This is a genomic window from Ruegeria sp. CDSA021, from assembly GCF_059612325.1.
In genome coordinates, this window is sequence record NZ_JBXWQJ010000005.1 from 1 (window position 1) to 109,812 (window position 109,812).

The 109,812-nt window shown below is 58.0% G+C and carries 119 protein-coding genes and 2 tRNA genes (1 of these 121 only partly in view); 68 read left to right on the plus strand and 53 right to left on the minus strand.

Annotated elements, in window-relative coordinates; all coding sequences use genetic code 11:
* Both AC2FLD_RS07750 and AC2FLD_RS07755 read right to left on the minus strand, forming a co-directional pair.
* Positions 1–247 (minus strand): transposase (locus AC2FLD_RS07750; RefSeq protein ID WP_496668393.1); only part of this gene is annotated, 247 nt, incomplete at its 3' end.
* Between the two features lie 256 nt (positions 248–503).
* The gene (locus tag AC2FLD_RS07755; RefSeq protein ID WP_496668395.1) at positions 504–1,172 is read right to left on the minus strand and encodes a hypothetical protein; all 669 of its coding nucleotides are present in this window, start codon (positions 1,170–1,172) and stop codon (positions 504–506) included.
* 54 nt (positions 1,173–1,226) lie between these two features.
* On the opposite strand from AC2FLD_RS07755, the gene AC2FLD_RS07760 reads away from it, so the two are divergent.
* From AC2FLD_RS07760 to AC2FLD_RS07775, 4 genes are all read left to right on the plus strand, one after another.
* Positions 1,227–1,316 (plus strand) — tRNA-Ser (locus AC2FLD_RS07760).
* Positions 1,317–1,432: 116 nt separating this feature from the next.
* Positions 1,433–1,843, plus strand: a complete 411-nt coding sequence (locus tag AC2FLD_RS07765) for an Arm DNA-binding domain-containing protein (RefSeq protein ID WP_496668397.1) — start codon at positions 1,433–1,435, stop codon at positions 1,841–1,843.
* Positions 1,844–1,902: 59 nt separating this feature from the next.
* Positions 1,903–1,989: a phage integrase central domain-containing protein gene (locus AC2FLD_RS07770; RefSeq protein ID WP_496668867.1), complete on the plus strand. Its 87-nt coding sequence runs from the start codon at positions 1,903–1,905 to the stop codon at positions 1,987–1,989.
* A 230-nt stretch (positions 1,990–2,219) separates the two neighbouring features.
* Positions 2,220–2,555: a hypothetical protein gene (locus AC2FLD_RS07775; protein ID WP_496668399.1), complete on the plus strand. Its 336-nt coding sequence runs from the start codon at positions 2,220–2,222 to the stop codon at positions 2,553–2,555.
* On the opposite strand, the gene AC2FLD_RS07780 is transcribed toward AC2FLD_RS07775, so the two are convergent.
* The 6 genes from AC2FLD_RS07780 to AC2FLD_RS07805 form a co-directional block, all read right to left on the minus strand.
* Positions 2,549–2,680 (minus strand) — tRNA-Ser (locus AC2FLD_RS07780). The two genes, AC2FLD_RS07775 and AC2FLD_RS07780, sit on opposite strands and share 7 nt — an antisense overlap.
* A 313-nt stretch (positions 2,681–2,993) precedes the next feature.
* Positions 2,994–3,377 carry a carboxymuconolactone decarboxylase family protein gene (locus AC2FLD_RS07785; RefSeq protein WP_496668401.1) on the minus strand — a complete coding sequence of 128 codons (384 nt, stop codon included), beginning with the start codon at positions 3,375–3,377 and terminating at the stop codon, positions 2,994–2,996.
* A 17-nt stretch (positions 3,378–3,394) separates the two neighbouring features.
* Complete coding sequence (locus tag AC2FLD_RS07790; RefSeq protein WP_496668403.1) at positions 3,395–4,135, minus strand: sulfotransferase-like domain-containing protein; 741 nt, start codon at positions 4,133–4,135, stop codon at positions 3,395–3,397.
* A gap of 20 nt (positions 4,136–4,155) precedes the next feature.
* Positions 4,156–4,974, minus strand: a complete 819-nt coding sequence (locus tag AC2FLD_RS07795) for an aspartate racemase/maleate isomerase family protein (protein WP_496668405.1) — start codon at positions 4,972–4,974, stop codon at positions 4,156–4,158.
* Between the two features lie 19 nt (positions 4,975–4,993).
* Positions 4,994–6,082, minus strand: coding sequence for an aromatic ring-hydroxylating oxygenase subunit alpha (locus AC2FLD_RS07800; RefSeq protein ID WP_496668407.1), 1,089 nt, complete (start codon positions 6,080–6,082; stop codon positions 4,994–4,996).
* Positions 6,079–6,966: a MurR/RpiR family transcriptional regulator gene (locus AC2FLD_RS07805; RefSeq protein WP_050603951.1), complete on the minus strand. Its 888-nt coding sequence runs from the start codon at positions 6,964–6,966 to the stop codon at positions 6,079–6,081. Before AC2FLD_RS07805 ends, AC2FLD_RS07800 begins: the two co-directional genes overlap by 4 nt.
* A 67-nt stretch (positions 6,967–7,033) precedes the next feature.
* Here AC2FLD_RS07805 and AC2FLD_RS07810 point away from each other — a divergent pair, with 67 nt between their 5' ends.
* The 7 genes from AC2FLD_RS07810 (at position 7,034) to AC2FLD_RS07840 (ending at position 15,845) form a co-directional block, all read left to right on the plus strand.
* A complete protein-coding gene (locus AC2FLD_RS07810; protein ID WP_496668409.1) occupies positions 7,034–9,487 on the plus strand; it encodes an FAD-dependent oxidoreductase in 2,454 nt (817 codons plus the stop codon).
* Entirely contained in the window at positions 9,487–10,569 is a 1,083-nt protein-coding gene (locus AC2FLD_RS07815; RefSeq protein WP_496668411.1) for an alcohol dehydrogenase family protein, read from the plus strand. The genes AC2FLD_RS07810 and AC2FLD_RS07815 overlap by 1 nt, the downstream gene beginning before the upstream one ends.
* Entirely contained in the window at positions 10,566–11,144 is a 579-nt protein-coding gene (locus AC2FLD_RS07820; protein WP_496668413.1) for a dimethylsulfonioproprionate lyase family protein, read from the plus strand. Before AC2FLD_RS07815 ends, AC2FLD_RS07820 begins: the two co-directional genes overlap by 4 nt.
* The gene (locus tag AC2FLD_RS07825) at positions 11,141–12,247 is read left to right on the plus strand and encodes a mandelate racemase/muconate lactonizing enzyme family protein (protein ID WP_496668415.1); all 1,107 of its coding nucleotides are present in this window, start codon (positions 11,141–11,143) and stop codon (positions 12,245–12,247) included. The genes AC2FLD_RS07820 and AC2FLD_RS07825 overlap by 4 nt, the downstream gene beginning before the upstream one ends.
* Positions 12,244–13,359 (plus strand): mandelate racemase/muconate lactonizing enzyme family protein, encoded by a 1,116-nt coding sequence (locus AC2FLD_RS07830; protein WP_496668417.1) that lies wholly within the window; start codon positions 12,244–12,246, stop codon positions 13,357–13,359. Before AC2FLD_RS07825 ends, AC2FLD_RS07830 begins: the two co-directional genes overlap by 4 nt.
* A 109-nt stretch (positions 13,360–13,468) precedes the next feature.
* Positions 13,469–14,572, plus strand: coding sequence for a mandelate racemase/muconate lactonizing enzyme family protein (locus AC2FLD_RS07835; RefSeq protein ID WP_496668419.1), 1,104 nt, complete (start codon positions 13,469–13,471; stop codon positions 14,570–14,572).
* A 1-nt stretch (position 14,573) separates the two neighbouring features.
* Complete coding sequence (locus AC2FLD_RS07840; RefSeq protein WP_496668421.1) at positions 14,574–15,845, plus strand: aspartate aminotransferase family protein; 1,272 nt, start codon at positions 14,574–14,576, stop codon at positions 15,843–15,845.
* Positions 15,846–16,067: 222 nt separating this feature from the next.
* Here AC2FLD_RS07840 and hemC read toward each other — a convergent pair whose 3' ends face one another.
* On the minus strand, positions 16,068–17,033 hold the full coding sequence (gene hemC, locus AC2FLD_RS07845) for a hydroxymethylbilane synthase (RefSeq protein WP_496668423.1): 966 nt from the start codon (positions 17,031–17,033) through the stop codon (positions 16,068–16,070).
* Between the two features lie 106 nt (positions 17,034–17,139).
* Here hemC and hemE point away from each other — a divergent pair, with 106 nt between their 5' ends.
* Positions 17,140–18,174 (plus strand): uroporphyrinogen decarboxylase, encoded by a 1,035-nt coding sequence (gene hemE / locus AC2FLD_RS07850; protein WP_496668425.1) that lies wholly within the window; start codon positions 17,140–17,142, stop codon positions 18,172–18,174.
* Positions 18,175–18,255: 81 nt separating this feature from the next.
* Here the strand turns inward: hemE and AC2FLD_RS07855 are convergent, their stop codons facing one another.
* Positions 18,256–19,344: a CaiB/BaiF CoA transferase family protein gene (locus tag AC2FLD_RS07855; RefSeq protein WP_496668426.1), complete on the minus strand. Its 1,089-nt coding sequence runs from the start codon at positions 19,342–19,344 to the stop codon at positions 18,256–18,258.
* A 170-nt stretch (positions 19,345–19,514) separates the two neighbouring features.
* On the opposite strand from AC2FLD_RS07855, the gene AC2FLD_RS07860 reads away from it, so the two are divergent.
* The 6 genes from AC2FLD_RS07860 to uvrC all read left to right on the plus strand — a co-directional run bounded on the left by AC2FLD_RS07860 (position 19,515) and on the right by uvrC (position 26,198).
* Positions 19,515–20,444, plus strand: a complete 930-nt coding sequence (locus AC2FLD_RS07860; protein WP_496668428.1) for an ABC transporter ATP-binding protein — start codon at positions 19,515–19,517, stop codon at positions 20,442–20,444.
* The gene (locus AC2FLD_RS07865) at positions 20,441–21,202 is read left to right on the plus strand and encodes an ABC transporter permease (RefSeq protein WP_050603963.1); all 762 of its coding nucleotides are present in this window, start codon (positions 20,441–20,443) and stop codon (positions 21,200–21,202) included. The genes AC2FLD_RS07860 and AC2FLD_RS07865 overlap by 4 nt, the downstream gene beginning before the upstream one ends.
* A 113-nt stretch (positions 21,203–21,315) precedes the next feature.
* On the plus strand, positions 21,316–22,113 hold the full coding sequence (locus tag AC2FLD_RS07870) for a S49 family peptidase (protein ID WP_496668869.1): 798 nt from the start codon (positions 21,316–21,318) through the stop codon (positions 22,111–22,113).
* A 171-nt stretch (positions 22,114–22,284) separates the two neighbouring features.
* On the plus strand, positions 22,285–23,244 hold the full coding sequence (locus tag AC2FLD_RS07875; protein ID WP_050604224.1) for a calcium/sodium antiporter: 960 nt from the start codon (positions 22,285–22,287) through the stop codon (positions 23,242–23,244).
* A gap of 21 nt (positions 23,245–23,265) precedes the next feature.
* Complete coding sequence (locus AC2FLD_RS07880) at positions 23,266–24,045, plus strand: SDR family oxidoreductase (protein WP_496668430.1); 780 nt, start codon at positions 23,266–23,268, stop codon at positions 24,043–24,045.
* A gap of 290 nt (positions 24,046–24,335) precedes the next feature.
* Positions 24,336–26,198 carry an excinuclease ABC subunit UvrC gene (gene uvrC, locus AC2FLD_RS07885; RefSeq protein WP_496668432.1) on the plus strand — a complete coding sequence of 621 codons (1,863 nt, stop codon included), beginning with the start codon at positions 24,336–24,338 and terminating at the stop codon, positions 26,196–26,198.
* On the opposite strand, the gene AC2FLD_RS07890 is transcribed toward uvrC, so the two are convergent.
* Positions 26,195–27,079, minus strand: a complete 885-nt coding sequence (locus AC2FLD_RS07890) for a DMT family transporter (RefSeq protein WP_496668434.1) — start codon at positions 27,077–27,079, stop codon at positions 26,195–26,197. The two genes, uvrC and AC2FLD_RS07890, sit on opposite strands and share 4 nt — an antisense overlap.
* A 174-nt stretch (positions 27,080–27,253) precedes the next feature.
* Here AC2FLD_RS07890 and pgsA point away from each other — a divergent pair, with 174 nt between their 5' ends.
* From pgsA to AC2FLD_RS07905, 3 genes are read left to right on the plus strand one after another with little or no spacing between them, the layout of a single operon-like run.
* A complete protein-coding gene (pgsA, locus tag AC2FLD_RS07895) occupies positions 27,254–27,922 on the plus strand; it encodes a CDP-diacylglycerol--glycerol-3-phosphate 3-phosphatidyltransferase (protein ID WP_496668436.1) in 669 nt (222 codons plus the stop codon).
* A 3-nt stretch (positions 27,923–27,925) separates the two neighbouring features.
* Positions 27,926–28,171: a molybdopterin converting factor subunit 1 gene (moaD, locus tag AC2FLD_RS07900; RefSeq protein WP_496668438.1), complete on the plus strand. Its 246-nt coding sequence runs from the start codon at positions 27,926–27,928 to the stop codon at positions 28,169–28,171.
* A gap of 3 nt (positions 28,172–28,174) precedes the next feature.
* Positions 28,175–28,618, plus strand: coding sequence for a molybdenum cofactor biosynthesis protein MoaE (locus AC2FLD_RS07905; RefSeq protein ID WP_050603970.1), 444 nt, complete (start codon positions 28,175–28,177; stop codon positions 28,616–28,618).
* Positions 28,619–28,664: 46 nt separating this feature from the next.
* On the opposite strand, the gene AC2FLD_RS07910 is transcribed toward AC2FLD_RS07905, so the two are convergent.
* Entirely contained in the window at positions 28,665–29,195 is a 531-nt protein-coding gene (locus tag AC2FLD_RS07910; RefSeq protein WP_050603971.1) for a hypothetical protein, read from the minus strand.
* Positions 29,196–29,319: 124 nt separating this feature from the next.
* On the opposite strand from AC2FLD_RS07910, the gene AC2FLD_RS07915 reads away from it, so the two are divergent.
* Positions 29,320–30,087 carry a trans-sulfuration enzyme family protein gene (locus AC2FLD_RS07915; RefSeq protein ID WP_496668440.1) on the plus strand — a complete coding sequence of 256 codons (768 nt, stop codon included), beginning with the start codon at positions 29,320–29,322 and terminating at the stop codon, positions 30,085–30,087.
* 21 nt (positions 30,088–30,108) lie between these two features.
* Here the strand turns inward: AC2FLD_RS07915 and AC2FLD_RS07920 are convergent, their stop codons facing one another.
* From AC2FLD_RS07920 to ubiA, 3 genes are all read right to left on the minus strand, one after another.
* Positions 30,109–30,429 carry a hypothetical protein gene (locus tag AC2FLD_RS07920; protein WP_050603973.1) on the minus strand — a complete coding sequence of 107 codons (321 nt, stop codon included), beginning with the start codon at positions 30,427–30,429 and terminating at the stop codon, positions 30,109–30,111.
* A 1-nt stretch (position 30,430) separates the two neighbouring features.
* Positions 30,431–32,356 (minus strand): OmpA family protein, encoded by a 1,926-nt coding sequence (locus AC2FLD_RS07925; RefSeq protein ID WP_496668442.1) that lies wholly within the window; start codon positions 32,354–32,356, stop codon positions 30,431–30,433.
* 64 nt (positions 32,357–32,420) lie between these two features.
* Entirely contained in the window at positions 32,421–33,383 is a 963-nt protein-coding gene (gene ubiA, locus AC2FLD_RS07930) for a 4-hydroxybenzoate octaprenyltransferase (protein WP_496668444.1), read from the minus strand.
* Between the two features lie 12 nt (positions 33,384–33,395).
* Here ubiA and AC2FLD_RS07935 point away from each other — a divergent pair, with 12 nt between their 5' ends.
* The 7 genes from AC2FLD_RS07935 (at position 33,396) to pheT (ending at position 42,000) form a co-directional block, all read left to right on the plus strand.
* Positions 33,396–34,121 (plus strand): 16S rRNA (uracil(1498)-N(3))-methyltransferase, encoded by a 726-nt coding sequence (locus tag AC2FLD_RS07935; protein WP_496668446.1) that lies wholly within the window; start codon positions 33,396–33,398, stop codon positions 34,119–34,121.
* A complete protein-coding gene (locus AC2FLD_RS07940) occupies positions 34,118–34,849 on the plus strand; it encodes an endonuclease NucS domain-containing protein (RefSeq protein WP_050604225.1) in 732 nt (243 codons plus the stop codon). Before AC2FLD_RS07935 ends, AC2FLD_RS07940 begins: the two co-directional genes overlap by 4 nt.
* Complete coding sequence (locus AC2FLD_RS07945; protein ID WP_496668448.1) at positions 34,846–35,373, plus strand: hypothetical protein; 528 nt, start codon at positions 34,846–34,848, stop codon at positions 35,371–35,373. The genes AC2FLD_RS07940 and AC2FLD_RS07945 overlap by 4 nt, the downstream gene beginning before the upstream one ends.
* 65 nt (positions 35,374–35,438) lie before the next feature.
* A complete protein-coding gene (locus AC2FLD_RS07950; protein ID WP_496668450.1) occupies positions 35,439–36,809 on the plus strand; it encodes a glutamate--cysteine ligase in 1,371 nt (456 codons plus the stop codon).
* A 71-nt stretch (positions 36,810–36,880) separates the two neighbouring features.
* Positions 36,881–37,954: a phenylalanine--tRNA ligase subunit alpha gene (pheS, locus tag AC2FLD_RS07955; protein WP_496668452.1), complete on the plus strand. Its 1,074-nt coding sequence runs from the start codon at positions 36,881–36,883 to the stop codon at positions 37,952–37,954.
* Positions 37,955–38,730: 776 nt separating this feature from the next.
* Positions 38,731–39,525: a CE1 family esterase gene (locus tag AC2FLD_RS07960; protein WP_496668454.1), complete on the plus strand. Its 795-nt coding sequence runs from the start codon at positions 38,731–38,733 to the stop codon at positions 39,523–39,525.
* Positions 39,526–39,603: 78 nt separating this feature from the next.
* Positions 39,604–42,000 (plus strand): phenylalanine--tRNA ligase subunit beta, encoded by a 2,397-nt coding sequence (gene pheT / locus AC2FLD_RS07965; protein WP_496668456.1) that lies wholly within the window; start codon positions 39,604–39,606, stop codon positions 41,998–42,000.
* Between the two features lie 102 nt (positions 42,001–42,102).
* Here pheT and AC2FLD_RS07970 read toward each other — a convergent pair whose 3' ends face one another.
* Positions 42,103–42,675, minus strand: a complete 573-nt coding sequence (locus AC2FLD_RS07970; protein ID WP_496668458.1) for a hypothetical protein — start codon at positions 42,673–42,675, stop codon at positions 42,103–42,105.
* A 163-nt stretch (positions 42,676–42,838) separates the two neighbouring features.
* Here AC2FLD_RS07970 and AC2FLD_RS07975 point away from each other — a divergent pair, with 163 nt between their 5' ends.
* A complete protein-coding gene (locus AC2FLD_RS07975) occupies positions 42,839–43,288 on the plus strand; it encodes a YtoQ family protein (protein WP_496668460.1) in 450 nt (149 codons plus the stop codon).
* A gap of 50 nt (positions 43,289–43,338) precedes the next feature.
* On the opposite strand, the gene AC2FLD_RS07980 is transcribed toward AC2FLD_RS07975, so the two are convergent.
* Positions 43,339–44,037 (minus strand): glutathione S-transferase family protein, encoded by a 699-nt coding sequence (locus AC2FLD_RS07980; RefSeq protein ID WP_496668462.1) that lies wholly within the window; start codon positions 44,035–44,037, stop codon positions 43,339–43,341.
* Between the two features lie 209 nt (positions 44,038–44,246).
* Here AC2FLD_RS07980 and AC2FLD_RS07985 point away from each other — a divergent pair, with 209 nt between their 5' ends.
* Complete coding sequence (locus tag AC2FLD_RS07985; protein WP_496668464.1) at positions 44,247–45,059, plus strand: mechanosensitive ion channel family protein; 813 nt, start codon at positions 44,247–44,249, stop codon at positions 45,057–45,059.
* Positions 45,060–45,246: 187 nt separating this feature from the next.
* Here AC2FLD_RS07985 and ald read toward each other — a convergent pair whose 3' ends face one another.
* Positions 45,247–46,362, minus strand: coding sequence for an alanine dehydrogenase (gene ald / locus AC2FLD_RS07990; protein WP_496668466.1), 1,116 nt, complete (start codon positions 46,360–46,362; stop codon positions 45,247–45,249).
* A gap of 135 nt (positions 46,363–46,497) precedes the next feature.
* On the opposite strand from ald, the gene AC2FLD_RS07995 reads away from it, so the two are divergent.
* Positions 46,498–46,956, plus strand: coding sequence for an Lrp/AsnC family transcriptional regulator (locus tag AC2FLD_RS07995; protein ID WP_496668468.1), 459 nt, complete (start codon positions 46,498–46,500; stop codon positions 46,954–46,956).
* 3 nt (positions 46,957–46,959) lie between these two features.
* On the opposite strand, the gene AC2FLD_RS08000 is transcribed toward AC2FLD_RS07995, so the two are convergent.
* Positions 46,960–47,799, minus strand: coding sequence for a CPBP family intramembrane glutamic endopeptidase (locus tag AC2FLD_RS08000; RefSeq protein ID WP_496668470.1), 840 nt, complete (start codon positions 47,797–47,799; stop codon positions 46,960–46,962).
* A 290-nt stretch (positions 47,800–48,089) separates the two neighbouring features.
* Between AC2FLD_RS08000 and ppk2 the strand changes: the two genes are divergently transcribed.
* A complete protein-coding gene (ppk2, locus tag AC2FLD_RS08005; RefSeq protein WP_050603989.1) occupies positions 48,090–49,007 on the plus strand; it encodes a polyphosphate kinase 2 in 918 nt (305 codons plus the stop codon).
* A 45-nt stretch (positions 49,008–49,052) separates the two neighbouring features.
* Here the strand turns inward: ppk2 and AC2FLD_RS08010 are convergent, their stop codons facing one another.
* The gene (locus AC2FLD_RS08010) at positions 49,053–50,207 is read right to left on the minus strand and encodes a CAP domain-containing protein (protein ID WP_496668472.1); all 1,155 of its coding nucleotides are present in this window, start codon (positions 50,205–50,207) and stop codon (positions 49,053–49,055) included.
* 295 nt (positions 50,208–50,502) lie between these two features.
* Positions 50,503–50,709 carry a 30S ribosomal protein S21 gene (gene rpsU, locus AC2FLD_RS08015; protein WP_005614280.1) on the minus strand — a complete coding sequence of 69 codons (207 nt, stop codon included), beginning with the start codon at positions 50,707–50,709 and terminating at the stop codon, positions 50,503–50,505.
* Between the two features lie 111 nt (positions 50,710–50,820).
* On the opposite strand from rpsU, the gene AC2FLD_RS08020 reads away from it, so the two are divergent.
* Both AC2FLD_RS08020 and AC2FLD_RS08025 read left to right on the plus strand, forming a co-directional pair.
* Positions 50,821–51,513 carry a COQ9 family protein gene (locus AC2FLD_RS08020; RefSeq protein WP_496668474.1) on the plus strand — a complete coding sequence of 231 codons (693 nt, stop codon included), beginning with the start codon at positions 50,821–50,823 and terminating at the stop codon, positions 51,511–51,513.
* 61 nt (positions 51,514–51,574) lie between these two features.
* Positions 51,575–52,561, plus strand: coding sequence for an NAD(P)H-quinone oxidoreductase (locus AC2FLD_RS08025; protein ID WP_496668476.1), 987 nt, complete (start codon positions 51,575–51,577; stop codon positions 52,559–52,561).
* 30 nt (positions 52,562–52,591) lie between these two features.
* Here the strand turns inward: AC2FLD_RS08025 and AC2FLD_RS08030 are convergent, their stop codons facing one another.
* Entirely contained in the window at positions 52,592–53,449 is an 858-nt protein-coding gene (locus AC2FLD_RS08030) for a DUF2189 domain-containing protein (RefSeq protein ID WP_496668478.1), read from the minus strand.
* 193 nt (positions 53,450–53,642) lie between these two features.
* On the opposite strand from AC2FLD_RS08030, the gene AC2FLD_RS08035 reads away from it, so the two are divergent.
* On the plus strand, positions 53,643–54,626 hold the full coding sequence (locus AC2FLD_RS08035) for a quinone oxidoreductase family protein (protein ID WP_496668480.1): 984 nt from the start codon (positions 53,643–53,645) through the stop codon (positions 54,624–54,626).
* Positions 54,627–54,675: 49 nt separating this feature from the next.
* Here AC2FLD_RS08035 and AC2FLD_RS08040 read toward each other — a convergent pair whose 3' ends face one another.
* From AC2FLD_RS08040 to AC2FLD_RS08085, 10 genes are all read right to left on the minus strand, one after another.
* Positions 54,676–55,212, minus strand: a complete 537-nt coding sequence (locus AC2FLD_RS08040) for an outer membrane protein (protein WP_496668482.1) — start codon at positions 55,210–55,212, stop codon at positions 54,676–54,678.
* A 248-nt stretch (positions 55,213–55,460) separates the two neighbouring features.
* A complete protein-coding gene (locus AC2FLD_RS08045) occupies positions 55,461–55,937 on the minus strand; it encodes a YHS domain-containing (seleno)protein (RefSeq protein WP_050603996.1) in 477 nt (158 codons plus the stop codon).
* Between the two features lie 175 nt (positions 55,938–56,112).
* Entirely contained in the window at positions 56,113–56,388 is a 276-nt protein-coding gene (locus tag AC2FLD_RS08050; protein ID WP_496668484.1) for a hypothetical protein, read from the minus strand.
* Positions 56,385–56,990 carry a glycerol-3-phosphate 1-O-acyltransferase PlsY gene (gene plsY, locus AC2FLD_RS08055; protein ID WP_050603998.1) on the minus strand — a complete coding sequence of 202 codons (606 nt, stop codon included), beginning with the start codon at positions 56,988–56,990 and terminating at the stop codon, positions 56,385–56,387. Before plsY ends, AC2FLD_RS08050 begins: the two co-directional genes overlap by 4 nt.
* The gene (pyrC, locus tag AC2FLD_RS08060; protein ID WP_496668486.1) at positions 56,990–58,270 is read right to left on the minus strand and encodes a dihydroorotase; all 1,281 of its coding nucleotides are present in this window, start codon (positions 58,268–58,270) and stop codon (positions 56,990–56,992) included. Before pyrC ends, plsY begins: the two co-directional genes overlap by 1 nt.
* Positions 58,267–58,725: a hypothetical protein gene (locus tag AC2FLD_RS08065; RefSeq protein WP_496668488.1), complete on the minus strand. Its 459-nt coding sequence runs from the start codon at positions 58,723–58,725 to the stop codon at positions 58,267–58,269. The genes pyrC and AC2FLD_RS08065 overlap by 4 nt, the downstream gene beginning before the upstream one ends.
* Positions 58,722–59,108: a hypothetical protein gene (locus AC2FLD_RS08070; RefSeq protein WP_496668490.1), complete on the minus strand. Its 387-nt coding sequence runs from the start codon at positions 59,106–59,108 to the stop codon at positions 58,722–58,724. The genes AC2FLD_RS08065 and AC2FLD_RS08070 overlap by 4 nt, the downstream gene beginning before the upstream one ends.
* Positions 59,093–59,611 carry a hypothetical protein gene (locus AC2FLD_RS08075; RefSeq protein WP_496668492.1) on the minus strand — a complete coding sequence of 173 codons (519 nt, stop codon included), beginning with the start codon at positions 59,609–59,611 and terminating at the stop codon, positions 59,093–59,095. The genes AC2FLD_RS08070 and AC2FLD_RS08075 overlap by 16 nt, the downstream gene beginning before the upstream one ends.
* On the minus strand, positions 59,608–60,543 hold the full coding sequence (locus AC2FLD_RS08080) for an aspartate carbamoyltransferase catalytic subunit (RefSeq protein ID WP_050604003.1): 936 nt from the start codon (positions 60,541–60,543) through the stop codon (positions 59,608–59,610). The genes AC2FLD_RS08075 and AC2FLD_RS08080 overlap by 4 nt, the downstream gene beginning before the upstream one ends.
* Positions 60,544–60,602: 59 nt before the next feature.
* Positions 60,603–61,217, minus strand: a complete 615-nt coding sequence (locus tag AC2FLD_RS08085) for a scavenger receptor class F, member 2 (protein WP_496668494.1) — start codon at positions 61,215–61,217, stop codon at positions 60,603–60,605.
* 83 nt (positions 61,218–61,300) lie between these two features.
* Between AC2FLD_RS08085 and AC2FLD_RS08090 the strand changes: the two genes are divergently transcribed.
* From AC2FLD_RS08090 to AC2FLD_RS08115, 6 genes are all read left to right on the plus strand, one after another.
* Positions 61,301–62,068, plus strand: a complete 768-nt coding sequence (locus tag AC2FLD_RS08090; RefSeq protein WP_496668496.1) for a uracil-DNA glycosylase — start codon at positions 61,301–61,303, stop codon at positions 62,066–62,068.
* On the plus strand, positions 62,065–62,664 hold the full coding sequence (locus AC2FLD_RS08095) for a metallophosphoesterase family protein (protein WP_496668498.1): 600 nt from the start codon (positions 62,065–62,067) through the stop codon (positions 62,662–62,664). The genes AC2FLD_RS08090 and AC2FLD_RS08095 overlap by 4 nt, the downstream gene beginning before the upstream one ends.
* Positions 62,661–63,281 (plus strand): LysE family translocator, encoded by a 621-nt coding sequence (locus AC2FLD_RS08100; protein ID WP_496668500.1) that lies wholly within the window; start codon positions 62,661–62,663, stop codon positions 63,279–63,281. Before AC2FLD_RS08095 ends, AC2FLD_RS08100 begins: the two co-directional genes overlap by 4 nt.
* A 6-nt stretch (positions 63,282–63,287) precedes the next feature.
* Positions 63,288–63,830 carry a molybdenum cofactor biosynthesis protein B gene (gene moaB / locus AC2FLD_RS08105; RefSeq protein WP_496668502.1) on the plus strand — a complete coding sequence of 181 codons (543 nt, stop codon included), beginning with the start codon at positions 63,288–63,290 and terminating at the stop codon, positions 63,828–63,830.
* 106 nt (positions 63,831–63,936) lie between these two features.
* Positions 63,937–65,385 carry an efflux RND transporter periplasmic adaptor subunit gene (locus tag AC2FLD_RS08110; protein WP_496668504.1) on the plus strand — a complete coding sequence of 483 codons (1,449 nt, stop codon included), beginning with the start codon at positions 63,937–63,939 and terminating at the stop codon, positions 65,383–65,385.
* Between the two features lie 5 nt (positions 65,386–65,390).
* A complete protein-coding gene (locus AC2FLD_RS08115; RefSeq protein WP_496668506.1) occupies positions 65,391–68,792 on the plus strand; it encodes an efflux RND transporter permease subunit in 3,402 nt (1,133 codons plus the stop codon).
* Here the strand turns inward: AC2FLD_RS08115 and AC2FLD_RS08120 are convergent.
* Together AC2FLD_RS08120 and AC2FLD_RS08125 are read right to left on the minus strand one after the other, a co-directional pair.
* Positions 68,789–69,208: an NUDIX hydrolase gene (locus AC2FLD_RS08120; protein ID WP_496668508.1), complete on the minus strand. Its 420-nt coding sequence runs from the start codon at positions 69,206–69,208 to the stop codon at positions 68,789–68,791. The genes AC2FLD_RS08115 and AC2FLD_RS08120 overlap by 4 nt on opposite strands.
* A 4-nt stretch (positions 69,209–69,212) precedes the next feature.
* Positions 69,213–70,025: a protein-disulfide reductase DsbD domain-containing protein gene (locus AC2FLD_RS08125; protein ID WP_496668510.1), complete on the minus strand. Its 813-nt coding sequence runs from the start codon at positions 70,023–70,025 to the stop codon at positions 69,213–69,215.
* A 145-nt stretch (positions 70,026–70,170) separates the two neighbouring features.
* Here AC2FLD_RS08125 and AC2FLD_RS08130 point away from each other — a divergent pair, with 145 nt between their 5' ends.
* Positions 70,171–70,725, plus strand: coding sequence for a YqgE/AlgH family protein (locus AC2FLD_RS08130; protein WP_050604013.1), 555 nt, complete (start codon positions 70,171–70,173; stop codon positions 70,723–70,725).
* Here AC2FLD_RS08130 and AC2FLD_RS08135 read toward each other — a convergent pair whose 3' ends face one another.
* Entirely contained in the window at positions 70,726–71,676 is a 951-nt protein-coding gene (locus AC2FLD_RS08135) for an L-threonylcarbamoyladenylate synthase (RefSeq protein WP_496668512.1), read from the minus strand.
* A gap of 138 nt (positions 71,677–71,814) precedes the next feature.
* Between AC2FLD_RS08135 and AC2FLD_RS08140 the strand changes: the two genes are divergently transcribed.
* The 7 genes from AC2FLD_RS08140 to AC2FLD_RS08170 all read left to right on the plus strand — a co-directional run bounded on the left by AC2FLD_RS08140 (position 71,815) and on the right by AC2FLD_RS08170 (position 78,321).
* Complete coding sequence (locus AC2FLD_RS08140) at positions 71,815–73,518, plus strand: acyl-CoA dehydrogenase (protein ID WP_496668514.1); 1,704 nt, start codon at positions 71,815–71,817, stop codon at positions 73,516–73,518.
* Complete coding sequence (locus AC2FLD_RS08145; RefSeq protein ID WP_496668516.1) at positions 73,518–74,564, plus strand: MBL fold metallo-hydrolase; 1,047 nt, start codon at positions 73,518–73,520, stop codon at positions 74,562–74,564. Before AC2FLD_RS08140 ends, AC2FLD_RS08145 begins: the two co-directional genes overlap by 1 nt.
* Before the next feature lie 6 nt (positions 74,565–74,570).
* Entirely contained in the window at positions 74,571–75,023 is a 453-nt protein-coding gene (locus AC2FLD_RS08150; protein WP_496668518.1) for a DUF6173 family protein, read from the plus strand.
* A 56-nt stretch (positions 75,024–75,079) separates the two neighbouring features.
* On the plus strand, positions 75,080–76,921 hold the full coding sequence (locus AC2FLD_RS08155; protein ID WP_496668520.1) for a glycerophosphodiester phosphodiesterase family protein: 1,842 nt from the start codon (positions 75,080–75,082) through the stop codon (positions 76,919–76,921).
* On the plus strand, positions 76,908–77,447 hold the full coding sequence (locus tag AC2FLD_RS08160) for a hypothetical protein (protein WP_496668522.1): 540 nt from the start codon (positions 76,908–76,910) through the stop codon (positions 77,445–77,447). The genes AC2FLD_RS08155 and AC2FLD_RS08160 overlap by 14 nt, the downstream gene beginning before the upstream one ends.
* Before the next feature lie 89 nt (positions 77,448–77,536).
* Positions 77,537–77,671, plus strand: a complete 135-nt coding sequence (locus AC2FLD_RS08165) for an aa3-type cytochrome c oxidase subunit IV (RefSeq protein WP_050604020.1) — start codon at positions 77,537–77,539, stop codon at positions 77,669–77,671.
* 17 nt (positions 77,672–77,688) lie between these two features.
* Complete coding sequence (locus AC2FLD_RS08170; RefSeq protein ID WP_050604021.1) at positions 77,689–78,321, plus strand: hypothetical protein; 633 nt, start codon at positions 77,689–77,691, stop codon at positions 78,319–78,321.
* On the opposite strand, the gene AC2FLD_RS08175 is transcribed toward AC2FLD_RS08170, so the two are convergent.
* Both AC2FLD_RS08175 and AC2FLD_RS08180 read right to left on the minus strand, forming a co-directional pair.
* Positions 78,310–78,642 (minus strand): AzlD domain-containing protein, encoded by a 333-nt coding sequence (locus AC2FLD_RS08175; protein WP_496668524.1) that lies wholly within the window; start codon positions 78,640–78,642, stop codon positions 78,310–78,312. The genes AC2FLD_RS08170 and AC2FLD_RS08175 overlap by 12 nt on opposite strands.
* Positions 78,639–79,355, minus strand: coding sequence for an AzlC family ABC transporter permease (locus tag AC2FLD_RS08180; protein ID WP_496668526.1), 717 nt, complete (start codon positions 79,353–79,355; stop codon positions 78,639–78,641). Before AC2FLD_RS08180 ends, AC2FLD_RS08175 begins: the two co-directional genes overlap by 4 nt.
* Here AC2FLD_RS08180 and AC2FLD_RS08185 point away from each other — a divergent pair.
* The 5 genes from AC2FLD_RS08185 to AC2FLD_RS08205 are packed head-to-tail and all read left to right on the plus strand — an operon-like array spanning position 79,354 to position 84,088.
* Positions 79,354–80,295, plus strand: a complete 942-nt coding sequence (locus AC2FLD_RS08185) for a formate dehydrogenase accessory sulfurtransferase FdhD (protein ID WP_496668528.1) — start codon at positions 79,354–79,356, stop codon at positions 80,293–80,295. The genes AC2FLD_RS08180 and AC2FLD_RS08185 overlap by 2 nt on opposite strands.
* Positions 80,288–80,944 carry a molybdenum cofactor guanylyltransferase MobA gene (mobA, locus tag AC2FLD_RS08190; protein ID WP_496668530.1) on the plus strand — a complete coding sequence of 219 codons (657 nt, stop codon included), beginning with the start codon at positions 80,288–80,290 and terminating at the stop codon, positions 80,942–80,944. The genes AC2FLD_RS08185 and mobA overlap by 8 nt, the downstream gene beginning before the upstream one ends.
* Complete coding sequence (mobB, locus tag AC2FLD_RS08195; RefSeq protein ID WP_496668532.1) at positions 80,941–81,432, plus strand: molybdopterin-guanine dinucleotide biosynthesis protein B; 492 nt, start codon at positions 80,941–80,943, stop codon at positions 81,430–81,432. The genes mobA and mobB overlap by 4 nt, the downstream gene beginning before the upstream one ends.
* Before the next feature lie 20 nt (positions 81,433–81,452).
* Positions 81,453–83,498 (plus strand): molybdopterin-binding protein, encoded by a 2,046-nt coding sequence (locus AC2FLD_RS08200; protein WP_496668871.1) that lies wholly within the window; start codon positions 81,453–81,455, stop codon positions 83,496–83,498.
* Positions 83,495–84,088, plus strand: a complete 594-nt coding sequence (locus tag AC2FLD_RS08205) for a GNAT family N-acetyltransferase (protein ID WP_496668534.1) — start codon at positions 83,495–83,497, stop codon at positions 84,086–84,088. Before AC2FLD_RS08200 ends, AC2FLD_RS08205 begins: the two co-directional genes overlap by 4 nt.
* On the opposite strand, the gene AC2FLD_RS08210 is transcribed toward AC2FLD_RS08205, so the two are convergent.
* The 3 genes from AC2FLD_RS08210 to AC2FLD_RS08220 all read right to left on the minus strand — a co-directional run bounded on the left by AC2FLD_RS08210 (position 84,085) and on the right by AC2FLD_RS08220 (position 86,177).
* Positions 84,085–85,080 (minus strand): hypothetical protein, encoded by a 996-nt coding sequence (locus AC2FLD_RS08210; protein WP_496668536.1) that lies wholly within the window; start codon positions 85,078–85,080, stop codon positions 84,085–84,087. The genes AC2FLD_RS08205 and AC2FLD_RS08210 overlap by 4 nt on opposite strands.
* A 14-nt stretch (positions 85,081–85,094) precedes the next feature.
* Complete coding sequence (gene greA / locus AC2FLD_RS08215; RefSeq protein ID WP_050604027.1) at positions 85,095–85,565, minus strand: transcription elongation factor GreA; 471 nt, start codon at positions 85,563–85,565, stop codon at positions 85,095–85,097.
* A 231-nt stretch (positions 85,566–85,796) separates the two neighbouring features.
* Positions 85,797–86,177: a VOC family protein gene (locus AC2FLD_RS08220; RefSeq protein WP_496668538.1), complete on the minus strand. Its 381-nt coding sequence runs from the start codon at positions 86,175–86,177 to the stop codon at positions 85,797–85,799.
* An 82-nt stretch (positions 86,178–86,259) separates the two neighbouring features.
* Between AC2FLD_RS08220 and soxR the strand changes: the two genes are divergently transcribed.
* The 4 genes from soxR (at position 86,260) to AC2FLD_RS08240 (ending at position 91,126) form a co-directional block, all read left to right on the plus strand.
* Complete coding sequence (gene soxR / locus AC2FLD_RS08225; RefSeq protein WP_050604029.1) at positions 86,260–86,715, plus strand: redox-sensitive transcriptional activator SoxR; 456 nt, start codon at positions 86,260–86,262, stop codon at positions 86,713–86,715.
* A gap of 136 nt (positions 86,716–86,851) precedes the next feature.
* The gene (locus AC2FLD_RS08230; protein ID WP_496668540.1) at positions 86,852–88,498 is read left to right on the plus strand and encodes an electron transfer flavoprotein-ubiquinone oxidoreductase; all 1,647 of its coding nucleotides are present in this window, start codon (positions 86,852–86,854) and stop codon (positions 88,496–88,498) included.
* A 104-nt stretch (positions 88,499–88,602) separates the two neighbouring features.
* Positions 88,603–90,315: a tetratricopeptide repeat protein gene (locus AC2FLD_RS08235; protein ID WP_496668542.1), complete on the plus strand. Its 1,713-nt coding sequence runs from the start codon at positions 88,603–88,605 to the stop codon at positions 90,313–90,315.
* A complete protein-coding gene (locus AC2FLD_RS08240; protein WP_496668544.1) occupies positions 90,305–91,126 on the plus strand; it encodes a 4-(cytidine 5'-diphospho)-2-C-methyl-D-erythritol kinase in 822 nt (273 codons plus the stop codon). The genes AC2FLD_RS08235 and AC2FLD_RS08240 overlap by 11 nt, the downstream gene beginning before the upstream one ends.
* Here the strand turns inward: AC2FLD_RS08240 and AC2FLD_RS08245 are convergent.
* Positions 91,119–92,117: a polyprenyl synthetase family protein gene (locus tag AC2FLD_RS08245; protein WP_496668546.1), complete on the minus strand. Its 999-nt coding sequence runs from the start codon at positions 92,115–92,117 to the stop codon at positions 91,119–91,121. The genes AC2FLD_RS08240 and AC2FLD_RS08245 overlap by 8 nt on opposite strands.
* Before the next feature lie 56 nt (positions 92,118–92,173).
* On the opposite strand from AC2FLD_RS08245, the gene AC2FLD_RS08250 reads away from it, so the two are divergent.
* The 3 genes from AC2FLD_RS08250 to AC2FLD_RS08260 all read left to right on the plus strand — a co-directional run bounded on the left by AC2FLD_RS08250 (position 92,174) and on the right by AC2FLD_RS08260 (position 93,446).
* Positions 92,174–92,389: a putative signal transducing protein gene (locus AC2FLD_RS08250; RefSeq protein ID WP_117870413.1), complete on the plus strand. Its 216-nt coding sequence runs from the start codon at positions 92,174–92,176 to the stop codon at positions 92,387–92,389.
* On the plus strand, positions 92,386–93,150 hold the full coding sequence (locus AC2FLD_RS08255) for a tRNA1(Val) (adenine(37)-N6)-methyltransferase (RefSeq protein ID WP_496668548.1): 765 nt from the start codon (positions 92,386–92,388) through the stop codon (positions 93,148–93,150). The genes AC2FLD_RS08250 and AC2FLD_RS08255 overlap by 4 nt, the downstream gene beginning before the upstream one ends.
* A gap of 131 nt (positions 93,151–93,281) precedes the next feature.
* Positions 93,282–93,446 (plus strand): YdcH family protein, encoded by a 165-nt coding sequence (locus AC2FLD_RS08260; protein ID WP_083445267.1) that lies wholly within the window; start codon positions 93,282–93,284, stop codon positions 93,444–93,446.
* Here the strand turns inward: AC2FLD_RS08260 and yddG are convergent.
* The 11 genes from yddG to AC2FLD_RS08315 all read right to left on the minus strand — a co-directional run bounded on the left by yddG (position 93,443) and on the right by AC2FLD_RS08315 (position 101,882).
* A complete protein-coding gene (gene yddG / locus AC2FLD_RS08265) occupies positions 93,443–94,309 on the minus strand; it encodes an aromatic amino acid exporter YddG (protein ID WP_496668550.1) in 867 nt (288 codons plus the stop codon). The genes AC2FLD_RS08260 and yddG overlap by 4 nt on opposite strands.
* The gene (locus tag AC2FLD_RS08270; RefSeq protein WP_496668552.1) at positions 94,306–95,253 is read right to left on the minus strand and encodes a transcriptional regulator GcvA; all 948 of its coding nucleotides are present in this window, start codon (positions 95,251–95,253) and stop codon (positions 94,306–94,308) included. Before AC2FLD_RS08270 ends, yddG begins: the two co-directional genes overlap by 4 nt.
* Positions 95,254–95,553: 300 nt before the next feature.
* A complete protein-coding gene (phbB, locus tag AC2FLD_RS08275) occupies positions 95,554–96,276 on the minus strand; it encodes an acetoacetyl-CoA reductase (RefSeq protein WP_050604037.1) in 723 nt (240 codons plus the stop codon).
* Positions 96,277–96,463: 187 nt separating this feature from the next.
* Entirely contained in the window at positions 96,464–97,639 is a 1,176-nt protein-coding gene (locus AC2FLD_RS08280; protein WP_050604038.1) for an acetyl-CoA C-acetyltransferase, read from the minus strand.
* A gap of 190 nt (positions 97,640–97,829) precedes the next feature.
* A complete protein-coding gene (locus AC2FLD_RS08285; RefSeq protein WP_496668553.1) occupies positions 97,830–98,663 on the minus strand; it encodes an EAL domain-containing protein in 834 nt (277 codons plus the stop codon).
* Between the two features lie 111 nt (positions 98,664–98,774).
* The gene (locus AC2FLD_RS08290; RefSeq protein WP_157054186.1) at positions 98,775–98,963 is read right to left on the minus strand and encodes a hypothetical protein; all 189 of its coding nucleotides are present in this window, start codon (positions 98,961–98,963) and stop codon (positions 98,775–98,777) included.
* 93 nt (positions 98,964–99,056) lie between these two features.
* On the minus strand, positions 99,057–100,028 hold the full coding sequence (locus AC2FLD_RS08295; RefSeq protein WP_496668555.1) for a sterol desaturase family protein: 972 nt from the start codon (positions 100,026–100,028) through the stop codon (positions 99,057–99,059).
* Positions 100,025–100,411, minus strand: a complete 387-nt coding sequence (locus tag AC2FLD_RS08300) for a hypothetical protein (protein WP_496668557.1) — start codon at positions 100,409–100,411, stop codon at positions 100,025–100,027. Before AC2FLD_RS08300 ends, AC2FLD_RS08295 begins: the two co-directional genes overlap by 4 nt.
* A gap of 59 nt (positions 100,412–100,470) precedes the next feature.
* On the minus strand, positions 100,471–100,800 hold the full coding sequence (locus AC2FLD_RS08305) for a hypothetical protein (RefSeq protein ID WP_496668559.1): 330 nt from the start codon (positions 100,798–100,800) through the stop codon (positions 100,471–100,473).
* 84 nt (positions 100,801–100,884) lie between these two features.
* Entirely contained in the window at positions 100,885–101,253 is a 369-nt protein-coding gene (locus AC2FLD_RS08310; protein WP_496668560.1) for a hypothetical protein, read from the minus strand.
* A 62-nt stretch (positions 101,254–101,315) separates the two neighbouring features.
* Complete coding sequence (locus AC2FLD_RS08315) at positions 101,316–101,882, minus strand: TlpA disulfide reductase family protein (RefSeq protein ID WP_050604043.1); 567 nt, start codon at positions 101,880–101,882, stop codon at positions 101,316–101,318.
* 21 nt (positions 101,883–101,903) lie between these two features.
* On the opposite strand from AC2FLD_RS08315, the gene argH reads away from it, so the two are divergent.
* From argH to AC2FLD_RS08335, 4 genes are all read left to right on the plus strand, one after another.
* Positions 101,904–103,292 carry an argininosuccinate lyase gene (argH, locus tag AC2FLD_RS08320; RefSeq protein ID WP_496668561.1) on the plus strand — a complete coding sequence of 463 codons (1,389 nt, stop codon included), beginning with the start codon at positions 101,904–101,906 and terminating at the stop codon, positions 103,290–103,292.
* Positions 103,292–103,489 carry an argininosuccinate lyase gene (locus AC2FLD_RS08325; protein WP_496668563.1) on the plus strand — a complete coding sequence of 66 codons (198 nt, stop codon included), beginning with the start codon at positions 103,292–103,294 and terminating at the stop codon, positions 103,487–103,489. The genes argH and AC2FLD_RS08325 overlap by 1 nt, the downstream gene beginning before the upstream one ends.
* A gap of 304 nt (positions 103,490–103,793) precedes the next feature.
* Positions 103,794–105,059, plus strand: a complete 1,266-nt coding sequence (gene lysA / locus AC2FLD_RS08330) for a diaminopimelate decarboxylase (RefSeq protein ID WP_496668565.1) — start codon at positions 103,794–103,796, stop codon at positions 105,057–105,059.
* A 90-nt stretch (positions 105,060–105,149) separates the two neighbouring features.
* Positions 105,150–107,642: a TIGR02302 family protein gene (locus AC2FLD_RS08335; RefSeq protein WP_496668873.1), complete on the plus strand. Its 2,493-nt coding sequence runs from the start codon at positions 105,150–105,152 to the stop codon at positions 107,640–107,642.
* A gap of 3 nt (positions 107,643–107,645) precedes the next feature.
* Here AC2FLD_RS08335 and AC2FLD_RS08340 read toward each other — a convergent pair whose 3' ends face one another.
* Complete coding sequence (locus AC2FLD_RS08340; RefSeq protein ID WP_496668566.1) at positions 107,646–108,356, minus strand: zinc-ribbon domain-containing protein; 711 nt, start codon at positions 108,354–108,356, stop codon at positions 107,646–107,648.
* A 181-nt stretch (positions 108,357–108,537) separates the two neighbouring features.
* On the opposite strand from AC2FLD_RS08340, the gene AC2FLD_RS08345 reads away from it, so the two are divergent.
* Positions 108,538–109,215 carry a cell division ATP-binding protein FtsE gene (locus AC2FLD_RS08345; protein ID WP_050604230.1) on the plus strand — a complete coding sequence of 226 codons (678 nt, stop codon included), beginning with the start codon at positions 108,538–108,540 and terminating at the stop codon, positions 109,213–109,215.
* Positions 109,212–109,812 carry the 5' portion of a cell division protein FtsX gene (locus tag AC2FLD_RS08350; RefSeq protein ID WP_050604048.1) on the plus strand. Its footprint extends 299 nt past the window's final position, so the window shows 601 of its 900 coding nt (coding positions 1–601); its start codon is at positions 109,212–109,214; the stop codon falls past the right edge of the window. The genes AC2FLD_RS08345 and AC2FLD_RS08350 overlap by 4 nt, the downstream gene beginning before the upstream one ends.

The following is a 109,812-nucleotide window of genomic DNA, read 5'->3' on the forward strand; positions in this document are numbered from 1 at the left end:
CGGCGGCCAGACCGGCCATCATCCGCGCGAAGATGCCCTTGTCGCTCCACCGTTTCCAACGGTTGTACAGCGTCTTGTGCGGCCTGTATTCCTTAAGTGCGTCGCGCCAGCGCAAGCCATTGCGATTGATGAAGATAATCCCACTCAAGACGTGCCTGTCATCGACGCGTGGCTTGCCGTGGGACTTTGGAAAGTAGGGCTCCATACGCGCCATCTGCGCATCCGTCAGCCAGAAGAGATCAGACATGTTCATCGCTCAGTTTTAGAACCGTGAATCATGCTGCAAAACGAAAATCAATGGGTCCTGACCCTAGGACCTGTTTGACCGCCGCCTGGACATGACCCATCTCGAAGGTTTTCAGCAAGCGCGGTATTTGGACGTATTTGTTCACTGCTGTATTGTCGTGTCATTTTTCTTCCCTTTTGCTGGAGTTCAGAAAATCCAAACGTTCGACTTCTGCGATGGTTGGGCGGAAAAGCCAACGCCGTCCAAGTTTGAAACCTTAGTGTCGACCGTCGCGCGCCAAGCGCCGAAAGGTCTCCGGGTGGCACATTGCATACCGTCGGTCGAGCGACCGCAGGTCCTCAGGTGACAGAAGTGGTGCAAGAAGGACTTTGCGGTCTTCACTTCCGTCAAACGCCCACAACAAGATCGGGTCGTCTACTTCTTCAACCCGTAGAACATCGAGCAGGTCGAAGCAGGGATGCTCACCGGGTAAAGAAACCGACTTCAGGCCAGGAAGCTTTCGAAATCGTTCAACTGAAGATCGGCTGCAGCGCCAGCGCTCCACAAGGCAACGCGTAGCCAGTTGTGGTGGCGGGTATTGTCTTAAGGCGATAGTCAACTGGTAGGCGTCGTGTTCAGGCTGGTCGTCGAAGCAAAGTGAGCCATTGTTTGTTTGCATTGCCAAGTGCTGACTCCACTGCCCGGAGGAGATGGGTTCGAACTGAAGCAAGAGAAATTCTTCGCTGGCAGAAAATGATCTCTCAATCGGCGCGGCGATGCAGAACGGGGATTCGATGCGTTGTAGTGTTTCGAACCAGTCGATTGGGTGGTTCGTCGCTGGGAAATGCCTCAGAAAAAATTGTCTAAATCTTGCCCATAATCCACGTAAATTGGTGTGTTTTACCGTGTTTTCAACGGGTTCAGCAATTTTGCCGGAGTGAGGCACAAAATGGAAATTTCGCCTTGTATTCCCGTCGCTTGCAAGGATATACCCGTCGGCGGAGACGTGGCCGAGTGGTCGAAGGCGCTCCCCTGCTAAGGGAGTAGGCCCGGAAGGGTCTCGAGGGTTCGAATCCCTTCGTCTCCGCCATACCCGCTTTCGGTGTGACCTGTCGGCGTTGGCACGCCTTGCTGCCGTTGAAAACACTCACTTTTTCTGCACTGATGATCTCAGTTCGAATCCCCATAATGTGGGGTGGAGATCTGATGGGCGAAATTCAGGAAAAGGGTGGCGAGGCAAACGGTCGGCACGTCGAGCGTCGACTGACTCGACGTGCAGTCGAAAAAGCCGCTCCGGGCCGTCACACAATTGGAGGCGGCCTCTGCTTAGTAGTGGATCCAACGGGCGCAAAGCGGTGGTTGTCGCGAATTGTAGTGCATGGTCGACGTCGTGATTTCGGATTGGGTTCTGTCGCCGTGGTCAGCTTGGAAGAAGCAAGATCGAAAGCCGACGAATACCGAAGATTGGCCAGAGTTGGCGGCGATCCCATTGAACAGAAGGAAGCAGCATCCAAAGTATTCATTACGTTCGATGAGCTTGCCGCTCGCGTTCTCCAGCAGTCGAGCATTCCGAAAAGTAGCAACGGGAAGCATGTGGCCAATGGACCAACAAGCTGAAAACCTACGCATCCCCTGTAGTCGGGAAGAAGCCGGTTCACTGGATAACGTGATCAGAAATTTTCGCTGTTCTTAACCCGATCTGGAACGCCAAACATGAAACAGCACGTCGAGTGCGCCAGAGGATGGGTGTCGTGTTTGACTAGGTCAAACCAAGTTTCACTGTCCGCACTGTCCGCACTGTCAGTCTCTGGCGTTCCACCCCTTTTTCCTGAACAAGCGGCATCATGGAACAGGCTGACAACATTCCCCTATGTAACGGAGCGGGGCCTGGAGAAATGTTTGCCGTCGATGTCGAGGACATTTTCCCGCAAACTAGACGAGTTTGGATTGCCTACAAGGAAGCTGGAGCTTCAACGACCCCATTTCGTGAGCGATGGGTGGTACCCCTGATTATGCCTGGCGTCTAATGGGTGATTTTCCCAAAGACGGAAAAGCGTTTCGGTCGCCAAGCGGCTCACCTTATACCCTGCGCGAAAACGGCGGTGGACAAATGTCGGCGGCCTATCAGACTGTCCGCGAAGTTGCCAGCCTTGGCTCAGAGGTGACCCCGTATATTTTGCGCCACACTTGGGCAACCTGGTTCTACGCACAAACAAAGGACGAGCTACTTTTGAGAAAACTGGGGAGATGGGCCCAGAAGGATATGGCTTACCATTTTGCAAAAATTGTGCCACTGAATCTCAACAAAAGACTGCTGAGTTTTGGCTGAGACTTTAGGCAAAATTTGGACAAGTTGCCTTATGGGAACTTTTAATACGATGAAAAGTATACGAAAAATAACAAAAAGCGCTCCCTTAGCAGGGGAGCGCCTTTGACCACTCGGCCACGTCTCCGTCGACGGGTGTGTCCTTGCAAACGCTGGAAGTACAAGGGCAATTGTCAGCGGTTTGACAGATTTCTTTAGATTCCCAGGAAACCTTAGAATTACTCTTGTTGGCTAAGATTTCCCGCACTCCTCAACTCGGATCCGTCAAGCGCTTTGGGGTTTATTCAGCTTATGCAAGACAGGGATTCGCGCAGTTTGGCATTGATGGGTCGATCCTTCGTGTGAACTCCTTGGTTTACATTCGGGGAAACACAAGGCGGTTCCATTTGTTTTTGGACTTTCGGTCCGGCATTTCCCCGAACGCAGCGCATCATAGGCGCGTTATTGGTTTTCCAAGACCTTTCGGGCTACGCGAAAACACTCCAGCGCCTGTGGCACGCCGCAATAGATTCCGATCACATGGATGATGGCGCGGATTTCTTCTTTGGTCACACCGTTGTTGATGGCGCCCCGGCAGTGAATTTCCCATTCGTGCATTTTTCCTAACGCGCCGATCATGGACAGGTTCATCATCGATCGCGTTTTCGCATCGATCACGTCGTCGCCCCAGCCGAAACCCCAGCACCAGGCGGTCATTGCCTCTTGAAACGGGCGGATGAAGTCATCGGCGGCGGCAAGGTTCTTTTCCACGTATTCTGCGCCCAGCGTGCTCTTTCGTTGCTCCAAGCCTTTGAGAAACAGGTCTTCGTCAAAAATATCGGCCATTGCGGGTCTCCGGTGTGTCAGCGTGTCAGGCGGTGTTTGTAAAGGTGATCGTAATGCGGTTTCATCCGACGGTGCACCTGTTTCACCCGATCTGGAGCGTCCGTGATGTCGATATGCTTGCGCGGCTGTGGGGCAAGTCCGGTCGATTTCGCAAGGTTGCCGTGGAACGATCCTCCGTCCCACCAACTGTGGGCCGACGGGTCTCCGCCGGGCGCCCATGTCAGCGCGTCTTCGAGGAAGGGGATACCCACCTCCTCGCAAAAGGCCCTGGTCATGCCGTGGGGGTCTTCCAGCAGGTCATCGCTGTCGATCACCGGCGGCGGCGTTCCGTTCAGCGCCGTCAACAGATCGAACAGGGCACGCTGTTCGGGAAAGCCAACCTCGCCTTCGGCAAAGTCGGGCCATTGCTTGTACATCGACGTGATGGTCTTGGCCGGATCCCGGATCAGGAAGGCATGGGTGAAATGCGACAGGAACTCGGCATTCCACATGTGGTTGATGTAATGCGGGAAATCCTTGAGAAAGACCGGGCCCTTTTCTGCTCTCGCCTGAACATTCTGCCAGACACAGTCCAGCGTCAGGCCCGGCGTCGTAACGTCCCCCGGCTGAAACCGGTGCCACAAGGGGTCTTCGCCCTGATACCACGCCTCGCCAAAGGGTTCGTGCAGACAATCCAGATCTCCACGTTGCCGCATCATCCACTCAAACGCGGTCGAGGTGGATCGGGGCACAGCCCATAGCGCGAGGATCTTGTGCATAGTCATGGCCCTTCGTGCAGTCACAGACGTTTCAGCAATTGCCCGCGCGGTGTGTCAGGCGCGATACCGAGGGATTTGAAAATGCGCCAGTAAAGCGCGATATCGTGACCGATTACCGGCTTGCCCAGGGCGGCCTCAAGCGTATCGGCCAGATGCAGCGGACGCTGTGGCAGGCCATCAGGTCCTGTGCGGAAGTTGCACATGCCGTTGATCAGGATTGCATCGGCTTGCGGAGCTTTTTCGGTGACGTATTCAAAGCTCTTCAATGCCAGATCTCCGTCAAAGACCCAGCGATAGGAATTGACGTCTTCCTGACTGTCGAACCAGCCTTGGTCGTGAAAATTCCCGGCCCAGATCACGTCGAATCCGGCTTCTTTCAGGAAGTTGACCGTGCCCTGCCACCATTCCGGCCAGTGATAGGCGGCGTTCAGGGCCACTTTCTCGACATTCATATCGCGCAGGGCTTCGACCATGGCATAACCCGCCATGTGAAAGCGGGTACCATATTTGTCTGACAGGTCTTCGCAGTGTTGCCGGACACCTTCCACGCCCAGCCCGCAAGCATGGACCCAGTTCGAACCGACCTGACCGCAGACATCCACGCCATTGCGCGACATGCAGTGAACGAAATCATCCAGCATACCAAAGTTTTTTTTGCGCTGGTCCAAACCGTGTACATAGTCCGGCACGTGTAGCATCCAGCCATGAACGCCGACGGTTTCGGGGCACATGTTCAAAAAATCTGATGGGGCGGCGTCAAAGTCGAACGGCGGCGAGGTAAAGCCGACCTGATGGGGAAACAGTTTGTGTTCTGGGCGCCAGTCTTCGGGCATCAGCATTGGCGTGTCACCTCGGTCATCATTCCACAGCCTCGCGCATCCATTGCTGAAGCCGCGCGATTGAATGTTCCGACATCACTCCGCACCCCGGATCCAGCACCAGCGGGCCGGGACGGTAACCTCGGGATTTCAGGCCGCGGTGGACGGATTCTACTAGGCAGATGTCTTCTTCGACCGTTGTTTCGCGGTCCTGAACAGCCAACTGCCGGATAACCGCGTTTTCCGAACCACCTTCGGTGTACCAGCCGCGCCAGACGGTGCAGTGATCGGCATCAACAGCGCGCCAGTGATAAGTGTTCAGCACGTTGCCCGGGTAACACTGGAACGAGAACATCGGCCACAGGAACCACGACTGATAGTCGCCTGCGTGCGGTACCGACAAGTCAATGGGATATGTCATTTTGTCGAGGCTTTGGCATTCGGTCGTGTGACGCAGCACATAGCCGCCGCCTGCATCGGGCTGAATGTCATAAGTTTCGGGCTTGACCACGCCCTCGGCGAAGGTGGGGTGGTTGGTCGGGCAGTGGTAGCATTCCGAGTAATTCTCGATACTGACCTTCCAGTTGCAGTTTTCCGGAATCTCGACCCATTCCAGCGGTTCCAGATCGTCGATATGCGGAACGAAGGCGCGGATTTCCTCGCGCACGCCGGGATACCATTCATCCATGGGTGCGGCGTTGTCATCGAGGTTGACGAAGATGAAACCGTTGAACACCTCGGTCCGGACCGAGGTCAGGCAGATCGCGCTGCGGTCGAAACCGGGAACGGATTTGATATTAGGGCCAGCACGCAGCTGGCCGGATAGCTCATAGGTCCAGGCGTGGTATGGGCAGACGACGACGCGGGTGTTGCCCGCACCGGTTACCATTTCATGTGCGCGGTGCTGGCAGACATTGTAGAAGGTGCGGATTTCGTTATCGCGTCCACGAATGCAGAACAGGCTTTGCCCGGCAATCTCGAAGGCGAAGTAGTCACCAGGTTCCCTGACCTGTGCGACATGGCCCGCGAACTGCCACGTCCGAGCCAGCAGCCCCTGCATCTCCTGCTCGAAAATGCCGGGGTCGGTATAATATCGGGCGTCCAATGAGTGGGTCAGGGGTGCGTTCATTCTGGCTCCTCCGCGTAGAGGCCAAGTTGATGACGGCGAAGATGGAAACGTTCGACCCGTTCAACGATCTCGTCACTGGAAACTGCAATCACAAAGGACAGTAACGTTTCCAGCAATGCGATGGTCGAGACGGATGATGGGAAAAACTGCGGCGTGTCGGCTGCGACAACGAACCCGTGATGGGCGTTTAGAATGACCGGGCTGGCGGGGCTGTCCGAGATGCCTACGACGGTCAGCCCCTGTTGTCGGGCCAGCTTGATCGCCTCGATCACTTCGGTGCGGTACGGGCGGCAGGTAATTGCGATCAGCACGTCCTGCTCATCGGCCCAGGCCAGATCGTCTACCGGGGTCGAGCCGGGGCGGGGGATGGCGTGGAATTGTTTCATCCCTGTCGAGGCAAGATAAGTGAAATTGCGCGCGTTCGAGTTGTTGACGCCGACGCCCAGAGTGAAGATCTGGCGGCAATTCCAGATATCTTCAGCGGCAGCCTTCAGGCGCGTAGCATCGATCCCGGCGAAGGTTTCTTCGATATTCTGGATCGCGGCGCCGATCATATCGGCATAGAGCCCACCCAATTCACCTGACTTGCCGATATTCTGTAACCACCGGGCACGATCCGGAAACGACACCTGCCCATTGCGGATTGCTTCGCGAAACGGTTCGCGGAAATCTTCGTACCCGTCAAAACCCACCTGCCGCGCCATGCGCACGAACGTATTGGGTTTGACCTTGGCGGCTTCTGCGATTTCACGCACGGTCGAAACGCCGACATCCGTTGGGTTTTCCAGCACGTAGCGCGCGGCTTTCTGCGCCTCTGGGGTCAAGGCGTCCCACTCTTCGGTCAGGCGGCCCAGAACAGTTGATGATACATTTGTGTCATTCATGATTGACGATGGTACAAGTGTGGAATTAGCCTGTCGAGCAGAAAAGCGACTCGGGAAGAGGAAAATCATGTCCGGGAACGAACTGCCATCACATGCACGCGTTGTCATTGTCGGGGGCGGCGTCATGGGGGTTGGCCTAGCCTATCATCTGGCGCATGAAGGGTGGGGCGATGACACTGTCCTGCTGGAAAAAGCCGAGCTGACCAGCGGCAGCACATGGCACGCGGCGGGGCAGATCACGCATTCGACCTCGAGCTTCGGGTTGGGCAAATGTGTGGACTACAACATCGGACTTTATTCCGGTCAGCTTGAGGCGGAAACCGGCCAGCCCGTTACGTGGCATGGCTGCGGGTCATTCCGTCTGGCCTATACCGAGGATGAGATGGACTGGCTGCGCCACACACTTTCGGTGGGTCGGTCGCTTGGGTTCAACATCGAACTGGTCGGGCCCGAGAAAGTGGCCGAGTTGCACCCGTTCTACAACCTCGAAGGCGTACTGGGCGCGCTGCACACACCGGACGATGGTCACGTAGACCCGACCAACGTGACGATGGCGATGGCCACTGGTGCGCGTCAGAAAGGCGTGCGCATTTTCCGCAACTGCCGTGCGACCAACATTACGCAGGGCGAGAATGGCGAATGGGTTGTCGAGTCCGAGATGGGCACGATCATCTGCGAGCATGTGGTGAACGCTGGCGGCACCTATGCCCGTCAGATGGGCGAATGGTCTGGGTTGCAACTGCCCATGACCTCGATGACGCACCATTACTTTGTGACCGAGCCGGTGCCAGAGTTCCAGAACCTTGACAAAGAACTGCCGGTTATCCGCGATGACCGAAAGGTCTCCGGTTATATCCGCATGGAGCAGCAGCGCGGGCTGATCGGGATCTACGAGAAAGAGAACCCGAACTCGGTCTGGCATGACCATTGCCCGTGGGAATACGAGAACTGGCTGTTCGACGCGGATTACGACCGGGTGATGCCGTGGCTTGAAGAAAGCCTGAACCGGATGCCGATCTTTGCTGAGTTGGGCATTCAGCGCGACGTGCACGGGGCGATTTCGCATCCGCCCGATGGCAACCCGCTGATTGGCCCTGCGCCCGGGGTACGGAACTATTGGTGCTGCTGCGGCACACAGATCGGTATCGGCTGGGGTCCGGGCCTGACCCGCGAACTGGCGCGCTGGATGGTGCATGGGGCTGCTGAAATCTCGATGCGCGAATACGATCCGCGCCGGTTTGGCAGCTATGCCACCAAGGACTGGCAGGTGATCAAGGCCGAGGAAGACTACTGCCTGCGCCACGAAATCCCTTTCCCGCATTTCAACCGTTTGGAGGGGCGTCCGATCAAGCCGTCGCCGCTGTATGAGCTGTTGAAATCCAAGGGTGCGGTACATGAAGAAGTTTATGGCTTCGAACGCCCTCGCTGGTTCGCACGGGACGGTGTGGAACAGCGCGATCACTATTCCTTCCGCCGGACCCCCGCCGACGACATGGTCGCGGCCGAGGTCAAAGCGGTCCGCCAGAGCGTCGGTATTATGGACGTAACCGCCTTCACCAAGGTCGAGGTTTCGGGGCCGGACGCCTATGCCCTGCTGGATCGGTTAACGGCCAACCGGATGCCGCAAAAGGTTGGCTCGATCACGCTGACCCACATGTTAAACCGTCGCGGTCGGATCGAGTTGGAGACGACGATAGTCCGTATGGCCGAAGACCGCTTCTATCTGGTCTGCGCGGCCTTCTTCGAACAACGCCTGCTGGACCATCTGGCGCAACAGCGCGCGGATGAGGACGTGCAGATCACCGCATTGTCCGCCGACTGGTCGGCCCTGTCGCTGAACGGCCCGCGGTCGCGTGACGTGCTGGCGTGCTGCACTGACGCCGATCTGACCAATGTCGGTTTCCGCTGGTTGTCTGCGCAAGAGATCACCATCGCTGGTCACAAGGTCTGGGCTTTCCGTATGTCTTATGCCGGTGAACTTGGGTGGGAACTGCACATGCCCAACGCCGCATGTCTCGACGTCTACACCGCGCTTTGGGCGGCAGGTGAGCCGCGCGGCATCACCGACTATGGCAGCTTTGCCATGAATGTGATGCGGATGGAGAAAGGCTTTAAAGGCGCAGGTGAACTGACCAACGAAGTCACTTTGGCCGAGGCCGACGTGCTGCGCTTTGCCCGCACCGATAAGGAGTATCTGGGTAAAGACAAGACGTTGAACGCCGACTTGCCTTGGATCTGCGCATATCTTGAAATCGAACCGGATGGCGAGATTGATGGTCATGGCGGCGAAGCTGTGATGCTGGACGGGCGTGTTGTGGGTTCCACAGCCTCGGTAGCTTACGGTCATACCGTCGGCAAGATCCTCGCCTTTGCTTACATAAAGCCCGAAGCGGCTGAAGTCGGGACCGAATTGGAGGTCGTGATCCATGGCAAACCTCGCGCGGCCCGCGTGCTCGGTGAGCCTGCCTATGATCCGCAAAGCTTGTTGCCTCGAACGGATGGCATTTTGGAGACCGCGTAATGAATCTTCCTGACAAAATGAAAGCCATGGTCACGATGGGCCATGGCGGCTTGGAGAAAATCGTCCTGCACCAGGATTGGCCACGCCCGGAACCCGCCGCCGGTGAGGTGCTGATCAAAGTCGCCGCCTGTGGGCTGAACAATACCGACGTCAACACGCGATCCGGCTGGTATTCCAAGACTGTAACCGATGCCACTACAGGTGGTGCGTTTGAAGAAGTTGGCGAAGAAGACCCGACTTGGGGTGGCGCACCTATTACTTTCCCGCGCATTCAAGGGGCTGATATCTGCGGCGAGATCGTCGCTGTTGGTGACGGTGTGGACAGCGCGCGTATCGGAGAACGGGTCATAACGGATGGTTGGCTGCGCGATCCGACTGATCCGGGCAACATGAACAAGACAGGCTATTTCGGATCCGAGCGCGAAGGTGGCTTTGCCGAATATGCAACAACGCTGGCCGTGAATGCGGTGCCGATCACCTCGGACCTGTCGGATGCCGAGCTTGCGACATTCTCCTGCTCTTACTCCACCGCCGAAGGTATGCTCAGCCGCGCCAACGTGACCGAAAGGGACACCGTGCTTGTGCCCGGAGCATCGGGCGGTGTTGGCGGTGCCCTCGTCCAATTGGCCAAACGGAGAGGCGCACGGGTCATCGCAATGGCGTCCGAGGCCAAACACGCGGATGTCGCCAAACTTGGGCCGGACAGGATCCTGTCCCGTGACCCTGGTAACCTGCGCAACGCGCTGGGCGATGAAAAGATCACCGTGGTCGCGGATGTTGTCGGAGGGCCGTACTGGCCGAACCTGATCGATATTCTGGAGCGTGGCGGTCGGTATACCTGTTCGGGTGCTATCGCAGGCCCAATGGTCGAGCTTGATTTGCGAACCTTCTACCTGCGCGATCTGACATTCACGGGCTCGACCGTGATTGACCCTCAGGTCATGAAGAACCTTGTGAAATACATTGAGGCCGGTGACCTCAAGCCAGCACTTGCGGCAACCTATCCCCTGGAGGAATTGCGTGACGCGCAGGCGGCCTTCATTGCCAAGCAGCACACAGGCAATATCGTGGTGGTGCCATGACGCTGGATGACGTTCTGGAAGCCGCGCGGCAATTGCATCAATCGCATCCTGAGATGGCCGCGTTTGCACCTTGGCCCGATGACCTGAAACCAGCAAACCTGCAGCCGGCGCATATTCCGGCAATCGATCAGGTCGCTGGCTTTGACCTTGAAACAACCGACGCCACGCGGGATCTGATCGCTGCGATCAAAGCGACATCGCATCTGGGGCATTGGAAACAAACCTATACCGAAGAAGAGGTCGGCGCGGATTTTCTGAACCGATACGGTTACTATGAATTGTTTGGTCCGGGCGGGCATTTCCATTCGACCCAGTTGCGTGGCTATGTCGGGTATTGGGGGGCCGGTCTGACCTATGATTGGCACAGCCACCAAGCCGAAGAGATTTATCTGGTTCTCGAAGGAGCAGCCCTTTTCAAGATTGAAGGCAACGAAACCCACATAGGCCCGAACCAGACGCGTCAGCATTCAAGTTGGCAGAGCCACGCCATGATCACGACGGATCAGCCGATTCTGACATTTGTCCTTTGGCGCGGGGAAGGAATGGGTGGTCTGCCTCTGATGGGTGCTGCATGAAGATCACCCGTATCCGCGTATACCAAATGGGCCTGCCCTATGTGGGCGGAGCCTATGTCTGGGGTGCAGGAAACGCGATTGAGACTGCTGTTGCATCCGTGGTTGTCCTCGATACCGATGCGGGGTTGCAGGGCTGCGGTGAATTCACGCCCTGTGGTGAGAACTACATGGTCGCTCATTCCGAAGGTGTGGTGGCTTTGGCGCGGCTGGTTGCTTCGACGCTGCTGGGTGAGGACCCAAGGCAGGTGGCGCGGATCGAGCAGTTGATGGATCATCTGGTGCAGGGCCACGGCTATGCCAAGGCCCCGTTCGACGCGGCCTGCTGGGATATTCTGGGGAAAGCCAGTGGTCAACCGGTCTGGATGCTGTTGGGCGGTAAGTTGACGGACGGCGCATCTATGTATCGGGTAGCCCCGCAAAAAGCGGTGGATGAGACGGTGGCCGAGATGAACGCCTATCGCGATCAGGGCTATCGCCAGTTTCAAGTCAAGGTCGGGGGTGACTGGGCGACTGATATAGATCGAATCCGCACGACGGTTCCATTGCTGAAACCGCGAGAAAAGGCGATGGCCGATGCCAATCAGGGGTGGCGTGTCGACAATGCAATCCGCGTGGCACGCGCTACACGCGATCTGGATTATATCCTCGAACAACCCTGTCGCAGCTATGAAGAGTGCCAGCAGGTGCGCCGCGTGGCCGAGCAACCGATGAAACTGGATGAATGTGTGACAGGTATCCACATGGCGCAGCGGATCGTCGCCGATCGGGGTGCCGAGATCTGCTGTTTGAAGATCTCGAATCTGGGTGGCATCAGCAAGGCGCGGCGCGTGCGGGACTATCTGATCGACAACCGCTTCCCTGTGGTCAGCGAAGACACGTGGGGGGGCGAGATCACGACGTCTGTGGTGGCGCATTTTGCGGCGTCGACGCCGCCTGAGTATTTGCAGAACACAACTGATCTGATGAACTACAACACCCGATCAACTGGCATCGGTGGCCCGACGGCCCAGGATGGCAAACTCTATGCAACCGACACGCCGGGTTTGGGCGTGACACCTGACTTTGAAAGCCTCGGCGCGCCGGTGGCGGAGTACACTCTGTGAAGATCAAGACCATAACTGTTTACCACGTCGATCTACCGCTGGAGCATCCCTATTGGCTGTCCGGCGGGCGGCTGAAGTTCGAAACGCTCGACGCGACGATTGTGAAGATCGAATCCGATACCGGGCTGGTCGGTTGGGGAGAGGGCACCCCTTGGGGTCATACATATGTGCCTGCTCACGGACCAGGCATTCGCGCGGGTATCGAGACGATGGCCCCCTTCATTCTGGGCCTCGATCCGCGCAGGGTTCTGGATGTGGAACGGGCGATGGATCTGGCCCTGCCCGGGCACCTTTACGCCAAGAGTCCGATTGACATGGCCTGCTGGGATATCGCCGGACAGGCGGCGGGTCTGCCCATTGCCGATCTGATGGGGGGCGGGTCGCGTACGCCGCGCCCGATTGCATCCTCGGTCGGGGCCAAGACTGTCGAGGAAACCCGCGAGGTTATGGAGCGCTATCGTAGCCGAGGATACATCGCCCATTCGGTGAAAATTGGCGGCGATGTCGAGCGGGACATAGCCCGTGTCCGGGATGTGGAAAGCATTCGCCGCCCCGGAGAGATTGTCCTCTACGACGTCAATCGCGGCTGGACGCGTCAGCAGGCCCTGCGGGTGATGAGCGCTTGCGAGGATCTGAACGTGATGTTCGAACAGCCCGGCGAATCGCTGGATGACATTGCCGCGATTTCGGGTCTTCACGCGTCTCCCGTATCAGTGGACGAAAGTCTGGTGACGTTGCAGGACGCGACCCGGATTGCGCGGGACGGTCTGGCCGAAGTATTCGGGATCAAGCTGAACCGCGTGGGCGGTCTGACCAAGGCTGCGCGGATGCGGGATATCGCCCTGGCACATGGGATCGACATGTTTGTGATGGCAACCGGCGGGTCGGTTCTGGCCGATACCGAGGCGTTGCATCTGGCCGCGACCATCCCCGATGACAACTGCCACGCTGTCTGGGCCTGCCAGGACATGATCACCGTGGACATCGCGGGGGCGCGCGGGCCTCGAAACATCGACGGTCATCTGCATCTGCCCGAATCGCCGGGACTCGGCGTTTATCCGGATGAAGATCAACTGGGGCCGCCCATTGCGACCTACGAGGCCCCGCGATGATCCGCCTCTTCATCTGGCCAGAAATATCCCGGGGTGTGAATTGGCCGCAGGCCAAGAGAGGGGCTGGCCCCTCTCAAAGCTCAGCACTCAAAGCCAAAGGAAGGGCTGAATGAAGATCACCAAGATAACGCTCTGGTCTGTCGACCTGACCAGCCATGAGACCTATCACATGGCCGAGGGCAAAACCTGTGCCACCGTAACCTCTCATGTCCTTCGGCTTGAGACGGACACGGGCCCGCACGGGTGGGGCGAAGTCTGTCCGATCCCACATTACCTGCCAGCTTATGCTGATGGTGTGCAAGCGGCCGTGGCAGAGATGGCCCCTGAAATTCTTGGCATGTCCCCTTTTGGCGTCGATGCGCCAATGCGCAAGCTGGATGCGTTTTTGCACGGGCATCTCTATGCGAAATCCATCGTGGATATCGCGCTCTGGGATCTGTTTGGTCGGGCCTCGGGTCTGCCGGTCTACGCACTCTTGGGTGGGCGCGCGCGGGCGGACATGCCGCTGTATCACTCGATCACCTGCATTGCACCGGACGAGATGGCCCGGATCGCCCAAACCGCGTATCAAGCCGGAATTCGCCAGTTTCAAGTCAAGCTGGGTGTCGAAGGTGACTGGCAGGCCGATGCCGAGCGTCTGATCAAAGTGCGCGAGGCCGTTGGGTCGGGGCCGTTGGTCTATGGCGACTGGAATTGCGGCGCTTCGCGGTTGCAGGCAACGCGAACAGGGCGCGCCGTGGCGCATCTGGACGTGATGTTGGAACAACCCTGTAAAACGCTCGAGGATTGCGCTGCGGTCCGTCAGGCCACGGGCCTGCCGATGAAGATCGATGAAAATGCGTATGACCTCGCATCACTGATGCAGGCGCACAGGCTGGGCTGCATGGATGCGGTTGCGTTGAAGCTGTCGAAATTCGGCGGCCTGTCCGCGATGCGACGGGCGCGTGATCTGACCGTGCATCTAGGGGCCGAGATTTGTGCCGAATGCACCTGGGGGTCGGATATCATCACGGCAGCGTCTCTGCATTTTGCCGCTTCAACCCCGCATGGATCGCTTATGAATACCTGCGATCTGTCCTCTTACGTTGCCCCGCGTCTGTGCCCCGACGCACCAAACCGTGAAAACGGGCGGATTGCGCCGCCCGATGGTCCAGGTTTAGGTGTGGAGCCTGATCTTGAAATTCTTGGCACCCCGATTTTGGAGATTGATTGAGATGCTGAAAATCCAGACACAGTCCGAGTGGATCGCCCGCGCAAACGAGGTTTTGCCTGCGGGCGGTTTCGGCAATTTCGATCCCGGCATCATCATCGCCCGCGGCGAAGGCAGCCACGTCTGGGACGAGGATGGCAAGGAATACATCGACTATCTGATCGGGTCCGGCCCGATGTTGCTGGGCCACGGCCATCCCGAGGTGATGGAGGCCGTGCTGGAACAGCTTCCCAAGGGAATGACCTTCTTTGCCAATAACAGCAAGGGGATCGAACTGGCCGAGGCCATCATTGATGCCGTTCCGTGCTGCGAACAGGTGCGCTTTGTTGCATCAGGTGGTGAAGCCGACATGTATGCCATACGGCTGGCACGGGCCTATACCGGTCGCAACAAGATCCTCAAATTCGAAGGTGGCTACCACGGGATGAGCGCCGAGGCGCAAATGAGTCTTGCGCCCAGCCGTCGGGTAAATTTCCCTCAGGCCGTGCCCGACAGTGCCGGAATTCCCGAAAGTGTGGCCGAGCAAATGTTGATCGCGCCCTTTAATGATCTTGAGGCTGTGGCGGCTCTTTTGGACGAACATGCCGATGTGGCGGCAATTATGGTCGAACCGCTGCAGCGGATTGTCCCTCCTGTGCCGGGATATCTGCAAGGATTGCGTGATTTGTGCGACAAACACGATGTGCTGCTGATCTTCGATGAGATCGTCACCGGGTTTCGCCTGGCATATGGAGGGGCGCAGGAGCGTTATGGCGTGACCCCCGATATCTGCACGCTGGGCAAGATTACCGGTGGTGGGTTTCCTCTGGCCGCCTTGGGCGCAAGCGCCGAGATCATGAAGCATTTCGACAAATCGAAGGTCGGAGAAGAAGGCTGGTTGATGCAGTTGGGCACCTTGTCAGGAAATCCTGTGGCCTCGGCCGCAGGGTTGAAGACAATGGAAATTCTGCAGCGTGACGGGGCCTATGAGCGCCTGCGCGACATCGGGCGGCAGTTGCAACAGATGCAATCCGACGCGCTGAGCGATGCCGGTATTGTGCATCGCATCTGCGGGGACGAAACCCTGTTCGATATCTATTTTACCGAGGCCGAATGCAGGGACTACCGCAGCGCCTTTCATGATGATCCTGCGCGCAACGCAACATATAATGCGGCTTTGCGGTCGCATGGGATATTCAAAGCTCCGGGCAAGCTATACCCGTCATTGGCGGTCACAGATGCGGATCTGGATCAAACCAGAGAGGCCGTGCGTCACGCGGTTGCTGCAATTTCCTGAGCATGAGAAGCTTGAACAAAAAACGGGTCGCTGTTGACATCAACAGCGACCCGCAACCTTTGGAAGCCGGGGGTCAGTCTCGCCCCCTCGAATACTGATTAAATCACCGCAATCTTGAAACTTTTCGATACTTTCGAGACTGACCTGACTTCCTGATCGGTATGTCACCTTAATGCATGAACAAATGGGTCGCTACAGTGACCCAGTTCACATTGCGCGAATTTATTTTGATTTTTTCCAATCGAAAAAATCCGGCCCCGCCTGTTCCAGCAGTTCTGCGGCCATGGCCCGCGCCATATCCGCGCCATCTTCGACTGCGCCTGTGATATCCCGGCTTGCAGTTTCAGTTCCATCGGGGCGTAAAACTTCGCCACGCAGCCTGAGGGTGCCGCCATCCAGTTCGGCCAAACCTGCGATCGGCGTTTCGCACGACCCGTCCAGTGCAGCCAGCAACGTGCGTTCAGCGTTCAGCCGCTGGCCTGTTTCCGCATGATGCAACGCCTCAAGCATCTCGGCCGCACGCATATCGTCGCCGCGCCGTTCAATTCCGATGGTGCCCTGCGCGATGGCGGGCAGCATGTCGTCAGGGGAAATGGCGCTGGCCGGGATGTCATCCATGCCCAGACGACGAATGCCTGCCATGGCCAAAAAGGTGCAATCGGCAACGCCATTGTCCAACTTTTTCAGCCGGGTCTGAACATTCCCACGAAATTCGACCACCTTCAAATCCGGTCGTCGGTTCAGCAATTGAGCGCGGCGACGCAGCGAGGAGGTGCCCACAACGGCCCCCTCGGGCAGTTCGTGGATTGAACCCAAACGCGGAGAAATAAACGCGTCTCGCACATCCTCGCGTGGTAGAAAGGTGTCCAGTACGAGGCCGTCAGGCTGTGCAACGGGCATGTCTTTTGTCGAATGAACGGCGATGTCGATTTCGGCGCGCAACATCGCCTCTTCGATTTCTTTGGTGAACAGGCCCTTGTTGCCAATCTCTTTCAGCGGGCGATCAGCATCGATCATGGCGCGATTGTCGCCGGTGGTTTTGATCACCACGATCTCGAATGCGTCTTCTGGCAGGTCGAAGGCGGCACTCAGGCGTTGGCGCGTTTCGTGCGCTTGCGCCAGAGCCAGCGGCGAACCACGGGTACCAATTCTGAAGGGCGATGCGGGTGTGGGCATATTCACGGTCATGCTCACAGCTTTAGTCGCGTCACATTGCCCTGACAATGGGGGGTGAGCTTGACAAATTGCCGCCGAAGGACGACCCGTTGCCAAAACCGGATGACTGGGGGCGAATATGGCCGAGACAAAAAAACTGCTGCGGGCGCTGGCGGGTGAGGTGCAGGATGTGCCGCCGATCTGGATGATGCGTCAGGCGGGGCGGTATTTGCCCGAGTATCGCGCCACCCGTGCGCAGGCCGGTGATTTCCTGTCCTTGTGCTATAACCCTGAGCTGGCCGCCGAAGTCACATTGCAACCGATCCGGCGTTATGGGTTTGATGCAGCGATTCTGTTTGCAGATATCCTGCTGGTGCCGCAGGCCCTTGGGGCGGATCTGTGGTTTGTGACCGGCGAAGGCCCGCGCCTGTCGACCATCACGCAGCAATCCGAGTTTGACGCGTTGAAGCCGGTTGACGCGATTCATGAAACACTGTCGCCCGTTTATGAAACGGTAAAAATCCTGTCGCGGGAATTGCCCTCGGAAACCACTTTGATCGGGTTTGCCGGCGCGCCGTGGACGGTTGCAACTTATATGATCGCAGGGCGCGGCACGCCCGATCAGGGTCCTGCCCATGCGTTGCGTGAAGGGAATACCGCGCTGTTCGAGGCACTGTTGGACCGGATCACGGCCGCAACGATCGAATATCTGTCCGCGCAAATCCAAGCCGGGGCCGAGGTGGTCAAGATCTTTGACAGTTGGGCGGGGTCTTTGAAAGGTGAGGCGTTCCGCAAATACGCAGTCGAGCCGTGCCGCGTGATTACCCAGGCTATCAAAGAGCGGCATCCGGGCATTCCGGTCATCGGTTTCCCGCGTGAGGCGGGCGACGGATATATCGGGTTTGCCAAGGCGACGGGTGTGGATTGTGTCGCGCTGGACAATTCGGTGTCGCCGGATTGGGCGGCCGCGCATGTGCAGGTTGATGGCTGTGTACAGGGCAATCTGGCCTCGTCCCATATGGTGACGGGCGGACAGGCGCTGGTGGATGAGACGCGTCTCATTGTCGAGGCGTTCTCGAAAGGGCCGCATATCTTCAATCTGGGGCACGGCATCACACCGGATGCAGATCCTGATAACGTGCAACTGATGATCGATACGGTGCGCGGGCGGTAAGTGGGTGAAAGGGGGCCAGCCCCCTTCTTGGCCTGCGGCCAATTCATCCCCCGAGATATTTTTAGCCAGATGAAGTTCGGATCAACGTGGGGCGTCGAGCTCGGCGAGGATTTCATTTGTGTGCTCGCCGCGTGTTGGGCTTGGTCTGGGGTGCCACTGGTGGTTTGAAAACCGTGGCGCGGCGGTGGATTGCAGGGCGCCGTCGATCTCTTGCCAGCTGTTGCGATGGGTGTTCATCGGGTGAACCTGCGCCTCTTGTGGACTGAGCACCGGGGCGACGCAGGCATCCGTTCCGCGGAACAAGGCGTCCCAGTGGTCGCGGGGGTGACTGGCGAAGATATCGGCAAGCCGTCGCGTCAGGTCGGGCCACAGTGAGCGGTCATATTGTTTCTGGAATTCGGCGTCATTGGCGAGACCGAGGGTCTGCAAAAACTGAGTGTAGAATTTGGGTTCGAGGCATTGAACCGTGATGAAGCGGCCATCGGCACAGGCATATGCGCGGCTCCAGTGTGGGCCGTCCAGCAGGCTGTCGCCGCGAGTGTCGGACAGGTTGCCTGTTTGGCGCATGGTCATCAGAAGGTTCATCATATGGGCTGAACCGTCATAGATTGCGGCATCGACAACTGTGCCTTCGCCAGTTCTTTGTGCATTGATCAGGCCAGCCAGAATCCCTGCGACAAGATACATTGCGCCGCCACCGATATCGCCTACCAGGGTAGCCGGTGTTTGCGGCGGCTGGCCGGGTTGAGAGGCATACCAGAGCGCCCCGGAAAGGGCGATATAGTTCAGATCGTGGCCTGCGGTGTTGGCCAGAGGACTATCCTGACCCCAGCCCGTCATGCGCCCATAGACCAGCTTTGGATTGCGGGTCAGACAGGGCTCGGGGCCAAGGCCCAGCTTTTCCATAACACCGGGGCGAAAACCTTCGATCAGGGTGTCGGCGGTGTCGATCAGACGTAGAGCAATTTCAAGATCATCTGGGTCTTTCAGGTCAAGCGCAATGGACCGCTTCCCGCGATCCAGAAGTGATCTTTCGGGCATTCCAGGTGTTGCAGCACCACCCTTGCGCTGAATGGTTATGACGTCAGCGCCCAGATCGGCCAACTGCATGGCTGCAAACGGGCCGGGCCCCAACCCTTCGATTTCGACAATTCGAATTCCGTTCAGCATCCTTGCCCTCCGTTTCGGGCAGAGTTTGCGGGCTGGTGGGAGGATTGCAAGCTGGATATTCGATGGCGCAGATGGTCGCCATTTCGGCAGATGTGTATCAATCGGTGCCGAATTGACCTGTTATACACGGATTTGGCGCGATAGGGTCCACGCCAGAACGGGGAACGGGCATGACGACCATTTTATCCATCAGGGATCTTCGAAAGTCTTACGCTGACGGGTTTGAGGCGCTGAAGGGTGTGTCTCTGGACATTGAAGAAGGTGAGATTCTTGCCTTGTTGGGTCCAAACGGGGCAGGAAAGACAACCTTGATCTCAACCATCTGCGGGATCACGACTCCGAGTTCCGGTGAGGTCACAGTGGGTGGACATGACATCCAGACTGACTATCGCGCAGCGCGCAGGATGATCGGGCTTGTGCCTCAGGAAATTGCCCTGGAACCGTTTGAGAATGTCTGGAACACGGTGCGCCTGTCGCGAGGGTTGTTTGGCCTTGGCAAAGACAATGCGCGGATCGAAGAGATTCTGCGCAAGCTGTCCCTTTGGGATAAGCGCAACAACGCGATCAAGGAATTGTCTGGCGGTATGAAGCGTCGGGTCCTTATCGCAAAGGCGCTGGCGCATGAGCCCCGCGTTCTGTTTCTGGACGAACCCACTGCCGGTGTGGATGTCGAGCTGCGCAAGGATATGTGGGAGATCGTGGCCGAGCTGAAACGGGACGGGGTCACCATCATTCTGACCACCCACTACATCGAAGAGGCCGAAGCCATTGCTGATCGTGTCGGCGTCATCGACAAGGGTGAACTGCTGCTAGTGCAGGACAAGGACACGCTGATGGCGCAGATGGGTAAAAAGCAGATCGAAGTCATGCTGTCAGAGCCCATCGCGCAAATCCCTGACAGTCTTGCACTGCATAACCTGACTCTGAATGGCGCAGGGTATGTTCTAGTCTACACTTACGATACACATGCGGATCGCACCGGAATCACGACATTGTTGAATGACGTATCGCAAGCCGGGCTGGTCTTGCGCGACGTGCAGACCCGGCAATCGAGCTTGGAAGAAATATTCGTCAACCTCGTATCCGGAGAAACAGTATGAACTGGACTGCAATTGCTGCCATCTACCGGTTCGAAATGTCCCGGTTCTTTCGCACACTCGCGCAGAGCTTTTTTTCGCCGGTCCTGTCCACGTCGTTGTACTTCGTGGTATTTGGCACAGCCATCGGCAGCCGCATTCAAGAGGTCGAGGGCGTCTCATACGGTGCGTTCATCGTACCGGGGCTGATTATGTTGTCGGTGGTGATGCTGTCGATTTCCAATGCGTCATTCGGAATCTATTTCCCAAAGTTTCTCGGTACCATCTACGAACTGCTGTCCGCGCCGGTCAATTTCTTCGAAATCGTGATCGGGTATGTTGGCGCAGCCGCCACCAAGGCGCTGTTTGTGGGTCTGGTGATATTGGCGACGGCCACTTTTTTTGTGGATATACGAATCGAACATCCCTTTGCCATGGCCGCGTTTCTGATCTTGTCCTGCCTCAGCTTTTCTTTGCTGGGATTCATCATCGGCATCTGGGCCAGCAATTTCGAACAGATGTCACTGGTGCCGCAGCTTGTGGTGACGCCACTGATCTTTCTGGGCGGCACGTTTTATTCGATCTCGATGCTGCCGCCCTTGTGGCAGACCATTACCTTGTTCAATCCCGTCGTTTACCTGATTTCGGGCTTCCGCTGGTCATTCTACGGGTCGGCGGATGTGCCGATTGTTCTTAGTTTGCTGGCTATTCTCGCCTTTACAGGGCTCTGTTTGGCGGTCATCGGCTGGATCTTCAAAACCGGTTGGCGCATTCGCAGCTGACATTGCCAAGGCGTTGCATTTTTGCCCATTGAGTGTGTGAATCTGGTTGGCGGCGCGCTTAAGGCCTGATGAGTCCCTTGTTTACGGGTTGGGGGCACTCTACATCGGCACCCATGAAACTCAGCCTGCCGTTTGTTAAAAAGCACCCCTGCGTGGCCATTGTCCGCCTGTCCGGCGCCATTGGAATGGCGGGGCGGGGCGCGTTGAACGACACGACCCTGGCCCCTGTTCTGGAAAAGGCGTTTCGCAAGGGAAAACCTGCGGCAGTGGCGCTTGAGCTTAATTCCCCGGGCGGGTCCCCGGTGCAAAGTTCGCTGATCGGTGCCCGTATCCGGCGTTTGTCGAAAGAGCTGGATGTGCCCGTGATTGCCTTTGTCGAGGATGTTGCGGCCTCGGGCGGCTATTGGCTGGCTGCTGCTGCAGATGAGATCTGGGCCGATGACAGCTCGGTACTGGGCTCGATCGGGGTAATCTCGGCCGGGTTTGGCGCGCATGTCTTTTTGGCTCGGCAGGGGTTCGAGCGGCGCGTGCATACGGCGGGCCAATCGAAATCCATGCTGGATCCGTTTGCGCCGGAAAAGAAAGAGGACGTGGCCCGCCTTCAGGGGTTGTTGGGAGACATCCACGAAAACTTCATTGACCATGTCAAAGCGCGACGAGGCGACAAGCTGGATCACGGTGCCGATCTGTTCACGGGTGAAGTCTGGCTGGCGCGCCGTGCGCAAGAATTGGGTCTGATTGATGGCATTGCCCATCTCAAACCCAAGATGCAGGAACGCTTTGGCGAAAAGGTCAAGTTCCGCCGCTACAGCGTGCGTAAACCGATCTGGACGCGCTTTGGGGCCAGCCTGGCACAGGATGCTATCGCCGGATTAGAGGAGCGTGCAGCCTACGCGCGTTTCGGTTTGTGACGTGATCATCAAGGCTGTCACCCTTTTCCTGATTGCCATGGTCGTATTGGCGATGTTTGGCAAGCTGCGCTTTCCGGGGCAAAAGAAGTTGAGCTCTGCGAAATGTCCGCGCTGCGGGCGGTATCGAATCGGCAAAGGCCCCTGCGCCTGCGAAAAAGGAGGCCGGACTTGATTTCCACTTGGCTGTTGTCCGGTCTGGGCCTGTTGATTCTGTTGCTGGCAGGCGACGCCCTTGTGCGAGGTGCCGTGAACCTGAGCCTGCGCCTGGGTGTTCCGGCGTTGATCGTCAGCCTGACGATTGTGGCCTTCGGCACATCCGCACCCGAGCTTCTGATTGCGATCAGTGCTTTGAAAGAAAACGCCCCCGGTATCGCACTGGGTAATGTGGTCGGATCCAACACGGCGAACATCCTGTTGGTTCTGGGTCTTCCCGCGCTGCTTGCAACTTTGCACACCAGCGAGTGTAACAGCCGCAGGAATTATGTGTTCATGCTGATGGCGACGGTTCTGTTCATCGGGTTGGCATTTTGCGGAACCTTTACCTTCTTCAGTGGTCTGATCTTGCTGGCGGCTTTGGGCTTTGTCCTTCTGAACGCTTTTCGTGAGGCAAAGGCACATCGCAAAGCCTGTGGTGAGGCTTGCGTGGGTGAAGAGCTTGAGGGTCTGGAAGAAGCCGATCCTGACATGCCGTATTGGAAGGTATCTTTTTACCTTATCCTCGGGCTGATTGGATTGCCGATGGGTGCGCACCTGTTGGTGGATAACGCGACGATCATCGCACGGACCTATGGGGTCAGTGAAACGGTTATCGGTTTGACGTTGATCGCGGTCGGAACGTCTTTGCCCGAGCTGGCGACAACCGTCATGGCTGCGCTGCGCAGGCAAGCGGATGTGGCGCTGGGCAATGTGATCGGCTCAAACATGTTCAACCTACTGGCCATCATCGGAATCGCAACCTGGTTTGGTCGCATACCGGTTGATCCCGAATTCCTGCAATTCGACCTATGGGTCATGCTGGGCGCATCGCTGCTGCTGGCTCCGTTTGTATTTTTCAAACAGGATATCTCGCGCATCTGGGGGTTGGTGTTGACTTTCCTTTATGTGCTTTATGTCACCGTATTGCTGGTGTGATCTGACAAAACGAGGTGAAGCATGACCCGAGCTTTAGTGACCGGCGCCGGTATTCGTCTGGGCCGGGCCATGGCGCTGTATCTGGCAGGTCGTGGATATGATGTGGCCGTGCATTACTCCACATCGGAGCAGCCCGCGCAGGAAACTGTAGCCAAGGTAACGGCGCTGGGCCGCCAAGCGGTGGCACTGCAGGCCGATCTACTGGACGAAGCTCAGGTCCAGGCGCTGCTGCCCAAGGCAGCAGAAGCGCTGGGTGGGCCGATCACCTGTCTGGTGAACAACGCATCGATCTTTGAATACGACAATATTCACACCGCAACCCGCCAAAGCTGGGATCGCCATCTCGACAGCAACCTGCGTGCGCCATTCGTTCTGACGCAGGCTATGGCAGAGCAGGCGCTGTCCGCCGACACAGATGAAAGCGGCGAACCTCTGGCCGCGGGCCTGATCGTCAATATGGTGGACATGAGGGTGCGAAAGCTGACGCCAGAGTTCATGTCCTACACCATCGCGAAAATGGGGCTGTGGGCCCTGACCCGAACGGCTGCGCAAGCCCTGTCACCTGACATTCGGGTCAACGCGATCGGTCCCGGCCCGACGGTTCAGGGGCATCGCCAAAGCGAACAACATTTTCAGGCGCAACGATCGAACACGGTTCTGGAACGCGGGTCGAACCCTTCAGATATCACAGCCGCGCTGGGGTATTTTCTGGATGCGCACGCCGTCACGGGGCAACTGCTCTGCGTCGATGGAGGTCAGCATCTGGGGTGGAAAACACCGGATGTTCTGGGTGTTGAATGAGCAAATTTGCTGCAAGTTTTGCACTGCTCTCATTTCCGTTACCTTCACGTTACAAAAATGTCTTTTTTTTCATACACTTGCTAAGTTTCGAAAAATATGTTGTTAAAAAACAAATACTTATATTATTGCCTATTTTTTAGGCAGGTAAAGGAAAAGGTAAGGAAACAAGGGATTTTCCGATCCTCCAGAAACTTATCTGCATACTTATCCACAGAATCCGTGGATTTGTTTTCTCTTGATCTGAGAAGCGTGAGATTGCAGCCAGTGCCGGAGAATCATATCTCAAGGTCATGACCACCGACAGCGAATCGTCCCCCACCGGCTATGCCTGTATTCAGCGTTATGTGAAAACGCTGGACAGCTCGCCGGGCGTTTATCGGATGCTGGATGCGGACAGCCGGGTTCTGTACGTGGGCAAGGCGCGGAACCTCAAGGCGCGGGTGTCGAATTATACACGCCCCGGGCATTCCGGCCGGATCGAGAAGATGATCGCCTCGACCGCCTCGATGATGTTCCTGACCACGCGGACCGAGACTGAGGCGCTGTTGCTTGAGCAAAACCTGATCAAGCAGCTCAAGCCCAAGTACAACGTGTTGCTGCGCGACGATAAGAGTTTCCCGAATATTCTGGTCGCGAAAAGCCATGCGTTTCCGCAGATCAAAAAGCACCGCGGGGCAAAAAAGGAGAAAGGCGCCTATTTTGGCCCCTTCGCCAGTGCCGGTGCGGTGAATCGGACTTTGAACCAATTGCAAAAGGCGTTCCTGCTGCGCAACTGCTCGGACTCTATGTTCGAGAGCCGAACGCGGCCCTGTCTGCTCTATCAGATCAAACGCTGCTCGGGGCCGTGCGTCGGGTTGATCTCGGAAGAGGCATACCGCGAAAGCGTCAAAGACGCAGAACGCTTCCTGTCGGGCCGGTCGACCAAAGTGCAGGAGGACCTGGCCGAACAGATGATGGCCGCGTCCGAGGCGATGGAGTTCGAACGCGCCGCTGGTCTGCGGGATCGTATCAGGGCGCTGACACAGGTGCAGACCTCGCAAGGCATCAACCCACGTGGCGTGGCCGAGGCGGATGTGATCGGTTTGTATATGGATAGCGGACAGGCCTGTGTTCAGGTGTTTTTCATCCGCGCCAACCAGAACTGGGGCAACAAGGATTTCTACCCACGCGTCGGGCCGGATGTTTCGCCAGCTGAAGTGATGGAGGCTTTTCTGGGCCAGTTTTACGACAACAAGGAACCGCCACGACAATTGATCCTGTCGGATGCCATCGAAAACGCGGATCTTATGCAGGATGCATTGACCGAGAAGGTTGGCCGCAAGGTGGAAATTCTGGTGCCTCAACGCGGAGAAAAGCAGGAGCTGGTTGCAGGCGCTTTGCGCAATGCACGGGAGTCTCTGGCCCGCCGCATGTCGGAAAGCGCCACGCAGGCCAAACTGCTGCGCGGGGTGGCCGAAGCGTTTGATCTCGATGGCCCGCCGGGCCGGATTGAGGTCTACGACAACTCACACATTCAGGGCACCAACGCAGTAGGCGGCATGATCGTCGCAGGCCCCGAAGGCTTTATGAAAAACGCCTATCGCAAGTTCAATATCCGGGGCGATGATCTGACACCGGGTGACGATTTCGGCATGATGAAAGAGGTGCTGAATCGTCGATTCACCCGTCTGCAAAAGGAAGACCCGGATCGGGACAAAGGGCTCTGGCCCGATCTGCTGCTGATTGATGGCGGTGCCGGGCAGGTGAGCGCCGTGCATGAGATCATGCAGGCCCATGGGGTTGAAGACATTCCTATGGTCGGTGTGGCCAAAGGGGTCGACCGCGACCATGGCAAGGAAGAGTTTCACCGGATCGGACAGCGGCCCTTTGCCCTGAAACGCAATGACCCGGTGCTGTATTTCATTCAACGCCTAAGGGATGAGGCGCATAGGTTCGCAATCGGCACCCATCGCGCAAGGCGGGCCAAGGCCGTAGGTGCGACCCCATTGGACGAAATTCCCGGCGTGGGTGCTGCGCGCAAACGTGCTTTGCTGACGCATTTCGGCAGCGCCAAGGCCGTCAGCCGGGCCAATCTTGCGGATCTGAAGGCTGTTGACGGGATCTCGGCCGGGTTGGCGCAGAAGGTCTATGATTTCTTCCACGACAAAGGTTAGGCGCGCCGACCCCGCCATAGGATAAAAAGGCCGGATGCAACGATCAGCGCGCTTCCAATCCACATTGCAGGATCAAGACTCTCACCGAACATCGCTACACCCAGCCCTATACCGAACAGCAGGCGGGTATAGCGGAAGGGGGTCACGGCGGACACTTCGCCTGTGCGCATGGCCTTCATCAGCGAGGCATAAGCTATGACCCCCATCAGCACCGCGCCGGCCAGGTGCAGGCTGGTGTGGAAGCCAACCGGTGCCACAGGCGCACCCTCCCAAAACCGATAGGCGAGACCCGCCACGATAATGCTTAGGAACCCGTAAAACCCCAGAACCTCAGTCCCCAAGGTGGCTGGGGCCGCACGGCTGGCAAGATCACGCCCGGCAAACCCCAACATCCCAAGCACCGCCAGTATCGACAGCATCGAAAAGCTGTCACCGGTCGGTTGCAGAATGATCACGACACCGATCATTCCGACGAAAATGGCGCTCCACCTCCGCCAGCCGACCGCTTCGCCAAAGAACAGCGCGGCACCCGCAACCACGACAAGCGGCGTGGCTTGCAGGATCACTGTGGCCGAAGACAGAGGCGTCAAAGCAATGGCCAACACATAGAACAACCGACCAAAGATTTCGAACAGAACCCGAACTTTCATCGGGCGGGAAAGGACATCGGGATGCAGCAAGCGTTGCCCGCGGGCCAATGCGACCCCGGCAAAAATCACGGACCCGCCCGCGCCGAACAGCACCAAGACTTGCCAGATCGGAAGTACGGCCGAGGTCGCTTTCAGCAAGGCATCCTCCAAAGCGAAGCCCACCATTGCGGCGATCATCCAGAGGCTGCCGATCATGTTCGATCGGGCATCGGTTTGAATATGCGCTGTCATCTTGCACTTTCGGGCTTGCGTTCGACTGGCAATCTGACCGCTAAGCCGGGAAAGGCCAAGAGGCACTGTTCTGTGGTGTCAGGCCTGCGGCGCTTTGACCAAGTGGTTGCGAGGGATGCAGTTTTTTAACCGTTTGCCTTTTCTGTCCCGGACTGGCGATATAGGGTCCAAGCCATGAAGTGGAATTTACCCAATATCCTGACCGTCCTGCGCCTGCTGGCCGCGCCCAGCCTGGCCGTTATGTTTTTGTATTTCACCCGTCCTTATGCGGATTGGTTCGCTTTGATCCTGTTCCTGACGGCTGCGATCACGGATTGGTTCGATGGCTATCTGGCCCGAGCGTGGAAACAGGAAACCAAGATCGGTGCGATGCTGGACCCGATTGCCGACAAGGCGATGGTGGTGATCGCATTGATGATTCTGGTTGGCTACTCGACCGAACACTGGACGCCATGGCTGGTGCTGCCCGCCACCGTGATCCTGTTTCGCGAAGTCTTCGTCTCAGGTCTGCGCGAATATCTGGGCGATGTAGCGGGGACACTGAAGGTCACAAAACTGGCCAAGTGGAAGACCACAGCACAGATGATCGCCATCGCGGTTCTGTTTTCTCAGGGCATCTTTGAACACTATGCCGTGATGGCCAGTTTCGGCATGGATGCCGAGCTGGTCGAGCAAATTATTACGGGTCAGGTCGAAGACGTGAACCACCTGCGATGGAATGTCGACGGCATGTATTGGGCCGGCCAGATCGGGTTGTGGTTGCTTTGGGTCGCCGCGACGCTGACATTGATCACGGGCTATGACTACCTACGTAAAGCCATGCCACACCTGAAGGAGGGCTAACCGATGGATGTTCTGTATTTCGCATGGGTGCGTGAGCGCATCGGCCTGCCGAAGGAAAAGGTCGACACACAGGCAGCCACGGTCAACGATCTTGTGGCTGAACTCAGCGCCCGGGAAGACCGCTATGCCGCAGCCTTTTCCGACCTGTCCGCTTTGCGGGTTGCGCTGGATCAGGAGCTTTCTGATTTTGATGCTTCGTTGGCAGGTGTGCGCGAGGTTGCATTTTTCCCACCGATGACGGGTGGTTAAGCGATGCGCGTCGCAGTTCAGGAAGAGGCATTCGATCTGGGGGCCGAGGCCAACGCCTTTGCCGCCGGGGATGACGCAAACGGTGCCATCGTCACCTTCACCGGCGTTGTGCGCGACCTTGCAAGCGGTGATCTGGATGTGATGGAGATCGAACACTATCCGGGCATGACCGAACGTGCTCTGACCAAGATTGCGCAAGAGGCCAAGGATCGTTGGTCACTGGGTGATGTGCTGGTGATTCATCGCCATGGTCGCTTGGCCGCGGGCGACCGGATTATGATGGTGGCCACCGCCGCGCCGCATCGCAAAGATGCGTTTGAAGCGGCGGAATATCTAATGGATTATCTGAAGTCCCGCGCGCCCTTCTGGAAGAAGGAAGTCACCAATACCGGCGCGGAATGGGTCGCTGCCAAAGACGAAGACGAAGATGCACTGACCCGGTGGTAGGTGCTTCCGGCACCCAGGTTTCAGGTGCCGGATGTGGCAGGAGAACTTAGCTGCTTTGCTCGGAATTGCAGGTACGAGCGGCTTCAATGGCTTTTAGCGTTCCGTCCAGGCTTACGGTGAAAGCGAATTCCTTTTCGGGAAACACGGTCATTTCGTATTTTTTCATAACATCATCAACGAATTGCGCGTTGTTCGCCAGGATATAGCCTCCGGTGTATCCTTCAGCCAAATGCTTGGTTTTCTTGCGTGCTTCGGCTTCATAGAGGTTGCCGTCAAGCGACAGGAATATTTTTTCCTTCTTACCTTTCAAGCCGATGTCGTTCTGAGTGAAGACACCAAGATAGCCCATTTCCTGATCCTTGGTCAGACCCATTTGCACGACGTTATTGTTTTCATCCACGCGCTCAATCAGGCATGAACCCCGGGTTTCATCGACAAAGATGGTCCAGCCAGATTCTTCGCCCCACTTTGTAAAGGTGTCGTTCTCTGACGGTATCACATCGCTTGAGGCAAAAGCAGATGTGGTTGCAAACGCTGTCAAGATGGCGGCGGTCTTAAATGTTGACTTGAGATACATAGTTCACTCCAGTTTATTGGATAGCGGACTTGGGTATGTGCAGGCAAATACGCACTCATTCATATTATTGAATTGAAACGAAAATTGGAGTCCAGCCAATTGTATCGGCCAAAATACGCCGATCTTGCCGAATACGCGCCTGATCCATACGGAAACGCCGGTAAACCCAATCGGGCGGCTGACCGATCTGGCTGCAGTTTCCGCAATTGCGCATGACGCGAGCGCGTTGTTGTCGTGTGACGCGACCTTCGCCTCGCCACTGGGGCAGCCCAGCAAAGAATTGGGTGTCGATCTGATCATGCATTCCGTGACCAAGTTTATCGGCGGGCACGGTGACGCCATCGGGGGCGCGGTGGCTGGCCGAAAAGAGTTGATCGAGAAGATCCGCAACGAGTCGGCCATTCATCACGGTAGCATCATGTCACCTTTCAACGCGTGGATGATTGCCCGGGGCATGGCCACTTTGCCGCTTCGGATGAAGGCGCATCAGGCAGGGGCCACGGCTGTAGCTGAATGGCTTGAGACGCGCGGGTCTGTCACCAAAGTCGTGTATCCGGGCCTGAAATCGCACCCACAATACGAACTGGCACAGCGGCAGATGCGGAATACATCCGGCATGATCACCTTTCAGGTGGGTGACAACGCGACCGGAGAAGCATTGGCCCAGCAGATGATCGATAAACTGCAGATCGTCCACTATGCCGTGTCGCTTGGCCACCACCGAAGTCTGATCTTCTGGATGGGCACCGACGCTTTGATGCAAACCTCTTTCCGTCTGGAAGGGGCGCAGTTGGAAAGCTACCGGGATTATGCCGGGGATGGCGTGTTCCGGCTGTCGGTCGGTCTGGAAGACCTAGAGGACCTGATCGCCGATCTAGCGCAGGTTTTGTGACCCGACGGCGCGCTGGGCGCGTCAATCAGCGTTGTTGATCCGCCCGCGCAATTCTTCAGCCTCTTGCCGCGCGGCGCGCAGGCCGTCCATGGCGGCGGCCAGTTCTGCTTCGGTCTGGGTCAGTTGATTGGTCAGCTCTGCCTCGCGCTGTTGCAGATAGGTGATGGCCTGATCGCGGGTTTCTTCAGCCTCGTGCAATTCCTGACTCATCCGGTCCAGGTCGGCCACGTCGCTTTGGCGAACGCGGGACAGGCGGTGGGCCAGCCAGTTGGCAAACCAGCCCATGCAGAAGGCCGCAAACAGAATGATGGCCGTGGCGATGATGAATTCGGTTCTGTTCAACTTACTGGTCCTCTGCATCCGCATCTGGTGCGGTCGTGTCAGTCTGGTCTGTCTCGGGCGCGTCAGCTTCTGTCTCAGCCTCAAGCGCTTCGAGACCTGTTTCGTCGACTCTGACAGGCTCGGGGCGGATCAGGCGGAATTCAATGCGGCGGTTTTCTTCCCGACCTTCCTCGGTGTCATTATCAGCGATGGGCTGCGTTTCACCATATCCCACTGCGGAGTAGCTGCTGGTAGGAATGCGTCGCCCACGCAATTCGTTCAGAATAGACTGCGCGCGTGCCTGACTGAGTTGCTGATTCATCTCTTCACGGCCCTGGCTGTCGGTGTGGCCCTGAATCTCCAGCCGAATCGGCCCGCAGTCCCGCAGGATATCGGCAATCTGGTTCACGGTATCGCGCGAGGCCGAGGCAATCGTGGCTGATCCGGGTTCGAATGCGATCTTGCTGGACGCTTGGACGTCAGCGATCTGTTGTTCGCAAATCGCCGGGTCAGGCAGAGCGTCTTCAGGTTCCGGCGGTGGCTGATAGGTGATCATCAGGGTGAATTCCTGCCCCTCACCCAGCTTGTCCGACAGCTGACCAGCGATACGGGCCTTGGCGTCTACCTCGTGGCTGAGGCCGGCCAGCTCGACAGTATCAGGCGTCACGGTCAGGGCCCCGTTATGCAGCTGCGCCAAAGCCTCCAGCCCGGCCAGAACACGCACAGGCCAGTCCGAGGGAAGATCGGACACAATGCGTGTGGCGGTGTAAACCTGATCGGATCCAAAGGCTGCACGGGCGTAGCTGTCGACCATGTCACGCAGGGTCTCATCGCCCAGACGGCCACGCAGTTGCACCAGCCCCTCGGGGCTGCGGGTTGCCGAGAATTCAACCGGGCCGGATGCATCCGCGATCTCTGGTTCCGGCAACACGGCGTGCAAAGCAAATACGGGCGGCAAGGCGGCTTCAAGCTCACCTACCACCCGGTCAAAAAGGACAGTGTCTGTACCCTGCGCCGCAACCAACGTGATGTCCGCATCAGACAGCGTGACGGTGCCCATGCCGATTTTGGAAAGGGCCTGAATGCTCTGTTCGGCGGCTTCGGGCCAGCTTGGTGAGGGTTCTCCCAGGCCGATTGTGCAACTATAGATGCCTTGTAATCCCGCCTCACGCGCGGCGGCCACGATGCGGTCGCGAGCCTGTTCATCCTGCGCAGAACAGGCGTCGAAATGCCCGCCCTCATCATCGATCAAGTAGCGCAGCGTAAAAGGTGTAAGGACCGGTCGAGGGGCCGAAATCGCCAATCCGATCCTCAGGCTGGGCGGCGCGGCGCGGGTCAGATCCTGCTCGAGCTGTTGTTTTTCCTGCTGGCTGTCTGCAATCGCGGTGATCCGGACCAGATCAGAACTGGCGGAAATCTTGGCGCGGGGCAGGCGCGCCAGGGCTTCGATGGCGTAAGACACGGCAGCATCCCAGCCGTCGGGCTTGGGATAGTCCGCGGTTTCCATCAAGTCCGAAACTGCAACACTCGGGTCCAGATTGCTCAGCCGGTCGATCAGATCGGCCCTGTCCTCGCTGGCCGGAATCAGACCGATGATCGAGATACCGCTGTCGTTGCGCAGAATTTCTGCCGAGAATCGCGGTGGGGCCAGGGCCGAGGTGGCCTCGACCTCCATTTCATCAATCACACGGGATGTGTCGACCTCGGTTCCCGCAGCGGTCAACGCGTTGAACCGTGTGGCCTCGTCCGGTGCGGTTCCTGTCAGGATTACGCGCAGACCGTCGGATTCGACCTCGGCCCAGTCATGACCTTTGAGGTCCAGTGACCGCCGTACAGCGAATTCTGATGTCTCTTCGATCTTGGTAACGGCATAGCTTGCCGCCACCAGGGACAGCCCGGCTGAGACCAAAAAGATCAGCACAACAGCGATAAAAAAAGGCAGACGCATGTTTGGGTTTGACACTCCTCAGGCGTTTGGCCTGATCTTTACAACCCCCAATCGGCAGGTGCAATCAGAGCAGCAGCGCGACGCAGAGGAAGATCAGCGGAATCAGGCCGGTGTCTCGGTTGACCCGGAACAGATGCAACAGCTTGGCGTTGTCTTCCAGGTCCAGACAGCGCAGTTGCCACATCATGTGCCAGCCCATGGCCCAAGGACCGCCGAGCGCAACGACCAGTGCCAGGATCGAGATGTTCGGTACCCCTGCATCAATTATGGCCAGCCCCATCAACGATACCGTCGCAACCAGAAAATACTTCAGCCACCTCGCTGTATCCTTGCCGAACAGGCGGGCTGTGGACTTGATCCCCACCAGCTCGTCATCCTCGGCATCCTGATGGGCGTAGATCGTGTCATAAAACAAGGTCCACGCGATGCCTGCCAGATACAGCGTTACTGCGGGCCACCCGACCGAACCACTATGCGCTGCCCAGGCCAAAAGCGCGCCCCAATTGAAGGCCAACCCCAGAAACACCTGCGGCCACCATGTGAACCGCTTGGCGAATGGGTAAATCGTCACCGGCAGCAAGGACAGCACGCCCATGGCAATCGCCGCCTGATTGAAACTCAGCAGGATGCCAAGCGCCAGCAGGCATTGCAGGATCATCCAGGTTGCAGCCTGCCGGACGCTGACCTGCCCCGAAGGAATCGGGCGCGAGCGTGTGCGTTCAACCTGCCCGTCGTACTCTCGATCGGTGATGTCGTTCCAGGTGCAGCCGGCACCACGCATCAGAAAAGCCCCCAATGCGCATCCAACGGCAATCCAAAGATCTTCCCATCTGGGTTGACCGTCATGCAGGATTGCCAGCGCCAGCCCCCACCAGCACGGGATCAGCAACAGCCACGTGCCAATGGGCCGGTCCGCGCGGCTGAGGCGCAGATAGGGGCGGGTAAAGGCCGGGGCATAAGTGTCGACCCAGTTGCCGGTGACGGCATCGGCGACTTGACCATCTGGTGTTGGGGCATTGCCTTGCATATGTAAGGTCTCATGAGTGCGAAGATCAGACTGTATGTAGAGCAGCCCTTGGGTCAGGGGCAATCGGTTCCTTTGACGCGTGACCAGGCGCATTACCTGTTTGGCGTCATGCGTCTTGTTGTCAAAGGGCAGGTCGCCCTGTTCAACGGGCAAGATGGAGAGTGGCTGGCGGAAGTGTCCGACGCGGGCAAACGCAGCGGGACGCTAACCTGCCTTAAGCAGACGAAACCGTTGCAGTTGCCGCCCGATCTGTGGTTCCTGTTCGCACCGATCAAAAAAGCGCGCACCGATTTCATCGTGGAAAAAGCCGCTGAAATGGGTGCGGCGCGCATCCTGCCTGTTCAGACCGAATTCACCAATTCCGAACGCATCCGGCAAGACCGGTTGCAGGCCCATGCAGTTGAGGCGGCAGAGCAGTGTGGTGGAACATTCGTGCCCGAGGTCGCCGATCTTCAGCGGCTGGATCGCCTGCTGGATGGCTGGCCTGAAGACCGGCAGTTGATGTTCTGCAACGAGGCCGAGGTCGGATCGGCCCTGCGATTGGCCGCCAATGAAAAAGGTCGCCCGTGGGCGATTCTCATCGGCCCGGAAGGTGGCTTTTCCAATAAAGAGCGCGCCCGCCTGTCAGCTCTGCCCTATGCGCATGTTGTCAGCCTGGGTCCGCGCATCCTACGGGCGGATACGGCGGCTGTGGCTGCGTTGACGATGTGGCAGCAGGCGCTGGGGGATTGGTCGTGAAAGGGAAATATCAGGACTGGTTGGTCGCTCAAGGCTACAATGAAAACACCTGCAATACCCAAATGGCCCATATTCGGGCCATTGAGAAGCATTATGGTGAATTGCTGCCCCTGCTCTCAGACGGTGGCCTGGACAAGCTGGTTGAGGACTTCACCTACTCGAAAGAAGATGAGCGGGCTGGGCGGCCCAACCCGAGTAAGGTGGATTTTAGCGGCAGGGTCTACACCCGTCTCCAATCGTTGAAAGGCGCGTTACGCCGATATGCGCGGTTCGTTTCGGAAGGTTTTGATCCTGAGTTGGATGAACCTACACCTAGAGATCCGACCGAACATGCCAAGTCGGAGCAATCTGAGAAACAGCGTTTCGCGTTGGAGCGCGACATGCAAGCAGCCTTGCGCAGAAACATATCCGCTCTGGAGATTGGCCTGACCATCATAGATGACGGCGCGGAACGTTCGGTCGATTCTGGATTCATCGATATCCTTTGCGAAGACCCGTCCGGTCAGATGGTTGTCATTGAATTGAAAGCCGGGAAGACAGACAGCCGGGTTGTCGGGCAGATTCTGGGATATATGGGCGATCTGATCGCCGAAGACGAACCTCAGGCCATCCGTGGAGTGATCGTGGCTCACAGTTTTGACAAACGGACATTGGCCGCAGCGCGCGCGATCCCCAACTTAAGACTTGTGACTTACGCAATAGAGTTTTCCTTCGAGGCCCTGTCATGAGTTTCATCCGACCCGAGGCAAAACTGGCGCTGTGGCGTTGGCGCGAAGTTCTGGTTGCAGTCTTTGTCCTGATCCTGGGCCTTAGCTGGGTCAGCGGGCCGGGTGGGTTGCTGGCATGGTTGGGTTGGGTCTTGATCTTGGTGTCTGCGGCGCTGGCCGTGATTGGCGTGCAGCGCGCCCGGTTCAGAACCGGCGCAGGCGGGCAGGGCGTCGTGACGGTGGACGAAGGGCAAATCACCTATCTCGGCCCTCTGGATGGCGGTATTGTTGCGACTCGCGAAATTGAAAGGCTTGCGCTCGACCCGACCTCAAGCCCCGCGCATTGGGTTTTGGATCAGTCGGGACAGCCGGCGCTTCACATTCCTGTGAATGCAGAAGGGGCCGAGGCATTGTTTGACGTGTTTTCCAGCCTGCCTGGGCTGAAAACGGAACAGATGTTGTCAGAACTCAACGGCAAATCGCGGCATCCCGTGGTCATCTGGGAACGCACCCCGTCGCGCCCAGCGCATTTGCGGTTGCATTGACACTAGCGTCATTTAAGACCACGACTGACCTTCAAGACAGATACATCAGGATCGGAGCACGGTTCATGTCCATCCCTCAGTCCGGCGGCGGTCCGATCGAACGCCATGAACAACTGGCCGAATACCTGGAATCAGGCTGCAAACCCAAAGAAGACTGGCGCATTGGCACCGAGCACGAAAAGTTCGGCTATTGCAAAGACACGCTGAAGCCGCTGCCCTTTGAGGGCAAACGCTCGATTGTGGCTGTGCTGGAAGGTCTGCGGGACCGCCATGGTTGGGGCGAGGTGCGCGAAGGCGACAAGCTGATCGGTCTGGAAAAAGATGGCGCCAATGTCAGCCTGGAACCGGGTGGCGCGCTGGAGCTGTCAGGTGCCCCGTTGGAGACGATCCACGAGACCTGCGATGAGGTAAACATCCACTTGCGTGAGGTGAAGGATATCGCCGATGAGATTGGCGTTGGCTTCATCGGCTTGGGTGCGGCCCCGATCTGGACCCACGAGGAAATGCCGTTGATGCCCAAGGGGCGTTATCGGCTGATGAACGACTATATGGAGAAGGTCGGCACCATGGGTCGCGCCATGATGCGGCGCACCTGCACCGTGCAGGTCAATATCGACTTTGGGTCCGAGGCCGACATGGTGCAGAAATTGCGTGTTGCACTTGCGTTGCAGCCGGTGGCGACCGCTCTGTTTGCCAATTCACCCTTCTTCGAGGGCAAGCCCAACGGCCAGAAAAGCTGGCGCAGCCATATCTGGCGGCATCTGGACGATGCGCGCACCGGGATGCTGCCTTTTGTGTTCGAAGACGGCTTCGGGTTCGAGCGCTATGTGCAATATGCGCTCGATGTGCCGATGTATTTTGTCTATCGCGATGGCAATTATATCAACGCGCTGGGCATGTCGTTCCGCGATTTCCTGAAAGGTGAGCTGCCAGCCCTGCCGGGTGAAACGCCGACCCTCAGTGATTGGGCCGATCACCTGACCACCGCCTTCCCCGAAGCGCGGATCAAGAAATTCATGGAGATGCGCGGCGCCGATGGTGGCCCATGGCGTCGTCTCTGCGCGCTGCCTGCTTTCTGGGTTGGTCTGATCTACGATCAGGGCGCGCTGGATGCGGCCTGGGATCTGGTCAAGGGCTGGGACGCTGAAACGCGCGAGGAACTGCGTGTTCAGGCCGCGGTTCATGGCCTTCAGGCGCAGGTCGGCGACATCAACATGCATGATCTGGCGCGTGAGGTCGTAGCGATTTCTGAGGCGGGCCTTAAATCCCGCGCCTTCCCCGGTGCGGGCGGTCTGGTCCCGGACGAGACGCATTTCCTGAACGCGCTCAAGGAAAGCATCGACACCGGCAAGGTTCCCGCTGATGAGTTGCTGGATCACTACAATGGTGACTGGAATGGCGACCTGACCCGGATTTTCCCGGAATACAGCTATTGATCCGCACCGTCCCGCTTGCATTCGCAGGGCGGGGCCGATAGCAGGTTCTCGACCAAATTCAGAGGGCCGTCATGGACGATCTTAAGGCAAAATACCTGGGCCAAATCGCCGAAGCTGGCGACGAAAACGCACTTGAGGCGATCCGTGTCGCGGCTGTTGGCAAAAAAGGCGAGGTCGCGCTGAAGATGCGCGAGCTGGGCAAGATGACACCCGAAGAGCGCCAGGTTGCAGGCCCCGCCCTGAACGCCCTGAAGGATGAGATCAACTCGGCTCTGTCCGCCAAGAAGGCTGCTTTGGCTGATGCCGCGCTGGATGAGCGTCTGCGCACCGAGTGGCTGGACGTCACCCTGCCGACCCGCGCACGCCGTCAGGGCTCGATCCACCCGGTCAGCCAGGCGACCGAGGAACTGACTGCGATCTTTGCCGAACTGGGCTTCTCTGTCGCCGAAGGCCCGCGGATCGAGACCGATTGGCACAACTTTGACGCCCTGAACATCCCCGGCCACCACCCCGCGCGGGCCGAGATGGACACGTTCTACATGCACCGCGCCGAGGGCGATAACCGCCCGCCGCATGTGCTGCGCACCCATACGTCTCCGGTGCAAATCCGCTCGATGGAGAAACAGGGCGCGCCGATCCGCATCATTTGTCCGGGCGGTGTGTACCGCGCCGACTATGACCAGACCCACACGCCGATGTTCCATCAGGTCGAGGGGCTGGCCATCGACAAGGACATCTCGATGGCGAACCTGAAATGGGTTCTGGAAGAGTTCGTGAAGGCCTTCTTCGAGGTTGATGACGTCGAACTGCGCTTCCGCGCCTCGCACTTCCCCTTCACCGAACCGTCGGCCGAGGTCGATATCCGCTGTTCCTGGGACAACGGCCAGCTGAAGATCGGCGAGGGTGACGACTGGATGGAGATTCTAGGGTCCGGCATGGTCCACCCCAAGGTGATCGCCGCCGGTGGAATCGACCCCGAGGTCTATCAGGGTTTTGCGTTCGGGATTGGGATCGACCGTCTGGCGATGTTGAAATACGGCATTCCCGATCTGCGGGCGTTCTTTGATTCCGACCTGCGCTGGTTGCGGCACTATGGGTTTGCAGCGCTGGATATGCCGAACCTGCATGGTGGTTTGTCTCGGTGAAGCTGGACGAGAAAAAGTTTCTCCAAATAATGTAGTACATCGAGGCTTCGGATAATTCCGGAGCCTCTTTCGATGATACTGCCGAGAGAGGGAATGCTCACTATCCGACGATGGAGCCCCGACAGGACACGACCCAAAACAAATTGGGGATGCCAATTTCTGAACGAGATTTCCTGTTTACTCTCATGCGCGCGGAGAATCTGATCACTGGGTCGTTCACGAAGGACGGTGCTTCAAACATACATCTGACTTACAGTGGGCATGTTTGGTTGCAGGAATATCGCCAGAATACTCTTTCGAAGCGATTTTTTAGATGGTCTGGTCGCCAGTTTGATAAATTGTTTTCCTCCGTTGCCTTGCCAACAATAGTCGCAGTTTTGACGGTATTCGTTCTAGAATACGTTGGAACTTATCGCGGAAAACCGGTTGACGAAGTTACCATCGAAGAAGCCGTCGAAGGGTATCTAATAAAGCGTGATGAAGAATTATCCGAGTAGATGGAGCGCTGAATAGCATTTTCACTATTTATTTTGGAATGGGCTTGAAAGCGCGGAGCAAAGGCCGATAGGCCGCCGCGCCATCGCCAGACCGCCCGCACGGGCTGGCGATTTGTCCCTGCAAGCGCTCCGTTTGAACGATACACGGACATGGCCACCATAAACTGCCCATCACAACTGGAAGATCGCCATCCCATGGTCTGGAAACAGCGCGGCTTGTCACAATCTCCCACGGGGTTGTGACGTGACAGCGGGCGCAGGCTCGCTAGGTTTCGGTGGATGATTTACCGACTGCTCTGCCTTCTTCTGCTGACCGCTACCCAAGCCACCGCTGTGGACACGTGCCACGGTGATACCGCCTGTCAGGTCGGCGACCGTTCATATCATGTTCTGGAACCTGATGGCTGGGACGGCGAAACGCCTCTGCCCGTACTGCTGCATTTCCACGGCTGGGCGCGGCAGGGGACTGTGGTGGTGAATCACGAACGCATCGCCGGAGCGACCAAGCTGCGCGGCGTGTTGCTGGTAGCCCCGAACGGGTTGGGTAAAAGCTGGGATTTCTGGACCTCGGACACCGGCGATGTACCCTTTGCGGACCGGGTGCTTGAGGATGTAGCGAAACGTTATCCGATTGATCCGGATCGTATCTATGTCTCGGGCTATTCCTTCGGCGGTGCGATGGCGTGGCGCTATGTGTGCCAGTCGGGCAACGACGTTGCCGCCTTGCTGGCCGTTGCGGGTTCGATCCGTCAGACGGCAGACTGCCCCGAAGCCCCGCGCGAGGTGCGTCACGTGCATGGTCTCAGCGATACGGTGATGGACTTCCCTTATGGCGCAAATGGTGACACGACCTATCCGGTCGCCTTGTGGCGCGCGGCCTATGACTGCCACGATGCCACGCCGCGTGGCGAGTGGAGCGTGGTGCCGATCCTGACGCTCAGCCGGGTGGAGTGGACGGATTGCGTGCAGGGGCAGGTGGTACTGGACACCCATCCGGGCGGGCATTTCATCCCCCACGGCTGGATCGGGCGGCAGTTGGACGAGCTTTTGGGCCGCACCCCCACCTATCCGTGACGCGCAGCGCTTGCACCCCGGCTCATTCTTTGCCATTGCCTGTGCCAAACGGATGTTTGCCCAAGAAGGCCGCTTGCAATGAAATTCACACTGTCCTGGCTCAAAGACCACCTCGATACTGACGCTTCGGTTGATGAGATCGCCGAGGCGCTGACCGATCTTGGCCTTGAGGTCGAAGAGATCGTGAATCCAGCGGACCGGTTGGCTGGTTTTACGCTGGGCCATGTGAAGCACGCCGAGAAACACCCCGACGCCGACAAGCTGCGCGTCTGCACGGTTGAGACCGATAAGGGCGACCTGCAGATCATCTGCGGTGCCCCCAACGCGCGCGAAGGCATCACCGTCGTGGTCTGCAAACCCGGCATGTATATTCCCGGTCTGGATATTACCATCAGCGTCGGCAAGATCCGGGGCGTCGAAAGCTTTGGCATGATGGCGTCCGAGCGTGAGCTGGAGCTGTCGGAGGAGCATGACGGTATCATCGAGCTGCCCTCAGGCGAGGTCGGCGACCGTTTTGTCGACTGGTTGGCCGAAAATGATCCGTCCAAGGTCGATCCGATGATCGAAATCGCGATCACGCCCAACCGTCCGGATGCGCTGGGTGTCGAGGGGATCGCGCGCGATCTGGCCGCACGTGGGATCGGGACTTTGAAGCAGCGTGACTATGTGCCGGTTCCGGGGGATTTCGAGTGCCCGATCAAAGTCAGCATTGACGAAGACACTCTGGATGGCGCGCCGCATTTCACAGGTCGTTTGATCCGGGGTGTCAAGAACGGTCCAAGCCCGCAGTGGCTGCAGGACCAACTGAAAGCTATTGGCCTGCGTCCGATCTCGGCCTTGGTGGACATCACCAATTATATGACCTTTGATCAAAATCGCCCTCTGCACGTTTTCGATGCGGATAAGGTGCAAGGCAGCCTGCGAGTGCATCGCGCCAAAGGTGGCGAGACGCTGGTGGCGCTGGACGAGAAAGAATACACCCTGCAACCCGGTATGATGGTGATTTCGGACGACGAAGGCGCCGAATCCATCGCCGGTATCATGGGGGGCGAGGAAACCGGCTGCACCGAAGAGACCGTGAACGTGTTCCTCGAAAGCGCGTTTTGGGATCATGTGCAGATTGCGTTGACCGGGCGTGCGCTCAAGATCAATTCGGATGCGCGCTATCGCTTTGAGCGCGGTGTCGACCCGGAATACACCCGCGAAGGGTTGGAACACGCAACCCAGATGATCCTGGATATCTGTGGGGGTGAGGCATCTAACGTGGTCGAAGCTGGCAAGGCTCCGAACCACGGGCGGGCTTACAAGCTGGACGCGGCACGGGTGCAGTCTCTGGTCGGCATGGACATTCCGGAAAGCGAACAGCGTCAGACCCTGACCCGTCTGGGTTTCCGCCTTGAGGGTGAGATGGCCCATGTTCCCAGCTGGCGCCCCGATATCATGGGCGAGGCCGACCTGGTGGAAGAGGTCGCGCGGATCGCATCCCTGACCAAGTTGCAGGGTAAACCGCTGCCACGCGTCACCGAAGGCATCCCGAAACCCGTGATGACACCGACACAGCGCCGTCAGTCCATGGCACGCCGTACCTGTGCAGCGCTGGGCTACAACGAATGCGTCAGCTATACCTTCATTGATCAGGCCTCGGCGGCGTTGTTCGGTGGAGGCGATGAAGCCACGCAACTGGAAAACCCGATCTCGTCTGAGATGAGCCACATGCGCCCTGATCTATTGCCCGGCCTGTTGCAGGCCGCTGCCCGCAATCAGGCACGCGGCTATGCGGACGTGGGCCTGTTCGAGGTTGGCCCGGTCTTCCATGATGGCGAGCCCGGCGACCAGAAAACCCAGATCACCGGACTGCTGGTGGGACGGTCTGGTCCAAAGGATGTGCACGGCGCTTCGCGGTCGGTGGATGTGTTCGATGCCAAGGCGGATGCCGAGGCTGTCCTGACCGCCATAGGCGCACCTGCCAAGGTCCAAGTTCTGCGCGATGGGGATGCATGGTGGCATCCGGGGCGTCACGGCAAGATTTGCCTGGGTCCGAAAAAGGTGTTGGGCGTGTTCGGCGAACTGCATCCGCGTGTGCTGCAAGCGATGGATATCAAAGGCCCGGCGATGGCGTTTACCATCTGGCCGGACGAGGTGCCTCTGCCCCGTAAATCCGGTGCAACCCGTGCCGCGTTGGAGCTGCGCGATCTGCAAGCGGTAGAACGCGACTTTGCCTTTGTTGTCGATGAGGGCGTCGAAGCGCTGACGCTGGTGAACGCCGCGGCCGGTGCTGACAAGGCGCTGATCGAGGATGTCCGCGTATTTGATGAGTTCATTGGCGGCAGTCTGGGTGAGGGCAAGAAATCCTTGGCCATCACTGTGCGTCTGCAACCGACGGACACGACGCTGAAAGAAAAAGACATCGAAGCGGTGGCCGAGAAGATCATCGCCAAGGTTACCAAAGCGACCGGCGGCGTTCTGCGCGGCTAAGCACATAACCATTCAAAGAGAAAGGGGCTCCAAATGCGGAGCCCCTTTTTCGCTTATCGCTTCAACATTTCTTAGCCGTTTGTCTCGGCTTTCGTTATCTCTTTACCAGGATATTCTGGCATGGAGAAAGTCCTTCCAGCTATCTACGTGGGGCCACTTCTTCTGGAAGTTCGAAACAAATATGTTTGCGAAGGCCTCGATGTAGGCGTGGTCGGATGTAGTGATCGAGTCTCTTGCACGTGGACCCTTGGGTATGCGCAGAGTGTCTGGGTCTTTATATGCTTGTTTTCGAGCAGGGTTTTCTATTCCCAGTTCACCACTTGCTTTATCCAACTCTGACATGACGTATTGATACCGAGCAGCTTTAGCCGCGAGGTGAGCATCCCTTTTGTCTATGCCATAATTGAGGTCTACAACCTCTTGTTGCAGCCGTTGTATCTCTTCCCGAAGCTCCTCATTCGTCGCGGTTTCAGCGTTGACGCGCTCTTGTTGCGCAACCGCATGGGCAACGACCTGACCAATGCCCTTGGCCATGTCTTTCATATCCCGGTTGTTCTGATTCAGTTTGGTAATCGATGCCTGCCGAACAAACCCGTCGAAAAATCCGCCCATAATTCCGTCCTTGCCTTGCATTCCGTTGGGGCCACCTGCAGGTGACGTCGGAAACTGTTTCAATTCATCGCCTTATCCGAACTCTGTCGAATGTTGCGAGAGCGGTCAATGTCCGTTTCAACTCTTGCGTTTATGGCGTGTGAATCCAATCTATTTGTCTGATCCCTCTCTTGGGTTGCAGCGCTATTCGCACTAGGGTCGCTGCAAAAGATTAAAGGAGACACACATGGGCCTGAACGTTTACCTCTCTGGCGAAATCCATACCGACTGGCGTGAGCAGATCATCGACAGCGCGCAGGGGTTGGACATCACGTTCAACAGTCCGGCCACCGATCACGCAGCCAGCGACGATTGCGGCGTAGCCATTCTGGGGGCTGAACCTAACAAGTATTGGCACGACCACAAGGGCGCGATGGTCAACGCTATCCGCACCCGCAAGGGTATCGCGGATGCTGATGTGGTGGTCGTCCGGTTCGGCGACAAATACAAACAATGGAACGCCGCCTTTGACGCGGGCTACGCAGCCGCGCTCGGGAAATCCATCATCGTGCTGCACGGCCCCGACCATCAACACGCGCTGAAAGAAGTTGATGCAGCCGCGCTGGCCGTGGCCGAAGAGCCCGCTCAGGTAGTCGAAATCCTGCGCTACGTGCTGACAGGCGCGCTGCCGAGCTAAGCCGCAATAAAAGGGTGCCCGCTTCGGCACCCTTTCGATCGCGAAACCGCTTAAGCGCGGGCGGGTATGGTCTTGCCGCGCTGAACCGCCGGACGCTCCATGAAACGGTCGACATAAGCGACGACATTGGCGTAGTCGTCCCAGCCGACAACCTCTTTTGCACCGTAGAAATCCAATGCGTTCAGCCAGGGGGCAAGGGCGATATCCGCGATGGAAAACTCGCCTGCGATCCAGTCTTGCCCGTCCAACTGGGTGTCGACCACGTTCAGCAGGCGTTTGGCCTCGTTGATATAGCGGTCGCGCGGGCGGGGATCTTCGATCTCGCTGCCCGCAAATTTGTAGAAAAAGCCTAGCTGGCCGAGCATGGGACCAACTCCACCCATCTGGAACATCAGCCATTGGGTGATGCGATGCTTGTCTGCTGCGCTTTGGCCTAGCAACTTGCCTGACTTCTCGGCCAGATACAGCAGGATCGCGCCGCTTTCGAACAGGGCAAGTGGTTCACCGTCCGGACCGTTGGGATCGATGATGGCGGGGATTTTGTTGTTGGGGTTCAGCGACAGAAACTCGGGGCTTTTGACATCGGCATCAGCCAGCGTCACCAGATGAGCCTCATAGGGCAGGCCGGTTTCCTCAAGCATGATCGACGCCTTGACGCCGTTTGGGGTCGGATAGGAGTACAGTTGGATCTTGTCCGGGGATTGGGCTGGCCAGCGGGCCATGATCGGATGAGGTTTGGTGTCCAGCATGGGGTGCTCCTGATTGGATGATTTTTCAAAGTTAGGGGTCAACCCGCAATCTTGTAAGCCCTTTGGAATGTGCATATCCGGTCAGGCCGTGTTTTTTGATGAACAACGGGGAAAACCGCAAAAACTCGCACCTAGACCTGAAGGTAAACTTGGATCACAATTTGCCGACCCCCGCGAAAACTTCGTGGGTTTCTTGCTGTTGAAAGGAGATGGGCGTGGATGAGGTCGTAACACAGGTGGGAGCATATGCCCCGCTGATCATAAATGCAGTCAAGGCGCTTGTCGTTCTGATTCTGGGCTGGATTGTCGCTGGGGCAATCGGTGGCATGGTGCGTCGCCGGATCAACTCGACCCCGCATATCGATCCCACACTCGGGAATTTTGTGGCGAGCCTCGTCAAGTGGGTCATTCTGGCCATGGTGCTGGTCGCCGTACTGGGAATTTTCGGGATCCAAGCCACCAGTATCGTCGCCATTCTGGGTGCCGCGTCACTGGCCATTGGTCTGGCGTTACAAGGCACGCTCAGCGATTTGGCGGCCGGGGTCATGCTGGTTGTCTTCCGGCCCTACAAGCTGGGTCAATATGTGGATATTGGCGGCACGGCCGGGACCGTTAAAGACCTGAATCTGTTTACCACCGAGTTGGTAACTCCTGATAACGTACAGATCATTGTTCCCAACGGTCAGTCGTGGGGTTCGATCATCACCAACTACTCGGCGCATGACACGCGACGTGTCGATCTGGTGTTCGGCATTGACTATGGCGACAGCGCCGACAAGGCCATGCAGATCATTTTGGATGTGGCCAAAGCTGACAGCCGTATTCACGGTGATCCTGAACCATGGGTCCGGGTTACGAACCTTGGTGACAGTTCAGTAGATCTGACTGCGCGGCTTTGGTGCGATGCGGCTGATTATTGGGACGTCAAATTCGAGATTACGAAAGCGATCAAGGAAGCCTTTGACGACAAGAATATCTCGATCCCTTATCCCCATTCGGTGGAAATTCAGAAACAGGGGTGACGGCTCCCGCCCGTCGATCGGGCATTGGAAATGCCCTCCTCCCTTTGGGCCAGGCACCGCGCAATGCGCGGTGCTTTTTTTGTGAGCCGAGGTTGAGCCAAAAAAAGCGCCGCGCTTGGGGCGCGACGCTGTGATTTGGTCTGTAAGGTGCCCCGGGAGAAAGGCGCAGTCAGAGGCCGGAACGCTCTTAGTTGAGCAGCGTCGTCGGGTCGACCACATCGATGTTGAGGGCAGCACCGACCGCTTCGTAAGTCAGCTTGCCGGCGTGGACATTCAGACCTGCCAGCAGGTGTGCGTCGTCCTTGCAGGCCTGTTTCCAGCCCTTGCTTGCCAGCGACAACATGAACGGCATGGTCGCGTTGCCCAATGCGATAGTGGACGTGCGCGCAACCGCGCCGGGCATGTTCGCAACGCAGTAGTGCATGATGCCGTCCACTTCGTAAACCGGATCGGCGTGCGTGGTGGCTTTCGAGGTTTCGAAGCAGCCGCCCTGGTCGATTGCAACGTCTACCAAAGCCGCGCCAGGCTTCATGGCCGACAGCTGCTCGCGCGAGATCAGCTTCGGAGCAGCAGCGCCCGGGATCAGGACTGCACCAATGACCATGTCGGCGTCCTGAATCAGCTCAGCGGTGGCACCGGCAGTCGAGTATTGGTTCTTGAATTGTCCGCCAAACACGTCGTCCAGATAACGCAGGCGCGGCAGAGAGCGGTCCAGAACGGTGACGTCAGCACCCATACCGGCAGCGATCTTGGCTGCGTGCGTACCAACGACGCCGCCGCCGATCACGATGACTTTGGCCGGGCCCACACCGGGAACGCCGCCCATCAGGACGCCGCGGCCGCCATTGGCCTTCTGCAGAGTCCACGAACCGACCTGAGGAGCCAGACGGCCCGCAACTTCTGACATCGGCGCCAGCAGCGGCAGACCGCCGTTGGAGTCGGTCACGGTTTCATACGCAATTGCGGTACAACCGGATTCCAGTAGGTCATGGGTTTGATCCGGGTCGGGTGCCAGGTGCAGATAGGTGAACAGCAATTGGCCTTCGCGCAGCATCTTGCGTTCGCCAGCCTGAGGTTCTTTGACCTTTACGATCATGTCGGCTGTGGCGAACACTTCTTCTGCGGTGTCGATGATGCGCGCGCCTGCTGCGACATAGGCGTCATTGTCAAAACCGGCGCCAATGCCTGCACCGGTTTCGATCAGCACTTCGTGACCACGTGCTACCGCTTCCTGAGCGGCGTTGGGCGTCATACCGACGCGGAATTCCTGAGGTTTGATTTCCTTGGGGCAACCGATTTTCATGGGGTTCTCCGTTTATAAACTGCTTAAATTATGTGCAGTTTGCGGTGCAATTTCTGTGAAAGAAAACGTGCCTTCTGAATTTTCTTTGGAAGAATTTCCTGTAAACTACGAAAAATTTGCAAAGGACTTGCGCCAATGGGCTTGGATACGACTGATAGAAAGATTCTGGGGGCGCTTCAGAAAAACGGCCGGATGTCGAATTCGGAATTGTCGGAACAGGTCAACCTGTCCCCATCTGCCTGCCATCGGCGGGTACAGCGCCTTGAGGTTGATGGGTTTATCCGCAACTACGTGGCACTGCTGGATGCACGCAAAATGAACGTCCCAACAACGGTCTTTGTCGAGATCACGCTGCAAGGTCAGGCCGAGGAGGTTTTGGATTCGTTTGAAAAAGCAGTGGCGCGCATTCCTGACGTATTGGAATGTCACCTGATGGCCGGGACGGCGGACTATATCCTGAAGGTGGTGGCGGAAAACACCGAGGATTTTGCCCGCATCCACCGGCAATACCTGTCGCGATTGCCCGGGGTGGCGCAGATGCAAAGCTCATTTGCTTTGCGTACTGTGTTCAAGACCACCGCTTTGCCGGTCTGATCTTCAGGCGGGGCCGGGATAGGTGAAAAACAACAGATGCACCAAATTGAAGCCGAAATGCATCGCAACAGGCACCCAAAGCCTTTGGGTTGCATAATACCCCAATCCACACGCCAACCCGAGGATGGAAGCAAAGACCACCAGTGCCGGACCTCCGGCGAAATGGGCCAGTCCGAACAGCAAACTGGCCGTAACCACTCCACCCACGGCGCCCAAACGTGACGCGATGGCGGACTGTAGGTATCCGCGAAAGAAGGCTTCTTCTGTGAGGCAGGTCAGAAACAGGTTGGACAGGACAAAGATCAGCCACCAGGGCGGGATCGAAAACTCTGGTTGTACCGCGCCGAGGGCAAGACCCAAAAGAAACAGCCCGGGTAAAAGCAGAAGCCCTGCGACCAAAGGACCAGTCTTTGACTGAATCGCGCAATGAAGCATCCCGGGCCACGCCAGTAGAACGGCGAAGAAGACCATCGGTTTGTCCAGATTCAGGTGCATTGTGAAACCGACGCTACCAGCACCAGCCTGCACCTGATCCAGCACTTTCAGGTTTTGAAATCCGGGCAGAAGATGCGCCCCCATGGCCAGACACCACAGGATCAAAAGCGTATGTCCGGCAAATGCAGCCCCACCTTTCAGATGCAGTAGCAAGGCGGCTCCGGCCAGCCCACAGACCACAGCGGCGACTGCCACAGGTGTCATCAGCCCGGTTGCCGCGGCAATGCTTGCAAACAGAACCAGCAGGGACAACGCGATGGCTGTGCGCCCCAAAAGAGCGGTCACTTGAGCTGCAATCAGGATCAGCCAAGGCCATGTTGCTGGCAACAAAGAGAGAAAGAATGTCACGGGCCATGTATCCTGTAGGTCCAGACAGTCTTGCCGCACAAAATCGAGGCAATGCAAGCATTCAACAGAACGCGCGCTCTAGGATGCGGCCTTGCGTCAAATCTTACGCTTGTATCCTCTGGGCCGGGCGTTCACATTTAGGGAAAGACCACATACCCGTGCCTGTCTGGAATTACGGACGGTTTGGTGGCTGCTGGCGTTATCGCCTTTGCATCAATTTATCTGATGACATCAGGCGGTTACACAGGCCCGATATGGTTCGAACCCGATGACTAAAAAAGGAGCTGACCTTGGCTTACGAAAACAACGGTGGCACCAAAGACTGGCTTGAAGCCGAACTGGAAGACACGCTGGACGAAGATTTCGAGATCGAATTCAGCGAGCCGATGCTTTCTATGGAAGTAAGGAAAATCTATCGGGAACAACACCCGGATATGCTGGATCGCAAGGTCTATTTCCGCAATCTGCTGCGGCTGCAGGCTGAACTGATCAGGGTTCAGGACTGGGTTCAGCATACAGGGGCCAAGGTCTGTATTCTGTTCGAAGGCCGTGACAGCGCAGGCAAGGGGGGCGTGATCAAGCGGATCACCCAGCGCCTGAACCCGCGTGTCGCGCGCGTGGTCGCCTTGCCGGCGCCCAGCCGCCGCGAACAGAGTCAGTGGTATTTCCAGCGTTACGTGCCGCATCTGCCCGCAGCGGGTGAAATCGTGTTGTTCGACCGGTCATGGTACAACCGCGCCGGGGTCGAACGGGTGATGGGCTTTGCGTCCGAGGATCAGGTCGAACAGTTCTTTCAGGACGTTCCCGAATTCGAACGGATGCTGGTACGATCAGGGATTATTCTGCTGAAATACTGGTTCTCGATCACCGATGAAGAGCAGCAATTGCGATTCCTCATGCGTATTCACGACCCGATGAAACAGTGGAAGCTGTCGCCGATGGATCTGGAATCCCGCATCCGCTGGGAATCCTATACCAAGGCGAAAGAGGATATGCTTTTCCGAACCAATATTCCCGAAGCCCCTTGGTACATTGTCGAAGGCAATGACAAAAAGCGCGAGCGGTTGAACTGTATCGAGCACCTTTTGACCAAGGTTCCCTACACGGATGTGCCGCAGGAAAAGGTCAATCTGCCTGATCGCCGGTATAACCCGGAATACGAGCGCCGTGTTCTGCCAGATGAGCTATACGTGCCAAAGGTTTACTGAAGGCAGTGGATCGGGGCAGTGTATCTGCCCCGATCCGGAATTTTGTCAGGCCGCTTCCATCATGCAGCCAAAATCGTAAAAGTTGAACACGTAGGTGTCACCGGTGTCTTCTTCTGCTGCGACAGGGCAGGCATCGACGGTTTCTTCGACCGGGCCTGTGTCTTCGACCACAACAACATCCATGTCGTCTTCGGCGGGATCGGTTGGAACCATATCCTCTTCTTCCCAGTCGAATTCATCGAAGCGCGTCTGAAGCTCTTCTATGAACGCCTCCAATTCGGCGCGGAAGGCAGCTAGGTCGAAACATCCGCTATCCGGCTCTTCCGGTTCCGCGACATCGGTGTCTGGCGTTTCGGTTCCGGGCTCTTCCGGTTCCGCGACATCGGTGTCTGGCGTTTCGGTTCCGGGTTCTTCCGGCTCCGCGACATCGGTGTCAGGTGTTTCGGTTCCGGGTTCTTCCGGTTCCGCGACGTCGGTGTCTGGCGTTTCGGTTCCCGGTTCTTCCGGCTCCGCGACATCGGTGTCAGGTGTTTCGGTTCCGGGTTCTTCCGGCTCTGCGACATCGGTGTCAGGTGTTTCGGTTCCGGGTTCTTCCGGCTCTGCGACATCGGTGTCTGGCGTTTCGGTTCCGGGTTCTTCCGGTTCTGCGACATCAGTGTCTGGCGTTTCGGTTCCCGGTTCTTCCGGTTCGACAACCTCTTCAGTGGGGGGTGTTGGTACAGGCGGAACTGGAGTGTTGCCGTTGTCCAACATCACGGCTGCGTCGGTTGCAGCAAAGTTCTGAGTGACCATTACCGCGTCGAAACCTTGCATGTCGCCGGTTTCAATACCGATGCCGATGTACTCGAAGTCGGGGTTCAGAATATTCGCGCGGTGTCCCGGGCTGTTCATCAGGTTCTGATGCAACTGGGCGACGTCATCGCTGATGCCGGGTGCGCCGCGTTCCGATTGCCAGGCAATGTTTTCGCCAGTACGCCAGTTGCCTTCCAGATCAAGGCCTGCCGCCTCCATCCGCTGTGTCGCGCTGGAACCGCCCGAACCCGTGTGACTGAACGTGTCTGTGTTCAGCATCCACGTACTGTGATCTTCGGATGAGTCATTCAACTGGGTTTCCAGCTGTAGCGTGTTTAGACCGCGAGCGGTACGCTCAGCATTGATAAGTGTCAGCATTTCTTGCTCGATTGAACTTGCAGTCGACATGGTAGCCTCCGTTTTTTGGTGTCGTCTGATTGGACGAGGCCAGTTACATGCGGCTTGTAGAGATCAGATAGGGGTGCTGAAGTTTTAGGCGAATTCTGGCGGGGCGATGCTACCAATACGGGATTCGCTGCGCTGTAAAATGCCGGGCAAAATGTTGCTGGTGTTGAAATGGCGGCTTGTCGCACACCCAACAGGACGAGTCGGCGGATTAAATCCGAGCCCTGAAACGACAAACCCCCGGGCGATGCCTCGGGGGTCGTCAAATAGTGTCATCCAAAGCTGGACGAGTGAGGTTTTAGAGCAAACCTTCGCGCTGTGCTTTCTTACGTGCCAGTTTACGGGCACGGCGGATCGCTTCAGCTTTCTCGCGCGCTTTTTTCTCGGACGGTTTCTCGAAATGTTGCTTGAGCTTCATTTCGCGGAACACGCCTTCGCGCTGCAGCTTTTTCTTCAGGGCACGAAGCGCCTGATCGACGTTATTGTCGCGAACACTAACCTGCATGTGGTTGTCACCACCTTTCTAGATAGAGTTGCAAGGAAATTGCAGGAATTGGCCGTATAGCAAAGCCGGTGTATCTTGTCTAGTACTGGGCCCGACAACCGGAGAACTGCCATGACGACCACATATGAAGATGCAAAACAGCAGCTTTTGGATGCGATGCTGATCCATGTTCCCTTCGATGGCTGGTCGGAAACCAGTTTTCGCGCTTCCATTTCCGACTGTAGCCTGGATGACGGTTTGGCCCGCGCGATTTGTCCACGTGGGGCGGTTGATCTGGCACTGGCCTATCATGCGCGCGGCGATCAAGCGATGCTGGACCGTATCAAGTCCGAAGACCTGAGCGGATTGAAATTCCGCGACAAGATTGCTGCTGCGGTTCGGTTCCGGTTGCAGGCGGTCGAGGACAAGGAGCTGGTGCGCCGCGGTATGACGCTGTTTTCCCTGCCAACCCATGCGGCAGACGGTGCCAAGGCTGTTTGGCAGACCTGCGATCTGATCTGGGACACGCTGGGCGATACTTCGGATGACGTGAACTGGTACACGAAACGGGCCACACTGTCGGGTGTCTATTCCTCGACTTTGTTGTTCTGGCTGGGCGATGATAGCCCCGACCATCAGCTGACGTGGGAATTTCTGGATCGTCGAATCGCAAATGTCATGGAGTTCGAGAAGCTCAAGGCACAGGTGCGCGACAATCCGGTCTTGAAGCCGTTTCTAGCGGTTCCGAACTGGCTGGCGGGTCAGGTGAAAGCTCCGGTGAAAATGCGAGCCGATCTTCCTGGCATGTTGAACCCCCGAAAGTAGCGCGCCTTGTTGCTGGGCCTTGGCCCTGATGCCTGCTAGGCATTGCGCAAAGGAGGTGCCTATGACCCAGATGATGCGCGCTGTTGAGATCACCGAATCGGGTGGTCCGGATGTATTGCAACTGACCGAGCGTCCTGTTCCCAAACCGGGTGAAGGACAGGTGGTGTTGAAAGTGGCCTATGCCGGGGTGAACCGTCCTGATGCGCTGCAGCGCGCAGGGGCCTATGATCCGCCGCCGGGTGCTAGCGACCTTCCGGGGCTTGAGGCGTCAGGAGAGGTGGTCTCGGTCGGTGCGGGGGTCGAAGGGCTGTCGGTCGGCGATCAGGTTTGTGCGTTGCTGCCGGGCGGAGGCTATGCCGAATACGTGGCTACGCCCGCCACTCATTGCCTGCCGGTCCCTGCGGGCATGGGGCTGAAAGAAGCGGCTTGCCTGCCCGAGACCTTTTTTACTGTCTGGTCCAACGTGTTCGCGCGTGGTGGTCTGAAGGCGGGCGAGCGGTTTCTGGTCCATGGCGGCTCCAGCGGGATCGGTACAACGGCAATCCAATTGGCCAATGCCTTTGGTGCACGCGTTTTTGCGACGGCAGGGTCGGACGAGAAATGTGAGGCTTGCGTCAAGCTGGGCGCAGAGAAAGCAATCAACTATCGCGATGAGGATTTCGTGGCAGCCATGCGTGCCGAGGGCGGTGCGAACCTGATCCTTGATATGGTGGGCGGCGATTACATACCGCGCAACGTCAAGGCGTTGGCTGAGGATGGGCGTCTGGTTCAGATTGCTTTCCTGCAAGGACCGGTGGTCGAGCTGAACTTTGCCCTGATGATGGTCAAACGTCTGACCTTGACCGGCAGCACCCTGCGCCCGCAGAGCGATTTGGCCAAGGCCAGGATTGCGCTGGACCTGCGCGAGGCCGTTTGGCCTCTGTTGGAGGCCGGAAAGGTTGCGCCCGTTATGGATAGCGAATTTGATCTGGCCGAGGCTGCTGCTGCCCATGAACGCATGGAAAGCTCTGGCCATATCGGCAAGATCGTCCTCAACGTTGCGGGCTAAGTATTGAATGCGCGGGCTTGTCCCGCGTCTTCACGCCACGGCACGGCGGTACAGATGCCATGTGGCGTGACCCAGAACCGGCATCACCACGATAAGACCCAACAGCATCGGCAGGGCGCCCAGAAACAGAAGGGCGGCCACGATGAACCCCCAGCTCAGGATGACGCCAGGGTTCTGACGCAGAACGCGAAACGATGTCACAACCGCCACCGGCAGCCCCACTTTGCGATCCAGCAACAAAGGAAAGCTGACAACGCTGACCGCCAGTGCGCAAAGAGCAAACACAAAGCCCACTGCGGTTCCTACGGCAATCATCGTCCATCCAGCAGCGGTGGTGAATACCTGCTCGGCGAAAGCGCCAAGTGTTGCCGGTATTTCAGGACCCATAATGTAGGTGTGAATGGTCTGTGCGACCATCAGCCAGATCAACAGCAGCATGACCAGATAGAACCCCAGCACAAGAATTGCGCCGAAAGATGGTGATCTGAACACGCCGAACGCGTCCAACCAATGCACAGGTTTGCCCTGTTCGCGTTTGCGGCTGATCTCGTACAAGCCCACAGCGGCGACAGGTCCGATCAGGGCAAAGCCCGCGACCAGAGGGGCCAAAAGAGGCACCAAGTTCATATTCAGGGCAAACCCGAACATCAAAAGCCCGGCGATCGGGTAGATGAGGATGATGAACACAGCATCCGCCCGCGTTTCGATAAAGTCGTTATACCCCGCGCGCAGACAGGCGCGAAGGTCTTGCAGCGTCAAGGTCTGCACCATCGGCAGCTCTTTGGCATCCGCGCTGCCCAGGCGCGAGACGCTTTCAGTAACATGATCACCGGCCGCCCCCAGATTTCGGGCGGTCCAGCTGATCGGATTTCCGATTGTTTTGGCCATTTTGCTCCCCTTCCCTGGCGAAAACTGCGCCGCGGGGCGGATCCGGCACCAAGTTGACCGTGGCCGGACCAGTCGGCAACGCCTGGCGACATTATAGCACAGTTTCGCGGAATCCCGATCAATACTGTGGCACCGGACGGATTGCCCTGTATCGCAGTCATGTTAGCTTGAGGGCAGGCAAGAGGAGGTCAGGATGCAGCAAACAGCGAAAACGGTTGTAATTCATAAGTTCGGCGGGCCCGAAGTTCTGCGGATCGAAGACAGGTCACTGAGCGACCCCGGACCGGGCGAAATCCGTATTCGACACGAAGCCTGCGGTTTGAATTTTATCGATGTATATCAACGCACTGGTTTGTACCCGCTCGATCTTCCTCATGCTTTGGGCATGGAGGCAGCGGGCGTTGTGGAAGTTGTGGGAGAAGGGGTTACACATCTGCAACCGGGGCAGCGGGCCGCTTATGCCGCTGCGCCGCCGGGGGCCTATTGCGAGGCACGTGTGATGCCAGCGGCGCAGGTTTGCCCGCTGCCGGATGACATCACGTTTCAAGCCGCTGCGGCGATGATGCTGAAGGGTTTGACCGTGGAATACCTGTTTCACAGGACCACTCCGCTGAAGCGCGGGGATACGGTCCTGTTTCACGCAGCAGCAGGTGGAGTAGGCCTGATTGCCTGCCAATGGGCAAAATCCGAAGGGATCACCCTGATTGGGACGGCAGGAACGGATGAGAAATGCAGTCTGGCCCGGTTCAATGGCGCCGCGCATTGCATCAATTACCGAACCGAGAATTTTGCCGAGCGTGTGGCTGAGATCACCAAAGGGCAGGGCGTGGACGTGGTGATGGATTCGGTCGGGGCGGACACATTTGAAGGGTCGCTGGATTGTCTGAAACCGCTGGGCATGATGATTTCGTTCGGCAATGCCTCAGGTCCGGTGCCACCTTTCAACATCGGTGTTCTGGGCCAGAAAGGATCGCTTAAGATCACACGCCCCACTCTGTTCACACATATCGCGGATCATACGGTGTGCCAGGCGATGGCGCGCCGTCTCTTCGGTAAAGTTGAAGGAGGAGAGGTCAAGATCCATGTGGATCAACGCTTTGCGCTTGATCAAGTTGCTGATGCGCATCGTGCCCTTGAGGCCCGGCAGACAACCGGCAGCACAATATTGGACACCTGAAAAGCGACCCGGCTGAAAAGCCGGGTCCAATCTGCTCAATCGATGAGCGTCAGAACCGATAAGCGGCCCGGATTTGCAGTGTTGTCGCGTCAACATCGACGCCGCTTGCATTGAAATTACTGAACTCGTGGTAAAGCAGCTCTCCGGCGATGCTCACATTAGGAGCCACGATCTGCTCGTAGCCTGCGCCAATGAACCAGCCATCGTCGCTGCCAAGAGTGTCTGTTCCTGCTTCGGCATACCCGGCAATTCCATAGAGCAGACCTTGCGGATTCACCTTGTATCCTGCGCGAGCCTTCAAACGCCAGACATCTTCAACCGTAGCGGCACCAGACAGATCCACGTCCGACCAGTCATAGTCGAAACCACCACCGACAACCCAGTCACCCAGATCATAGTCATAGCCCAGGATAATACCGCCGATTACGCCGTCGCCGTCGACGCCGGCCACGTTGGTGTCCACGTCGGCGTAACCCAGTTGCAGACCGCCATAGAACCCCGTCCAGTTGCCCGAGGATTGCGCCATGGCCGATCCTGCAACAACGGTCGCTGCGGTCGTGATGAGAGCCAGTTTCTTCAATGTCATCTCATATCCTTTCGGTTATCACTCTGCTCCAGTGAGATATTGCTCACTTATGAAGGTGGATACGATCCTGGTGGGGCGCCGGATCATTCAAAATGTGCACCCCTACGTTTCTGACTGTTGGGAAACGTCGACGTCCTCAAAAACCAGGGCGCTATTGATACTGAAAAGGTAGGAAGAGATGAGGGATCTTCAAACGACATGCGGCGGCGGAACATTCCGCCGCCGACACGCCTGATATTTTCAGCGGATTATTGCTCTTGCAGTTCCGCGGGGGTCTTGTCAGAAATGTCATCCCAGTTTGCGCTTGCGCTTTCGATGAAGCCCGGGATGTCGCCTTCCCAGCGTTCCTGGATGTCTTGCGACAGGTTCAGGTACAGCTTGTTGTCAACGATTTTCCAGTGGTTCGGGTCGCCGTCAAACTTGAAGCCCATGGCTGTACCGAAGGCACAGTAACCGCCGTAGGCAGGCAGGTATGCTTCGGGGTTGGCTTCGAAGGCAGCTTTGTTTTCTTCCGACGAGAAACGGTACATCGCGTCGTTGTGCAGTGTGGTGATGCGATAGTCGCCCTTGGTTGCTTCGCCAGCGGTGAAATAGGCAACCGGGTCATAACCCTGCATCGCCAGACCAGTCGAGCTTGCGTTGATTTCCACGCCTGCGGCCAGGGTCGAAGTTGCCAGCGCGACAGACAGGGCGACGCCGCCGATCAGAGATTTAAAAGTGTTCATTGCTTCACCTTTCGTGAATGGAGCCTCGTCAGAGTAAGAGCACAGGCCCCGGTTGTTGTCCTGTGCGGCCCGTAATTGACCGTCACGAAAGCGATCTGGGAAATGAGGTGATCACGTTCAAAGCAATGAATTGTGATTGTGCAGCAGCAAAGATGTTCTGTGCAAAAATGCAAAGTTAGCTGATTGCGTCAGGCACAAGATCCAGCACAAACGCGATGACTTTACTGGCGGGCATTTCACAGGGCCGCAGCAAAGCGCCGCTGTTGCGTGTCTGGTACAGGTTCAGGCTGATATAATCAGGACCGCCGCGTTCATGGGCCACCAGCTTGTGCGATTTGCCACCCGCCATGCTGTGACGCACAACAAAATAGCTTCGACCGTGCGAAGTACCGATGAAACTGCCCTCTGGCAGTGCAAGAAACGCGGCCAGAAACGCGTCGGTGGCTGTCACGGTTTCCCGATTTTCGGTTCCGTTCCGGCCTTGATCCGCGCCACGTTCGAGCCGTGACGCCAATAGATCAGAAGCGTCAGGATGATCCCAAGGATAAAGGTCGATCCGTTTGTTAGCACCAGCACCCAGGTCGTCGACAGTGCAGCCGCGGCCAGTGCGCCGACCGAAGAAATCCGCCAGATCGCTGCCGCGACCAACCAGCTCAGGCAGCAGGCCACGCCAACGCGCCAGTCCAGCGCCAGCCAGAGCCCCAGAAAGGTTGCCACACCTTTGCCGCCCTTGAAGCCAAGCCAAATCGGAAAGCAATGGCCCAGAAAGGCCATAAGGGCCGCAATTTGGGCTGCATCTTCGCCCGCATAGGCGCGCGCTACCAGAACCGCCACAGCCCCCTTGGCGGCGTCAAAGAGCAGAGTCAGGGCCGCAGCGGCCTTGTTGCCGGTACGCAGCACATTCGTGGCCCCGATATTGCCGGAGCCGATCTCGCGCAGATTGCCCAGACCCATGATCTTGGCCAGGATCAGGCCAAAGGGAATGGAGCCCATTAGATATCCAACCACCGCCCATTGGAGCAGTTCGCTAGTCGAGTTGTCGATCGGGGGCATCAGGAACTCCGAAACACTTCTTTACCTGCCACATAGGTCGAAATGACCTTACCTTGCATCCGCTGGCCGTCAAATGGCGTGTTCTGTGATTTTGATTTTAGCGCAAACCGATCAAGCACAAATGGCACATCCGGGTCGAACAGAACCAGATCTGCCGGGGCGCCATCGGACAGGCGGCCGCTGTCCAGCCCCAACCGTTTTGCGGGATTGAGCGACATGGCCCGGAACAGGGTCGGCAGGTCTAGTTGATCTGCATGATAGAGGCGCAACGCGGCGGGCAGCAGCGTTTCCAAGGCCACGGCACCCGAGGCCGCCTCTTCAAATGGCAATCGCTTGCTTTCTTCGTCCTGAGGGGTGTGCATCGAGCTGATGATGTCGATCAGACCGGATCGGACCGCTTCGATCACCGCTTGACGGTCGTCCTCGGACCGCAGTGGCGGCTTGACCTTGAAGAAGGTACGATAATCGGCCACGTCCAGTTCGTTCAAAGTCAGATGGTGTATCGAGGTGCCAGCGGTGATATCCAGCCCATTGCGCTTGGCCCGTTCCAGCGCGGGCAGGGCGCGGGCAGTGGTGATCTGGTCGGCGTGGTAGGTTGCCCCGGTCATCTCCAGCAAAGCAATGTCGCGGTCCAGGCCCATACGTTCCGCCATTGGCGACACGGCCGGCAGACCGCGTAGGGCTGCGAATTTGCCGCTGGTTACAGCCGCACCGGCGCTGAGTCCCGGGTCCTGAGGGTGGGCGATCACCAACGCATCGCAGGATTTTGCATAGGTCAGCGCACGGGAAAACACCTTGGTATTCGTGATGACATGATCGCAATCGGTAAAGGCGACCGCGCCCGCGTCCTGCAGGAACCCGATTTCGGTCATCTCACGCCCTTCACGCCCTTTGGTCAAAGCGGCCATCGGCAGCATATTGACCGGCGTATCGGCCTGTGCCCGGCGGGTGACGAATTCCAGTGTTTCCGGCGTATCGATGGCGGGGCTGGTGTCAGGGCGCGTAACGATGGTGGTCACACCTCCGGCCGCAGCGGCAAGACCAGCCGATTTGTAACTTTCCTTGTGGCGCTCACCGGGTTCGCAGACCTTGACGCCGATATCGATGATGCCCGGTGCCAGACACTTGCCACCACAATCCACAATCTGCTGGTCAGAATCCGGGGCGTTGCCCTCTCCACGTGCAACGATCCGACCGTTGGATACCTGTAGCCACCCGGTTGTGTCTGTTCCGCCTTCGGGATCGATCAAGCGGGCATTGGTGAAGAGAACAGCAGTCATTTTAAGGCCTCGCGGGCTTGCTCCAGTGCTTTCAGAGCGTCGTCGGGATCGGAAAGATGGTCGATAGAAAAGAAAGGATGACGGTCAAACGACAAACGCCTCCGGGTAACGGAAAAATTCAGGAACTGATTGATCTCCAGTTTTTTGGATTTTCCTATCTTGTTGATTTGCTGCGCGTAATATGTGGCTACAACATTCACACGTTGAGTGCGAAGAAAGCGGTCGGCCCACAGGAAAAATGCAAATCCGATTGTGACAAACAGAATCTTCCACAGCCCTCTGGTCGTTTCCACAAGCCATGGGCTGGTGATCCAGATACCGATCAACAAACCAATCGTGACGAAATACAGCAGGGCCAGACGAGGGGGGAAATACCCCTGATCCGGTCTTCCGACCCATAATACGTTTTCGCCATCCGGGATGCGAGCCTGCCACCATTCTGTTTTCTCGCTCATCGAACACCCCTTTCGATTGCGGCTTTGGTGGCCGCCGGGTCCGCCTGATACTTGATTAGATGCTTGTCGCCGCTCTTGGTGACGATCTGGACAAAGCTGCCCATGGTGTTGATCTTCTCGATCTGGTTCAGCGGCACCTTGCGCGGGCCAGGGCCGGTCAGGGTGGTGTCTGACATTTCCCAGTTGGCAACCAACTCTTCCGAGGCCAGATACCATGCGCGGATGCCAATGGCGACCAGACCTGCAGGGGCTCCTGTCCAGATGTAAGGATTTCCGAACAGCCACAGAACGAGCATGGCACCGGCCATGGCCACAGCGGCCAGCCACGCGTTGGTGCGGATATAGGACCCTTTGTCCGGGGCGAAGATCACAGAATTAGCCATATGATGCCTCCAAGGACCAAAAGCGCTACAAGTGCCAGAATGGCTGACCCGATACGGCGGGGTTGGTCATTCGTTGGGGTAGCTTGCGGGCCCGAGAAGGGTTTGGCGCTTTCGGTTTCGATGGCCTCTCCGGTCCAGTTTGTGGTCTCTTCCGTGAACAGGCCGATCAAGCGGAGACGGGGGTCCAGCCTCAGCGTTGCGGGGCGCTCTTTGAATGCAGCGCTGCGCAGGATCATGACCCAGCCTTCGATTGCGGCCAGAGCGCCCCGGTCCAACTGATCTGCGGACACACCGCACCCTTCGGTCAGGTAGCCGTAAAGTCCGAGGTCTTCGAGATCGGATACCGGGAAGATATCGATGTGGTCAGGGTCCAGCCCGTCGACCCCAAGCACTTGATCGACCGCGCCCGGTTCGCGCAGGAACTTTGCTTCTTCCGGGCGCATGTCCAGAGCAAACAGGCGCAATACGCCGCGTTCGTGGGGGGCGACGGTCAGATCGCTCATGCGGCCTCTCGCAGGTTGCGGGCCAGCAGATCCATCGCTGCCATGCGGACGGCCACGCCCATTTCCACCTGTTCTTGAATAACCGAACGGTTGATGTCGTCGGCCAGCGTGCCGTCGATCTCAACCCCCCGGTTCATCGGGCCAGGATGCATGACGATGGCGTCTGGCTTGGCCTGTGCCAGCTTCGCGGCATCCAGACCGTAGCGGTGATAGTATTCGCGTTCCGAGGGGATGAACCCGCCATCCATCCGCTCTTTCTGAAGACGCAGCATCATGACAACGTCAACGTCCTTCAGACCCTCGTTCATGTCGTCATAAATCTCGGCCCCGAACTCGGCGAATTGTGACGGTACCAGCGTAGGTGGGCCGATTAGGCGAATGCGGTTTTCCATCTTGCCCAGCAGGATCAGATTTGAACGGGCAACGCGGGAATGCGCAACATCGCCGCAAATGGCGATGTTCAGCCGATGCAGACGGCCTTTGGCGCGACGGATGGTCAAGGCGTCCAGCAGGGCCTGCGTGGGGTGTTCATGTTTGCCGTCACCCGCGTTCAGAACGGCGCAATTGACCTTTTGCGCCAGCAGATCGACCGCACCCGAATGGGGATGCCGGACCACCAGCAGATCAGGATGCATCGCGTTTAATGTCATTGCAGTGTCGATCAGGGTTTCACCCTTTTTGATCGAGCTGGCCTGCATTGCCATGTTCATCACATCCGCACCCAGACGTTTACCTGCCAGTTCGAAACTGGCCTGTGTCCGGGTCGAGTTTTCAAAGAACATGTTGATCTGGGTCAGCCCCGACAGCACATCGGAATGCTTGGTCGACTGGCGGTTCATGGCGACATAGGTTTCGGCCAGATCCAGAATTTCGGTGATATCGGATTGGGACAGATGCTCGATGCCAAGAAGGTGACGATGGGCGAAACGCATGGGCGGGCTCCTGTCTGACAATCGCGCCGCTTATAGAAAGCTGTGCGGCCCAAAGCAACCTAAGGTTCCGTGCCCTCTGGCAGTTTTTCGCAGCCGCCCTCGGGCAGGCATTGTTCACCCGGCTTGCACCATTTGCCATAGCCGCAGTCGATGGCTTTGATCGGGACGCAGCCCTGATGGGTCGAGCACTTGAACCCGGTACGGCATTGTGATCCGGTTTCCTCACACAAATACCATCCCGGACGGGAACAGCCCCCGCCAGGCAGGCAGGATGAACCGCGTGCGCAGGTTCTACCATCATCGCATGTGGTTGGTGGCGTTGTGTCCAGTTCGGGTGCGATCCGTTCACACTCGCCACGCCCGTTGCAGAAACTGCCGCCCGGGCAATCCAGACGTGATGTGCACTTGTTCAGGCCTGCGGGCGCACATCTGGTTCCACCGGCCACGCAGCGTTCGAATGGACCGCAGGTGCGACCGCCGCCGCAATACGTGCCGCCCAGCGGAATGCAGTGGCCATCAAAGCTGCATCTTTGTCCACCCGAGCAACAGGTATTGCCGCATTTGAACTGACCCGCACGGCACTGCCCGTGTTTGTCGTGAAACGTGGCCAATGCCGGATCACCGGTGATTGCCAGCACCAATCCGACAAGGAGGAATCGCAAAATTCTGAGCATCGCACCCCGATGGTCGGCGCGACAGAGCGACCGATCAAGCCCTATTCGCTTTCCCTCAGCCCTCAGGCAGGTAAATTATCCGTATGGAATCAGGCTTGGACTATTATTCTGCGCGGGCGCTGCTGGAATGGCAGATCGAACTGGGCGCGACCGAAGCTATCGGGGATGCACCGGTTGACCGGTATGCGTTGCCGGATACGTCGCCCAAGCCCAAGAAAGCAAAAGCCGCGACTGCCGCACCGACAAAGCCCAAGGCAGTTGACCCCGTGGCAACTGCCCTCTCAGTCGCGCAGGCGGCAAGTTCGCTGGACCAGTTGCGCAGCGCGATGGAGGCATTCGAGCAATGTGAACTAAAGCGCGGGGCACGGCAGCTTGTCTTTGCCGACGGCACTCCGGGTGCGCGGGTGATGATCATTGGCGAGGCTCCGGGGCGCGAAGAAGATCGCGAAGGGAAACCCTTTGTTGGTCGCGCAGGTCAATTGTTGGACCGAATGCTGGCAGCGATAGATCTGGATCGTCGTGAGAACGTCTACATTACCAATGTGCTGCCATGGCGACCGCCGCAGAACAGGGATCCCAAACCCGAAGAGATCGGGATGATGAAACCTTTCCTCGAACGCCACGTGGCGCTGGCCAAGCCCGAGGTTCTGGTCGTGATGGGCAATATCAGTTGTCAGGCGGTGCTTGGAAAACGCGGCATTACCCGTTTGCGCGGCAACTGGGATCAGGCGATGGATTTGCCGGTGATCCCGATGTTCCACCCGGCCTATCTGTTGCGTCAGCCGCAGATGAAGCGGCAGGCCTGGGCGGATCTGCTAGAGTTGAAAGCGCGGCTGCGAGGAGCATCATGAAGGTTCTGGCCTTTTCCGATTTGCACATGGCACGTAACCGGGCAGCCGATCTGGTTGCGGCCAGCACCGAGGCTGATCTGGTCATTGGCGCAGGCGATTATTGCAATATGCGGCAGGGTCTGGATGAAGCGATGCAGATGCTTTCGGGGATTGCAGCGCCGTTGGTCCTGATCCCCGGAAATGCCGAAAGTGCAGAAGAACTGGGCGATGCTGCCCCGGAAGGTGTCCATGTCTTGCACGGGTCTGGTATGACCATCGACGGGTTACGCCTGTTTGGCCTGGGCTATGGCGTGCCCCCCACGCCGTTTGGCGATTGGTCCTGTGACTTGACCGAAGGCGCGGCCGCCGAGATGCTCGATAGGTGTGACGCGGCCGATATCCTGATCGTGCATTCACCGCCCAAAGGCTATGGTGACCAGACATCGCAAGGCCTGTCGGTCGGATCGAAAGCTGTGCGAGATGCGATTGAACGTCTGCAGCCCGGGTTCGCGTTTTTTGGTCATGTGCATGAAAGCTGGGGCTATCGCGGATCACTGGGCCAGACGTGCTTGGCCAATCTGGGCCCGACTCCAAGTTGGTTTGAGGTGAATACGTGATCGAGCTCCAGACTTTGCTGGTCTTTGTTCCAGCTGCCTTAGCGCTGAGCCTGACGCCCGGCGCTGATATGATGTTCTGCTTAGGTCAGGGTCTACGGTCGGGTGCCTGGCCCTCTGTCTCGGCAAGCGCCGGGGTGTCTGTGGGCTCTATGATTCATGTCCTGCTTGCGGGTCTTGGGCTAGGGGCTGCGGTGTCTGCTCTGCCTTGGCTTTTTGAAGTGATCCGATGGCTGGGCGCAGCTTATCTGATGTATCTGGCTTGGGGTGCTGTCCGAAACGGCGCTTCGGCAGAGGAAGCACCTGCGCGATCGACACGATTAGCTTTTCGTGACGGGATGTTGGTCAACCTGACCAACCCCAAGGTCATTCTGTTCGTCCTGGCCTTTGTGCCACAATTCGTCGATCCGACTGCGGGTTCGGTCCTGCTGCAGTTCCTGATCTTTGGCCTGATCATCGCGTTTGGCGGGTTCTTGGTGAATGGGTTGGTTGGTATTTTTGCCGGGCGCGCTGGCAGAGTATTGATCGGCAACCCGCGCGCCTCACGTGTTATTGGTTGGATTACAGGTGGTATTTTTGCCGCGCTTGCAGTCCGGCTTGCCATTTTGGAAAGGGCCTGACGCAAGATGTCACGCATCGACGAAAGCAAAAAGTTTATCCCGGTCAAAATCGCCGTCCTGACCGTTTCGGATACAAGGTCGATGGACGAGGATCGCTCGGGCCAGACACTGGTGGGCCGGATCGAAAAGGCGGGCCATGTGGTGGCTGATCGCAAGATCATCCGGGACGAACGCAATCAGATTGCCGATCAACTGCGCGCCTGGGTGGCGGATGATCAGATTGACGCCGTGATTTCGACCGGGGGCACAGGCTTGACAGGGCGCGACGTGACCGTCGAAGCCCATCGGGACGTCTACGAGAAAGAGATCGACGCCTTTGGCACCGTCTTTACGATTGTCTCGATGGAAAAAATCGGCACCTCTGCGGTGCAATCCCGTGCAACGGGGGGCGTTGCCGGTGGCACGTACCTGTTCGCATTGCCGGGCAGCCCGGGGGCCTGCAAGGATGCGTGGGACGGGATACTCGAAAAACAGTTCGATTATCGCCATCGCCCCTGCAATTTTGTGGAAATAATGCCCAGATTGGACGAACATCTGCGACGGAAGTAGACTGGTCGTACGTTCAATTCCGTATAACTGCTTTGTGGCTTGGCATAATTCGTAATCCAGCTACATGTTGGGAACGGCAGCTTGGTGCAACCGGGGTAACTGACTGATGCGATTTCTGCGGCAAAGTCTTGTCGGTGTTTTTCTGGCGTTTCTGACGCTGGCTTTGCTGTTTGTTGCCGCGCAGATCATTTTGGGCGCGGTGCAGGATGTTCTGACACGGGAAGATTCAACACCCCCTTCGCGCGAGAGGGTCTTTGCGGTTGCGGTGCGTCAGGCCGAAGCAGAAACCGTAACCCCCTATCTTGAGGCATTCGGAGAGGTCCAAAGCCGCCGCAGGCTGGAACTGCGCGCAGCGCTGGGCGGGCGCGTGATTGCCCTAGCCGAAGATTTTGAGGACGGCGGTTCGGTTTCGGCGGGTGAGGTATTGGTCGAACTGGACCCTGCGGATGCACAATCTGCTCTGGATCGGGTCAAATCCGATCTTTTGGATGCTCAATTTGAAGAGCGCGATGCCGAACGCTCTTTGCTGCTGGCGCAGGACGAGTTGAAATCGGCCGAAGCGCAGGCAGACCTGCGTGAACGGGCGCTGCAACGTCAGCGTGACCTGCAATCCCGGGGTGTCGGTGCCGCTGCCAGCGTGGAAGAGGCCGACCTGGCCGCGACTTCGGCACAGCAGGCGGTTCTGGCCCGCCGTATCGCGCTGGCGCAGGCAGAATCTCGTGTTGATCAGGCCATGACATTGCAGGCCCGCGCGGTGATCGCATTGGAAGCCGCGGAACGCGACCTTGAGGATATGACAGTTCGGGCGGGTTTTAGCGGCACTTTGACCGATGTGACTCTGGTGGAAGGGCGATTGGTATCAGCCAATGAAAAGCTGGCCGAACTGGTCGATCCCAACGCCCTTGAAGTCGCGTTCCGGGTCTCTACGGCACAGTTTGTCCGCCTGTTGGATGGAAACGACCGCCTGATTAACGGACCAGTTACGGTGTCGCTGGAAGTCACCGGCGCAGATTTGAGCGCGACGGGTCAGATCAGCCGCGACAGCGGCTCTGCCGGAGAAGGACAGACCGGGCGTTTGATCTATGCCCGCCTGCAAGAGGCGTCAGGCTTCAAGCCCGGCGATTTTGTGACCGTTTCGGTTCAGGAGCAGCCGGTCGCAAATGTCTATCGCCTGCCGTCTTCGGTTCTCGATGCATCTGACACTGTACTGGTGCTTGGCGCGGATGACCGGCTGGAAAGCCTGCCTGTGCAATTGATCCGCAGGCAAGGCGACGAGGTTCTGTTGCGGGGCGACGGGCTGGAAGGACGCGAAGTTGTCATTGGGCGCACGCCTCTTCTGGGTTCCGGCGTGCGGGTGCGGCCGTTGCGCGTTGAAGCCGGGGTAGATCCGGACATGGTTGAGTTAAGCCCCTCGAAACGGGCCGCGCTTGTGGCGAAGGTCGAAGCCAGTGAATCCATGCCGCAGAACGAAAAATCACAGCTGCTGGGCCAATTGCAGGAAGCGCGTGTGCCTGCCTCGCTGGTGCGTCGCCTTGAAACCAAGGCTGGGGGCTGAACGCCATGATGCGTGAAATACCCGGCGCAGCGGGTGGTATTCTCAGTTATTTCACGCGCCATCGGACCGTTGCCAATCTACTGTTGCTGGTGATGCTGGTCCTGGGTGCTGCAGCAATCCCTAACATGCGGGCACAATTCTTTCCGGACGTTATTCTGGAACGTGTCGATGTAAGCGTCACGTGGGATGGTGCCGGGCCGGAGGACATGGATGCCGGTATTGTGCAATTGCTGGAACCTGCGCTGCTGGCTGTTGAAGGGGTGACCAGCACCGAGGCCAGCTCACATCCTGGATGGACCCGTGTCAGACTGGAGTTCGAGCCAAACTGGGACATGTCCCGCGCGGTTGAGGATGTCAGAACCGCCGTAGACGGTGTGTCGGACCTGCCGGAAGGATCCGAAGAGCCCGAGATCAAACGCGGTGCATGGCGGGATCGAGTAACGGATCTTGTCATCAGCGGTCCCTCTGATACCAACCAATTGGCGAAGATGACGGACGAGCTGATCAATCGTTTGTTCACTGCCGGTGTAACTCGCACGACAATCCGGGGCATTGCGGCACCGCGGATCGTTGTCGAAGTCACCACGGCGCAGTTGATCGCCAACGACATTTCAATGGCAGATATAGCAGCAGCGATCGGAGCCGAGGTAAACACTGATCCTGCCGGAGCAGTGGAGGGCGCGGGCGCGCGTATCCGGGCTGGGACTGAAAAACGCACACCCGAGCAAATCGAAGGAATTGCACTGCGGACAAATGCCGACGGATCGAAACTCAAGGTCGGGGACGTAGCAACTATCCGGGTCGAAGGGGTAACGCGGTACCGCAGTTACTTTGTGGCCGACGACCCGGCCATGTCCATCAGGGTAGACCGGTCAAATCTGGGCGATGCGATAGAGATTCAGCGTACGGTCGAAGACGTTGCGCGTGAGATGCAGGCCAGCTTGCCTAAAGGTGTGAAAATCGATCTGATCCGTACCCGAGCACAGGCCATTACTGATCGATTGAACATCCTTGTGGATAACGGCTTGATGGGCCTTGGCCTTGTTGTCTGCCTGTTGTTTCTGTTCCTCAATGCACGCATTGCCTTTTGGGTTGCGGCGGGTATCCCGGTGGCGATGTCGGCGGCCATTGCGCTGATGTATCTGGGGGGGCTGTCGCTGAACATGGTTTCGCTGTTTGGCCTGATCATTACCCTTGGTATCGTGGTGGATGACGCCATTGTGGTGGGCGAACATGCCGATTTCCGTGCCCGGCGTCTGGGCGAAGCGCCTGTGGTGGCCGCTGAACGTGCGGCCCGGCGCATGGCGATGCCCGTTCTGGCAGCGACCGTGACAACCGTGATCGCGTTTTTTGGCCTGACCCTGGTGGGCGGTCGGTTCGGAGAGATGATCCGCGATATTCCTTTTACGGTCATTGCCGTTCTGATCGCGTCGCTAGTCGAATGCTTCCTGATCCTGCCCAATCACATGGCGCACGCCATTGCACATTCGGCCAAGGAACACTGGTATGACTTGCCAAATCGTGTCGTCAATCGCGGTTTCCGTTGGGTTCGGGACCATCTGTTCCGCCCTCTTATCGCTTGGGTGATTTGGGCGCGCTATGTGGTTGTGGCAATGATGATCGTTGTGTTGGCCAGCCAAGTCGCGCTGTTCATTCGCGGTGATGTGAACTGGCGTTTTTTCAATGCACCCGAACGTAGTTCGGTGAGCGGCGGCTTTATCATGCGCGAAGGCTCGACCCGTTCAGATACGCTTGAAATGATGCGCATGGTGCAGGAAGCGGCCAACGAGCTGGGCCAGATCTATGAAGAGCGTCATGGCCGCAATCCGATTGACTACGTCCTCGCCGAGGTTGGCGGGAACGCAGGCCGACAGCTGGCCGCCGCGGATGGTAAGGATGGAACTTTGTTGGGGGGGATCTCGATCGAGTTGATCGATGCTGATCTGCGTCCTTATTCAAGTTTTGAGTTTGTGGGCGAGTTGCAGGAATTTGCGCCACGCCATCCCAAACTCGAAGTGATCAGCTTTCGGGGGTGGCGCTCCGGGCCTGGGGGCGATGCCATCGATGTGCAGTTTTACGGCTCTGACGTGAATGTTTTGAAGGCCGCGTCAGAAGACCTGCAAACCGAGCTTTCGAAGTTCCCTGAAGTCTCGGCGCTCGAGGACACTCTGGCCTATGACAAGGAAGAATTTCTTCTGGACCTGACCGCACAGGGACAAGCGCTGGGCTTTCGGATTGAAACATTGGGGCGGGCGTTACGCAATCGGTTGAACGGTATCGAGGCGGCAACATTCCCCGATGGGCCGCGCAGTGCCGAGATTCGTGTGGAACTGCCCGAAGGTGAACTAACGGCAGATTTCCTTGAGCGCACGCTCATGCGCTCACCCGATGGGGTCTATGTGCCACTGGCCGACATCGTTTCGGTCGAGCGTAAGTCGGGATTTTCGACCGTTCGGCGTGAGAACGGCCTGAGGGTGGTTTCGGTCATGGGCGATATTTCCGAGGATGACCCGGCGCGTGCGGCTGAAATCGAACGTGTGATGCAAGACGAGATTCTGCCCAACATCGCTGCGGAACGCCAGGTCGAGTGGCGCATGTCCGGTCTGAGTGAGCAGGAGAACGAGTTCCTGGCCGAGGCACGCACCGGGCTGATCCTGTGTCTGACCGGAATCTACCTCGTGCTGGCCTGGGTGTTTGCAAGCTGGTCGAGGCCGTTGGTGGTCATGGCAATAATCCCCTTTGGCCTGGTGGGGGCGATCTGGGGCCATTACATCTGGGATGTGCCGCTCAGCATGTTCACGGTGGTTGGATTGCTGGGCATGACCGGGATCATTATCAACGACTCGATTGTTCTGGTGACCACAATAGATGGGTATCAGCAGGACCGTGGGTTGGTTCCTTCGATTGTCGAGGGCACGGCTGACAGGCTACGGCCCGTGATGTTGACCACGCTGACCACGGTTCTTGGGCTTGCGCCGCTGCTGTATGAGGGCTCGCAACAGGCACAGTTCCTTAAGCCGACCGTGATCACTCTGGTCTATGGGCTAGGATTTGGGATGTTGTTGGTCCTGATCCTCGTGCCTGCTCTGCTAGCGATCCTCAATGATTTTGCGCGTCCAATGACTGCCATGCGCCGTGCCGCGCGCGCGCCGGACCGAGTGGTTCGGGCGGCATTGATGGGCACTGTTGCCACCTTGGCGATTTGGTTTGGTTTGACGATGATCTGGCCCGCTGTCACCGGCGTGCCGATTGAGGCGTTGCAGGGTCTCTACCCCGGCGCGGACGGTATTGCGGCTTTGCAAATGGGGTTGGGCGCATTCCTGGCCGGAGCCTTACCGATTGTGGCGCTGAGCGTTTTGGTGTCTGGTTTGCTTTATGTCCGGATCGCCCGGTCAGCAGGTGCCTAACCCGCGCGTACGGCGTATTCCATCAGATCGACAACCCGAGCGCTCATCGGCAGGTCGCCTTTGCGTATCTGGTCGATCGGAAACCAACGCGCATCCAGCGCGTCGTCACCCGCTTTGGGCGTGCCAGAAAGGTACTGACAGGCGACACCAACCAGCAGGTAATGGGACAGGACCTGACCCTTTGGATCGTGTCGCAGCAGATCCAAATTCTTCAGATAATGCGACGGTTCTGCGATCACCGAGGTTTCCTCGAACAATTCGCGATGTGCGGCCTCCAGAACGGTCTCACCCCATTCCACATGGCCACCCGGAAAACCCCACAGCCCGGCATCCGGCTGTTTGCTGCGCTGCACAAGCAGCACCTGATCCTGATGCAGAACAACCGCCAAGGCACCGATCTTTGGAGTTCGAGTCACAATCTCAACCCGCAGTGCAGCCCAGAATATCGACCGCGTGATTGGTGCCAAGAACGGTGATCCGGATCTCGGACCGGTCCAGCGCAAAAGGCGCGCCGGACGCGTTGACGATTTCGGCCTGTGCCACAAGCGTATCCCCCTCGCGTTGCGAGACCGGCTGCGACGCCCAGAGAACGGGGTTTCCAGGTTCGATCACGGCGACCTCGCGCCCCCCGGCGGAGGGCATCGTCACCCGAGCCTCGATCTGTATTCCGTCCTGTGTCGGAGTCAGATTACAGGTGGCTTTGCTCACGCGGGCTTCCTGCGCGGAATAGGGACGTTGCGCCAAAGCTGCGGCAATTGCGGGATTGCGCCCAGCATCACCGTCCAGCGTGTGGTCAAAATCCAGACGTTCTGGGATACAAACATCCTTGCAAACGCCCAGATCCATCTCACCTTGCAGGCGGACGGGTTTGGCGGGGTTGCGTGGTGTGATCTCGACCGGCAAAACCAACTGGTTTTCATAGCCGATAGACTGCAGGCCATTCTGGTCAAAAATCTCGGGCGCGGGCCAAGTGATGTCCACATGCCCAACGTTTTGAGAGCGTTTCCAGTCGAACTGGGGTGGGATGCCCGCATCACCGGGCGCGCGCCAATAGGTTTTCCAGCCGTCTTTAAGGGTCAATTTCAGGGCGCTCAGGTAGGTACCGTTTGCGGTTCGACCGCCATCCAGAACATCCAGCTGCACCACTCCATCCAAACCCTGCGCGGCAACTGAAGTGGACAGAGGCAGGCACGCAAGTGCAGCAACAGCGGCGGATTTCATAGGCATCTTCATACCTCATACATGCGCGGGCTGAGGACGGATTCCAAGTCACGATCCGGTCACTGCAATGAAATCTGTCGAAATACCCGTTGTTCTCTTGCAAACACAGGGGTGGCGGGGCCATTGTTGACATAGGTTGAGAAAGAGATGACGGCCCATGGATCTGACCGGAAAACTGTTGATTGCGATGCCCGGCATGGGTGATCCGCGATTCGACCATTCGGTAGTCTACATGTGCAGCCATGGTGATGACGGTGCCATGGGGCTGATCGTCAACAAACCCTCAGATCTGCGAATCAAGACCCTGCTGGGCCAGTTGAACATCGCATGCCGCATTCCGGTTGTTGGCGAACGGCTGGTTCATTTTGGCGGGCCCGTCGAAATGTCGCGGGGCTTTGTCCTGCACAGCGCCGATTACGAGGCCAACCTGCATTCGATGCAGATCTCTGAAGAGTTCAGCATGACCGCTACGCTGGATGTTCTGGAAGACCTTGCCTCGGGAACCGGGCCGCTGAATTCGATGCTCGCGCTGGGCTATGCCGGCTGGGGGCCTGGCCAGCTTGAAGATGAAATTGCCATGAATGGCTGGCTGACCACCGAAGCAACATCAAAGCTCGTCTTCGACGTGACCGATGATGAGAAATGGGAAGCCGCGCTGGCGACTTTGGGCGTGGACCCTTTGACTTTGTCCGCAAGCGCTGGCCGCGCCTGATTAGCTGTCGCGTGGCGCGGCGGCGCGGCGCAGTCGGTCGTTGATGGCCGCACCAAGCCCGGTCTCGGGGACCGGAGAAACCGCAATCGGCCGCCCGGATTTGTTCAGCTCATGCAGGGATGCAAATAGGTTTGCGGCGGCCTCGGTCAGATTGCCGTTCTCGGACAGGTTCAGATCACACTCCACCTTGCCAAAGCCCAGCAAGACCTCGTCACCCTGACGCGACCTGGCATTCAGGCGGACCGGGGCGTCCGGCGCGTAGTGCGATTGAAGTTGTCCAGGGGCGGTCAGCAGATCACCTGATTGATGCATGTGCAGATGCGCCCCCAGTTCCTGTTCGATCTGTTCCAACGCGATTCCGCCGGGGCGCAGCAGGGTGGGCTCTCCGGCCAGTCCGACGATGGTGGATTCCAGCCCGACGCCGCAAGGCCCGGCATCCAGTACAGCGGCGATTTTGCCGCCCAGGCCCGACCACACGTGGTCTGCTGTCGTGGGGCTGATTTGACCCGAAGGATTTGCCGAAGGCGCAGCGACCGGCCCATCGAACGCAGTCAACAATGCACGGGCGGTGGGGTGTGCGGGCACGCGAACCGCCAGCGTGTTCAACCCGGCCGTCACAAGCGAGGAAATTCCGTGCCCCTCGCGCAGCGGCAGAACCAGAGTCAGCGGGCCTGGCCAGAAGGCTAGCGCCAGTTGCTCGGCCTGATCAGACCATTGCACAAACCTCTTCGCCGCACTTACCGAGCCGACATGGGCGATCAGCGGGTTGAAGCTGGGTCGCCCCTTGGCCTCGTAAATCGATGCGACTGCCTGACCATTGCGGGCATCGCCGCCCAGGCCATAGACCGTTTCGGTTGGCAGGGCGACCAGAAGGCCCTGACGCAGCAAGTCCGCCGCCCGTGCTATACCGTCGGGATCCGCCGTCAATTCCTGAGTGCCGGATGAGATCATAATTGATGACGCCGCGTTTTGGTTGCTTGAAACATCTGGAAGAGTACGTAGTCGGTACAAGCCCATACGCTTAGCGGTGCTTGCGCTTGATTCCAAGCCCGCCGATGTATTCTGATCCGTTAGACCCCGAGAGAAGCCATGCCCTATCGCGCCCCAATCTCAGATTATCAATTTCTGCTGGACCATGTGGTCGGGTTTGACCAGGTCGCCGCCACTGAAACTTTCTCAGATGCCAGCGCGGACGTCGTCAGTGCAATTCTGTCTGAGGCGGGCAAGATGTGTGAAGAGATTCTGGCACCGTTGCAACGTGCCGGTGATCTGGAACCTGCACGGCTTGAGAATGGCGTGCTGCGCAGTTCTCCGGGCTATGGTGATGGCTGGAAGGCGATTGCTGAAGGCGGCTGGGTCGGGATCAGTGCTGATCCTGAGTATGGCGGAATGGGCCTGCCAATGACCATCACCACCGCCGTGAATGAGATGATGAGCGCCTCATGCCTGTCGCTGCAGCTGGCGCCACTGATGGCGCAAGGCCAGATCGAGGCGTTGGAGCATCACGCCAGCGATGAATTGAAGGCGCTGTATTTGCCGAAGATGATATCTGGTGAATGGTCGGCCACCATGAACCTGACCGAGGCACAGGCCGGTTCGGATGTGGGTGCCCTGACCTCAAAGGCCGAGCCAAATGGCGATGGGACATTTTCGGTGTCCGGGCAGAAGATTTTCATATCCTGGGGCGACAACGACTTTGCCGAAAATGTCTGCCATCTGGTTTTGGCACGCTTGCCGGATGGGGTGCCGGGTACCAAAGGGATTTCGTTGTTCCTGGTGCCGAAATACATCCCTGATGCGGATGGCAATCCCGGCGTGTCCAATGACCTGAAAGTGGTTTCGGTTGAACACAAGATGGGTCTGCACGGCTCACCCACCTGCGTGATGCAATTTGACGGGGCCAAAGGTTGGCTCGTGGGCCCGGAACACGGTGGTATGGCCGCCATGTTCACCATGATGAACAACGCCCGTTTGGGTGTGGGGGGGCAGGGCGTCGGCGTTGCCGAAGGCGCCTATCAGCACGCGTTGGCCTATGCGCTGGACCGCAAGCAGGGCCGGACGCCCTCGGGTACCATCATCGATCATGCAGATGTGCGCCGCATGATCATGGATATGCGCGCGGATATCTTCGCGGCGCGTGCGATTTTGTTGGCCAACGCAACCGCAATTGACATGGCGAAAGCCACAGGTGATGCCGATTGGGCCGCGCGGGCGGCGTTGTTGACGCCAATCGGCAAGTCCTTTGGCGCCCGCACCGGGATACGCGTGGCTGAAACCGGGGTGCAGGTGCATGGCGGCATGGGGTTTGTCGAAGAAACCGGTGCAGCCCAGTATTCCCGTGATGTTCGTGTGACGGCGATTTACGAAGGAACCGATGGCATTCAGGCCATGGATCTTGTTGCACGCAAAATGATGGACGGGGGTGAGGCCGCATCGAACCTTCTGGACGAGATCGAAGATCAGGCCGAGCGCGCCCGGGCCACAATGCCCGATTTGGCCGGTCCGGTCTGGGAGGCCACGGAAACCCTGCGCGAAGCGACCGAGTGGATTGTGGCGCAGAATGACATGAACGACCGATTTGCAGGTGCAACCGCTTATTTGCAGGCGTTTGCGCGGGTGCTGGGCGGGCATTTCCACCTGACCGCAGCTCTGGCCGATCCGGATGGACCACGGGCCAAGTTGGCGCGATACTACATCAATGCCTTGTTGCCCGAACATTCGGGCCTTCTGGCGCGGGCGCAAGGCGGGGCGGATGACCTGTTTGCGCTCAGCGCGGACGAGTTGGTAGCCTGATGGACGGGGATCGCGTTTTGGGAATCAGATATCCGTGGGCCGAGCCGCCCGCGACAGGCGAAGCCATTCAGGTTGCCGAGGGCGTTCTGTGGATGCGCCTGCCCCTGCCGATGGCGCTGGATCACGTCAATATTTATGCTCTGGACGATGGCGACGGGTGGACGGTTATCGACACCGGGCTGTCCTCGAACAAGACGCGGCGCATCTGGCAAACCTTGATGGATGGACCCTTGGCGGGCAAACCGATCAAGCGGGTGGTTGTGACTCACCACCATCCTGATCACGTCGGCAATGCCGGGTGGTTTCAGTCAGATCACGGGGCTGAACTGGTGACCAGCCGTACCTCGTGGCTGTTTGCACGGATGTTGACGCTGGACGTTCAAGAAACATGGCCGCAAGAGACCCTGGATTTCTATCTCAGCACGGGCATGGCACCCGAGGTTCTGAATGCGCGGATGAAGGATCGTCCGTTCAACTTTGCGGATACGGTCTATCCCATGCCTCTGGGCTTTACCCGGGTACAGCAAGATGACGTGATCCGCATGGGCGGGCGCGACTGGGATGTGCATATGGGCAATGGCCACGCCCCGGAACATGCCACTTTCTGGAGCCGCGATGACAATCTGGTGTTGAGCGGAGACCAGATTCTCAGCTCGATCAGCCCTAATTTGGGGGTTTATGCGACAGAACCCATGGCCGACCCGGTTTCGGCCTGGATGGAGGCGTGCGAGCGACTTCAGACACTGGCCCGGCCTGATCATCTGGTTCTGGGCGGGCACAAGCTGCCCTTTACCGGCCTGCCGCTGCGCATGAGGCAGTTGATCGAGAATCACCACAGCGCGTTGGAGCGTTTGTTGGACCATCTGGACGAGCCCAAAGCTGCCGCCGACTGTTTCCTGCCCCTGTTCAAACGCACGATCCGCGAGGGCGAATATGGGCTCGCGCTGGTCGAGGCGGTTGCACATATGAACCATCTCTACCACATTGACGCTGTGACCCGGACGCAGCGCGCGGACGGAGCTTGGCTGTACCAGCGCAAAGGGTAGAAAAGAATGCAGGACCAGATCGAAACCTCGGCCGAGGCCGCCGAAGCCGCCGCCTTGCCACGTTGCCACGAGGTTCATGCCGACCCAAAGGCCGAATCCGGCACCAAAACCCTGCCTGAGCCGCTGAACAAGCCGGTTGAAACCAAAAGCCCTGCACAATGGGCCTATGAACGTCTGATCATGTACATCCAGAACTTTGAAAAGACGCTGGATGGCGATCACGAGGTCGCAATGGGCTTTACCGGTGGTGATGCCGGTGTGATGCGGATCGAAGGCATGGGTTTTTTTGACCCCGATATGATCACCTTCTATGGCTCGGGCGGAACTGGGGCCCGGACGCAATTGGTGCAACATGTCAGCCAGTTGAACGTGATGCTGCGCGCATTGCCCAAATCGGTCGAAGACAAACCCGCCAACCGTATCGGATTCCGTTTGGCGGCCGATCTGGAAGACAGCTGACTTGCAATTCACGCTTGCGCGCCTTTGAATGAATGCACCATTTCGGAGGCCACCGCGTGAGCAGATTTTTCCAAGAAGTTTCACAAGCCTATGCCGGGGCCTGGGCCCGGCGCAGGGTCTTTGTACCGATCTATATTGCCGTGCGTCTGCTGCTGGTGGCGATGATCGCGCCGGGTGTCGCAGTGGCGGTCAATCTGGCCGTTTCTCTGTCGGATCAAACGGCGCTGACAGATCAGGACATTGCGATGTTCCTGCTGTCTCCGGCAGGCTTCATAGCAGGTATTGCGGTTCTCAGCCTGTTATTGCTGGCTGAGGTCTTTGTGTTCTCGGTCATGGCCGGGTCCTTGCGCATGGGCGAACACGACCCCTGGCGCGCGGGCAGTGCGGCGCTGACGCTGAACCTGTCCCGCTTTCCGGCTCTGTTCGGGTTTGCTGTGCGGTTTATTCTGCGCGTCTTGCTGCTTGCCCTGCCATTTGTGGCAGTTGCGGGGGTGATCGCGTGGTGGACGCTGACGGAATACGACATCAACTATTACCTGACCTTCCACCCCCCTGCCTTTCAGGTGGCGGTCGTACTGATCGGATTGGTCGTTTTGGCCCTGGCCTGGGTTTTGATCCGGCGTCTATCCGGTTGGGCGCTGGCCCTGCATCTGGTTCTGTTTGAAGGTGCGTCGCCACGTGTGGCTTTCGCCAATAGTGAACAGAGGATGGAAGGTAAGCGTGGGCGATTGAAGATCGAACTTGCCCTGTGGCTGGCGATGCGCCTTGTCGTTGCGGCTTTGATCGCGGGGGTGGTCAGCCTTTTGTTTGCACTGGTGCCGATGCAGGCGGACAGCAGCCTCAGGTTCGCGATGATCCTCAGCCTGATAATCGCTGGGCTGTGGTCCCTGGCGGGGTTGGTTCTGGCGACGACTGCGCTGGGCGCGCTGGCGGTTTTGCTGGATGGATTTTTCGATACAGAAGCCAAGGAAATTGCCCATCCCGAACCCCGCAAAATCCGCGCACCCGTGTTTGTAACCGTCGCAGCAGCTCTGGCTGCATTGGGCATCGGCATTTGGTTCGGTCAAGGTCTGCTGGAACGTGTGCAGGCTCCGGATCATGCCGAGGTCATCGGCCACCGAGGCGCTGCGGCCATAAGGCCTGAAAACACCATGGCTGCAGTTCTGAAAGCCATCGAGGGTGGCGCGGATTGGGTCGAGATCGACGTGCAGGAAACGGCCGATGATGTAGTCATCGTGGCCCATGACAGCGATTTCATGAAGCTGGCCGGGGTGAACCTGAAAGTCTGGGATGCAACCATGGCGGATGTGGCCGACATTGATATCGGCAGTTGGTTCGGCCCGGAATACGCCTCGGAACGCACGCCGACCCTGCGCGAGGTGCTGGAAGCGGCCAAGGGCAAGTCTAAGGTTCTGATCGAACTGAAATATTATGGTCACGATGTCGATCTGGAAAATCGGGTAATCAATCTGGTGGAAGAGCTTGGGATGCAGGACGACATTGCCACCATGTCGCTGAAATATCCGGCGGTGCAAAAGATGAAAACGCTGCGCCCCGACTGGCGGTCCGGCGTGTTGGCGGCCACCGCCGTTGGGGATTTGTCCGGGTTGGACGGCGAATTCGTCGCGGTCAATGCAGGGATGGTGACGCCAGGTTTGATTCGCAAGGTGCAGGACGCGGGCAAGGATATCTATGTCTGGACGGTGAATGATCCGTTGCAGATGTCCAAAATGGCATCGATGGGTGTGGATGGTCTGATCACGGATCGCCCGGCCATGGCCAATGAGGTCTTGCGCGTGCGTGCTGAAATGGGGCCGGGTGAGCGGCTGTTGCTGTGGCTGGCCACGACGTTTGGATTGCAGGTCGATACCGAGGCAATGCGCGATGACAGCCCTTAGACTGACATTGTTTGTGTCTTTGCTGCCGCAGCCTGCATTGTCTCAGGATCTGATGCGCAGTTTTGAGATGCCCTCTCACCGTGCCCTTATAGATCAAAGCGTAAGTGCCGAATTGACCGCGTTTGAAACAGATGGATGTTCGGGCGGGTTGTCGACCAGTTGGCGTTGGGTGGCCAAACAATTCCCACAGGTCGGTGAGCTGTATGAAGAGCACCCGCCATGGGAATATTGTTGTGTGACCCATGACCAAGCCTACCACAACGCGGGTGATGCGGTGTCGGCAGACGTAAGTTATGACGCCCGTTTGGCTGCGGATGATGCTCTGCACGCTTGCGTGGTGGAGCATGGAGACCGTTATGCCAAAGACTATGCCGACCGCTACGATATGACGCCCGAGCAGATTCGCACCGTACACGCGATCACGGCGGATGCGATGTATGGTGCAGTGCGATTTGGCGGTGGGCCATGCAGCGGCTTGCCCTGGCGTTGGGGGTTTGGATATCCGGGATGCTCGGTTCTCAGGTAAGCAAGCCCTGCGCGCGAATGACGTGGTGACAGGCGTCTGGTTTTCTATTATCCAACAGATCAAACACGCGAACTGGGATTCTGAGACTTATGGCTGAACACAAGCACGGCGAAATGGACATCACCGTCCAAACCAAAACTTTCAACGGTTTCATCAAAGCCACCACATGGTGCGTGGTTGCGATTGCCTTTCTGTGTCTGTTCCTGGCGGTTTTCGCCTCCTAAGCATTTCGGGGGCTATCTTGCTCAGGATTCTGATTGCCTGCCTTTTGGTAGCAACCGTTGCCGGCTGTGCAGGTTCTAACCGTCCACAAGCTGACCAGGCCGAGGTCGTCTCGAGATCTTATCGTGATCCCGGACCTTCCACGCTGACGCTCTACACAATGATCAACACGCGCACCGGATCCGGGGCACATACCTCGTTGATGATTTCGGGCAGTGAGCGGGTGATCTTTGACCCTGCCGGCTCATTCAGGGCGGATGTTGTTCCGATGAAGGACGATGTGCTTTACGGCATAACTCCGGCGGTCGAGCGAGCCTATCGCAGCTCTCACGCGCGCGAGACGCATTACGCGCGCATCCAGACCATTCAGGTGACCCCACAGCAGGCTGAAATTGCCCTGCAGCTTGCTAAGCAATCCGGTCCGGTCGCCGGTGCGTTCTGTACCAACTCCACCTCGCAACTATTGAAGCAGGTGCCGGGATTCGAGCAGATTGATGTCACCTTTTACCCGGTAAACCTGTCGGATCAGTTCGCGCAGATTCCGGGCGTCGTGACCGAGGAGTATCGGGAAAGCGATGATGCGGATCTGCAAAAAGGTCTGGCTGCGAACAATGCGCGCCTTAACCAGTTGGACGGGGTCTCAACTCAGTAGAAACAGCAAACCGTAGAGGGTGGCGGCCCCGGAAAAGATGGCGGCCAACACGTTTTTGCTGATCACACCTACAACCAACGCAACTGCTGCCGCTGACATCCGGGGAAGGTCAGGCTGCCCTTCGGTCGCCGAGGGCCAGACAACCAATGGTGCGATCAATGCAGGCAGAATCGCAACTGCCGTGTACCGCAGGTGACGCAGCAGCCAGGTCGGCATCGGGCGGTCACCTACAAGGCCGATAAAGACAAATCGCAAGGCATAGCTGCCTATGGCCAGGCCTATTATGATGGTCCAGATGGTGACGGGATCGGTCTGGGTCATCGTTGCAACTTTCTGCGCTCTAGGATCAGTTCCGCTTGTGCTCCGGCGATCATTCCCGCAGACCCTGCGATCAGCAGGCCCAGATTGAACGGGATTACGACGGTCAACAGCGACACTGCGATGGCCACCAGCGCCGCGACCACATGTGCAAAGGTCCGCATCATCGGCCCGATCATGGCCAGAAATGTGATTGGCAGGGCGAAATCCAGCGCCCAGCTTTCCGGAATCTGCGCGCCCAGTACTGCGCCTAGGTAGGTGGCAAGAATCCAGAGCGGTGTGATCGGCGTGACCGAACCCACGAAATAAGCCATGCGTTGCGACACCGACAGGTCGGGCTCTTTCTCGAACCGCACAATGGAGCAGGCATAAGACTGGTCCACGGTCAGATAGGCGGCAAAGGCGCGCTGCCACATCGGTGCCGCACCCAGGTAAGGTGTCAGCGATGCGGAGTACATCGCCATACGTAAATTCACCGCCAGCGCTGAGATTATGATAATCGCCGTCGGCGTGTTGTCCTGCAGCAGTTGTAATGCCGCAAACTGTGCCGCTCCGGCAAAAACGGTCGAAGTAAAAGCCATTGTCTGAACAATGGTTAGCCCGGCTTCGGTCGCGAATACACCAAACAACAGGCCAAAGGGCACGGCGACGAAGATAAAGGGTGTCCCGTCGCGAAAACCTTTCCAGAAGTAAGACTTGGATGTGGCAGAGGCCATGGCTAAATCCTATGGTGATGCCTGCAGCAGTATCTGTCTTGGGAAGGGGTTGCAATTGGCCACGGAAATCGACCTGTCGGACTATCTTGTCGCCCCTGATCCGGGCTCGGACCGCCTTACCCGGGCGGTTGAAGGTGTGGACCAGAACGGCGAGGCCAGCCAGATTTCAGTGGTTGAAGAACGCCCGTTGACGATCTTTCTCAATTCTCAGGAAATCGTGACGGCGATGACCATCGGCGACTATCCTGAATATCTGGCTTTGGGCTTCCTGCGCAATCAGGGGATGCTGTTGGCGGATGATGAGATTATCCGCGTGGACTATGACGACGATCTTGAAACCGTTGTTGTACGAACAGCGCGTGAGACATCGTATGAGGATAAGCTGAAGAAGAAGACCCGCACCAGTGGTTGCGCTGTCGGCACTGTCTTTGGCGACATGATGGAGGGTCTTGAGGACGTGCAGCTGCCGCAGGTGCAGGTGCGTACGTCGTGGCTGTACGATCTTGCCTCCAAGATCAATCGTACCCCGTCGCTTTATCTTGAGGCTGGCGCAATCCACGGCACGGTCCTTTGCCGCGAAAATCGCCCGCTGGTCTACATGGAGGACGTGGGCCGCCACAACGCTGTCGACAAGATCGCAGGCTGGATGCTGTCAGAAGGCGAGGTGGCCGAGGACAAGATCCTTTACACCACCGGTCGCCTGACATCCGAGATGGTGATCAAGACGGCAATGATGGGCATCCCGGTTCTGGCTTCCCGTTCTGGCTTCACCGCCTGGGGTGTCGAGATCGCGCGCGAGGTTGGGTTGACGCTGATCGGTCGGATGCGCGGGCAGCGCTTCGTCTGCCTGTCGGGCGAAGATCGCCTGCTGCGCGACGTAGACCCGTCAACCGTTGCGGGTGAGGACAAAAAACATCGCCGGAAGAGTGCCAATGAATAACCTTCTCAAGAAACCGCTCGGCATCATTCTCGCAGGCGGGCAGGCTACCCGGATGGGCGGCGGTGACAAGGGCTTGCTGCAGATCGGTCAGCAAAGCCTGCTTTCTCATGTCATCGACCGCCTGTCCCCACAGGTAAACGGTCTTGCCCTGAACGCCAATGGCGACTCGGGAAGGTTTGCCGACCTGAACCTGCCCATCCTACCCGACACGATCGAAGGTTTCGCCGGGCCTCTGGCCGGTGTGCTGGCCGGGCTGGACTGGGCGGCAGAGCAGGGGGCGGACAGCATTGTGACTGCTGCCGCTGATACACCGTTCTTTCCGCGCGACTTGGTGGCGCGACTGCAAGAGGCCGCGGAAGGGCAGACGTATCCTCTGGTTTTGGCCACGACCCCACGCACGGGAGCTGAGGCGCTGAAATCCGGTGGGGGCAGGCGGGTCAATCGACACCCGACCTTCGGCCTCTGGCCCGTGGCGCTGCGCGACGATCTGCGTGCGGCGCTGACAGATGGGCTGCGCAAGGTGGTGCTGTGGACTGACAAGCATGACGGGCGAGAGGCGTTGTTCGATGCCGACCCGTTTGACCCGTTCTTCAATGTCAACACGCCAGAAGATCTGGACCGCGCCCGAATGTTGTTGGAGCAGGCATGAGGGTCTTTGGCGTCACCGGGTGGAAGAATGCCGGAAAGACAGGGTTGATGGAACGATTGGTGGCCGAGATCACAGGCCGGGGCTTTACGGTCTCGACGGTTAAACACGCGCATCACGGCGTCGATGTAGATCAGCCCGGCACCGACAGTCACCGCCACCGGATGGCAGGGGCCAGCGAAGTTCTGCTTGCCTCAGGTCAGCGCATTGCCGTGATGCAGGAGCTGCGCGGTGCACCAGAGCCTGCATTGGATGAACTGCTGTCACGGCTTTCACCGGTCGACCTCGTGCTGATCGAAGGCTTCAAGCGTGAAAACCACCCCAAGATCGAAGCGTTTCGGGTCGAGGCGGGCCATACGCTAATGGCCCCCGAGAACACGACCATACGTGCTGTAGCCAGCGACACTCCGCTGGATTTGGACCGCGCGGTTATTGATCTGAATGACACCACAGAAATTGCGGACTTCATCCTGAAAGAAGTCGGTTTGTGAACCTGTTCCAGACCTTTGCGATGGTGGATTGGTCTGGCGGAAACGACACCGGGCCGACCCCGCGCAAAGATGCGATCTGGGCCTGTATTGTGCGCGAAGGGTGCTTGTTGGAACCCGAATACCTGCGAAACAGGTTGGTTGCTGAACAGTGGCTTGAGGCCCTGATCCGCACCGAGCTTGATGCAGGACGCCGCCTGTTTCTGGGGTTCGATTTCCCGTTTGGTTATCCGGCCGGATTTGCCCGGGCGATGATGGGTGCGGACGATCCCCTGGCTTTGTGGGACTGGTTCGAACGGCATATTGAGGATACGCCTAAGGCGAACAACCGTTTTGATCTGGCAGGTCAGATCAACCTGAATTTCGGAGGCAACGGCCCGTTTTGGATGAACGGTCTGCGTCGTGACATCGACGGTCTGCCACGCACGAAATCCGACTATGCCAACCCCTTCCCGGACCGCCGTGTCGTGGAAACCCTGGCAAAGGGCAGCTTTACCTGCTGGCAGATGGCAGGCGCGGGGGCTGTTGGTGGACAGGTGATGATGGGGCTACCGGTTCTGAATCGGCTGCGTCATCGCTTTGCCGGGCAAGTCGCGGCCTGGCCTTTCCAGCCGCTGGGAACACCCGTCGCCTTTGTAGAGATCTGGCCATCTCTGACCCTTGGAGCGCCGCCAGCAGGGCGGATCAAGGATGCCTGGCAGGTCGAACAGGTTGCCTTGACTCTGTCACGTCTGTCAGAGAATGAGTTGAAAGCGCAATTGAATGTCTCAGCGGCAGAGGAAGGTTGGATATTGGGTGTAGCTCAGGACAAGCCGAACATAGCCCCACCCCCGTTGCGCAACGATTGCTTTGCGCTGCCCGCTGGGGTCGAGTGGACACCTGTGGATGAGGCTTTGACCTTTCTGCGCGACAGATTGCACCCGATCACATCTGTTGAAACGCTTGCACTGACCAAGGCGAGTGGGCGCATTCTGGCCGAGGATGTGATCGCCCAGCGTTCGAACCCGCCCCAGCCCAACACTGCGGTGGACGGGTTCGGGTTCGCAGGCCCCGTCCCAGTTGGCACGCAGGTCATGCCTCTGGTTGACGGGCGCGCGGCGGCGGGGATTCCATTTGAGGGTCACGTGCCCGAAGGTCGGGCTTTGCGTGTCCTGACGGGCGCGGCGCTGCCTGATGGGGTGGACACGGTTATTCTGGAAGAGGATGTCACGGTCAAAGATGGCCATATTGCCTTCCATGGCCCGCTGAAAAAGGGGGCCAACACACGGCGCGCGGGCGAAGATGTTGCGGCCGGTGACATGGCTTTGCCCGTCGGGCGTCGATTGACACCTGCCGATCTTGCGTTGCTGTCCGCTGTGGGAATCGCCGAGGTAAATGTGCGCAAGCCGCTGCGCGTGGCGGTGGTTTCAACCGGTGATGAGCTGGTCGAACCCGGAGACATTGCCGGTCCAGGGCAGATTTTCGACGCCAACCGCCCGATGTTGCTTTCATTGATCGAGCGGATTGGGTTCGTGCCCGTTGATATGGGGCGTGTTTCGGATGATCGGGATGCCTTGCGGGACCGGTTGGACCAGGCCGCAGGTCAGGCCGACGTGATTCTGACCAGCGGAGGTGCGTCTGCTGGCGACGAAGATCACGTGTCCGCCCTGTTGCGTGAAGCGGGGGCGATGCAGCACTGGCGGATTGCGTTAAAGCCGGGACGTCCGTTGGCCTTGGGCTTGTGGTCAGGCGTGCCGGTGTTTGGCCTGCCGGGCAACCCGGTGGCTGCCATGGTCTGCACGCTGATCTTTGCACGCCCCGCGCTGGGCCTGATGTCGGGCGAAGGTTGGGTGGAACCGCAAGGGTTCGAGGTGCCTGCCGCTTTTGAGAAACGCAAGAAACCTGGCCGCCGTGAATACCTGCGTGCCCGGATGCGTAATGGGCGGGCCGAGGTGTTCCATTCGGAAGGATCGGGCCGGATCAGTGGGCTCAGCTGGGCCGAAGGCTTGGTCGAAATCGAAGATGGCGCGCGGCACATCAAGCCGGGCGACCCAGTACATTTCATACCGTACGGGAGCTTTGGTGATTGACCATCGCAATTTCACCCGGATTTGCTGACCAAGAGCGCGCGCAGGCAGCGGCGCTGTTCTGGCAGGCGTTCCGGGCCAAACTGAACAAGGTTATGGGCCCTGACGAAAAGGGTCTGGCCTTTTTTGAAACTGTATTGAACCCGGACTTTGCGCTGGTTGCGCGGGATGACACGGGCCGGATGCTGGGTCTGGCAGGGTTCAAGACGCGCGCTGGCGGTTTGGCCGGAGGCAGCGTGTCTGAACTCGCCGGGGTCTATGGCTGGTTTGGGGCCATTTGGCGCGCCCTTATTCTGAGCGTGCTGGAGCGTGAGTTGAAACCGGGTGTGTTCCAGATGGATGGCATCTTTGTCGCCGCCGAAGCACGTGGCAAGGGCGTGGGCACGGCCCTTTTGGGTGCCGTCAAGCAAGAGGCCTGCAACAGAGGAATGTCAGAGGTTCAGCTGGATGTGATTGACACAAACCCCCGCGCCCGTGCCTTGTATGAGCGTGAAGGGTTTCGGCCTGTTGGTGAAGAAAAAACCGGGCCACTAAAACACCTGTTCGGCTTCAGCATTGCGACGAAGATGTCCTGGCCGGTCGTAACTTCCTAGTCGAAGGTTCCGGCCACGCGGCCCAGCAACATGAACGCGCGCGCCGTGCGTGTTTCCCCCAGTGCGCTCAGTTCCGCATCGCTTGCGGCGGGTTCGAACTCGGCCATCATCTTGTCGAAACGGCGTAGGAAATGATGGGCCGCGTCGCGGAAGATCGGATCCTGTTTCATCCGGGCTGCTGTCAGCGCCAGTGAAGACCTGTCGCGGACACCCCCCAACGCGGCAACGGCGCGGCCGCGTGTGCCTTGGGCGAATTGACGCCAGATTTCTGGCCGAGCCATATCAGGGCGTAGGTCATCCATATAGATGCCTTCTTGGCTCAGCAGGGTCAGAACATCCTGCGAAGCCTGGACAATCTGCGCTGTCTTGCGGTCTTTCAGCGCAATGCGCAGTGCATTGAACCCTTCGGTGTCATCCTGTGTTTCCGGAAAGTTCAGCGCACGGATGAAAACTGAGGTGCTGAGCGGCGGCGCAATCTCCTCCGCAGGCGTTCCCAGTTCGAGCGAGGTTTGGTCGCCTGGAGCGGAGGATTGCGCCGAGGCGGTCGTCGGAGCGGTGCGCTTGGTTGAGAATGTCGCCAGTGCGTTCTCCGTTTTCCGGGTGGCCGCTGCGATTTCGTCCAGCTTTTTTGCCACGGCAGGCTCATAGGTGCTGGAGGCACGCTGCTGCTGCGCAACGTAAGCCTGCCGAATGGCATCAATCGCCGTTTGCAGCCGTTCGCTTTCTTCGCGCATCACCCGGCTGGCGCGCATTGCCGTGGCCGCGACCCAGATCATGGCCACGGGCATGAACACCGCCAGAAAGGTGACAATGAAGCCGCCGCTTTGACCCTGTTCCGGAAGCACCAGAAAGACAACCGACACCACCAGCCAGATCAGGCTGAGCACCAACGCGGCGATCTCAATTTCAGTGACAGCCGATGCCTTTGGGCGATCATAGATGCCCAGCGAGGTCGGTCTTTCTGTTTCCGGGTCAGGTTTGGGCCCCGACATAACATGCGCTCCGGTCAGGCGTACTCAATACTAAGAATTTCATAAGACCGCACGCCACCGGGCGTGCGTACTTCTACACTGTCCCCCTCGTCCTTGCCGATCAGGGCGCGGGCGATGGGAGATTTGATGTTCAGCAAGCCGTTTTCGATATTGGCCTCGTATTCACCAACAATCTGCCACGTCTTTTCTTCATCGGTGTCTTCGTCGACCAATGTAACTTTTGCGCCAAACTTGACTGCGCCGGTCAACTTGGCCGGGTCAATGACATCGGCAAGTGAAAGGATACCTTCCAGCTCCTTGATACGCCCTTCAATGAAACCCTGCTTTTCGCGAGCCGAATGATATTCAGCGTTTTCCTTCAGGTCGCCCAGTTCGCGCGCCGATGCAATCGCCTCGATGATCGCCGGGCGTTCAACGGATTTGAGGTTCTTCAGCTCAGCCGCGAGCGCGGCATTGCCCGCAGGCGTCATTGGGATCTTTTCCATACTCTCTACGTCCACGCATAAATTGAGTCGCCCCGCCGCACAGAAGCGTCGGGGCGAATGTTAGGTTGACGAATACCTGACCCAAATGCCACGTGAATTGCAAGAGGTGACAGCGTCAGAAGCGATCAATTCGCGACTTCGCGCCGTTTTGATTTGGGATGCGGCCTGTGGCGATGATCGGGATGCCGCGACCTGCGCCAGCGCTGAGACGGGGTGCTGAGCCACAACATCTCAATCATATTGTACAACTTCAAACTCGATACCGTTGTCATCCCTGAAATAGAACCGACGTCCTGGTTCGTAGTCGGCATGGTTGTGGGGTTCGAATCCTGCTTTGCGCACTTTGGCTTCGGTGGCATCGATGTCTTCGACCAGTACTCCCACATGGTTCAGCCCGCCGATCACATCATAGCTGCTTTCGTCTGACGGTCTTGGCTCATCAGGTTTGTACAGTGCCAGATATGTATGAGCGGAACCGACGTGAACAGTGTATCCGCCTGAAATTGCCGGGCCTTCCCAGCGGGTTTCCCAATCAAAGACCTTTTGCATCCAGGCGGCCGAAGCCTGCGGGTCGCGGACAGTGAAATTGGTATGTTCAAGCGTTGCCATCATGGGATCTCCTGTTTTTGACTTGTCACGACTCACCGTAATTTCTAAACCTAACTTTAGGTCAAGGTAATTTTTTGAGGCTTTGATGGCTGTTTCAGAGGGGCTTGCAATTGGCGCATTGGCCCGGCGCACCGGGTTGGCGGTATCGGCCATCCGGTACTATGAAGCGCAGGGTCTGATCTCGCCCTGGCGCAACGCGGGTGGGCAGCGGCGTTATCAGCGGGCAGACATCCGGCGGCTGAGCTTTGTGATGATTGCGCAGCAGTTTGGCCTGACCTTGCCGGAAATCCGTGAGGTTTTGTCGGGCCTGCCGGGAAGTCGCACGCCAACACCGCAGGATTGGAAGGCCATTAGTGTGCAATTGCGCGCCCATCTGGACCAGCGAATCGATACTCTGATGCGGTTACGCGACAATCTGGATGGCTGCATCGGCTGCGGGTGCCTGAGCTTGCCGAAATGTGCGCTCTACAACCCAGATGACAGGGCAAAATCGCATGGTAGCGGTCCCAGATACCTGATGGGGGATGCGCCAGAGGCATGATGTGTCGAATAGCGCCCTTGTTACGCCGTGTTTCGATTGACCAAGGTCTTTCCGAGCATGTAATCACCCGTGAAACAAAATTGCGCAGATCAGGCGGTGACAGCGCCAAATCGGAAAGTTAGCTAGGGAGCCCGCGATGGCCGAGATTGAACGCGAAGCGATGGAATACGATGTGGTGATCGTGGGTGCAGGTCCCGCGGGCCTGTCTGCGGCCATTCGTCTGAAACAGCTGGATGCCGACCTGAACGTCGTGGTGCTGGAGAAGGGCTCGGAAGTTGGCGCGCACATCCTTTCGGGTGCGGTTCTTGATCCCTGTGGTCTGGATGCACTTATCCCGGACTGGAAAGAAAAAGGCGCACCGCTGAACGTGCCAGTTGAGGAAGACAACTTCTACATGCTGGGTGAAGCGGGCAAGATTCGCATCCCCAATTTCCCGATGCCGCCGCTGATGAACAACCACGGCAACTATATCGTCTCGATGGGCAATGTCTGCCGCTGGATGGCCGAGCAAGCCGAAGAGTTGGGCGTCGAAATCTTCCCGGGCATGGCGTGCTCGGAAATGGTTTTTGGCGACAATGGCGAAGTCAAAGGCGTGGTTGCCGGTGTCTTTGGTCTGGAAGCTGACGGCTCTTACGGCCCCAACACCGAGCCGGGCATGGAGTTGCACGGCAAATACGTCTTCCTGTCGGAAGGTGTGCGCGGATCGCTGTCCAAAGAAGTCATTGCCAAGTATGACTTGTCTGCCGGTAAAGAACCGCAGAAGTACGGCGTCGGAATGAAAGAGATCTGGGAGATCGACTCTGCCAAGCACAAGGAAGGCCGCGTCACGCACACAATGGGCTGGCCTCTTGGCAGCAACGCAGGTGGTGGGTCGTTCATCTACCACCTTGAAAACAATCAGGTCTATGTCGGTTTCGTGGTTCACCTGAACTACAAGAACCCGCACCTGTATCCGTACATGGAATTCCAGCGCTTCAAGCATCACCCGATGGTGGCCGAGCTGCTGAAAGGCGGCAAGCGTGTCTCATACGGTGCCCGTGCCATCACCGAAGGCGGCTTTCAGTCGATGCCTAAACTGGTCGCTCCGGGTGTGGCGCTGCTGGGCTGCTCAGCCGGCATGGTCAACGTGCCGCGCATCAAGGGCAACCATAACGCAATGCTGTCCGGTAAAGCCGCAGCCGAGGCCGCGTTCGATGCGATCAAGGCCGATCGTTCGGGTGACGAACTGACCGCCTATGAAGCCGACGTGCGCGAAGGCGCGATTGGCAGCGACCTGAAGAAGGTACGCAACGTCAAGCCGCTGTGGTCAAAATACGGCCTGACCGCCTCACTGGTGTTGGGTGGCATGGACATGTGGACCAACACGCTGGGCTTCTCGGTGTTGGGTACGCTGGGCCATGGCAAGAACGACGCAGAGTCGACCGAGGATGCAAGCAAGCATCAGCCGATCGACTATCCGAAACCTGATGGTGTGCTGTCCTTCGACCGCCTGACCAACGTGTCTTTTGCGGCGACCAATCATGAGGAAAGCCAGCCCTGCCACCTGAAGCTGGCCGACCCCGAGATCCCGGTCAAAGTGAACCTGCCCAAGTTCGATGAACCGGCGCAGCGTTACTGCCCGGCGGGCGTATACGAGATGGTGGAGGATGAAAGCGGTCCGCGATTCGTCATTAACTTCCAGAACTGCGTGCACTGCAAAACCTGCGACATCAAGGATCCCAGCCAGAATATCACGTGGACAACGCCGCAAGGTGGGGACGGTCCGAACTACCCTAATATGTAAGCGAAAAAGCGGGCACTGGCAGGGTCGTGAAGGCTCTGCCATTGCCTCTTGCCAGCCAAAGCCCTAGCTTGAATGTCAGTCAACGATAGCAAGGCAGGATTTCGGTGGTTTCCCTCGTTCGTCGCGCGGCTTTGTCCGTGCTGCTCATGTCGTCGGTCGCAGTACCGGCTTACTCAGACTCGGGCGCAGGGTCATATTTGGCCGGGCGACAGGCAATCTACGAAAGTGATTATGCCGCAGCCGAGCGGTATTATGCCCAAGCACTGAAGTTCGATTCCCAAAATCCCCTTTTGTTGGAAAGCGTTGTTGTGGCGCGCCTTGCATTGGGCGAGATCGAACGCGCATTGCCGGTCGCCCAGCAGATCGAAGCAGCCAACCTGCCCAGCCAGGGCGCACGCATGGTGATTGCGGCCAATCTGATTGCAGATGGCAAATATGACGTCCTTCTGGCCCGCGACCCTGAAACACAGGGTGTCGGGCCATTGGTGGACGGGTTGATGATCGCTTGGGCCCACTTGGCGCAGGGTGAGATGACAAAGGCGATGGAGCAGTTTGATGCCGTTGCCACGCAAGAGGGCCTGAGGGAATTTGCGCTGTATCACAAGGCTATGGCTTTGGCCTCAATCGGCGATTTTGAAGGTGCCGAGGCGGTCTTTGCAGCCAATGACGGCGCGATTGCACGCTTTACGCGTCGGGCGGCTTTGGCACGAACCGAGGTCCTGTCGCAACTGGATCAGAACGAAGACGCAATTCAGTTCCTAGAAGATGTTTTCGTCGCAGGCAGCGACCCGACCATCGAGAACTATACCAGCCAGTTGGAGGCGGGTGAAACGTTGCCCTTTACCCATATCCGTTCTGCTCAGGATGGTATGGCCGAGATTTTCTTTTCCGTTGGTGTCGCGCTGAACGCTGAGGCGTCGCCGGACTATGTTCTTCTTTACACACGATTGGCCAGTTTTCTGCGCTCAGGTCACGTGGATGCCATTCTGCTGAGCGCAGACCTACTAGACCAGCTGGAGCAATACGACCTGGCGGTTGCGGCCTATCGTACGGTTCCGGCGGACAGCAACGATCACCACGCGGCAGAGCTGGGTCGGGCCGAGGTTCTGGACCGATCGGGTAAAACCGATGCTGCCGTCGAGGTGCTGCAAAACCTGGCAACGCAAGATCCTGACCTTCCGGGTGTGCATGTGGCATTGGCCGATCTGCAGCGGCGTCAGGAAAACTATCAGGCGGCAGTGACGTCTTATGACACGGCAATCGCGCTGACAGACAATGCGGCAGGGGGCAACTGGTTCTTGCACTATGCCCGCGGCATCAGCCACGAGCGGCTGAAACAGTGGGACGAGGCCGAAGCAGATTTCCGCCGTGCTCTTGAGCTGAACCCGGATCAGCCGCAAGTTCTGAATTATCTGGGCTATTCCCTTGTCGAGCGCAAAGAGAAACTGGACGAGGCGCTGGACATGATTCAACGCGCCGCCGCGGCCCGTCCGGACAGCGGTTACATTGTCGACAGCCTGGGCTGGGTCCTGTTCCGTCTGGGTCGCTATGACGAAGCTGTTGAGCAGATGGAGAGTGCCGTAGAGCTGATGCCGGTCGATCCGGTGGTGAATGACCATCTGGGCGATGTCTATTGGGCAGTGGGCCGGGCGCGTGAGGCCGAATTCCAGTGGAAACGGGCGCTGTCTTTTATCGACCCGGAAGATACCGATAGTGAGGCCGACCCGGATCGTATTAGGCGCAAGATCGAGGTGGGGCTGGATGCCGTGCTGGCCGAAGAGGGTGCCGAACCTTTGAAAGTCGCTAATGGAAATTGAGGCGTTTGCGCCCGCCAAGATCAACCTGACCCTGCATGTGACCGGTCGCCGGGACGACGGCTATCATTTGTTGGATTCGCTGGTGGTCTTTGCAGACATGGGCGATCAGCTGACGTTTGAACCCGGACCTGCATTGTCCATAGATGTGCGCGGAGAGTTTGCCAATGGGGTTCCCACGGACGACCGCAATCTGGTGTGGAAAGCAGCCGAGGGCGTCGGTTGGACCGGGCATATCGAGCTCAGCAAATCTTTGCCCCACGGGGCGGGTATCGGGGGCGGTTCGTCGGATGCCGCTGCCACACTTCGGACTTTGGCGGGGCAAGGCTTTGATGTTCCACCGAATTTGCCGTTGTCATTGGGGGCAGATGTGCCCGTCTGTCAGGCGGGCCGAGCGATCAGGATGCAGGGCATTGGTGACCGATTGGTTGATGTGAACCTTCCGCACCTGCCGGCCCTATTGGTCAACCCGAACATACCAGTGCCGACAGGCGCCGTTTTCAACGCGCTGGCGTCCAGAGACAATCCACCGATGCCAGAGTGTATCCCTGAATTCGAAAACGCTTACGATTGCGCCCAGTGGCTGCGCGAACAGCGAAACGATCTGGAGCAGCCTGCCATGGCCGTTGCGCCCGAGATCGAGCAGGTTCTGGATGAGTTGAGCACGACCAATCGCGCCCTTGTGGCGCGCATGTCGGGGTCGGGGTCAACCTGCTTTGCGCTTTACCCGACGATGAAAGACGCACATTTCGCAGCTTATGAGATCGGCGCAGCCCATTCTGGTTGGTGGTGCCGCGCCACTCAGCTTAATTGAGGCGCGAGACCACGTAATCGGCCAGGTCACGCAGCAGGCTGCGAATCTCGTGATCAGGCAACAGGTCCAATGCGGCTTTGGCTTTCTTGACCCAACCCAAAGCGTCTTTCCGGGTTTCCTCAAGCGTGGCGTATTTTTCCATCAGCCGCAGCGCATGATCCAAATCGCCGTCCTGCTGACGACCCTTTTCAATGGTACGCTCCCAGAAGGTGCGCTCCTCGGGTGTGGCTTGAGCCACGGCCTTGATCACTGGAAGGGTCAGCTTGCGTTCGCGGAAATCATCGCCCACGTTCTTACCGGTTGCCTTGCTGTCGCCCTGATAGTCCAGCAGGTCGTCCGCTATCTGGAAAGCGATGCCCAATGAGTCACCGTAGTCGAACAGGGCTTTGACTTGTTCTTCCGACGCGCCAGCGATCACGCCGCCGACCTCGGTCGCAGCAGAGAACAACGCGGCTGTCTTGCCGCGTACGACCTGCAAATAAACGCTTTCATCCGTGCGCAGATCGGTTGCCGCCGTCATCTGCAACACTTCGCCTTCTGCAATGGTGGCCGAGGCGTTGGCCAGAATGTCTAAAACCCGAAGTGAGCCGGTTTCGACCATCAGTTGGAAGCTACGCGAAAACAGGTAATCGCCGACCAGAACGCTGGATTTGTTATCCCACAGCAGATTTGCGGTTGGACGACCGCGCCGCTTATCGCTTTCGTCCACCACGTCGTCATGCAGCAGGGTCGCGGTGTGAATAAATTCAACAGTAGCGGCAAGGCGCACATGGTGGTCGCCAGCATAGCCAAACAGATGCGCGGCGGCCAATGTCAGCATTGGACGCAGACGCTTTCCACCCGCTTCAACAAGATGCTGAGTCACCTCGGGGATACGCGGCGCGTGGTCCGACGCCATCCGTGTGCGGATCAGGCCATTCACGGCCTCCATCTCACCCGCCAACAGTTCAGCGAGGCGCTCATGCGGTTTTGAGATCATGTCGACGGTCATCACACTCCTGATACAAGGCTCGACTTCCGCCTCGCCTTGCCCTTACATCCATCCCCATGAAAGAACTACTGCGCAGTACCGATCCGACAATCCTGGCCTTTGCATCCGCTCTCCTTGAGGGCGAGGATATAGACTGCTTTCAGATGGACGTAAATATGAGCATCCTCGAAGGTGGTATCGGAATCTTCCCCCGGCGCCTCATGGTTCGGACCGAAGACCTGACCCGGGCCGAGCGTGTAATGCGCGATAATGAGATTCCGCTGGGCCGATGACCCGCTTTGATGACAAAGAATTGACCTGCAACGATTTCCTGGGTGGCCAGATTCGTATGTTGCAACCCGTGTCGGGGTATCGCGCCGGGTTAGACCCGGTTTTGCTGGCTGCGTCTGTTCCTGCTAAGGCCGGGCAGTCCGTATTGGAACTGGGATGTGGTGCCGGAGCGGCCATTCTGTGTCTGTCGGCACGGGTTCCCGGCCTTCATTTGACAGGTATCGAATTGCAACAGGCTTATGCCGATCTGGCGCGCCGGAACGCGGAGATCAACAGTGTGGAACTGGATTTGATTGAGGCAGACCTATCCGCTTTGCCGGCCGAGATCCGGCAGCGCCAGTTCGATCACGTCATTGCCAATCCCCCCTATTACCGCGCCGGAGCGCATAGTCGCGCCCGCGACGCTGGCCGAAGCATTGCTTTGGGGGAAGACACCCCCTTGCATGACTGGATTACTGTTGCGGCCAAACGTCTGGCCCCGCAAGGGTATCTGCATATGGTCCAGAAGGCAGATCGCCTGCCGGACATGATAGTGGCCTGTGCGGGCAAACTGGGCTCGGTTGAAGTGTTGCCGCTTTGCGCACGCGCAGGTCGAGAGGCCGAACTGGTCATATTGCGGGCTCGCAAGGGGGGGCGTGCAGCATTTCGCCTCCATGCGCCATTGATTTTGCACGCGGGCGAGCGCCACGAAACAGATGGCGAAAGCTATACCGAGCAGGTTTCCGCAGTGCTTCGGCAAGCCGCCCCGTTGCCCCGGCTCTGACGTCTATCGGCAATGACCAGCCGATTTTGTCGGATTTATTACAGATTCTGTGCTTGTGCAGCGTGACAGGGTGGAGCCGATGTGGTCAACTTCTTACGTGACATACAGACACGTAAACAAGGAGGATCGCAATGAGCGTGAGCGCACATCTGACGGAACTGAAGAAAAAGCACGAATCTCTCGGTCTCGAAGTGGAACAAGCCCAACGCTCGCCGGGCATTGATGATCTCCATATAGCTCAGTTAAAGAAACAGAAGCTCAAACTCAAAGAAGAGATCGAACGCCTGTCCGCTTAAGCTTTCAGGCTGGCGCGGGCCGCGATCAAGGCCCCGCCAGTGATCAAAAAGGCCGCAATCGCCAGGCCCCAGGACGGGGCGGCGATTCCGGCGACCACCAAAGCAAGGGTCGACAACAACGGGGCCGCATAAGATGAGGTTCCGAGGATTTGAATGTCGCCCTGCTTGACCCCAATATCCCAAACATAAAACGCCGCTCCGACAGGCCCCAGGCCAAGCGCCAGAACCGAGACCCAGCCAAGGGTTGTGTCTGGAAATACCGTGTCTTCCAAAGCCAGATGTAGCAGGCCAGACGCCAGCGCGGCTGCAAGGCAAAACACCGCGACCGAACTGGTTGGTGTATCACCCAGTTTGCGCGACAGGACGGAATAGCCCGACCATGTCAGCGCGCAGAGCAGGGCCAATGCGTATCCGGGCAAGTGTTGTGCCTGAAAGCCTGCCCCTCCGCCGCCTGCGATGATCACAGCAGCCCCTGCAAAACCAAGACAGGCCCCGATCAGATGCCCGATGCGCAGATGTTCACCCGGAAGCAGGCCCGACATAAGCACGATGAGCAGAGGCCAGAGATAGGCGATCAACCCAGCCTCGGCTGCGGGGGCCATGCGCAGGGCTGAAAAATACAGCGCGTGATAACCAAACAGACCCAAAGTACCAAACAGGTAAGTGGTCCAGGGAACCTTTTTCAAACCGCTCAACCCGCCGGTTGCCGTCGCCCAGATCAGACCCAAAGCGCCGCCGATCGTAAAGCATATTGTGTTCAGCAGAAGAGGCGGCGTGGGCGCAGACCCGACAGTGAACAACGCAAGTAGGGACCACAGTAAAACGGCCACAAAACCGATAGCGGTTGCACGCATTTTTGTCATAGGGGGGAAACCTCTTCAATCGGTATGATTTTGAACTCATCCGATATATGCGCGGTTTTTTCAATTTCAGTCAGGAACCAATCGCGAAAAGCTGCGATCTGAGGTTTTTTCTCGGCCCCCGGAAGGCACAAGAACCGGAACCGACCTTTGGTTTCCAAGGCTGTTTTGAACGGCGCAACCAATCGGCCTTCGGTCAGATCCTTGAGAATCATGGCGCGCCGCCCAAGTGCCACGCCAACACCGGCGACGGCAGCATCGATCGCGTGATCGGCATTGGAAAAATGTGCGCCATGGGTTGGGGTGAAATCGATGCCCACGGCGCGGAACCATGCAGGCCAGTCGCAGGGCGGGGTCAGAAAGCTGATCGACTCGTCATGGATCAAAGGGGCTTTTTGCAGGCTATCCGGAGTGGGGAATTGTTCCGCCAATTCCGGGGTCATGACAGGGGTCAGCCATTCCTTTCGCACAGGAACAGAGTGCAACCCTTCGTCTGCCGCGTTCCCGAAACGGATGGCGACATCCACGTCGTCCCGCTCAAGGTCCATGTTGCGCAGCGTGGCCGAGAATTTCAGATCGATTTCAGGATGCGCGCGGGCGAACTCGTACAGCCGTGGGGCCAGCCATTTGGCCGTCAGCGCGGGACCTGCGGTAACGGTCAGGCTGTTGTTGTCTTCCTGCCTTCGCACTGCGCGCCATGCGGATTGCAATGTTGCAAAGCCTTCAGACGCACCAGGAGCAAGAGCGCGACCTGCCTCGGTCAGTTCAACGGCGCGGTTCAAACGGCGAAACAGCGGTCGCCCCAGATGTTCCTCAAGCGATTTGATCTGAAAGGACAGGGCGGCTGGTGTTACATGCAATTCCTCTGCCGCCTTCGCGAAAGACATGTGCCGGGCCGCGGCGTCAAACGCACGGAGCGCGGTCAGCGGTGGAAGATAGTCACTCATAGTGAAGTAAATCTTAACTGAAGGTCCAAGAAAGCTCGTTTGTCGGCTTGTAATTAGAAGCACATATTCGCATCAGGTCAAGCAAATCTAAGTTGAAACAAGGAGACGGCCATGATCGAGATGACGACAAATCCCGCCGCCCAGATGGCGATCCTGCGCGCCCATCAAGAGCGCAGCCAGGTGGTCTGGCAGTTTTGGGGATGGATTTTCGGTTCCCGCTGATCGCTGCGCGCGCGATCTTACGGGATAAGAAAGGGCCGGTCCAAATGGACCGGCCCGTTTTTTCTTCTGATATACGGATCAGACGAAGAACTGCGCACCGTTGGCCGAGATGGTCGAGCCGTTGATGAACTGCGAGTCATCCGAGGCCAGGAACGCAACACAGCGCGCGATTTCTTCAGGCTCACCCAAACGGCCAGCCGGGATCTGGCCGATGATGGCCTCGCGGACCTTTTCGGGCACTGCCATAACCATTTCGGTTGCGATGTAGCCGGGGCAGATCGCGTTGGCGGTGATGCCTGCACGTGCGCCTTCCTGCGCCAGAGACTTCACAATACCCAGATCACCTGCTTTGGTCGCGGCATAGTTTACTTGCGCGAACTGGCCTTTCTGACCGTTGATCGAACTGATGACGATCACGCGACCAAACTTGCGCTCGCGCATGCCAGGCCAAACAGGGTGCACGGTGTTGAACACTCCGGTCAGATTGGTGTCGATCACGTCTTTCCACTGATCGGGCGTCATTTTGTGGAATGGTGCATCGCGGGTGATGCCTGCGTTGGCGACAACGATATCGATGGGGCCAACTTCGGCCTCCACTTTCTCGATGCCTGCTTTGGATTCGTCATAATCGGCGACGTTCCACTTGTAGGTCTTGATACCGGTCTCTTCGGTGAACTTCGCGGCGGCTTCGTCATTCCCTGCATAGGTGGCCGCAACATTGTACCCTTCGGCCTTGAGCGCCTTGGAAATTGCTGCGCCGATGCCGCGGGAACCGCCGGTAACGAGTGCTGTACGTGCCATTTATGACTCCTCCAATTTCAGTTGTCTTGATAATGCTGTTACTTTGAGAGGTGATCTTGCGCAATATTGTTTCGTCATTATTCTTCGGATTCCGAATGGCAATATCGTCGCATCAAAGGGGCAATACCCCAATGTAACAAAAAAGGGCGTCCAGCGGACGCCCTTTTCTATTTGGTTTTTGGAACACTTAGTCGCGCTCCACACACAGGGCGACACCCATGCCGCCACCGATGCACAAGGTCGCCAGACCTTTCTTCGCGTTGCGGCGCTTCATTTCGAACAGAAGCGTGTTCAGAACGCGGCAGCCCGAGGCGCCGATCGGGTGGCCAATTGCAATCGCGCCGCCGTTGACGTTCACGATTGAAGGATCCCAACCCATGTCCTTGTTTACAGCGCAGGCTTGCGCGGCAAAGGCTTCGTTGGCTTCGACCAGATCCAGATCGTCAACAGACCAGCCTGCCTTTTCCAGCGCCTTGCGCGAGGCATAGATCGGGCCTACGCCCATGATCGACGGGTCCAGACCTGCGGTTGCATAAGATGCGATGCGGGCCAGGGGCTCGATCCCGCGCTTTTCCGCGTTTTCAGCGGACATCAGCAGGGTCGCGGCGGCACCGTCATTCAAGCCCGACGCGTTGGCGGCGGTCACCGAACCGTCTTTGGCGAAAGCCGGACGCAGCTTTGCCATGGCTTCCATTGTTGCGCCGTGGCGGATGTACTCGTCCTTGTCCATCACGATGTCACCCTTGCGGGTCTTGATGGTGAAGGGCACGATCTCATCGGCGAAATTGCCTGCTTTTTGAGCGGCTTCGGCCTTGTTCTGCGAGGCAACAGCGAATTCATCCTGCATGTCGCGGCTGATCTGCCATTTCTCGGCAACATTCTCGGCAGTCTGGCCCATGTGGTAGCCGTTGAAAGCATCCCACAAACCGTCGCGGATCATTGTGTCGATATACTTCATATCGCCCATCTTGTGGCCAGCGCGCAAAGCTGCGGCATGGGGCGACAGAGTCATGTTTTCCTGACCACCGGCAGCGACGATCTCGGCATCGCCCAGCTGAATGTGCTGTGCGCCAAGGGCCACGGCGCGCAGGCCCGAACCACAAACCTGGTTGATCCCCCAGGCCGCGCTTTCCTGCGGCAGGCCGGCGTTGATATGGGCCTGACGGGCCGGGTTCTGGCCTTGGGCGGCTGTTAGAACCTGCCCCAAAATGGTTTCGCTGACTTCGCCTTTCTCTACTCCGGCGCGTTCGACAACTGCCTCCAGGACGGCAGCGCCCAGATCATGTGCAGGGGTGTTCGCAAACGAACCACCAAAGCTGCCGACACCTGTGCGTGCGGCGGATGCGATTACTACGTTGGTCATATGATCAGTCCTTTACCGTCATGGGCCAGCGGAATGTCTGACGGCGCAGGCCGAGAGGAGCCCTCTCGAAACAAGAGCGCCCCGTGATCCCCCGCTCAAGTACCCATGCAATAGCGTAATGCTGCACATGCAGCAACGGTCAGCTTGTCTCAGCGTCAAATGAGGGAAACACTTTCCCGCTAAAGCAAGGTTAAGTCCCTGATTTAGAACTTCTTTCCTGCTTCCAGGGGGCCGAGACGCTGGGCGCGCCATACAGGTAGCCTTGCAGGCAATCCACACCAACGGACATCAGGAACGCCGCATCCTCTTGAGTTTCGACCGATTCGGCAGTGACCAGAATCTCAAACTCCCGTGCCACCGCGATCAAGGCGCGCACCAGTGTCTGATTGTCGGGATTGTTACTGATGCCCCGAACAAATTGACCGTCGATCTTGGCGGCATCGAAAAAAAACTCACGAAAGTGACGGAAACTGAAATTGCTGGCACCAAAATCGTCAAGTGCAAAGGCGATACCGCGATCCTGTAGGCGATCCATAAAGTCGATGACCAATTCGGGCACCTGCATCGCCGAGCTTTCAGATATTTCAAGGATCAGCCGCTCACCCAGTGCAGAGTCCCGCTTGAGGAACCGATCAAGAATAGCCGACCATTTCGAATATCCGATCGATCGCGCCGACATATTGATCGACAGACGAATCTCAGGGTTCCGCACCAGAGTTCGCAGCCCAAACTCCAGCGCAACACAATCCAGGTCCCGGCCAATGGGGGTATTCTCAACCTGTGGCATGAACTCGCGCGCGGGGATGACCCGCCCCGTTTCATCGAGAACGCGAATGAACCCTTCGTAAAACGCAATACCATTCGGAGGATGTGTTTGCACGACGGGCTGAAAAGCCAGCTTGCACTGTTTGTGTTTCACCGCATCGGTTGCCATCTGAACAACCGAACGATCACGGGTCGACACCGCGGCGTTCAGCGGGTTTTCCGATCCATCGGGCAGATTAGCGAGTTTCTTGTTTCCCATAGCGCCGATTCCCATGTGCCCGTGACAGTTGGTTTGTCCAGGGCAGGTGTTTCGACACAGTTTCGGGGTAAACAGATGAATCTGCGGTTAAGGCGCCAGCAGTTTCAGGAACTATCGAGAGGTGTTCCAAGCGCGGGCAAGGGACGATGCTGCACTCAACACAGCTCCTATGGCGCCTGACAACATCAGGGCGAAGCCCAACACGATCCACACAGGTGCTGCGCCATTCAATGCTGCAAACATCGCGAGCAAAAGGCCGGATAACCCGAAATAGGTGGAAATCACTGCCAAACGGTTCATATCGACCCTCGTTCACTCTTTGACCACAGTTGAGAGTCGATATGGCCCGTAAAGCCTAATTTTCAAGGGGTATTGCGGGTGTCGCAGCCTGTATCAAACACGTTCTGCCTGTCCGCTGGGCAGTTTAGTGTCGAATTGCTCAAATCCGGGCGTTCCGCGATCTTCTGGATGGTGGGCCAGATGTTTGGCCTTGATCTGTTCCGAGCTGTCGCGGCTGCCATCGTGACTGTATCCCGGCGGAGCAAAGCAATAAGCCAATCGTTGACGCAGTGTCAGACCGGGTTGGATCGCATCACGCCAGATGCCGACCCATTCGTGAAAGGCCACACGCAGCGGGTTGAAGGTACCGATATTGTGAACCAGCCCGAAATCGACGCGGTCGTTTTCCTGTTCTGGCACAAAAGTATTGAACATCTTATCCCAGATGATGAAGACACCCGCATAATTACAATCCAGATACCGTGCATTCCGGCCGTGATGGGCGCGGTGATGGCTGGGTGTGTTCATAACGGCCTCGAACCAGCGGGGCATCTTTCCGATGGCTTCGGTGTGGATCCAGAACTGATAGATCAGGTTCAATCCGCCGACAAACAGAACCATGGCCGGATGGAATCCGATCAGGATCAATGGCGCGCGCACAACCATCATGAGCGTAAAGGTATAAGTCCAGGGCTGCCGCAGAGCGGTTGTCAGGTTGTAATGTTGCGAGCTGTGGTGGTTGACGTGGTTGGCCCAAACCCAGCGGATGCGATGGCCAAAACGATGCACCCAGTAATAGCGGAAATCGTCCAGCACAAAGCACAGGATGATCACCGGGATCGAAGTTCCCAAATCAAGCGGTGTAATCTGCCACAGCCACATAAAAAAGCCATAGGCGATAAAGCCCAGCAAAAACCCGGACGCAATATTGCCCGCGCCCATGATCAGCGAGGTCACTGCATCACGCGTCTCGTACCGCCCGCCTTTGCCTTTGACGGCGATCCACAAGAACTCTGCCAAAATCGCAGCCACAAAAAAGGGAACCGCCCATTGAACGGCATCGGGGAAACTGATCTGATCTGTCATTCGGGCTCCATCAGGTGGCGCCAGTGCGCGCGCTCTATTTCGTCCAGGCGGATGAGGGTGCCAGGGGTGCCGAAGTCGTGAAACTGGATTTCAAAACCTTCGGGGTGCTCGATCCAGTCGAAATCCAGCAGATGACGGGCCACGGTATCGGCGCCAAACGACCACAGCAGCCCTGCGCCGGTTTCTGTGCGCACCAGCGCAGCGTGACGGTCATTCGAGACCGTGACATCAATGATGGTGTCGTCCGGTGCGTGTCGCAACCATTGATCGCGTGCGGTTTCGGGTGTCAGCACGAAAGGTTCCGACCGACCCGTCAGATGTAAAAGCAGTGTGATCCCGGCGATTCCTCCGACCACCAGAATCAATAGAATTTCCAAGGGCATCCCATCCTCCTGCGGATACCCTGCAAAGACGTGTTGAGGCTGTCAAAGGTGGCGTTGCGTCAGGTACGCTCCAGACGTTCAAGGATTTCATATTGGACAACGCGCTGAACGAAGGGCACCAGCCCATCAGGGCCCGAGGCCCGATCCTTGAGGTGGATGCAGATATCCGGACGGCGGGCAGCAATGATGCCTACAATTTCGCCGCGGACCGTGTCGTCCAGACCCGCCCCCAAAATGGCGCAGGCAATCCGAGGCTCAGCATCCAACTGCTTTCGGACTTCGTCCGTGTCGTGCGCACCCAGCCATTGAATCGGCAGGTGATCCAGTTGCCGTGCTACATCCCCAATCACATTTGGCAACCGTCCGATCAGCAGTACGACAGGTTTCATCGTTGCCTCCATTTCAACTGCAAATCATGCCCTGCCCCGCAGGGCAGAGACAGTATAACACGAGATTGAAATGTTCCGTCGCTTTTAGTTGTTGACCGAATAGATGGTCGTTTTTCCCTTGCCTTTTTCGCGGGTCATACGGGCAGAAGCTCCGTCAATTTCCCAAAGCTGACAATCCGTACCCAATGCCTTGCCGTCCAGTACTCCGTTTCGGCACCAGAATTTTTTGTTCCAAACCCAGGTTCCGCTAAATTTCTTGCCACTCTTGAGTTTGGCTGAAATCGTGCCATCGGCATTTGCGACAAACACATTGCCCTGTTCGTCGATCAGCTTCTTACCAACTATATCAGCATTGAACTGTTTCGATGTCTTGATCCGTTTGTAGTCGGCATTTGCGGTGCCAGTGATTGCCAATGCGCCCGCAACTGCAAGGAACAAAATCGTATGTTTCATAATACCCTCCCACGCTTTAAGCGCGGGAGGGTATTATAATCCTGCAAATTTTTCTAATCGTGTTAACTTTCTGCGCCAACAAGCGTCGAGATGATCGCCTTGGCGCTGTCAGAATTCCATTCGGCATCGCCGATCAGGCGGGCGATTTCCTGACCTTCAGGGTTCAGGATGACCGTGATCGGCAGCGCAATCACCCCGAACTCACGCGCGGCAGCCGAGCTGGGGTCCTGATGGCGAGGCAGGTTGGCAATGCCATTCTCTTCAAAGAATTTCTTGATACCGGCAGGTGAGTTGCGACCCGTGGCCAACGTCAGAACCTGAAACTTGTCGCCGCCGAATTCTTCCTGAAGCTCTGCAATCTGAGGCATTTCCTTGCGGCAAGGTGCACACCACGTGGCCCAGAAATTCAGCAGCACATATTTGCCCTCATAATCCGCAAGCGTGCCAACACCGCCATCGTCCTCCAGCTGGAATTCGATCGATTTGGCGGGTTTGGGTTCCTTATGCAGGATCAAACGCTTCAGGCTGTCTTCCCGCAGCGGGGCGAGTGTCTCGGCATCGGTCGCTAATGCGGCGTTTGCACCCAGCGCAAGGGCCATATAAAGGGGGATCAGACGAAATAGGCGCATATCAACTCCGGGTTTTCTTACATGACCGATCAATCTTCGAACCAGATGTGGGGCGGCCGCTTTGCCGCCGGTCCAGACGCGATCATGGAGGCAATCAATGCCTCGATCGGGTTCGATCAGCGGATGGCAGCCCAGGACATCGCAGGCTCGCGCGCCCATGCTGCCATGCTGGCTGCCACAGGCGTTATAAGTGATAGTGATGCGCAGGCTATTCGGGAAGGGCTGCTCACCGTTTTGTCAGAAATCCAGAACGGAGAGTTTCAGTTCTCGACCGCGCTGGAAGACATTCACATGAACGTTGAGGCGCGGCTGAAAGAAGTGATTGGTGAGCCCGCAGGCCGTCTGCACACGGGTCGGTCGCGCAACGACCAAGTGGCGACCGATTTCAAACTCTGGGTCCGTGATCAGCTGGACGCGGCAGAATCCGGCCTTCTGGCTCTGATCCGCGCGCTTTTGGCGCAGGCTCAGGCGGGGGCCGATTGGGTGATGCCCGGCTTTACCCACCTGCAAACCGCTCAGCCCGTCACTTGGGGCCACCACATGATGGCCTATGTCGAGATGTTTGGCCGCGACCTGTCGCGCGTCCGCGATGCGCGCACGCGCATGAACGAATCCCCGCTGGGCGCTGCGGCCCTGGCCGGAACGTCATTTCCCATCGACCGCCACATGACGGCTGAGGCGCTGGGCTTTGACCGCCCTGCTGCAAACTCGCTGGATGCTGTCAGCGACCGCGACTTTGCGCTGGAGTTCCTGTCGACCGCTTCAATCTGCGCTGTGCACCTGTCACGTTTCGCGGAAGAGCTGGTGATCTGGTCCTCGGCCCAGTTCCGGTTTGTTACGCTGTCTGATCGCTTTTCGACCGGCTCATCCATCATGCCACAGAAGAAAAACCCCGACGCGGCAGAGCTGATCCGCGCAAAGGTGGGGCGTATCTATGGGGCCAACACCGCGCTGATGATGGTGATGAAGGGGCTGCCGCTGGCCTATTCCAAGGATATGCAGGAAGATAAAGAACAGGTCTTTGACGCTGCCGACAACTGGATGCTGGCACTGGCCGCGATGGAAGGCATGGTCAAGGACATGACCGCCAATCAGGACAGTCTGGCTGCGGCTGCGGGGTCTGGTTTCTCGACAGCGACCGATCTGGCCGACTGGCTGGTGCGGGTTTTGGGCCTGCCTTTCCGCGATGCCCATCACGTGACCGGTTCGCTGGTGGCGATGGCCGAAAGCAAAGGCTGCGACCTGCCTGATCTGACGCTTGAGGATATGCAATCGGTTCACACAGAAATCACCGACGACGTCTATTCTGTTCTTACCGTGCAAAATTCGGTAAACTCGCGCCAGTCTTACGGCGGCACGGCCCCAGATCAGGTGCGTGCTCAGGTCGAACGATGGAAGGCGATGATGTGATGTCTGCGCAGCGTGCAATCCTGATTATTGTTACTGGCCTCACGCTGGCCGGTTGCGGGGCTGATGGCGAGCCAGTTCAACCCGCAGCGCCACAACCCACAGTCAGTGCAACCATCGGGGTTGGCTCAAGCGGTGCCTATGTTGGCGGAGGAGTAGGCCTGAGCCGTGGGCCGCTTGGAATTTATCTTGGTTTCTGACCAGTCTTGGTATTGCGGACCCACCCGGGAAACGCCACGTTGCGCCAGAGTGCCAACGCACGTGACATCAAAAGAAAAGATGCTGAAATGAGAACAATAGGACTGGTACTGGTGCTTTCGGTGCTGGCAGCGTGTGAACCGTCTTCATCGAGACGACCAGAGCCTGCGGTCGAACCTAGGCAGTCCGGCAGTGGCATATCGATCTCGGGCTATGGCCGGGTTGGGGTATCGACCCGAAATTAACCGGGTCGAGGGATTCGGAATCCATTGATTTTAAGCTGTCTTCTGGTCTAAGCGCGCAGGCATGGATCATTTTCTTTACCGCGACGGCGCGCTTTTCGCCGAAGATGTCCCTGTCTCCGAAATCGCTGCCGCGGTCGGAACGCCGTTTTATGTCTATTCCACGGCGACTTTGCTGCGGCATTTCCAGTTGTTCGATGATGCGCTCGAAGGTACGGACCACCTTGTCTGTTACGCGATGAAGGCAGCCAGCAATCAGGCGATCCTGAAAACGCTGGCGCAGGCGGGCGCGGGAATGGATGTGGTCTCGGGCGGGGAGTATCTGCGGGCCAAGGCGGCAGGTGTTTCGGGTAAAAAGATCGTTTTCTCTGGCGTGGGTAAAACAGCCGATGAGATTCGCACCGCGCTGACTGGTGGCATCCGCCAGTTTAACGTCGAATCCGAGCCAGAGATGGACGTGATCAACGCCGTTGCACTGGAGCTGGGCGTTGTCGCGCCGATCACTGTTCGGGTGAACCCGGATGTGGACGCCAAGACCCACGCCAAGATCGCAACCGGCAAGTCCGAAAACAAGTTCGGCATCCCGATTGCCCGTGCCTCAGAGGTTTATGCCCACGCCGCCAGCCTGCCGGGGTTGGAGGTGATTGGCATTGACGTCCATATCGGCTCGCAACTGACCGAGCTTGAACCGTTCGAATTGGCCTATACCAAGGTTGCAGAGCTGACGGAACAATTGCGCGCCGAAGGTCACAATATTTGCCGCCTTGATCTGGGGGGCGGGTTGGGCATCCCCTACACGCGCTCGAATGACGCGCCGCCGCTACCGGTGGAATACGGCGCCCTGATCAAGAAAACACTCGGTCATCTGGGCTGCGAGATCGAAATCGAGCCGGGTCGCCTTATCGCAGGCAATGCCGGGTTGATGGTCAGCAAGGTGATTTATGTGAAGTCGGGGGAAGGTCGCGATTTCCTGATCCTCGACGGAGCCATGAACGACCTGATCCGCCCTGCGATGTATGAGGCACACCACGACATCGTTGCGGTGCAGGAACCGGCTGCCGGGGTCGAACAGCAACCTTATGACATCGTGGGTCCGGTGTGCGAATCGGGCGATACTTTCGCCAAGCAACGTAATATGCCACCATTGAAGTCGGGCGACCTGATCGCCTTCCGCAGCGCGGGTGCGTATGGCGCGGTTATGGCCAGTGAATACAACACGCGCCCTCTGATCCCCGAAGTTCTGGTCAATGGTGATCAATTTGCAGTCATTCGTGAACGGCCAAGCTTTGACGAAATCATAAACCGCGATACCATACCATCGTGGCTTTGACGCGATAATCGCGCGGGCCCAACCCGGAGGCCCGCCTTGACCAACAGATCGAACCTGCCCATTCCGCGCCTGTCCCTGTGGTTGACCCACATGGGTATGGTGGCTGAACAGGTATTGCGGGCGTTTTGGCCACTGTTCTCGATCCTTATGGTCCTGCTGGCGGCATTGATGCTGGGGCTGCAAGACCAACTGGCTGTTGAGGTCGTTTGGGGCGCGGGTGCACTTTCGTTAATTTCAATTGTCGTTGCGGGTGTTTTGGGGCTGAGAAAACTCAACCTGCCCTCTCGCGCAGATGCGCTCATGCGGTTGGATGAGACATTGCCCGGTCGTCCGATCCAGGCCCTTCTGGATGATCAGGCGATTGGTTCAACAGATCGGGATTCGGTTGCGTTGTGGCAGGCCCATAAAGCCCGAATGGCACAACGCGCTGCGGCAGCTGAACCAGCCAAACCTGATCTTAGGCTGGCCTCGCGTGATCCTTACGCGCTGCGCTATGCGGCGTTATTGGCCTTTGTCGTGGCGATTCTGTTTGGCTCTTTGTGGCGTGTGGGGTCGGTGGCCGATATGGCGCCGGGAAGCGCGGATGCAGGGCAAGGCCCGACCTGGGAAGGATGGGTTGAACCCCCAAGATATACGGGCCTGCCAACGCTGTACCTTGCTGATCAGGCCGATACAGAGCTGTCAGTCCCGAAAGGCAGCCGCATTACATTGCGGATGTATGGTGAGGTCGGCGCGCATAGCCTGACCGAAAACAGCTCGGTCATAGGCACCGAGGCCGCAACCGGTCCCGAACAGGAATTTGTAGCCGAGCGTTCTGGCCAGATACGTATCGAAGGTCCCGCTGGCCGCGAATGGGCCGTGCAGGTCATCGATGATGCAACACCGAAGATCGCAGTTGCGGGATCCGCCGAGGCAGAGGCAGGCGGTCAAATGAAGCTGCCCTTTGTCGCCAGCGACGATTATGGCATCGTTTCGGGCTCGGCCCGGATCGAATTGGATCTGGTATCGGTTGATCGCCGTCATGGTCTGACGATCAAACCCGAACCACGACAGGTGATCGAGGTCGAATTGCCGATGCCGATCACTGGCGACCGAGCGGATTTCAGCGAAGACTTGATCGAGGATTTTTCGCAGCACCCTTGGGCCCATCTGCCGGTGAAGATTACTTTGATGGCCGTGGATGCGGCTGATCAGCAATCGGCGTCAGAACCATACATGACGGCCCTTCCGGCCCGTCGGTTCTTTGATCCGCTGGCGGCGGCGGTGATTGAACAGCGGCGGGACCTGCTTTGGTCTCGGTCCAACGCGCCGCGTGTGGCCCAGCTGTTGCGGGCGGTCTCTCACTTGCCAGAGGATCTGTTTCGGTCTGACACCGCCTACCTGCGCTTGCGTGTGACCTTGCGGCGGCTGGAAGCTTTCCAAACTTACGGAGCGTTGAACCCTGAGCAGCAGGATGAGATCGCACAGGCCTTGTGGGACCTTGCTGTGTTGATCGAAGACGGCACACTGGCGGACGCCCTGGAACGGATGCGTCGTGCGCAGGAGCGTTTGACCGAAGCGATGCAGAACGGGGCCAGCGACGAAGAAATCGCTGAGCTTATGCAAGAGCTGCGCGAAGCCACGCAGGACTACCTGCAGCAATTGCAGCGTCTTGCCCAGCAAAACGGTCAGGAAGGTGAAAATCAGCCCGGACAGAGTGGCGAGTCCCTTCAGATGACGCAGGATGACCTGCAGCGCATGATGGACCGCATTCAGGAACTGATGGAACAGGGCCGCATGGCCGAGGCGCAGCAGGCGCTGGAAGAGTTCCAGCAGATGATGGAAAACATGCGCGTGACTCAAGGACAGGGGCAAGGGCAACAGTCCGAGGGTCAGCAGGCGATGGAAGGTCTGGCTGAAACTCTGCGCGAACAACAAGGGCTAAGCGATCAGGCGTTCCGCGACTTGCAGGAACAGTTTAACCCGGGGGCTCAATCTGGCGAAAGTCAGGGTAATGAAGGCCGCAATGGCGGGCTGGGCCGAGGGCAAAGCCACGAAGGTCAGGGTGGTCAGGGCCAAGGCTCGGATCAAACCGGAGAGGGTCAGCACGGGCAAGGAACACTGGCAGACCGTCAGCAGGCCCTGCGCAACGAACTGAGCCGCCAACAGCAAAACCTGCCCGGCGCAGGAACGCCTGAAGGGGACGCCGCTCGGGATTCGCTTGGCCGGGCCGGGCGCGCCATGGACGAGGCGGAGCAAGCCCTGCGTGGTGATGATCTGGCCGAAGCCATCGACCGTCAGTCTGAGGCCATGGAAGCGCTGCGCGAAGGACTGCGCTCACTGGGCGAGGCTATGGCCCAGAACCAGCAGAACCAGCCGGGTCAGGGCACGCAGGAAGGTGAGGCGCAAGCCAATAATCGCGATCCTCTGGGTCGAAACCCCGGGGCCGGTGGTTCAATTTCAACTGACGAGAACCTGCTGCAAGGTGAAGACGTCTATCGCCGGGCGCGCGAGTTGCTGGATGAAATCCGCCGCCGGAGCGGAGAAACGGACCGCCCCGAGATCGAGCTGGAATACCTCAAGCGTCTGTTGGAGCGGTTCTAAACCTCAGTTCTGAGCTCCGGCCTGAGCTTCAAGCCAAATCCGCGCCTGATCCACCAGAGACACATACGAGCTGAGCAGCGGGTCGGCCTGTGGTACGGCCTCGCTGATCTGTTGTGCATTGCCGTAGATCAGATACAGAACCACGCCGATGATCAGCATCAGCGCAAATCCGCGCAGGAACCCGCCTGATTTGCGGGGCGGCGTGGAATCTTCCGCTTCGGTCGCGCGCATACTAGAATTGATCGCCTCGACATCCGGCAGCGCGTCTTTTTGCCCGGCATCAACTGCGGTTTCCGAGGCTTCGGGTCGCTTGGGTTTGACCTTGGGTTCTGGCGGTTGGTCCAACCCCAGATCAGGCTGGCTTTCCAGATTGCCGCCTTCCTGCGCACGCAACTCCGACTCTCGCGCAGCTTCTTCTTTTAGAATGTTGGCGACGGCAGGGTCGACATTGCCTGTGGCGGCAGCGGTGTCCGTAACCTCGGCGGTGGCCTCTTCCACAATCTCAGGTTCTTCTGTCGGCTGATCCGCTTCTTCGACCTTTTCCTGTGCTGGCGGTTCGGCGTCTTCAACCGGCGCGGCAGCCGGTTCTTCCGGGTGCTTGGGCTGAAACCAGGTCTGATCGCAGTTCGAGCATTGCACGTCGCGACCTTCTTCTGGGATAACCTCGTCAGGTACTTCGTACTGCGCACCGCAATTCGGACATGTAAGACGCATACTGCCTCCTCGGCCGGCCGAAGGGCCGATAATAGTTTTTTCAAGGATGATATTCCGTTAAGACCCGTCAGCAAAGGGCGTTTTCGGTTTCATCGGTCAAGTGTCACCAATTGGACTCGGTAGAGCCATTGAATCCGCCACCCTGCTCGGGCAAGAAGAGCGGCAAATAATGGGGGCACGTGTGATCGAGCTGGAAAATGTCAGCTACACCTACGGTGGCGGCGAATTGCTGAGCGATGTTTCGGTTCAATTGCAGCCGGGGTCGTTTCACTTTCTGACCGGACCGTCGGGGGCAGGTAAAACAACGCTGCTCAAGCTATGCTATGGGGCCTTGCTGCCAACTTCGGGGCGACTGAGTGTGTTTGATCAGGACATTTCGTCCCTTGATCGGGATCAGTTGGCCGTGCTGCGCCGACGTGTTGGTGTGGTGCATCAGGATTGTCAGTTTCTGGACCACATGACGCTAGCGGAAAACGTCGCCTTGCCATTGATGGTTTCTGGGCGTTCGGAAGCGTCAGAACAGGACAATCTGACCGAACTGCTCAGCTGGGTGGGTCTTGGCGCGCGGCTTGAAGCGCATCCGCCTGAATTGTCCGGTGGCGAGCGTCAACGCGCCGCCTTGGCCCGTGCTGTTATCCTGTCGCCGGATGTCGTGTTGGCGGACGAGCCCACCGGCAATGTCGATTGGGAGATGTCCCAGCGCCTGCTGCGCCTGTTGGTCGAACTGAACCGCATGGGCAAGACGGTATTGATCGCAACCCACGACATGAGCCTTATCCGCGCAGCCAAAAGCCAGGTTCAGGCGCGCGTGTTACGGATATCTCAGCGCAAGCTGCAATTGGCGGGGGCTGACCTATGACCGGCCCTGAAGTGAACACTTTGTTGCGTGGAGATACGCGGGCGAACCGCGTTGTTCCCCCAACCGGATACACCGCTCATCTAACCTTGTTTGTGGCCGGAGCCATGGCATTTCTGGCGGTGTTTGCATTGGCGCTGGCGCTTGCGTCCGGTCGGATTGCCGACCGCTGGGCCTCGGAACTGGCGGGGGCCGCAACCCTGCGGATCAATGCTCCGGCAGAGCAGCTCGCCGCGCAGACCGAAGCCGCCTTATCGGTGCTCAGCCAGACGCCCGGCGTGGCGTCGGCGCGCGCCTTAAGCGCCGCGGAACAAGCCGCGTTGCTGTCGCCGTGGTTCGGACCAGACCTACCCCTGGAGACTTTACCTATCCCGCAGCTCATCGAAATCACCGAAGGTGAGCCGGGAATGGATGTGATGGGCTTGCGCTTGCGTCTGGGTGCCGAAGTGCCGGGCGCGGTGCTGGATGATCACACGCGATGGCGCGAACCTCTTGTCGAAGCAGCAATGTCACTACGGCGCTTGGGGTGGATCTCGATCCTGCTGATCGGGGGGGCGACGGCGGCAATGATTACGCTCGCGGCAAACGCATCTCTGGCGG

Excerpts from the sequence above, each read along its gene's own strand:
- AC2FLD_RS07765 (WP_496668397.1), top strand. The coding sequence starts at position 1,433 with ATGGGCGAAATTCAGGAAAAGGGTGGCGAGGCAAACGGTCGGCACGTC.
- AC2FLD_RS07775 (WP_496668399.1), top strand. The coding sequence starts at position 2,220 with ATGGGTGGTACCCCTGATTATGCCTGGCGTCTAATGGGTGATTTTCCC.
- AC2FLD_RS07785 (WP_496668401.1), bottom strand. The coding sequence starts at position 3,377 with ATGGCCGATATTTTTGACGAAGACCTGTTTCTCAAAGGCTTGGAGCAA.
- AC2FLD_RS07790 (WP_496668403.1), bottom strand. The coding sequence starts at position 4,135 with ATGCACAAGATCCTCGCGCTATGGGCTGTGCCCCGATCCACCTCGACC.
- AC2FLD_RS07795 (WP_496668405.1), bottom strand. The coding sequence starts at position 4,974 with ATGCTGATGCCCGAAGACTGGCGCCCAGAACACAAACTGTTTCCCCAT.
- AC2FLD_RS07800 (WP_496668407.1), bottom strand. The coding sequence starts at position 6,082 with ATGAACGCACCCCTGACCCACTCATTGGACGCCCGATATTATACCGAC.
- AC2FLD_RS07805 (WP_050603951.1), bottom strand. The coding sequence starts at position 6,966 with ATGAATGACACAAATGTATCATCAACTGTTCTGGGCCGCCTGACCGAA.
- AC2FLD_RS07810 (WP_496668409.1), top strand. The coding sequence starts at position 7,034 with ATGTCCGGGAACGAACTGCCATCACATGCACGCGTTGTCATTGTCGGG.
- AC2FLD_RS07815 (WP_496668411.1), top strand. The coding sequence starts at position 9,487 with ATGAATCTTCCTGACAAAATGAAAGCCATGGTCACGATGGGCCATGGC.
- AC2FLD_RS07820 (WP_496668413.1), top strand. The coding sequence starts at position 10,566 with ATGACGCTGGATGACGTTCTGGAAGCCGCGCGGCAATTGCATCAATCG.
- AC2FLD_RS07825 (WP_496668415.1), top strand. The coding sequence starts at position 11,141 with ATGAAGATCACCCGTATCCGCGTATACCAAATGGGCCTGCCCTATGTG.
- AC2FLD_RS07835 (WP_496668419.1), top strand. The coding sequence starts at position 13,469 with ATGAAGATCACCAAGATAACGCTCTGGTCTGTCGACCTGACCAGCCAT.
- AC2FLD_RS07840 (WP_496668421.1), top strand. The coding sequence starts at position 14,574 with ATGCTGAAAATCCAGACACAGTCCGAGTGGATCGCCCGCGCAAACGAG.
- hemC (WP_496668423.1), bottom strand. The coding sequence starts at position 17,033 with ATGACCGTGAATATGCCCACACCCGCATCGCCCTTCAGAATTGGTACC.
- hemE (WP_496668425.1), top strand. The coding sequence starts at position 17,140 with ATGGCCGAGACAAAAAAACTGCTGCGGGCGCTGGCGGGTGAGGTGCAG.
- AC2FLD_RS07855 (WP_496668426.1), bottom strand. The coding sequence starts at position 19,344 with ATGCTGAACGGAATTCGAATTGTCGAAATCGAAGGGTTGGGGCCCGGC.
- AC2FLD_RS07860 (WP_496668428.1), top strand. The coding sequence starts at position 19,515 with ATGACGACCATTTTATCCATCAGGGATCTTCGAAAGTCTTACGCTGAC.
- AC2FLD_RS07865 (WP_050603963.1), top strand. The coding sequence starts at position 20,441 with ATGAACTGGACTGCAATTGCTGCCATCTACCGGTTCGAAATGTCCCGG.
- AC2FLD_RS07870 (WP_496668869.1), top strand. The coding sequence starts at position 21,316 with ATGAAACTCAGCCTGCCGTTTGTTAAAAAGCACCCCTGCGTGGCCATT.
- AC2FLD_RS07880 (WP_496668430.1), top strand. The coding sequence starts at position 23,266 with ATGACCCGAGCTTTAGTGACCGGCGCCGGTATTCGTCTGGGCCGGGCC.
- uvrC (WP_496668432.1), top strand. The coding sequence starts at position 24,336 with ATGACCACCGACAGCGAATCGTCCCCCACCGGCTATGCCTGTATTCAG.
- AC2FLD_RS07890 (WP_496668434.1), bottom strand. The coding sequence starts at position 27,079 with ATGACAGCGCATATTCAAACCGATGCCCGATCGAACATGATCGGCAGC.
- pgsA (WP_496668436.1), top strand. The coding sequence starts at position 27,254 with ATGAAGTGGAATTTACCCAATATCCTGACCGTCCTGCGCCTGCTGGCC.
- moaD (WP_496668438.1), top strand. The coding sequence starts at position 27,926 with ATGGATGTTCTGTATTTCGCATGGGTGCGTGAGCGCATCGGCCTGCCG.
- AC2FLD_RS07905 (WP_050603970.1), top strand. The coding sequence starts at position 28,175 with ATGCGCGTCGCAGTTCAGGAAGAGGCATTCGATCTGGGGGCCGAGGCC.
- AC2FLD_RS07910 (WP_050603971.1), bottom strand. The coding sequence starts at position 29,195 with ATGTATCTCAAGTCAACATTTAAGACCGCCGCCATCTTGACAGCGTTT.
- AC2FLD_RS07925 (WP_496668442.1), bottom strand. The coding sequence starts at position 32,356 with ATGCGTCTGCCTTTTTTTATCGCTGTTGTGCTGATCTTTTTGGTCTCA.
- ubiA (WP_496668444.1), bottom strand. The coding sequence starts at position 33,383 with ATGCAAGGCAATGCCCCAACACCAGATGGTCAAGTCGCCGATGCCGTC.
- AC2FLD_RS07935 (WP_496668446.1), top strand. The coding sequence starts at position 33,396 with ATGAGTGCGAAGATCAGACTGTATGTAGAGCAGCCCTTGGGTCAGGGG.
- AC2FLD_RS07945 (WP_496668448.1), top strand. The coding sequence starts at position 34,846 with ATGAGTTTCATCCGACCCGAGGCAAAACTGGCGCTGTGGCGTTGGCGC.
- AC2FLD_RS07950 (WP_496668450.1), top strand. The coding sequence starts at position 35,439 with ATGTCCATCCCTCAGTCCGGCGGCGGTCCGATCGAACGCCATGAACAA.
- pheS (WP_496668452.1), top strand. The coding sequence starts at position 36,881 with ATGGACGATCTTAAGGCAAAATACCTGGGCCAAATCGCCGAAGCTGGC.
- AC2FLD_RS07960 (WP_496668454.1), top strand. The coding sequence starts at position 38,731 with ATGATTTACCGACTGCTCTGCCTTCTTCTGCTGACCGCTACCCAAGCC.
- pheT (WP_496668456.1), top strand. The coding sequence starts at position 39,604 with ATGAAATTCACACTGTCCTGGCTCAAAGACCACCTCGATACTGACGCT.
- AC2FLD_RS07975 (WP_496668460.1), top strand. The coding sequence starts at position 42,839 with ATGGGCCTGAACGTTTACCTCTCTGGCGAAATCCATACCGACTGGCGT.
- AC2FLD_RS07980 (WP_496668462.1), bottom strand. The coding sequence starts at position 44,037 with ATGCTGGACACCAAACCTCATCCGATCATGGCCCGCTGGCCAGCCCAA.
- AC2FLD_RS07985 (WP_496668464.1), top strand. The coding sequence starts at position 44,247 with ATGGGCGTGGATGAGGTCGTAACACAGGTGGGAGCATATGCCCCGCTG.
- ald (WP_496668466.1), bottom strand. The coding sequence starts at position 46,362 with ATGAAAATCGGTTGCCCCAAGGAAATCAAACCTCAGGAATTCCGCGTC.
- AC2FLD_RS07995 (WP_496668468.1), top strand. The coding sequence starts at position 46,498 with ATGGGCTTGGATACGACTGATAGAAAGATTCTGGGGGCGCTTCAGAAA.
- AC2FLD_RS08010 (WP_496668472.1), bottom strand. The coding sequence starts at position 50,207 with ATGTCGACTGCAAGTTCAATCGAGCAAGAAATGCTGACACTTATCAAT.
- rpsU (WP_005614280.1), bottom strand. The coding sequence starts at position 50,709 with ATGCAGGTTAGTGTTCGCGACAATAACGTCGATCAGGCGCTTCGTGCC.
- AC2FLD_RS08020 (WP_496668474.1), top strand. The coding sequence starts at position 50,821 with ATGACGACCACATATGAAGATGCAAAACAGCAGCTTTTGGATGCGATG.
- AC2FLD_RS08025 (WP_496668476.1), top strand. The coding sequence starts at position 51,575 with ATGACCCAGATGATGCGCGCTGTTGAGATCACCGAATCGGGTGGTCCG.
- AC2FLD_RS08030 (WP_496668478.1), bottom strand. The coding sequence starts at position 53,449 with ATGGCCAAAACAATCGGAAATCCGATCAGCTGGACCGCCCGAAATCTG.
- AC2FLD_RS08035 (WP_496668480.1), top strand. The coding sequence starts at position 53,643 with ATGCAGCAAACAGCGAAAACGGTTGTAATTCATAAGTTCGGCGGGCCC.
- AC2FLD_RS08040 (WP_496668482.1), bottom strand. The coding sequence starts at position 55,212 with ATGACATTGAAGAAACTGGCTCTCATCACGACCGCAGCGACCGTTGTT.
- AC2FLD_RS08045 (WP_050603996.1), bottom strand. The coding sequence starts at position 55,937 with ATGAACACTTTTAAATCTCTGATCGGCGGCGTCGCCCTGTCTGTCGCG.
- plsY (WP_050603998.1), bottom strand. The coding sequence starts at position 56,990 with ATGCCCCCGATCGACAACTCGACTAGCGAACTGCTCCAATGGGCGGTG.
- pyrC (WP_496668486.1), bottom strand. The coding sequence starts at position 58,270 with ATGACTGCTGTTCTCTTCACCAATGCCCGCTTGATCGATCCCGAAGGC.
- AC2FLD_RS08065 (WP_496668488.1), bottom strand. The coding sequence starts at position 58,725 with ATGAGCGAGAAAACAGAATGGTGGCAGGCTCGCATCCCGGATGGCGAA.
- AC2FLD_RS08070 (WP_496668490.1), bottom strand. The coding sequence starts at position 59,108 with ATGGCTAATTCTGTGATCTTCGCCCCGGACAAAGGGTCCTATATCCGC.
- AC2FLD_RS08075 (WP_496668492.1), bottom strand. The coding sequence starts at position 59,611 with ATGAGCGATCTGACCGTCGCCCCCCACGAACGCGGCGTATTGCGCCTG.
- AC2FLD_RS08080 (WP_050604003.1), bottom strand. The coding sequence starts at position 60,543 with ATGCGTTTCGCCCATCGTCACCTTCTTGGCATCGAGCATCTGTCCCAA.
- AC2FLD_RS08085 (WP_496668494.1), bottom strand. The coding sequence starts at position 61,217 with ATGCTCAGAATTTTGCGATTCCTCCTTGTCGGATTGGTGCTGGCAATC.
- AC2FLD_RS08090 (WP_496668496.1), top strand. The coding sequence starts at position 61,301 with ATGGAATCAGGCTTGGACTATTATTCTGCGCGGGCGCTGCTGGAATGG.
- AC2FLD_RS08095 (WP_496668498.1), top strand. The coding sequence starts at position 62,065 with ATGAAGGTTCTGGCCTTTTCCGATTTGCACATGGCACGTAACCGGGCA.
- moaB (WP_496668502.1), top strand. The coding sequence starts at position 63,288 with ATGTCACGCATCGACGAAAGCAAAAAGTTTATCCCGGTCAAAATCGCC.
- AC2FLD_RS08110 (WP_496668504.1), top strand. The coding sequence starts at position 63,937 with ATGCGATTTCTGCGGCAAAGTCTTGTCGGTGTTTTTCTGGCGTTTCTG.
- AC2FLD_RS08115 (WP_496668506.1), top strand. The coding sequence starts at position 65,391 with ATGATGCGTGAAATACCCGGCGCAGCGGGTGGTATTCTCAGTTATTTC.
- AC2FLD_RS08125 (WP_496668510.1), bottom strand. The coding sequence starts at position 70,025 with ATGAAGATGCCTATGAAATCCGCCGCTGTTGCTGCACTTGCGTGCCTG.
- AC2FLD_RS08130 (WP_050604013.1), top strand. The coding sequence starts at position 70,171 with ATGGATCTGACCGGAAAACTGTTGATTGCGATGCCCGGCATGGGTGAT.
- AC2FLD_RS08135 (WP_496668512.1), bottom strand. The coding sequence starts at position 71,676 with ATGATCTCATCCGGCACTCAGGAATTGACGGCGGATCCCGACGGTATA.
- AC2FLD_RS08140 (WP_496668514.1), top strand. The coding sequence starts at position 71,815 with ATGCCCTATCGCGCCCCAATCTCAGATTATCAATTTCTGCTGGACCAT.
- AC2FLD_RS08145 (WP_496668516.1), top strand. The coding sequence starts at position 73,518 with ATGGACGGGGATCGCGTTTTGGGAATCAGATATCCGTGGGCCGAGCCG.
- AC2FLD_RS08150 (WP_496668518.1), top strand. The coding sequence starts at position 74,571 with ATGCAGGACCAGATCGAAACCTCGGCCGAGGCCGCCGAAGCCGCCGCC.
- AC2FLD_RS08160 (WP_496668522.1), top strand. The coding sequence starts at position 76,908 with ATGACAGCCCTTAGACTGACATTGTTTGTGTCTTTGCTGCCGCAGCCT.
- AC2FLD_RS08165 (WP_050604020.1), top strand. The coding sequence starts at position 77,537 with ATGGCTGAACACAAGCACGGCGAAATGGACATCACCGTCCAAACCAAA.
- AC2FLD_RS08175 (WP_496668524.1), bottom strand. The coding sequence starts at position 78,642 with ATGACCCAGACCGATCCCGTCACCATCTGGACCATCATAATAGGCCTG.
- AC2FLD_RS08185 (WP_496668528.1), top strand. The coding sequence starts at position 79,354 with ATGGCTAAATCCTATGGTGATGCCTGCAGCAGTATCTGTCTTGGGAAG.
- AC2FLD_RS08180 (WP_496668526.1), bottom strand. The coding sequence starts at position 79,355 with ATGGCCTCTGCCACATCCAAGTCTTACTTCTGGAAAGGTTTTCGCGAC.
- mobA (WP_496668530.1), top strand. The coding sequence starts at position 80,288 with ATGAATAACCTTCTCAAGAAACCGCTCGGCATCATTCTCGCAGGCGGG.
- mobB (WP_496668532.1), top strand. The coding sequence starts at position 80,941 with ATGAGGGTCTTTGGCGTCACCGGGTGGAAGAATGCCGGAAAGACAGGG.
- AC2FLD_RS08200 (WP_496668871.1), top strand. The coding sequence starts at position 81,453 with ATGGTGGATTGGTCTGGCGGAAACGACACCGGGCCGACCCCGCGCAAA.
- AC2FLD_RS08210 (WP_496668536.1), bottom strand. The coding sequence starts at position 85,080 with ATGTCGGGGCCCAAACCTGACCCGGAAACAGAAAGACCGACCTCGCTG.
- greA (WP_050604027.1), bottom strand. The coding sequence starts at position 85,565 with ATGGAAAAGATCCCAATGACGCCTGCGGGCAATGCCGCGCTCGCGGCT.
- AC2FLD_RS08220 (WP_496668538.1), bottom strand. The coding sequence starts at position 86,177 with ATGATGGCAACGCTTGAACATACCAATTTCACTGTCCGCGACCCGCAG.
- soxR (WP_050604029.1), top strand. The coding sequence starts at position 86,260 with ATGGCTGTTTCAGAGGGGCTTGCAATTGGCGCATTGGCCCGGCGCACC.
- AC2FLD_RS08230 (WP_496668540.1), top strand. The coding sequence starts at position 86,852 with ATGGCCGAGATTGAACGCGAAGCGATGGAATACGATGTGGTGATCGTG.
- AC2FLD_RS08240 (WP_496668544.1), top strand. The coding sequence starts at position 90,305 with ATGGAAATTGAGGCGTTTGCGCCCGCCAAGATCAACCTGACCCTGCAT.
- AC2FLD_RS08245 (WP_496668546.1), bottom strand. The coding sequence starts at position 92,117 with ATGACCGTCGACATGATCTCAAAACCGCATGAGCGCCTCGCTGAACTG.
- AC2FLD_RS08250 (WP_117870413.1), top strand. The coding sequence starts at position 92,174 with ATGAAAGAACTACTGCGCAGTACCGATCCGACAATCCTGGCCTTTGCA.
- AC2FLD_RS08255 (WP_496668548.1), top strand. The coding sequence starts at position 92,386 with ATGACCCGCTTTGATGACAAAGAATTGACCTGCAACGATTTCCTGGGT.
- AC2FLD_RS08260 (WP_083445267.1), top strand. The coding sequence starts at position 93,282 with ATGAGCGTGAGCGCACATCTGACGGAACTGAAGAAAAAGCACGAATCT.
- yddG (WP_496668550.1), bottom strand. The coding sequence starts at position 94,309 with ATGACAAAAATGCGTGCAACCGCTATCGGTTTTGTGGCCGTTTTACTG.
- AC2FLD_RS08270 (WP_496668552.1), bottom strand. The coding sequence starts at position 95,253 with ATGAGTGACTATCTTCCACCGCTGACCGCGCTCCGTGCGTTTGACGCC.
- phbB (WP_050604037.1), bottom strand. The coding sequence starts at position 96,276 with ATGGCACGTACAGCACTCGTTACCGGCGGTTCCCGCGGCATCGGCGCA.
- AC2FLD_RS08280 (WP_050604038.1), bottom strand. The coding sequence starts at position 97,639 with ATGACCAACGTAGTAATCGCATCCGCCGCACGCACAGGTGTCGGCAGC.
- AC2FLD_RS08285 (WP_496668553.1), bottom strand. The coding sequence starts at position 98,663 with ATGGGAAACAAGAAACTCGCTAATCTGCCCGATGGATCGGAAAACCCG.
- AC2FLD_RS08290 (WP_157054186.1), bottom strand. The coding sequence starts at position 98,963 with ATGAACCGTTTGGCAGTGATTTCCACCTATTTCGGGTTATCCGGCCTT.
- AC2FLD_RS08295 (WP_496668555.1), bottom strand. The coding sequence starts at position 100,028 with ATGACAGATCAGATCAGTTTCCCCGATGCCGTTCAATGGGCGGTTCCC.
- AC2FLD_RS08300 (WP_496668557.1), bottom strand. The coding sequence starts at position 100,411 with ATGCCCTTGGAAATTCTATTGATTCTGGTGGTCGGAGGAATCGCCGGG.
- AC2FLD_RS08305 (WP_496668559.1), bottom strand. The coding sequence starts at position 100,800 with ATGAAACCTGTCGTACTGCTGATCGGACGGTTGCCAAATGTGATTGGG.
- AC2FLD_RS08310 (WP_496668560.1), bottom strand. The coding sequence starts at position 101,253 with ATGAAACATACGATTTTGTTCCTTGCAGTTGCGGGCGCATTGGCAATC.
- AC2FLD_RS08315 (WP_050604043.1), bottom strand. The coding sequence starts at position 101,882 with ATGCGCCTATTTCGTCTGATCCCCCTTTATATGGCCCTTGCGCTGGGT.
- argH (WP_496668561.1), top strand. The coding sequence starts at position 101,904 with ATGACCGATCAATCTTCGAACCAGATGTGGGGCGGCCGCTTTGCCGCC.
- AC2FLD_RS08325 (WP_496668563.1), top strand. The coding sequence starts at position 103,292 with ATGTCTGCGCAGCGTGCAATCCTGATTATTGTTACTGGCCTCACGCTG.
- lysA (WP_496668565.1), top strand. The coding sequence starts at position 103,794 with ATGGATCATTTTCTTTACCGCGACGGCGCGCTTTTCGCCGAAGATGTC.
- AC2FLD_RS08335 (WP_496668873.1), top strand. The coding sequence starts at position 105,150 with ATGGGTATGGTGGCTGAACAGGTATTGCGGGCGTTTTGGCCACTGTTC.
- AC2FLD_RS08340 (WP_496668566.1), bottom strand. The coding sequence starts at position 108,356 with ATGCGTCTTACATGTCCGAATTGCGGTGCGCAGTACGAAGTACCTGAC.